Origin of the sequence: Azospirillum agricola (genome assembly GCF_020005195.1) — a bacterium.
Taxonomy (GTDB): domain Bacteria; phylum Pseudomonadota; class Alphaproteobacteria; order Azospirillales; family Azospirillaceae; genus Azospirillum; species Azospirillum agricola.
Genome location: NZ_JAIFZR010000004.1, coordinates 1,112,501 through 1,226,756, shown reverse-complemented (window position 1 = coordinate 1,226,756; position 114,256 = coordinate 1,112,501). Strand labels below are relative to the sequence as shown.

Genomic DNA, 114,256 nt, shown 5'->3' with positions numbered 1-114,256 from the left:
CGGGTCAGGCCGTTCAGCACGCGGTCGATCGACAGCGCGAAGGTCAGGGCCGGCAGGGTCAGGCCCATGATGCTGACCGGAACGCCGTCGAGATGGAAGTCCTTGGCGATGGGACCGAGCTGCGCGGTCGCCATCAGGCCGCCCGCCGCCACCATGGCGAACATCAGATACATGACCCAGAAGGTCGGGGTCTTCAGCATCTCCTGCGGGGTGTAGTTGCGGCGGGTCTGCACGAGGCCCGACTTGTCGACCTTGGGCAGCTGGTCGGCGCGCGGCTCGGCCAGGAACCAGGCGAGCAGGAAGACGATGCCGCCCTGGCCGAGACCGAAGGTCATGAAGGTGGCTTCATAGCCGGATGAGGCGATCATGTTGGCGATCGGCACGACGGTGAGCGCCGAGCCGGCGCCGAAGCCGGCCGCAGTGATGCCCGCTGCCAAACCGCGACGGTCCGGGAACCACTTCAGCGCGTTGCCGACGCAGGTGCCGTAGACGCCGCCCGCCCCGATGCCGCCGATCGCGGCGCCCAGATAGAGCATCGCCAGCGAATCCGCGACGGAATTGATGGCCCAGGCCAGCGCGCAGAGGGCGCCGCCGACGACCACGACGATGCGCGGCCCGAACTTGTCGACGAACCAGCCCTCGACCGGCACCAGCCAGGTTTCGGTGACGACGAAGATGGTGAAGGCGACCTGAATCGCCGCGCGGCCCCACTGGTGCTTTTCTTCGATCGGGGTGACGAACAGGGTCCAGCCATACTGAAGATTGGCGATCATCGACATGCAGATGACGCCGATGACCAGCTGCATCCAGCGGCCACCGAGAGGCCCGTTCTGGGCCCCGGTTTGGGACTGGCTCATTCTTCTGTTTCTCCTTTGAAGCGTGCTCTCTTCCAGGTCGGGCGTTGTTTTTGTTCGATGTTCCTGCTTTGGCACTTTTGTTCGAAGGCGGAGGAAGCGCGGCGGAATGCGGCGCCGCGGCCTCCACAGCCCCTTCTTGGGGTGTTTTGAAACCCGGCCAGACGTGAATTTCTGAACTTCATATCTGGAATTATCAATATGGTATACCAGATGCCGACCCCTTGTAAACCGATTAGTGGCGTCCCCAACTGTTTTAACCCCCATCAGTCGGAAGCCCCTTTTCCACCTTGATGACTCGGCCGCACTCTGGCATATGGTATGCCAGAGTGCGGCCGAGAGCGGTACCCAGACCCGCGCCACGCTCCGAACCCCTGGCCCCGCGACCACGGCCACCCGTTTCCCCGCTGTGGATCACGGGCCCCCGGGCGGTTCCTTTCCATCCCCACCGACACGCCTCAAAAGAAGGAGACGAGCGCCATGGAGCAGCAAACCGTCGAGATCGTCCTGGCACGGGACGACGCCGACATCGCGGCCAGCTTTCCGGTCATGAAGGAATTGCGGACCCATCTGGCCGACGCCGACGTCTACCGCGCCCAGGTGCGCCGGCAGATGGACGATGGCTACACGCTGGCCCTGGTGCGCATCGACGGCGAGGTCGCCGGCTGCGGCGGCTTCCGCGTTCACGAGACGCTGTCGCGCGGGCGCTACATGTATGTCGAGGATCTGGTGACCGCCTCGCAGAAGCGGTCCTACGGGCTGGGCGACAAGCTGTTCGACTGGTTGGCCGCCGAGGCGCGCGCGCGTGGCTGCGCCCAACTGGAGATCGTCTCGGGCGTCCAGCGCGGCGAGGCGCACCGCTTCTACCACCGCAAGCGGATGACCATCAAAGCCTTCCAGCTCGTGCTGCCGCTGAACTGAGCGGCGCGGCAGGCGAGCCGGCCGAACAGAAAAGGCGGCCCCGCGAGGGGCCGCCTTTTCCTATGGGCAACGGAACCGGATCAGAAGGCGCGGGGGAAGCTGGCCCAGGTCGGGCCGGGGACCTCGTCCTCGCCTTCCGCCGGGTTGGCCCGGCGCAGGCGGCTGGCGGTGAAGTCGCTGGCGGCGGCCTCGGCGGCGCCGACCCGTGCGGCCAGGATGTGGTGGACGGTTCCGGCGAAGACGGACAGGACAAGCGAGAGAGCCAGCATTTCCAACATGTTCGTCGCTCCAGTGCCTCGGTGGTCGGAATGTTTTCTTCTTGTGCCGTCTTCCTTATGACGCACCGCACCATATGGGACAAGGGCTTTGGCATACCAAGCACCAGATGCCCGATATGCAGCTTGCGCATTCCGCAACGCCGTTAGGTATGCACCACAAACATACCGTATCGCGGAATATCTTTAAAATCCCTGTTTGCCCGACGATGCCCGCAACCCGATACGCCGGCTGCAAAATTGTTTGATTGGTACACTGTATTTGGTATACCATTATTCTCGGTCAACGGGTCCTGATGGCGCGGCCACCGCCCGCCCCGCGCGACCGTCCCCGCCATCGGCGCCAAGGCGCGCCGGCATCCAAGGGCCAACCTCCAGGGAGGGCACGCCATGAAGGTCGAACACATCCTGCGCACCAAGGAGTCCCGTGTCGTCGCCGTCCGCACCGGCGCGACCGTCGCCGAAGCGATCGGCCTGATGAAGGCGGAGAACATCAGCGCCCTGGTGGTCAAGGAGGTCTGCCGGACCGAGGGCAACACGCTGGCCGGCGTGCTGTCCGAACGCGACATCGTCCACGCGCTGCTGGAGCGCGGGTCGGGCCTGCTCACCATGCCGGTCTCCCATCTGATGACCCGGACGCCGGTCACCTGCGCGCCGCAGGACAGCCTGCACCACGCGCTGCACCTGATGGACCGTCACCACATCCGCCACCTGCCGGTGCTCGACGACGGCCATCTGGTCGGCGTCGTCAGCGCCCGCGACTTCACCCGCCTCCAACTGGAGGAACTGAGCGCCGTCGCGGATCCACGGCCGGCCAACGCCCCCGCCACGGCGCATCCGATCCACTGATTGGGTCCGCCGGCTGTTTCGTTCCGCCGACCGATCCCGCGCCGCCGCCATGCCCGACCGCAGGCGGCGGCGCGTTCCCATGGGAGATTGCGCTCCGTGACGACCCTGATCTTCACCCACCCCGACTGCCTCGCCCACGACACCGGCCCCGGCCATCCCGAGGGGCCGCACCGGCTGGCCGTGGTCTGGGAGGTTCTCGGCCGCGACGAGTTCAAGGGGCTGGAGCGCCGCCCGGCCCCCGAGGCCGAGGTCGGCCAACTCGCCCGCGTGCACGACCGCGCCTATGTCGACGCGGTGCTCGCCGCCATGCCCGTCCAGGGCTACCACCGGCTGGACGGCGACACGCTGCTGTCGCCGGGATCGCGCGGAGCCATCCTGCGCGCCGCCGGGTCGGTCTGCGCGGCGGTCGACGCGGTGATGGCCGGCGAGGCCACCAACGCCTTCTGCGCCGTCCGCCCCTGCGGCCACCACGCTGAGCCGGCCCGCGCCATGGGATTCTGCGTCTTCAACAACGTCGCCGTCGGCGCGCTGCACGCCCGCGAGCGCCACGGGCTGTCGCGCGTCGCCGTGGTCGACTTCGACGTGCATCACGGCAACGGCACCCAGGCGATGTTCGCCCAGGACGCCGGCCTGTTCTTCGCCTCGACCCACCAGTCGCCGCTCTACCCCGGCACCGGGGCGTCGTGGGAGCGCGGGGTCGCCGACAACATCCTCAACCTGCCGCTGGAGCCCTACAGCGGTTCGGCCGAGTTCCGCCAGGCGTTCGAGCGCGTCATCCTGCCGGCGCTGGAGGCCTTCGCGCCGGAACTTCTGCTGATCTCCGCCGGCTTCGACGCCCACGCCCGCGACCCGCTGGCCCAGCTCGGCCTGACCGGCGCCGATTTCGAATGGGTGACGCGCAAGCTGGTCGAGGTCGCCGAGCGCCAATGCGGCAACCGCGTTGTCTCCGTCCTCGAGGGCGGTTACGACGAGGCCGGTCTGGCGGAGGGCTGCGCCGCCCATCTCCGGGCATTGACGCGCGCCTGATTCCGTTCCCCCTCCTTTTCCGTCATGGCCGGGCTTGTCCCGGCCTTCCACGGGCCATCCACGGGCGCGCTTCAAGGCCGCGTGCGGATGCCCGGCACAAGGCCGGGCATGACGATGTTTGGAGAAGATCAGGGAATAGCCGGCAAACGGGCTGTCAGGCGGCTGTCCACTCCAGCAGGCGGGCGACCGCGCCGTCCGGCGCGGTCCGCACCAGCGGAGCGGCGCCGAGCAGCACGATCCCGCTCGACCCGTCGATGGTGAGCAGGTCGCCGGCGCGCACCGTCACGCCGCCAACGGTCATGACGCCTTGCTCCGGGTCGATGCGCAAGGCACGGGCGCCGGCGACGCAGGGCCGCCCCATGCCGCGCGCCACGGTGGCCGCGTGGCTGGTGAAGCCGCCGCGCGCGGTGAGGATGCCCACGGCCGCCTGCATGCCGCGGATGTCGTCCGGCGCGGTTTCCGGCCGGCACAGCAGCACCGGCACGCCGGTGCCCGCCAAACGCTCCGCGTCCTCGCTGGTGAAGGCGGCATGGCCGGTCACCGCCCCCGGCGAGGCCGCCAGCCCGACCGCCAGCGCGTCCGCCGCCGCGTCTTCCGCCACCGCCGGGCGCAGCAGCTCGTCGAGCGCGCGGGGATCGACCCGCCGCACCGCCTCGGCGCGGGTGATGATCCCGGCCTCGGCCAGATCGACGGCGATGCGCACCGAGGCGGCCGAGGACCGCTTGCCCGACCGGGTCTGAAGAATGAACAGCCGGCCGGATTCGACCGTGAACTCGATGTCCTGCATGTCGCCGAAGGCGCGCTCCAGACGGTCGGCGACGGCGCGCAGCTCGGCGAAGACGGCGGGCATGCGGCGCTCCATCGAGCGGTCGGCCGCCGCCGCCGCGCGCGCCGTCTCCTGACCGGCCGCCAGCGGGTCGGGGTTGCGGCCCCCCGCCACCACGTCCTCGCCCTGCGCGTTGGCGAGGAACTCGCCGCACAGGCCCGGCTCGCCGGTCGAGGGGTCGCGGGTGAACAGCACGCCGGAGCCCGAGCGGTCGTCGCGGTTGCCGAACACCATCGCCTGCACCGTCACCGCCGTGCCGCCCTCGTCGGACAGCCCGTGCAGCGCGCGGAAGGCGACGGCGCGCGGGTTCATCCAGGAGCGGAACACGGCGCCGATGGCGGCGCGCAGCTGCTCGGCCGGATCCTGGGGGAAGGGCGTGCCGCAGGACTCCTCGACCGCCTGCCGGTAGAGCGGCAGCAGGGTGCGCCAGTCCTCCGCCGTCAAGTCGGCGTCACGGGTCAGGCCGCACGCCGCCTTGTGGGCGTCGAGCAGCTCGTCGAAGCGGTGGGCCGGCACGCCCAGCACCACCGGCGCGTAGGTCTGGATCAGCCGGCGGTAGCAGTCGTAGGCGAAGCGCGCGTCGCCGTGGCGGTCCGCCAGCCCCTCCACCGTCGCGTCGTTCAGGCCGATGTTGAGCACGGTGTCCATCATGCCGGGCATCGACGCCCTGGCGCCCGAGCGCACGGCCAGCAGCAGCGGCGTCTCGCGCCCGCCGAACCGCGCCCCGGCCCGCGACTCCAGCGCGGCCAGCGCCGCGTCGATGCGCCGCTCCAGCGCCGCCGGCGGGCGGTCGCCGGCGGCGCGCACGCGCTGCCCGGCGTCGGTGGTGATGGTGAAGCCCGGCGGCACCGGAATCCCCAGCCGCGCCATGGCCATCAGCCCGGCGCCCTTGCCGCCCAGCCGCTCGGGATCGGCGGGCCCGCCCGCGGCCCCCGCGCCGAACTCGGCGATCCAGGTGGCGGCATCCGGAGCGTCCGGTTTGAGGAGCGTGGACCCGAACGCAACGACGGAGGCCGCGACGGAGCAAGCCGAAGCGCTGATGACCCTCACATCCAAGCCCGTGTCCATGATCGCATCCCTCTCACTGCCACCCGGATCGTCCGGATTGCCACACCGAAGCCTGTCGGCAACGGCCGCACTGCACAACAGCACTTTCTGGCAATTTTCACAATGCGGAAAGTGTGTCAAACTTTCGCATTCTTACCCAAGTGTGACCTTTTCAACCGGGGTGTCGACCGGATCGAACCCGCATCCAACCGGAATGCGGAACACCGCTCCGGCCGGCGTCTCCACCAGCCGGGGCTCGATCGGGCGCAAGTCGGCGCGCTCCGCCTCGCCGAGGGCCGCCGCCACGCCGGGGCAGTCCGCCAGCCGCGTCAGGATCATGCGGGTGACGAAGACCAGACGGCGGCATCCGGCCGCGGCCTCGTCCAGCGCGCGGCGCGGCGTGGTCCACAGGCCGGCGACCGCCTCGCCGCCGTCCACCACCGGCTCCTGCCCTGGCGGGGCGGGGGCGAGAAGGAACAGCGTGTCGTAGCGCCGAGCCTGGGTGTCGGGCGTCACCCAGCGGGTGAAGGGCACCGCAAGATGCGGCGCCGGGAGCAGCCCGGACCCGGCCAGCGCCCCGGAAAAGGGTGTTCCCGCCGCCAGGGCGGCGCGCAGGGCCGCCAGCCGGCCGGGATCGGGCGGAGCCTCGGCCAGCAGCATCCCGCACTCCTCGAACGCCTCGCGGAGCGCGGCGACACGCCACGGCAGGTCGTCGGGAGCGGCTCCCGGCCACAGGGCGCGCCAGGACGGCGCGTGGTCCCCCGGCTCCAGCCCGCCACCGGGAAAGACGGTGGCGCCGGGGGCGAAACGCAGCGCGCCGTGCCGCTCGATCATGAAGCATTCCAGCCCGTCGGCGCCGTCGCGCAGCGGGATCAGGGCCGCGGCCGGGCGGGGCGTGGCGGGTTCGGCGGGAGGAACGGTCATGCCTGGCAGTGTGGACCGTGGGGAACGGCCCTGTCCATACGGTAACGTCCGGATGCCCGCCGTCCTGCCACCATGCGGAAAAGCCCCGCGCTGCGATTGACCCGCCCGGCCCGGCGAACCCAGCATCCCGCCGACACCGCATTCGTCGCCCCCGCCCGCTCCAGCGACACGAGAGCCGGAGGCCGGGGTGGCCAAGGAAGGCTCAACCGCCATGCCGTTCCACCGCAGCACCAAGATCGTCGCCACCCTCGGCCCGGCCAGCTCGACCGAGGCGCAGATCGTCGCCCTCGCCGAGGCGGGGGTGAACGTGTTCCGCCTCAACGCCAGCCACGGCACCCAGCCCGAGCATGCCGAGCGCTACGCCCGCATCCGCGCCGCTGAGGAGCGGCTGGGCCGCCCGATCGGCGTGCTGCTCGACCTCCAGGGGCCGAAGCTGCGGGTCGGGACCTTCGGCTACGGGCCGGTCGATCTCGTCATCGGCGACCGCTTCCGCCTCGACCTCGACCGCCGGCCGGGCGACCGGAGCCGCGTCGCCCTGCCCCACCCGGAGGTCTTCGCCAGCCTGGAGCCCGGCCACGACCTGCTGCTGAACGACGGGCGCATCCGCCTGCGCGTGCTGGCCTGCGGCGCCGACTTCGCCGAGACCGAGGTGCTGGCCGGCGGCGCCCTGTCCGACCGCAAGGGCGTCAACGTCCCCGGCACGGCGCTGGCCCTGACCGCCCTGTCGGAGAAGGACCGCAGCGACCTCGCCTTCGGGCTGGAATTGGGGGTGGACTGGATCGGGCTGAGCTTCGTCCAGCGTCCGGAGGACATCGAGGAGGCGCGCGCGCTGATCGGCGACCGCGCCCAGGTGATGACCAAGATCGAGAAGCCGGCGGCATTGCCGACGCTCGACCGCATCATCGAACTGTCCGACGCGGTGATGGTGGCGCGCGGCGACCTCGGCGTCGAGCTGCCGCCGGAGGACGTGCCCGGCCTTCAGAAGAAGATGATCCGGATGAGCCGCGCCATGGGCAAGCCGGTGATCGTCGCCACCCAGATGCTGGAATCGATGATCGGCGAGCCGACCCCGACCCGCGCCGAGGCGTCGGACGTCGCCAACGCCGTCTATGACGGGGCCGACGCGGTGATGCTGTCGGCCGAGTCGGCGTCGGGCCGCTACCCGGTGGAGGCGGTGGCGATGATGAACCGCATCATCCGCCGGGTGGAGAAGGATCCGCTCTACCGCCGCATCATGGACGCCGACCACCCCAAGCCGGAGGCGACGGCGCCCGACGCGCTGACCGCCGCCGCCCGCCAGATCGCCGAGACGATCTCCGCCGCCGGAATCGTGACCTTCACCACCACCGGCTCCACCACGCTGCGCGCCTCGCGCGAGCGGCCGACCGTGCCGATCCTCGGCCTCAGCGCCCGGCGCGAGACGGCGCGGCGGCTGTCGCTGGCCTGGGGCGTCCACGCGGTGTGGACCGACGACGTGCAGAATTTCTCGGAGATGGTCGGCCGCGCCGCCAACGCCGCGACCGCCGCCGGGATCGGCGAGACCGGCCAGCCGCTGGTCGTCACCGCCGGCGTCCCCTTCGGCACGCCGGGCATGACCAACAGCCTGCGCGTCGTCACCATCGACGCGAAGGACGATGCGCCGGCCGCGGCCGGGGCGGCGGCGAAGCAGGTGGAGACGGTGTGAGGGGCTGCCAGGAGGCTGCCAAGAGCTTGGCAGTTTCCTCTTCGTCATGGCCGGACTTGTCCCATAGGCGCTGACTTAAAGCCCCTCTCCCTGAGGGAGAGGGGTTGGGGTGAGGGGGGAAAGCGACCTTCCCGGCCTTCGGCCGGGCCGCACCCCTCATCCCAACCCTTCTCCCGCAAGGGGAGAAGGGCTTAAGGTAGCGCCTATGGGACCAAGTCCGGGCATGACGATCCTTGGAAAGCTCAGTTCAGGAAGTCGCAGTGCTTCTCGACATGGGCGGCCAGCCCGATGGTGTGCTCGCGGACCAGGCGCTCGGCGAGGTCGGCGTTGCGCTCCTCCAGGGCGGTGATGATCGCCTTGTGGTCGTGGATCGAGCGCTCGGCCCGGTTCTCCTGGCCGATGGTCAGCTTGCGGATCGCCCGCATGTGGATGAACAGGTTGTCGGTGACGTCCTGGATCAGCTTCGAGCCGCTGAGCTGGATGATGCTCTTGTGGAAGGCGATGTTGGCGTCGGAATACTCGCTGACATGGTCCTTCGGGCTGCGCTTCTCGAAATTGCCGAACAGATCCCACAGCTTGTGGATCTCGGCGGCCGGGGCGTGCTCCGCCGCCATGCGGGCCGCCATGCTCTCCAGCGCCGCCCAGACCTGGATCATCTCGATGATCTCGGTCTTGGTCTTGCGGATGACGAAGATGCCGCGGCGCGGCTGTAGGCGGATGAAGCCCTCCTGCTCCAGCAGGGTCAGCGCCTCGCGGATCGGCGTCCGGCTGACGCCGAGCTTGTCGCTGAGCTGCCGCTCGTCGAGGCGGATCTCCTCGTTGTGGTCGTAGATGTCCATCTCCGTGATCGCCTGCTTCAGCGCGTGATAGACCTGACTGCGGAAGGTCGTTCCGGTGTCGAGCGGCTGCACGTTGAGCGATGGAACGGTCATGGTCCTCGGTGTCCTTCAGGTCCCGCCGCGACCGGTCGCGTCGCGGCACGCCGATCTGGGGTGCGTCGGCTTCTCGTATCTCACATACCAGATGCATCCAATGCCCTGAAAAGTCCAGGACTATCCGGCGGATTCAGCCCTCCGGGGAGGCTGCGGACAGGGCCGCCAGCAGACCAGCCACCGCCGGCGGAGCGCGCATCGCCAGCCCCATCGCGGCGACGCCGGCAGCCCCCGCCCGCCGGCAGGCCCTGGCGGCATCGGGGCTTTCGACCCCGCCCAGCGCGATGACCGGAAGCCCCGCCCCGGCGGCCATCCGCCGCAGCCCGTCCGCCTCCAGCCAGGGGCCGTAGCCCGGCTTGCTGGCCGAGGGGAAGATCGGCGACAGGGTGGCATAATCGGCCCCGCCGGCCGCCGCGCGGGCCAGTCCGGCGGCGTCATGGGCCGAGACGCCGACCAGCGCCCCCGGCCCCAGCAGCGCCCGCGCCGCCGCGAGCGCGTCCGGAGTGTCGCCACCATCCGGCAGATGCACCCCCGCCGCCCCGGCAGCCAGCGCCAGCGCCGGGTCGCCGTGCAGCGTGACCAGCGCCGACCAGCGTCGCGCCCGACCGACCAGCGCACGGGCGAGGTCCAGGCGGACGGAGTCGGGCAGATCCTTGTCGCGCAACGACAGCCAGCGCACCCCGAGCTCGAAGAGGTCGCCGGCCAGTTCCGGCAGGGGGCGGATGGCCTGCTTGCGGTCGGTAATGACGAGGAGCGGGGGGAAGGGCGGCATGCCTCATCATGCCCCGCCCCCGCGTGCACCGCCGCAATTTTCCGGAATGTGAAAAGGCTTTTTGGACAATTTGCACCGCGAACAATTCCGGCCAACCCTGTCGAACGGCAGACAGCCACCGCCACCGCATCTCCTCTTCGCACAGGACTCATCGCTTGCTGTTGACACAATCCGTAATACGGATGATCGTGAGGGCGGGCATGGGGCATCTGGCATGCCAGTCGCGTCGGCCAGCCTGTGATGGCGGGCATCCTGGCACCGGCGCGCCTGACGATTGGCAAGCGAAACCGCCGCTCCATCCCGTTTTACCCAGACCGACACAAAAGCCGAGGCAACAGCCGTCAAGGCAGCGGTCCGGGCGTCCGAACAGACAAGAACATTCGGGTGCATACGGGAGGAGACAGAATGCTGCTGGGAGGAGCGCGCACCGCCGGACCAATCGGCGGGCGGTGGATGCAATTGCTGATCGGCGTCGTCTGCATGTCGATGATCGCCAATCTCCAATATGGCTGGACCCTGTTCGTCGAGCCGATCGACGCCAAGACCGGCTGGGGCCGCACGGCGATCCAGGTCGCCTTCACCATCTTCGTCGTCACCGAGACCTGGCTGGTGCCGGTCGAGGGCTGGTTCGTCGACAAATTCGGGCCGCGCATCGTGGTGCTGCTGGGGGCGGTGCTCTGCGCGCTGTCCTGGATGCTGAACGCGATGGCCGATTCGCTGGTCCTGCTCTACATCGCCGCCGCGATCGGCGGCATCGGGGCGGGCGGCGTCTACGGCACCTGCGTCGGCAACGCGCTGAAATGGTTTCCCGACCGCCGCGGTCTGGCGGCCGGCATCACCGCGGCCGGCTTCGGCGCCGGCTCGGCCCTGACCGTGGTGCCGATCGCCACCATGATCGCCTCCTCGGGCTACGAGGCGACCTTCATGGCCTTCGGCGTCGGCCAGGGGCTGGTGGTCTTCGTGCTGGCCTGGTTCATGGTCGCCCCGCCGAAGGAGGGCGCCACCGCCGCCACGGCGGCGGCCCCGGTCCGGCGCCACTACGCCCCGCAGGAGATGCTGAGGACCCCGGTCTTCTGGGTCATGTACCTGATGTTCACCATGGTGGCGGCGGGCGGATTGCTGGTGACGGCGCAGCTCGGCCCCATCGCGGCGGACTACAATCTGGAGAAGACTCCGGTCAGCCTGCTCGGGCTGACCCTGCCGGCGCTGACCTTCGCGCTGTCGATCGACCGCGTGCTGAACGGCCTGACCCGGCCCTTCTTCGGCTGGGTGTCCGACCACATCGGCCGCGAGAACACCATGTTCATCGCCTTTTCCATCGAGGCGGTGGGGGTCATGGCGCTGTCGGCCTACGGCAGCGACCCGGTGGCCTTCGTGCTGCTGACCGGGCTGGTGTTCTTCGCCTGGGGCGAGATCTACAGCCTGTTCCCGGCCTGCTGCGGCGACACCTTCGGTTCGAGGTTTGCCGCGACCAACGCCGGGCTGCTCTACACCGCCAAGGGCACGGCGGCGCTGCTGGTGCCGCTCGGCAACGTCATGGTGGCGGCGACGGGAAGCTGGCAGACGGTGTTCCACACGGTCGCCATCGTCAACGCGCTGGCCGCCTTCCTCGCCCTGTTCGTCCTGAAACCGATGCGGACCCGCACAGTCGCCGCGGCGACGCACAGCGCCCCGCGCCTGACGACACGCCTCGCCGACTGAAGAGCCGACCGAGGCGCGTGACGGGCGCCGGGGGCATCGCAACCCCCGGAGGCCCGTCATGAATCGCCTCTTCCAGCGCCTGCGGATCGGCGCCAAGATCCACGTCCTGGTCGGGCTGATGACCGTCGTCGCGGCGCTGGTCGGCATCGTCGGCATCGACACGCTGCTGGCCCACGACGCGCTGGTCGCCGACATGCGGCTGGCCTCGTCGCGCGCGGTGATGGGGGAGCGGGTCAACGGGCTGATGCTGTCGTTGGTGATGGATTCGCGGGGCATCTACATGGCCCGCGACCGCGCCGAGGCGGAGAAGTTCGCCCGGCCGCTGCTCGATGGCCTGGGCGCGCTCGACGCGGCGATGGCGCGGTGGCGCGGCTTCCTGCCGCCCGGCCGCCACGGCGAGCTGGACGCCGCCGACGCCCGCGCCCGCGAGTTCATCCGCTTCCGCTCCGAACTCGTCCGGCTGGCCCGCGAGGACACGCTGGCGGCGGCGCGTGCCTACGGCGACAACGACGCCAACCGGACCAACCGCAAGGCGCTCAACGACCTCGTCCAGGATCTGGCCGCCCGCAACGCGGCGGAGGTCGGGGAGCTCAACGCCGCCATGGACGCCCACACCCGCCAGCGCCTGGGCGTCATGCTGGCGATCCTGGCCGGCGGCACGCTGGGCGGCACGGCGCTGGCCTCGGCGGTCGGCCGCCTTACCATCGCCCGGCCATTGCGGCGGATGACCGGCGCCATGACGGCGCTCGCCGCCGGTGACACCGCCAGCGCCTGCCCGACGCACGACAGCCGCGACGAGATCGGCGACATGGGCCGCGCGCTCCAGGTCTTCCGCCGCAACGCCCTGGACCGCGAGCGTCTGGCCGCCGAGCACGCCGCCGCCGAGGCCGCCCGCGACCGCCGCGCCCTGGCGGTGGAGGCGCTGACCGGGGCCTTCGCCGGAACCGCCACCCGCGTCTTCGGCACGGTGGTCGACTCGGCGACGGCGCTCGACGGCACCGCGCGCAGCCTGACCCAGCTGGCCGACCGGACCAACCGGCAGGCCGCGACCTGCGCCGCGACCGCGCAGCAGACCTCCGCCAACGTCGCGAGCATGGCGGCGGCCACCGACCAGATGGCGGCGACGGTGCGCGCGATCACCGATCAGGTCGTGCAGTCCACCGCCATCGCCGGCGAGGGCAAGCGGCAGGCGGAGAGCACCGGCCTGACAGTGCGGGCGCTGGCCGAGGCCGCCGAGCGCATCGGCGAGGTGGTGACGCTGATCCACGACATCGCCAGCCAGACCAACCTGCTGGCCCTGAACGCCACCATCGAGGCGGCCCGCGCCGGCGAGGCCGGCAAGGGCTTCGCGGTGGTCGCCGGCGAGGTGAAGGCGTTGGCCAGCCAGACCGCGCGGGCGACCGACGAGATCGCCGCCCAGATCGCCGCCATGCGCGACGCCACCGGCGGGGCGGTGCAGGCCATCGCCGCCATCGGAGCGACCATCGAGGCGATGCACGCGGTGGCCGGCTCAATCGCCGCGGCGGTCGACCAGCAGACCGCCGCCGCCAGCGAGGTTTCCCGCAACGTGCGGCAGGCGGCGACCGGCACGCGGCACGTCTCGGCCAGCCTCGCCGAGGTTACCCGCGCCTCGCACGACACCGGGGCCGCCGCCGCCCAGGTGCTGGGCGCCGGAGAGACGCTGTCGCGCCACGCCCGCGAGTTCCAGGCGGAGATGGACCGTTTCCTCGCCGGCATCCGCGCCGCGTGATCCCTCGGGGAGCGTTTCCAGAACCCCGCGCCCGACGACGCGCCCGACGACGCGCGCTCACCCGGATTCCGCCCGGGCCGGGGCCGGAGCCGGCTACCCGAGCAGGCGGCGGGCCATGGCGTTGATCGTGAGATCGATCATGGCGCCCTGGTCGTCGCCGTCGCCGATGAACCAGGCCGCCGACAAGCCCGTCCACGCGACGATCCAGCGGAGGAGCCGCCCGGGCTCGATCCCCGTCGCCCTGGTCACGACATCCAACCGGGCCTCCAGCCGGCCGGGCGTGGTGGCGAGCGGCCGGCTTGGGTCGCCGAGATCGGGATTCGTAAAGATGTTGGCGTAATCGAAGGTCCGTTCGCCAAGCAGCCCATGCGGGTCGATCGCCAGCCACCCCCGCTCACCGAAATCGAGCACGTTCCCGTGATGCAGATCGCCATGGAGCGGGCAGACGGCATGGGGAGCGGCCAGGAGCTGGCGAGCGGTGTCCGCGGCGGGCGCCAGCGCCGCCTGTTCCGTGGCGAGCTGGAAGAGCGGCTGGAACCAGACGTCCAACGGGTGCAGCTCCGGAAGCGGACCACGGCGCGGCGCGTGCAGCCGGGCCACGGTGCCGCACAGGATGCGGCAGGCTTCGTCATCCCGGCCCGACCATGCCATCCGGGCGAGATCGTCGGCGCCGCCCGCCGCCCGCTCCATGAGCAGGGCGTCCGGGGACGAGGCGAAGACCTTGGCGGCACCCTGGCCACCCCACCATGTCATGAGGCGGTAGCCCGCCCGTTCGTCGGGGATCCGGGCGACCTTCAGCATCGCGGGCGCCCCCTCGCGCCGGACCGGAAGCACCCAACTGGACCGCGTGCTCAGCAGGGGGGCGTCGGGAACCAGACGCCATGCCTCCAGGAATTGCCCCACTTCCGGGGGGACGACGGCACGCGCGCCCATTGGACTCCTCCTTACTTGGTCCGCCCGCCACAGTGCAGCACCGCCAGCGCCGACAGCCCCTCCACCGCGTGGTCGAGGAAGGCGCGCACCCGCCCCGGCATGAAGCGCGCCGTCGGCACCACCACCTGCACCGGCAGCGGCGGTGGCTCGCTCTCCGGCATCAGCCGCACCAGCGTTCCGGCCGCCAGATCCTCCGCCACCTGGTAGGACAGCGGGCGGGCGATCCCCTGCCCCTCGCGCGCCGCCAGCAGCGCCGGCTCGATGTGGCTGACCGCCAGGCGCGGGGACAGCCGCACCACCCGCTCGCGCCCGTCCAGCGTGAAGCGCCATTCCGCCGGAACCGGGCGCGGCACGCTGACGATGACGTCGTGCCCGGCCAGATCCTCCAGGGTTTCGGGGACGCCGCGTTCGGCGAGGTAGGCCGGGCTGGCGACCAGATAGCGGCCGACCTGCCCGACGCGGCGCGCGACCATCCCGGAATCCGGCAGGTTTCCGATGCGGATGGCGACGTCCAGCTCCTGCTCGATCAGGTCGAGGTTGCCGTCGGACAGCACCAGCTCCACCCGGACGTCGCGGTAGAGGCGCATGAAGCCGATGACCAGCGGCGTCACATGCTTGCGCCCGAACATCACCGGCGCCGTCACCCGCAGCCGGCCGTGCAGCGGGCGCTCGGTTCCGGCAGCGAGCAACGCCTCGTCGTAATCGGCGAGCAGCCGGCGCGCCTGCTCGGCCAGCCGCCGTCCGGCCTCGGTGGGGGCGAGGCTGCGCGTCGTCCGCTCGATCAGGCGGACGCCGAGCCGCTCCTCCAGCGCGGTCAGGCCGCGCGTCACCGCCGCCGCCGAGCGGCCCAGCCGCTTCGCCGCTCCGGCGAGGCTGCCGGCGTCGAGGATGGCGACGAACAGCGCAAGCTCGTCCAGGCGGTCCATGATCCTCCCGGCGATCCTTCCGGTTTCCGCAAGAGTTCCTTGCAATGAGAGCGCATTCCCCATGGGCGACGCAAGTGGTTCCCTGCAATCGCCAACCGGCACCCAAGCCCTCAACGGGAGACTCCGATGACCGAATCCGGGATCACGCTCTACGGCATGTCGCTGTCCGGCCACGCGCACCGCGCGGAAGCCTTTCTGAACATCCTCGGCCTGCCGCACCGCTACGTGGAGTGCTACGACCAGCTCCGCAGCGACTCCTTCCTCGCGCTGAACCCGCTGGGGCAATTGCCGGTCCTGGTCGACGGCGACGTCGTGGTGCCGGATTCCAACGCCATCCTGGTCTATCTCGCCGCCCGCTACGACGAGACCGGGCAGTGGAACCCGGGCGATCCGCCGACCGCCGCGCGCGTCCAGCGCTGGCTGTCGGTCGCCGCCGGCGACATCCGCTTCGGGCCGGCGCGGGCGCGCATCCTCACCCTGTGGGGCGGGCCGGAATCGATGGCCGACGCCCAGGCCGCCGCGACCCGGATCCTGCGCTTCATGGAGCAGCATCTGGAAACGCAGGACTGGCTGGCCGCCGACCGGGCGACCATCGCCGACATCGCCTGCTACGCCTATGTGGCGCGGGCGCCGGAAGGGCATGTGGCGCTCGATCCCTACCCGGCGGTGCGCCGCTGGCTGGAGCGGGTGGAGGCGCTGCCGCGCTTCACCGCCATGCCGCGCACCCCCATTCCCCAACCCGCCTGACCGGCGGCAAACCACGAGGAGGACGGCCATGCACCCGGATCCGCTCGACGATCCCTTCCATCCCGGCGAACGGGAGGCCCAGGCGCGGGCCGGCTTCCGCGTGCCGTCCGCCCCGATCCGCGACGTGCTGATCCCGCAGCACCGCGACTTCTACCCGCTGCTGCCCTTTCTGCTGGTCGCCGCGGCCGACGCGCAGGGCGCGCCCTCGGCCGGGATCCTGACCGGCCCGCCGGGGTTCGTTACCTCCCCCGATCCGCGCATCCTCCGGATCCGGCCGGAGCACGGGGCGTGGGACGGCTGGCCGGGCGGCCCCGCCCCCGGCGCGGCGGTCGGCGCGCTGGGCATCGATCTGGCAACCCGGCGCCGCAACCGGCTCAACGGCACGGTGATCGCGGCGGACGGAGGCGGCTTCGACCTGATGGTCGAGCAGAGCTTCGGCAACTGCCCGCAATACATCCAGGGGCGGCTGGTGGAGACGGCGGCCCCGGTCGCAGCCCCGCGCGAGCCGCTGGGCGGCCTGGACGCCGACGCCCGCCGCGCCATCGCCGAGGCCGACACGGTCTTCGTCGCCTCCTCGTCCACACCAGGGGCGGAGGGCGGTTTCGACGTGTCGCACCGGGGCGGGCCGGCGGGCTTCATCCGCATCGACGGCGACCGGCTGACCGTTCCCGACTATTCCGGCAACCGCTATTTCAACACGCTGGGGAATTTCCTGGTGAATCCGCGGGCCGGCCTGCTGGTCGTCGATTTCGCCACCGGCGACGCGCTGCACCTGAGCGGCCGGGTGACCATCGACTGGGAGCCGTCCGGCGATCTGCCGGGCGCCCAGCGCTCCTGGAGCCTGACGGTGGAGCGCGGGTGGCGGCAGCGCGCCGCCATCCCGCTGCGCTGGAGCTTCCGCGACCAGTCCCCGGCCACGCTGCGCATCATCGCCGGGGCGGCATGAGCCTACCGGCATGACTGCGGGGACGCATCGCCAAGCGGCGGAAAATATGCTTCGATGACACTTTCGTTACATCCATCGAAGAGGTTCCGCCGATGATCCGATCCGCTGGTGCCGGGCGTTTGCCGATGCGCCTGTCCGGTGCGCTTGCCCTGTCCCTCCTGACCGCCTCCGCCCTGTCTCCCGCTCTCGCCGCCGACCCGGTGCCACAGAACGACCTGCTGAACGCCGAGCTGTGGATGCAGCGCTCGGTCGAGTACAAGGCGAACGCGCTGGCGGTCTACGCGCTGGGCCGGATCCAGCTCGACAAGGCGCTGGCCGACAGGAACTGGACGGCAGCGACCGAGCAGACCGGCGCCTACCAGGATCTGCCGCCGGCCGTCGTGCTCGATCTGGACGAGACGGCGATGGACAACTCGGCCTATCAGGCCGGGCTGGTCACCACCAACGGCGAGTTCTCGCCGAAGAGCTGGGACGCCTGGGTCAAGGCCGAGAAGGCGACCGCCGTTCCCGGCGCCGTCGAGTTCACCCAATACGCCGAGTCGAAGGGCGTGAAGGTCTTCTACGTCACCAACCGCAACGCCGACCAGGAGGAGCCGACCCGCCGCAACGCGCAGGCGCTGGGCTTCCCGATGGGGGGCAACGTCGACACCTTCCTGATGTCGAAGGAGAAGCCCGACTGGGGCTCGGCCAAGAGCACGCGCCGGGCCTTCATCGCCAAGGACTACCGCATCGTCCTGCTGTTCGGCGACAATTACGGCGACTTCTCCGACGCCTACAACGGCGGCGAGGCCGACCGGCTGAAGGCGTTCGAGGCGGACAAGGAGCGTTTCGGCCGCGACTGGCTGATGCTGGCCAACCCCGGCTACGGCTCTTTCGAGAGCGCGCCCTACCAGCACAATTTCAAGCTGTCGGCCGACGAGAAGCGCGCCAGGAAGATCGGCGCGCTGGAGCCTTGGGTGGCCCCCACCCAGTAACGCCCTCCACCGGAGAGCCAGGGAATCCGGCCGGCCGCCGCACCGTCTTTCCCGGTGTGGCGGTCGGGAGGAGTCGCATCGCCGCGCGCGTGGCGGCGCGCCAACAGCCTGTCCGGCCCGTGTTCCGGCGGCTAGCGGCCAGACGGGGCGCTCAGAAGATCAGGCGGACCGCCTGGACGATGGCGACCCACGGGGCGCCGATCGCCACCACCCACACCGCGGCGCGGGCCAGACCATGCATCTTGCGGACCTGCGGCTCGGCGGAAACGGCGGCGTCGAAGGAGGTGGCGTTGAAGGACGACATGGCGGCTGGCTCCGGGTTCGGGGTGATGATCGTGTTGAGGCGATCATGCGGCCCGGATCGTTAACGCCTCTTAAAGATTGGCCCCCGCACCACCGGCGATTGAGTCGTACCCCGGTCGGCGCGGGGGCGGCGCCCCTCCCCCCCTTCGGGCTCACACCGTCAGGTAACGGCGGACATCCTCGTCGTTCAGCGAGGCGCGGGCGCCCGACAGCATGACCTCGCCGCGCTCCAGCACCACCCAGTCGTCGGCCAGATCGCGGGCGAAGTCGAAATACTGCTCGACCAGCACGATCGCCATCGTCCCCTTGTCGCGCAGGTAGGAGATCGCCCGACCGATGTCCTTGATGATCGAGGGCTGGATGCCCTCGGTCGGCTCGTCCAGCACCAGCAGGCGCGGGCGCGTCACCAGGGCGCGGCCGATGGCGAGCTGCTGCTGCTGCCCGCCCGACAGGTCGCCGCCCCGGCGGTCCAGCATGGATTTCAGCACCGGGAACAGCTCGAACACCTCGTCGGGGATCGAGCGCTGGGCGCGCGGCAGCGGCGCGTAGCCGGTCAGCAGATTCTCCCGCACCGTCAGCAGCGGGAAGATCTCGCGCCCCTGCGGCACGTAGGCGATGCCGCGCCGCGCCCGGTCGGCGGGGGCGAGCTTGGTGATGTCCGCCCCGTCCCAGCCGATGGCGCCGCCGCTGACCGGCTTCAGCCCGACGATGGCGCGCAGCAGGCTGGATTTGCCGACGCCGTTGCGACCGACCAGACAGGTGACCTTGCCGATCTCGGCCTTCATGGAAACACCGCGCAGGGCCTGGGCGGCGCCGTAATGCAGATCGAGGGAGCGAACGTCCAGCATGATGTGCGTTTCCTTTTCCTCAGCGGCCCAGATAGGTGTCGATGACTTGGCTGTTGGCGCTGACCGCGTCCAGCGAGCCCTCCGCCAGCACCGAGCCCTCGGCCAGCACCGTCACCTTGACCCCCAGCGCGCGGACGAAGCTCATGTCGTGCTCGACCACGATCACCGAATGCTTGCCGGCGATGCCGCACAGCAGCTCGGCGGTCTGTTCGGTCTCGGCGTCGGTCATGCCGGCGACCGGCTCGTCGACCAGCAGCAGCTTGGGATCCTGGGCCAGCAGCATGCCGATCTCCAGCCACTGCTTCTCGCCGTGCGACAGGCTGCCGGCCAGGCGGTCGCGCTTGGGCGACAGGCGGGTGATGTCGAGGATCTCCTCGATGCGCGCCTTGTCGTCGCGGCCGATGGCGTAGGTCAGCGTCCTCAGCGGCCGGCGCGGCGCCTTCAGCGCCAGTTCCAGATTGTCCCACACCGTGTGCGGCTCGAAGACGGTCGGGCGCTGGAACTTGCGGCCGATGCCGAGGTTGGCGATCGACGCCTCGCGCAACCGGGTCAGGTCGGTGGCGCCCTCGAACAGGATGGTGCCGTGATCGGGGCGGGTCTTGCCGGTGATGACGTCCATCATCGTCGTCTTGCCGGCGCCGTTCGGGCCGATGATGGCGCGCATCTCGCCCGGCATCATCACCAGCGACAGGTTGTTCAGCGCCCGGAAGCCGTCGAAGCTGACCGACACGCCGTCGAGGTAGAGAAGAGTGTCCTCGGCGCTCATCGCTCACATCCCCTTCTGGTCGGCGGTCTTGCCGCTGGGCGCGGACTTGCTGCCCGCCTTGTTGCTCGGCAGCTTGGCGGCGAGCTGCGCGCCCAAGCCCAGGATGCCCTTGGGCAGGAACAGCGTGACAGCGACGAACAGGCCGCCCAGCGCGAACAGCCACAGCTCGGGCAGGGCGCCGGTGAAGTAGCTCTTGCCGAAATTCACCAGCACCGCGCCGAGGATGGCGCCGGCCAGCGTGCCGCGCCCGCCGACGGCGACCCAGATCACCGCCTCGATCGAGCTGGCCGGGGCGAACTCCGACGGGTTGATGATGCCGACCTGCGGGACGTAGAGGGCGCCCGCCACGCCGGCCATGCAGGCCGACAGAGTCCAGGCGAACAGCTTGTAGGATTCGGTGTCGTAGCCAAGGAAGCGAACCCGGCTTTCGGTATCACGAACGGCCACCAGCACCTTGCCGAGCTTCGAGGCGATGATGCCCGAGGCGATCATGTAGGACAAGGCGAGCGCCACCACGGTGGCCACGAACAGCCCGACGCGGGTTCCCGGAGCCTGGATGTCGGCGCCGAGGATTTCCTTGAAGTCGGTCAGCCCGTTGTTGCCGCCGAAGCCCATGTCGTTGCGGAAGAAGGCGAGCAGCAGGGCGAAGGTCAGCGCCTGGGTGATGATCGACAGATAGACGCCGGTGACGCGGCTGCGGAATGCGAACCAGCCGAAGGCGAAGGCCAAGGCACCCGGCACCGCCAGCACCATCAGCGCCGCGAACCAGAAGTGATCAAAGCCCAGCCAGTACCAGGGCAGCTCGGTCCAGTTCAGGAAGACCATGAAGTCGGGCAGCACCGGATTGCCGTAGACGCCGCGCGGGCCGATCTGCCGCATCAGGTACATGCCCATGGCGTAGCCGCCGAGCGCGAAGAAGGCGGCGTGGCCGAGCGACAGGATGCCGACATAGCCCCAGACCAGATCGAGCGCCAGCGCCAGCAGCGCGAAGCACAGATACTTGCCGAGCAGCGAGACGGTGAAGATCGACATGTGGAAGGGCGAATCCGCCGGCACCAGCAGCGTCATTACCGGGACCAGCACCGCCAGCAGAGCCAGGATGGTCAGCACCACCCCGGCCTTGCGGTCCAGCCCCATCAGGAAAAAGCGCGTCAGCATCGATCAGGCCTCCACCGCCCGGCCCTTCAGCGCGAAGAGACCGCGCGGACGCCGCTGGATGAACAGGATGATGAAAATCAGGACCAGGATCTTGCCGAGCACGGCGCCGGCGTAGGGCTCCAGGAACTTGTTGAGCGTGCCCAGCGTCAAAGCACCCACCAGCGTGCCCCACAGGTTGCCAACCCCGCCGAACACCACGACCATGAAGCTGTCAATGATGTAGCCTTGACCGAGGTTGGGGCTGACGTTGTCGATCTGGCTCAGCGCCACCCCGGCCAGCCCGGCGATGCCGGAACCGAGCCCGAAGGTCAGCGCGTCGACCCTGGCGGTGCGGATGCCCATGGCGTTGGCCATCGGGCGGTTCTGGGTGACGGCGCGGATCGACAGGCCGAACCACGTCCGCTTCAGCGCGACCAGCAGGGCGGCGAACACCGCGAAGGCGAAGATGACGATCCACAGCCGGCCGTAGGTGATGGTCAGGCCGCCCAGCTCGAAGGCGCCGGACATCCAGCTCGGGGCGCCGACCTCGCGGTTGCTCGGCCCGAAGATCGAGCGCACCGCCTGCTGGAGCGCCAGCGACAGGCCCCAGGTGGCGAGCAGCGTCTCCAGCGGACGGCCGTAGAGCCAGCGGATGACGCTGCGCTCGATGGCGATGCCGACGCCGCCGGCCACCAGGAAGGCGGCGGGCAGCGCCACCAGGATCGACAGGTCGAACAGGCCGGGCGCATGGGCACGGAACAGCTCCTGCACCAGGAAGGTGGTGTAGGCGCCGATCATCACCATCTCGCCATGAGCCATGTTGATGACGCCCATCACGCCGAAGGTCACCGCCAGCCCGATGGCGGCCAGCAGCAGCACCGAGCCGAGCGACAGCCCGTACCAGAGATTCTGCAACGCCGCCCAGAAGGCCAGATTCCGCTCGACGGAGGCGACGGCCGCGGCGGCGGCGGCCCTGGCGGCGTCCGAGGCGCCGGAGGCGGCGACCATGGTCAGCAGCGCCAGCGCGTCGCGGTCGCCGCGCCCGGCCAGCGTGGCAACGGCCGCCTGGGTGTCGGGGTCCGACGCGCCGGCGGTGAGGATGACGGCGGCGCGCGCCTGCTCCATGGCGCGGCGGACGCCGGCTTCGGTTTCCTTGGCCAGCGCGGCGTTGAGCGTGTCGAGCGCCGAGGCGTCGCGGCTCTTGAACACCGCGTCGGCGGCGGAGCGGCGGACGGCGGCGTCGGGGCTCATCAGGGTCAGCGCGCCCAACGAGGCGCTGATGGCGCGGCGCAGCGCGTTGTTGACCTTCACCTTGTCGATGGCGCCGGAGGCGGCCGGACCGAGGTCGGCGCCGCTCAGCGGATCGGTCAGGGCGAAGTCGGCCCCGGCCTTGCGCGCGACGACGACGGCGCCGTCGGCCTTGCGGACATAGAGGTCGCCGGCCTGGAGGGCCTCGATCACCGGAACGGCGGCCGGGTCGCCGGCCTCGGAAAGCTGCGCCAGCGCCTTTTCGGTTCCGGCGTAGCCGCCGGTGCCGAGCGCCTGGACCAGCGGTCGAAGATCGGCGGCCAGCGCGGCGGTCGACGTGGCGGCCACCACGCACACGGCCATCAGCCAGCGGAGAGCGCGTCGCATCGCGGGATCCTTCGTCGGGCTCGTGGGAGAGATTTCTTGGGGGTTCTTCAAACGGAAAAACGCTTGCCTCTTCCCCGATCCATCCCCGCTGCCCTGGCCCTCTCCCGTCCCGGGAGAGGGAGGGGACCCATGCGAAGCATGGGGAGGGTGAGGGGCTATCGGGCGTGGTGCTTAATCCATGCACCGATAGCCCCTCACCCTTCCCACCGCTTCGCGGCGGGCCCCTTCCCTCTCCCGGGTCGGGAGAGGGCTTAAAGCAGCGGGGATGGAAACAGTCAGGAAGAAGGCAAGCGTCGCAACACTCAGACGGTCAGACGGTCAGGAACGCGACCCTCACGAGCCCTTGCCGCCGCACTTGCCGGTCTTCACGTTGAAGTTGCCGCAGGACATCGGCTTGCGCCAATCGGCGATCAGGTCCTTGCTGTCCGGCAGGAAGTCCGACCACTCGTCGCCGGGGACCAGGCCCGGAGTCTTGGAGACGGTCTCGAACTGGCCGTTCTCCTGCACCTCGCCGATCAGCACCGGCTTGGTGATGTGGTGGTTCGGCAGCATCGCCGAATAGCCGCCCGACAGGTTGGGCACCGAGACGCCGACCATGCTGTCGATCACCGCGTCCGAATTGGTCGTGCCGGCCGCCTCGACCGCCTTCACCCACATGTTGAAGCCGATGTAGTGGGCCTCCATCGGGTCGTTGGTCACGCGCTTGTCGTTCTTGGTGAAGGCCTTCCACGCCTTGATGAACTCGGCGTTGGCGGGGGTCTCCACCGACTGGAAGTAGTTCCAGGCGGCCAGATGCCCGAGCAGCGGCTTGGTGTCGATGCCGGCCAGCTCCTCCTCGCCGACCGAGAAGGCGACGACCGGGATGTCCTGCGCCTTGACGCCCTGGTTGCCGAGCTCCTTGTAGAAGGGAACGTTGGCGTCGCCGTTGATGGTCGAGACGACGGCGGTCTTCTTGCCGGCCGAGCCGAACTTCTTGATGTCGGCGACGATCGACTGCCAGTCGGAATGCCCGAACGGCGTGTAGTTGATCTTGATGTCCTCGTCCTTGACGCCCTTGCCCTTCAGGTAGGCTTCCAGGATCTTGTTGGTCGTGCGCGGGTAGACATAGTCGGTGCCGGCCAGCACCCAGCGCTGGACCTTCTCCTTCTGCATCAGGTAGTCGACCGCCGGGATCGCCTGCTGGTTCGGGGCGGCGCCGGTGTAGAAGACGTTGCGCGAGGATTCCTCGCCCTCATACTGCACCGGGTAGAACAGCAGGCCGTTCAGCTCCTCGAAGACCGGCAGCACCGACTTGCGGCTGACCGAGGTCCAGCAGCCGAACACGGCGGCGACCTTGTCCTTGGTCAGCAGCTCGCGCGCCTTCTCGGCGAACAGCGGCCAGTTGGAGGCCGGATCGACCACCACCGGCTCCAGCTTCTTGCCGAGAACGCCGCCCTTCTTGTTCTGCTCCTCGATCAGCATCAGCATGACGTCCTTCAGGGTCGTCTCGCTGATCGCCATCGTGCCGGACAGGGAGTGCAGGATGCCGACCTTGATCGTGTCCTGCGCCATCGCCGGCGCCGCCATCCCGGCCATGGCGCCCATCGCCAGACCGGCCAGCGCGCCGACGCCGAACACCGAAGTCACCTGTTTCGTCCGCATGAAGTAGCCCCCTATCAGTGCGCCCCGGTTGCTCCGGGGCTTGCCCACATCGTCGGGAGAAAAGCTACCGCGGCTGCGAACGGCCGTATCTACGTCAAATGCCCCATGCGCCCGGCGCAGCGCCATCATGCGCAATCGCGCAAAAGATTTTTCCTGGAAATGGAATAATGCCGGACACGGAGCGTCGTATCCGCGAAATCCCGCGCCGTCGGGGGCCGTTTCGTTGCGATGCAGTCCCGCAACAGCGCGAGAAACAGTGCAGGCGACACCAAATGTCGCTTGCGCCGGCCACGCTCGTGGTCAAAGGATACGCCGGTTGTCTTGTCTCGTTCACGATACGGTCCACGCATCATGCTTTCAGCCAGCCGCCAGACCATCGCCCGTTGCACCGCGCTCGGAATCGCCGGCTTCCTGCTCGGCGTGCTGACGGGCGGGCCGGCGTCGGCCGGAAGCTCCGCAACCACCCCGTCCGCCGCCCCGGCACGCGGCGCGGCTCAGGCCCCGGCCGCGCCGCCGCTGGTCGCCGCATGGGCCGCCCGCATCGAGCAGCGCGCGACCGAGATCCAGAACGCCCCCAAGGTCACCGCCACCCGCATCGGCTACGGCGCCGTGGTGAAGAAGGGCGACGGCGGCGTGATCGAGGCGGTGCTGCCGGCGCTGGAGCTTCCCGACGCCACCGGAGCCGAAACCCTGCCCGGCCTGCCGCCGGTCGAGGCGGCGCCGCCGGTGGTGATCCGCGTGCGCTCGCCGTTGGCCGACCGCGTCGGCAAGGTGGCGCGCCGCCTGATCGAGCTCGGGCATCTGCCCGCCGACCAATGGACCGACAGCTTCGAGGAGCCGCTGGAGACCGCCGTGCGCGCCTTCCAGATCGTCGAGGGGCTGCAACCCGACGGCAAGGTCGGCGAGGTGACGCGCCAGGCGCTCGACCGCACCCCGGCCCAGACGGTGGCGATGCTGCGCCGCGCCGTGGCGACGATGCGGGCGCAGGCCGCCTCCATCCCCGAAACCGCGGTGCTGGTCAACCTGCCGGCCCAGACCGTGACCTACATCGAGCGCGGCCGCCCCGCCTTCACCATGCGGGCGGTGGTCGGCCGGCCGTCGCGCAAGACGCCGCTGCTCCAGGACAAGATCACCAGCGTCACCATCAACCCGACCTGGACCGTGCCGCCGACCGTGCTGACCGAGGACAAGCTGCCGGTGCTGCGCAAGAAGGGCAACACCGGCATCAAGAACGCCGTCGTCTATCTCGACGGCGTCGAGGTGGTGACGCAGAACGTCAACTGGTGGTCGGTCGATCCCGGCCGCATTCGCATCGTTCAGAAGCCGGGCGACGACAACGCGCTCGGCCGCTTCCGCTTCAACCTGACCAACGGCGACGGCATCTTCCTGCACGGCACCAACGATCCCCGGCTGTTCAGCCGCGACCTGCGGGCCGCCAGTTCCGGCTGCGTCCGGCTGGAGGACGCGCGGCTGATGGCCGACACCCTGCTGACCGCCGCCAAGATGTCGGATGCCGCCGTCACCAAGCAGCTCGACACCGGCGACACCAAGACCGTCCGCCTGCCGAACGCCATCCCGGTGCGCTTCGTCTATTGGAACGCCTCGGTCGACGGCGCCGGCACCGTGCGCGTCCATCCCGACATCTACGAGGATCCGCCCGCCGTGCCCAGCGCGACCCCGGCCCCCAGCCAGTCGGCGCCGCAGACGCAGCCGGCCGCCAGCCCGCGCCCGGTGAGCAAGCCGGCGCCGCTGCCGATCCCCGCCCAATCTCCGCCGGCCCAGTCGATGCCGGGCCACACCAGCGCCCTGTCGCCGGCCTCGGTCCGCAGCCTGCCGGTTCCGCCGCCCACCCCGACGCGGATGTGAGCAAGGGGCGCCGCACGATGATGATTTCCCACATCGACCACATCGTGCTGACCGTCGCCTCGATCGAGGCGACCTGCGCCTTCTACAGCCGTGCGCTGGGGATGGAGGTCGTCACCTTCGCCGGCGGCCGCAAGGCGCTCGCCTTCGGGCGGCAGAAGATCAATCTGCACGAGGCCGGGCGCGAGTTCGAACCGAAGGCCCGCCGCCCGACCGCCGGATCGGGCGATCTCTGCCTGATCACCGACACCCCGCTCGATGCGGTGATCGCGCATCTCGCCGGGCAAGGCGTCGCCATCAAGGAAGGCCCGGTCGACCGCACCGGCGCCACCGGACCGATCCGCTCGGTCTATGTCCGCGATCCCGACGGCAATCTGGTCAAGGTCTCCAATTGCGTTACGCCGGCCTGACGCCTTTCACACCGCCGGATCGACCAGCGGTTCCGGCAGGCCGGGCACATCGACCGCCAGGGCGAAGATCCCGCCCGACCGCGGAAAACGCTCCAGCTCCTCGGCCGGGCGGCCGGCGCTGGCGGTGGTCAGGTAGAGCGTGCGCAAATCCGGGCCACCGAACGCCACCATGGTCGGGCAGCGGGCCGGCACCGGATGCTCCGACAGCAACGCGCCGGTCGGGGCGTAGCGCCGCACCCGCCCGCCCTCGTAGAGCGCCGTCCAGTAGCACCCCTCGGAATCCACCGCGGCGCCGTCGGGGCGCCCCCGGTCGTCCCCCGTCGGCTCCAGCCGGACGAAGACCTCTCGGTCGGACACCTCCCCGGTCACCGGGTCGTAGCGGTAGCGGTAGACCGTGAAGGTCGGGGTGTCGGAGTGGTAGAGCGTCCGCCCGTCCGGGCTGAAGGCCAACCCGTTCGAGGTCAGGATGCCGCCGGCCAGCGCCGCCAGCCCGCGCCGGTCGAGGCGGTAGAGATGCGCCTTGCCGCCGGCCTTCGGCTCGTCCAGCGTGCCGGCAAGGAAGCGCCCGGCCGGGTCGGCGCGCCCGTCGTTGAAGCGGCTGACCGCGTGATCCTCCGGGTTGGCGGCGAGCAGCGCCAGCGGCCTGCCCTCGCCGTCCAGTTCCCACAGGCCGGAGCGCATCCCGGCGACGAAGCCGCCGCCCTTGCGCAACCCCACGCAGCCGATGTCCTCCGGCACCGCCCAGGCCCGGCTGGTCCCGGCCGCCGGGTCGAAGCGGTTCAGCGACCGCCCCTTGATGTCCACCCAATAGAGCGCCTGCTCCGCCACCGACCACACCGGGCTCTCGCCCAGCTTGGCGCGCGCGTCGAGAACACAGGAGAAGGGCTGGTCGTTGGTCATGCCGTTGGTCATGGGACGAACGCCTCGCAGTCGGTCGGGGGGACAGCTTCGCGGGGATGCGGCCGACAATCAACCGCTCGATGACGCGGTCCTCACACCCAGGTCCGCAGAACCTCCAGATCCGCCCCCAGCAGCACCAGCGCCGCCCGGTGCCTCGGCGCCAGCCGGCCGTAGCGATCCTCCAGCCCCAGGAAGGCGGCCGGGTAGAGCGAGGCCATCCGCAACGCCTCCTCCAGCTCCACGCCCAGCAGGGCCACCGCGTTGCGCACCGCGCCGATCATGTCGATGTCGGCGCCGGCCAGCGTGCCGTCCCCGGTCTCCAGCCGGCCGCCCCGGCGGTGGATGGTCTGGCCATACAGCGTGAAGCCGGTCGCGTCGGTGCCGACCGGCGGCATGGCGTCGGTCACCAGGAAGACCCGCCCGGCTGGCTTGGCGGCCAGCGTCGCCCGCAGCAGCGCCGGATGCACATGCACGCCGTCGGCGATGATCCCGCACCACAGGCGCGGGTCGCTCATCCCGGCCAACGCCAGCCCCGGCGCCCGGTTGACGATCGGCGGCATGGCGTTGAACAGGTGCGTCACCCCGCGCAGCCCCCGTTCGGCCGCCTCCGCCACCCGCTCGACACTGGCGGCGGAATGGCCGGCCGACAGGAGCACGCCGCCGGCCGAGAGCCGCGCCAACGCGTCGTCCTCCACCCGCTCGGGCGCCAGCGTCACCAGCACCCGCGCGCCGGGCGCCCCCGCCGCCAGACCGGTCAGGAAGGCGATGTCGGCCGCGTCGGGCGCGCGGATGAAGCGCGGCTCATGCACTCCCGGCCGCTCCGGGCTGAGGAAGGGGCCCTCCAGATGGACGCCCAGCACGCCGCTTCCCGGAATCGCCGCGGCGGCCAGCGCGGCGCGGGCCGCCTGCTCGGTCCGCGCGCGGTCGTCGGTGATGAAGGTCGGCAGCAGCCCGACCGTGCCCGAGCGCCGCAGCGCCGCCGCGATGGCGAGCGCCGCCTCGACCGTCGGCCGGTCGTTGAACAGCACCCCGCCCGCCCCGTTCACCTGCGCGTCGATGAAGCCCGGCGCGAGCAGCGCCTCGTCCGGCAGCCGCAGGATCTCCGCATCGGGCTCCCGCCCGGAGGGCAGCAGGTCGAGGATCCGCCCCTCCCCGATCAGCAGCCCATGCCCGTCGAGGATCGCGTCGCCGGTGAACAGCCGGCTCCCCACCAGAAACCGCCGCGTCATACCATCGGCCTCCCCTTGCCAGCCAGTCCGGCCCCCATCCCCGCCGTCGTCGCCGGCCGGTCGGGAGCGGGCACGGCGCAGCGGGCGATCTCCGCGACCAGCAGCCTGCGGTCGATGGGTTTCGGCACATAGCCGCTCATCCCGGCCGCGCGGCAGCGGGCGACGTCCTCGGGGAAGGTGTTGGCGGTCATCGCCACGATGGGGATGCGGTTGGCCGGCGGCGCCATGTCGCGGATGGTCCGCGTCGCAACCAGCCCGTCCATCACCGGCATGTTGACGTCCATCAGGATCAGGTCGAAGGGATGGCGGCGCACCGCCGCGACCGCCGCGGCGCCGTCCTCCACCGCGACCACCCGGTGGCCGAGCTGCTTCAGGATGGTGACGATCAGCAGGCGGTTCATCTCGACGTCCTCGGCGACGAGGACGCGCAACGCCTCCACCGGAGCCTCAGCGGCGGACGGCGGTTCGGACAGCGGTGCGGACGGCGGCGGTCCAGCCGGGAATGGTCCGGGCGGCGGCGGCGCGGCGACCGTGCGGTCGGGAACGGGCATCGCCGCCGCTTCGCCCAGCGGGCGCAGCCCGTCGAGCCGCTGCTGCAACTCCGCCGGGTCATAGGGCTTGGCGATCTGGTCGTAGCCGGCCTGGGCCACGTCGTCGGCGACCACCGCGTGCGCGGCGAAGCCGGAGGCGAGCAGCACCGGCAGGCCGGGCCGCAGCCGCCGCGCCTCGCGCGCCAGCTCCGCCCCGTTCATGCCCGGCGGCATCACGATGTCGGTGAACAGCAGGTCGAGCGGCTCGGGGCTGCGCAGCACCACCAGCGCCTCGTTGGCGTTGACGGCGCCGACCGCCCGATGGCCCCAGCCGCGCAGCAGCGCCAGCCCGCTCTCGCGGATGGTCTGGTCGTCCTCGACCATCAGGATCGACAGCGGAGCCTGCGCCCGCTCCGCCGGAGCGCCGGAGGTGCGGCCCCGCTCGTCGGCGACCCGGCCGGGGGGGAACCGGACGGCGGCGGTGGTGCCCTGCCCGACCGTGCTGGACAGCGCCAGCGTGCCGCCATGCAGCTCGACCAGCCGGCGGGTCAGCGGCAGCCCCAGCCCGGTGCCCTCGATCGGCCGGGTCGCGTCGTTCTCCACCCGCCCGAAGGCCTGGAGCACGCGGCCCAGATCCTGCTCCGCGATGCCCATGCCGTTGTCGCGCACCTCCAGCCGCAGGCCGCCGCCCGGCTCCAGCGCCGTCTCCACCGACACCCGGCCGCCGGCCGGCGTGTATTTCACGGCGTTGGTCAGCAGGTTCAGCAGGATCTGGCGGATGCGCTTGTCGTCGCCGCGCAGGTAGCGGGCCTTGGGATCGACCGACGCCGACAGCGCGATGCCGGCCCGCCCGGCGCGCGGCGTCAGCAGCCGGACGGCAAAGGTCGCCGCGTGCTCCAGGTCGACGGTCTCCTCCTCCAGCACGAGCTGCCCGGCCTCGGCGCGGACGTTGTCGAGGATCTCGTTGATCAGCTCCAGCAGATGCTGGCCGCTGTCGCGGATGTTCGCCGCGAAATCCTTGTAGAAGGGGTTGGCGATCGGCCCCTCCGATTCCCGCGCGATCAGGTCGGCGAAGCCGATCACCGCGTTCATCGGCGTGCGCAGCTCGTGGCTGAGGCTGGCCAGGAACTCGCCCTTCGAGCGGTTCGCCGCCTCGGCCGCCTGCCGGGCGTCGTGCAGTTCGGCCTCCATCGCCTTGCGGGCGGTGACGTCGCGCTCGACGCTGACGAACTCCAGCGGCGCGCCCCAATCGTCGGCGACCAGCCGCACCGCGCTCTCGATCCACACCCAGTGGCCGTCGGCGTGGCGCATGCGGTAGGTGGACTTCATCGTCGGGCTGGTGGGCGTCATCCGGCCCAGCCCGTCCGCCACCGCCGCGCGGTCGTCGGGATGGATGCGCTCGACCAGCGGGCGGCCGACCATCTCCCCCGGCTCGCAGCCCAGGCTGTCGCGCACCGCCTCCGAACAGAAGCGGCGAACGCCGTCGATCCCGATGCGGCTGATGACGTCGGAGACGCTGCGCGCCAACAGGCGGTAGCGCGCCTCGCTCTCGCGGATCGTCCGCTCGGCCTCGTGGCGGCGGGTGATGTCGCGCGCCCCGACCGACACCATGGCGATGGCGCCCGCGGAGTCGCGGATCGGCACCTGCGACACCTCCCAGAAACGGGTGACGCCGTTGCGGGTCTCCTTGTCCTCGAAACGGATCGGTCCGCCGGAATCGAGGCAGGCCTGAAGATCGGCCGTCAGCTTGGCCGCCGCCTCGGGCGGCAACACGGCGTCGAGCGGCTTGCCCTGCGCGCCCTCGGCCTCGATGCCGAAGGCCACGAAGGCCGCCGCGTTGCCGCGTTGCAAAAGGAACGAGCCGTCGGGGGCAACGCGGGCGATGAACAGACTGTCGGCGGAATGGTCGAAGACGGCACGGAACATCGCCTCGCTCTCCGCCAGCGCGCGCTCGTCGGCGACGCGGCGGTGCTCGCGCGACAGCATGGTGCCCAGAAGCGCGATGCCCAGCACCGTGAATCCGGTCAGCGGCAGGGCGATGACCCCCAGCGTCGCCCGCACCAGCTCCTGGGACGGCAGCAGCAGGAAGCCCGCCAGCGTCAGCGGGCTGACCAGCAGGCCGAAGAGCGCCAGCCGCCACAGGCCGGGCTCCGCCCCCTTCCGCCGCAGGACCGGCGCGGCCAGGGAGGCCACGACGGCGGTCAGCCCCAGCCCGAGCAGACCGGTCGGCATGCCGGTGCCGCCCAGCCACAGCCGGTAGGCTCCCCCCAGGGCGGCCGAGACCGCCGCCGCCGGCCAGCCGCCGAACAGCCCGGCAAGCGCCACCATGACGTTGCGCAGATCGACGATCACGCCGTCGGCCACGGTGGCGGCGTCCATCATCGACAGCACCGTCGCGGCACCGAACAGCAGCCCCGACAGCAGGCGGAACGGCCGGCGTCCGCCGAACCGGCGCAGCAGCAGCCGGTAGGCCAGCAGAACGAGCGCCAGCAGCCCGACACCGTGCGCGAGGGCGACGATCATTCCCATTCCCATGCCCCCCTGCCCGATCGGCCACCCGGTGAAGGACGCCATTGTCCACTGATCCGCAACCCACATCTACCCAGACAATCGCCCAAGAAAAAGAATCAATTATCCGTATTCTCCGTCGGGACGTGACGGTCGCCGGCTCAGTAAACGGCCGGCGGCCGCATGATCGGCGATGCTCGCGCGGAAACACGCCGAAACGCTTGCGGCGGCGCGATGCTTAGGCATGATGAAGGCGCCGTGCCGGTGAAAGCCATACGGTGATATGTTTTTGGTTGGAATCGTCCCCCGTCCCTTTTTCGAAGGCTTCGGAATGTTGCTGGAGGTCCTGTCTCGAAGCCTTGTCGCACGGACGACGACGGCGGCGGTGCTGCTGGTGTCGGTGCTGATCGCGGTGCCGATGGCGGTGCTGATCCAGGCCGACGTGCGGGCGACGCAGGCCGAGCTGGTGATCCGCGCCGAGCTGGCGACCAAGATCGTGCTGGACGACGCGGCGAACGCGCTGTGGGACCTCGACCCGGAGGAGGCGGTGACGGCGCTCGCCCCGCTGCGCTCGATCGACGCCTTCGCCGAGGCGGAAATCCTGGGAACCCGCGGCGAGCGCTTCGCATTCTACCGCAAGCCCGACGCCCGGCCGGTGACCGAGGACTCCTCGACCACCGCCACCGTACCGCTGGAGCACGCCGACCGCAGCGGCACCCGGCGCGCCATCGGGACCCTGCTGGTGCGGCTGGACGCCACCCAGACCAACACGGCGATCCGCGAGGATGTCCTGCTGCTGACCGCGGTCGGCGCCGGCATCCTGCTGCTGGTCATCATCGGCGTGGTTTGGGCGACGCGCGGCGTCACCGTGCCCATCGCCGGCATGACCCGCGCCATGTCGGATCTGGCGGCCGGCGACGTGTCGGTCGAGGTTCCGGGACGGCACCGCGACGACGAGATCGGCCGCATGGCGGCCGCGCTGCGCACCTTCCGCCAGAACGCCATCGATCTGCGCGCCGCCAAGGAGCGCGCCGAGCAGGCGGTCGCCTCCAAGGCCAAGTTCATGGCCGCCGCCAGCCACGACCTGCGCCAGCCCGCCCAGTCGCTGCTGATGCTGAGCGCCATCCTGCGCCGCAACGCGACGAGCCCGGAAACCGCCGATTCCGCGCGCAAGATCGAGCAAGTGGTGATGACGCTGAAGCAGCTTCTCGACGACCTGCTGGAGGTGTCGCGGCTCGACGCCGGGGGCGTGACGGCGACGATGGGCGTCCACGACATCGGCGACCTGTTCCTGGCGCTCGACGCCCAGTTCGGCCCGGTCGCCCGCAACAAGGGGCTGGCCCTGGCCGTGTCGCCGCTGCACGGCGGCGTCGTCACCGACCGGGTGCTGTTCCTGCGGCTGCTCGGCAACCTGATCGACAACGCCATCCGCTACACGGCGGCCGGCTCGGTCCAGCTCGTCGGGCTGGAGGCCGGCAGCCAGATCGTCGTCGAGGTGCGGGACAGCGGCATCGGCATCCCCGAGGACCGGCTGGAGGCCATCTTCGAGGAGTTCCACCAGATCGGCAACCCGGAGCGCAACCGCGACAACGGCATCGGGCTCGGCCTGTCGATCGTCAAGCGGCTCTCCACCGTGCTGAACCATCCGGTGAAGGTGCGTTCGGTGCTCGGAAAGGGATCGGTCTTCTCGGTCGCCATCCCGCTGGCCGCCGAACCCGCCAAGCCGCCGGAGCTGGAGAGCGTCCGCATCGACGGCGCCGCGTCCGAGACGGCGCCGCCCGCCGACGTCGCCGTGCTGGTGATCGACGACGACAGCTTCGTCCTGAACGGGCTGACCCAGTTCCTCACCGACGCCGGACGCCGGGTGCATGGTGTCTCCACCGTCGCCCGCGCGCTGGATGACCTGCGCGACGGGGTGATCCGCCCGGACATACTGGTCGCCGACTATCACCTGTCGGCGACGGAGAACGGAATCGACTTCATCACCCAGGTGTGGTCCCTGCTGGAAGCCCGCGTCCCCGCCATCCTGATTTCCGGCAGGCTCGACGGGGAGGTGATGCGGCGGGCCGGCGACCTCGGCATCGCCGTGGTCGCCAAGCCGATCCTCCCCGACCGCCTCTCCACACTCATTGGTCAGATGGCCAAGCGGGAAAGACCTCTGTCGGTGGCCCAACCTTCGAAGTAGCCCTCCTGATAAGGGTAAACCACTAAGATTGGATACCTTGTTGATGTCCTAAAAATAGCGCAGGCTCCGCATGCGCCATTGCTCCAGCATCTGGAGCGGCATCCGGATGCCAAGGCCGGATGCCGGCAGGAACAACCACGGAGGACACGTGATGCCCATCCAGGCCAAGACTGACGCGCAGCGGGTTCGCGATATCATCGCAGGGTTCGACTTCGGTTACGTCGTGACCCGCGCCGTCGCGGCCGGCATGAGCGACCGGACGGCCGCCATCGCGCTGGACCAGCTCAAGGATTTCCTGCTGGCCTGCGCCGAGCATCCGGAGATGGACATCGTTCCGCCGTCGGCGGCCTGCGACGACCTCTGGCACGAATTCATCGTCGCCGACACCCGCGCCTATGTCCGCTTCTGCGACGCGGCCTATGGCGAGTATCTGCATCACAACGGCGTCACCGTGGCGGCCGACCGCATGGCCGCCGCCCGCCGCGACAGCGCCCGCCTGTTCGAGGCCCCGGCCAACGCCGACTGCCTGCGGGAGGCCAAGGGCGCCGACTGTCTGCGCGAGGCCAAGCCGGCGGATTGTCTCCGTGAGGCCAAGACCGTGGATTGTCTGCGCGAGGCCAAGAGCGCCGACTGCCTGCGGGAAGCCAAGCCGGCGGACTGCCTGCGCGAGGCCAGGAGTGCCGACTGCCTGCGGGAAGCCAAGCCCGCGGATTGCCTGCGCCAAGCCGAAGGCCCCAGCCACGCCGCCTGACGCCCCACGCCTCCCAGGGGAGGCGGCAAGGGGCCAAACGCAGCACACCCCTGCCCGCTCGCGCGGCGCAGGGGTTTTTTGTTTTTCCGCCCCCTGCCCCGCGTCCACCCGTTCCCCCGATCCGGGCGCCGTTGCTCAGGCGAAGTTCATGCCGCCGAACGGGGTGATGAAATTGTCGCTCAGGGCGTTGCTGCGCAACGCCACGTAATCCGGAACCACAAGCGGAATCAGCGGCAGATCGTCCATGACGATGCGTTCGGCCACCTTGTAGGCCGCCGCGCGCTGCTCCGAATCCGCCAGGGCCATGGCCTTCTCGACGAGCCCGTCGAACTCGGGACTGGACCAGCCGACCGGGTTGAAGCGGCTGCGGCTGGAGAACAGCTCGTCCAGGAAATTCATCGGATCGGGGTAGGTCGCGGTCCAGCCGAACAGGAAGGCGTCGTAGTCGCGCCGCCGCGAGCGCGCGATGAACTCCTGCCGGGGCGCCATCACCAGCTTGGCCGGGATGCCATGGTTGTTCCACTGCGACACGTAATAGACGAACTCCCGCCGGTATTCCGGCAGGACGTTGACGGTGAAGGGCTCGATGCCGCGCCCGTCGGGATGGCCGGCTTCGGCGAGCAGCGCCTTGGCGGCGTCCGGGTCGTAGGCCAGGGGCTCCAGCCGCTCGTTGGCGAGCAGGGCCGGCGGCACGACGCCGTTGTGAACCCGCGCCACCCCGCGGAAGAAGCGCTCGGCCATCGCCTCGCGGTCGATCAGCAGCGACATCGCCCGGCGGACGCGGGCGTCGCCGAACGCCTTCACGCGGCGCGGGTCGAGCGCCACCGCCCGCATCTGCATGCGCGGGCAGGAGATCAGCGCCCGCTTGAAACCCGGATCGTCGATAACCGCGCGCAGCGCGTCGGTGTCGACGAAGGAGAAATCGATCTGGCTGTCGTTGAACAGCGTGATGCCGTCGTTGCCGATGCCGGTCGCCAGGAAGGACACGCGCTCGAAGGGCAGGGCGCCGCCGCGCCAGTGCGGGCTGGCCTCGACATCGACCCGGATCCCTTCCGTGCTGCCGGTCAGCCGGTAGGGGCCGGTTCCCGCCGACATCGTCCGGTACCAGGCCGGGCCCGCCTCGGCGATCGCTTGGGTGTCGAGGATGTTGAAACGGGCGAAGGGGAAGGTGGCGCAGGGCTCGTCGCAGACCACCTCCAGAGTGAGATCGTCGACCACGGTGACACCGCGCAGGTCGGTGGCGGTCCGTTCGCGCAGCTCGCGAAAGCCCTGGACCTTCGACAGCGCGAGCACGGCGAAGTTCGCTCCCTCGGTCGCCAGAGCCGCTTCGAAGGTGCGCTTGACGTCGCGCGCGGTGAAGGGACGCCCGGTGTGGAAGCGGACGCCGTCGCGCAGGCGCAGCCGCCAGCGGGTCGCCTGGGCCTCGGCGTCCCAGGATAGCGCCAGACCGGGCAGGACCCGGCCGTTCGGGTCGATGCTGGTCAGGCTTTCATACATGGAGCCGAGGATCTGGCGCGCCACCAGATCGTTGACGGTCAGCGGGTTGAGTGAGGCGGGCAGGGACTTGATGCCGATCCGCAGGGCGCCGGCCACGGCGGCGTTCGCCACCGCCGACGGTCCGGCCCACAGCGCGGCGGCCGTTCCCAGCAGACCGAAGAAGTGGCGTCGATGGACAGCCGGCATGTCAGGAGACCATGACCCGTGGACGGAACCATCCTGATGTAGCACGAACGGCCGGCGCGGTCACCTCACCCGCCCACCCGAAACCGGCTTTCGAAATCGAAACACAACTTTCTGTTTGAAAAAACCATCAAAACAACCCTTGCGCGCTTTCGACCTCGAAAGCGGCGGTCACCCTTCCAGAAGGCCGTCGATCCGGTCCCGCAGGGCCCGCAGCCGGTCGCGATGCTCCTTCTGGAGCGCGTCGCCGACGCTGCCGATGGCCGCCAGATCCTTGTCGATGCGATTGATCGCCTTGCCCAGCAATTGCAGCGGCTCCGCCGCCGCGCGGCTCGCCGAGGGGCGCGCGGCGCGCACGGCGCTGACCGTCAACCCGCCGGTGCGGGCCGATTGCCAGAGCGCCCGGATCCGCGCGGGATCCTCGACGAAGGCCAGCTCGACCAGGGCGGAGCGCGACACCGCGTCCGGGTTCGTCCGGTAATCGGCCAGAATGTCCTCGGGCAGGGTGAGCACCTTCAGGCGCTTCGACACCTCGGCTTCCGAACAGCCGACGGCACCGGCAACCTCGGCCTGCGTGTAGCCGTGGGCCTCGATCAGCTGGGTCAGGCCGCGCGCCAGATCGATGGCGTCGAGATCGACACGCTGGACATTCTCGATCAGCGCGATCTCCTCGGGTCGGCCCTTGGTGATGATCGCCGCAATGGTCGGGCGGCCGAGCAGACGGTGCGCCCGCAACCGGCGCTCGCCGGCAATCAGCCGGTAGCGCCCCTTCTCCGCGCCCTCCTGGACCAGCACCGGCTGTTGCAAACCGTGCCGCGCGATGGAATCGGCGAGCGAGCGCAGGGACTCGTCGTCGAACACCGTGCGCGGCTGATCCGGATTGTCGTCGATGGCCGACAGGTCGGCCTCGACCAGCCGGGGCAGCACGCCGCTCAACCCGAACAGGCGGTCGGTTTCGGGGGCGGAGCCGGTATCCTTGGCCTGGAGCACCGTCGCGACGGTCTGGCGGGTCAGCTTCTTAGGCGGCATCGACGGTCTCCCGCAGGCGTCCGGTGGCGGTCAGCAGGGCGGTGGCGATGGCGGCGTAGCTCTCCACGCCGGGGGCGCCGATGTCGGCGTCGAGCGTGATGACGTTGGCCCCCGCCGCCTGGGCGTAGATGGTGGCGCGCGGCACCGGCGGGAACACCCGCCGCTCGGCCCCCCACAGCCGGTTGATGTCCTCCAGCGAGGATTTGTCCTGGGTCTGGCGCGGGTTGACCATGGTCGGCAGGATGCCGAGGATTTCCAGGCGCGGGTTCAGGCGCCGCTGGATCTTGGCCACCGTGTCGAGGAAGGCGCTGACGCCGAGGATGGCGTGCGGCTCGGCCTGGCAGGGCACCAGCACGTAATCGGCGGCGGTCAGCGCGTTGATGGTGACGGCGCCGAGGTTGGGGGCGCAGTCGATGACGATCACGTCGTAGTCGGCGCGCACCCCGTCCAGCAGCTCGGCCAGCGCGGTCTGAGCGTTGGTCAGGTTGCCGGGAAGCTCGGTGTCGGCGCTGGCCAGGGCGATGCTCGACGGCACCACGTCCAGCCCGGCGACGCCGGTCGGGCGGATGACCGCGGAGAGCGGCGCCTTGCCCATCAGCGCGTGGTACAGCACCCGCCCGGCCTCGGTCAGCGCCACCACGTCGGCCTGCGGCACGCCGACATGGACGGTGGCGTTGCCCTGCGGGTCGGCGTCGACCAGCAGCACGCGGTTGCCGGCCCGCGCCAGCAGGAAGGCGAGGTTGATCGAGGTCGCGGTCTTCGCCGTGCCGCCCTTCTGCAAACCGATGGCGATGATCGTGCCGGCGCGCGGCGCCTCGGTCGCCGGACGCTCCAGCGCCAGCAGCAGCAGGCGGCCGAGCACGTCGCGGGGCATGGCCTCCTTGCCGGTTTCCCACTTGCTCAGGCGCTGCTTGTCGTATTTGCGGCCGGTCAGCTCATTGACGAACGCCGCCATCTGCGTCTGGGTCAGGCCGCGCCGTTCCCTCAACGCCTTCAATTCCTCGCCCGTCACCAAAGCCTCCGCCGCACCGCTCAAGTCGGTCGGACACTAGCAAGTCGTCGCCACTGCGGCAACGGGTGTCTACCGGCGTTTCCGTTCGTCACACGGTCTCGTCATACTCGACCTTCGGCGCGTCGATCCAGGAGGGCGCCGGGCCATGGTCCTTGCGCCAGAACAGCACCGGCAGATCGGCGTTCAGCACGCGGCCGAGCACGGCCCCCTGCGCCTTCATCACCTCCTTGTACTCGGCCGCCTCAACGATGCGGACGCCGTAGCCGGGGATGCGGCCGGCCTCCAGAACCGGATTCAGCGCGTTCTTGAACTTGCGCAGGTCGTTGTCCGAGCCGACCCGCTTGCGCAGCGGCTCCAGCGCCATCCAGAAGGCGTTGCCGCGCGCCAGATGCGCCCGCGCGATCTCGTAGAGGCGCTTCTCCACCGGCTTCAGGCCGAAATACTCGTCGTCGTAGCTCAGCAGATTGTGGCCCAGCGCCGCCCGCGCCACCCAGCCGGACAGCGTCAGCTTCAGGCCGCGCACCGCGCGCTCGCCGTCCTTCTTGCGCTGGTACAGCAGCTTGTAGTCGGAAATCCACGAGAAGGCGCCCGTCTCGCCCTCGCCGCCGGTTTCCAGGTTGGTCTTGATCTGGGTGCCCTGAAGCCGTTCCAGCGCACCCTCGATCTTGTCGTAGGCGCTGCCGCCGGCGGTCTTGCCGACGATGCGCTGGAGGTCGCTGGTGGTGAAGTGCAGTTCGCCCGCCTTGGCCGCCGCCTTGCCCTGCTCCATCTTCTCGCGCAGCAGCGAGATGGCGTAGAGCAGCACCGCCTTGTCCCAGATCGTCGCGACGCCGACGTTCTTCGGCGCCCGCACCTCGATGCGCACCTTGCCGTCGTCGTAGGTCGGCAGCGCCTCCACCTTGTCCTTGGACAGGCCGAACAGGCTGTAGACCATCATGTGGCGGTCGTTCTGCACGTCGCCGGTCAAGGGCGAGTCCAACCGCAACGCCAATTGCAGCGGCCGGTCGAGAAGTTCCGCGTGGGTGGCCGCGTGGTTGGTGGTCTGGGTCATGCCGTCTCTCCGCTCGGCCACGGGCGCGGCGACGGGTGCCCGCCTGTGCCCATGGTTCAGATCATAATCGGACAGCCTGCCGCCCTGTTCCACTGCCGAAGCCCAAACGTCGCCGTTCTGCCGAAAGATTCCCGGGGACGGGCCGGCTCCCCATTCCGATCCCCCGCAAGCAACGTCGCCGTTCTGCCAGTTTTTGGACGCCCGCGTCCGCGACGGCCGGGCAGCGGCCGGCCGGCATGCTCGTTCGGGCCGCACCGGAAGCGTCTCCGTTCTGCCGTCCAACGATCCGCCCAATCCCGGCACTCATGGGTAAGTCACTGATAATCATGTGTTTTTGTTACGGAAACATCTCTGGAGACCAGCAAAGCCGACGCAAAACCCTTCGGCACTGGCAGAACGGCGACGTTCCCCGCGCGGCCGGCCGCCCCGATTCTCGGGCGATTCCGGCAGCCCGACTCACCCGCCGCCCGGATTCGGCCGCCATCATTCGGCAGAACGGCGACGTTCGCCTCCCCCGAACGGCGAAAGCCGGCTCCGTCGCTCAAAGAATCTTTCGGCGGAACGGCGACACCAGCGGCCGGATCTTTCGGCGGAACGGCGACATTCGCGATCCGGCCTTGTCGATGAATCCCGATCAAAGCGTTGATTCCCCTGGACTCGCCGACGCCGGACGCCGGCGGATCCGGGACAGGACGCTTTTCGTTAAGACCGTGGACAGGATCGCAACGCCACGTACACATTTCCCACAAGGGGCGGACAACGCCCTTTTTCGGGATTTTTCGCGCCCCGGCCCAGGCCCGCGGCGCCGCAACGGAGACGACGATGAGCTAGTGGAGCAACGCACGCTCCGAAAACACAAAAGGCCCGGATTGCTCCGGGCCCTTCGTGTCGGACGGAGGAGACCGAGGGACACCCGACCACCCCACATCTGGCTGTTTGGCGACTCCATGATGTCAGGGCAGGTGCGGAAAGCCAAGCGGATTCGCGAGAGTCCGCCGACGCCACCCCTTTGTCTCCGTCTCTTCGGATTGGAACGACAAAGGGCTTGTCATGAAGCCGTACATCGAGATGTACCGGCGCTGGACGACCGTGCCCGGTGTCCAGGCCGCCGATATCGCTGTCCTGTCGGCGCTGTACGCGCACGCCGGCGGGGATGGAATCTGCACGGCCACCCAGGGCGAACTCGCCGAGGAGCTGCGGCAGAGCCGTGCCTGGATCAACGCGATCCTGAAGACGCTCCAGGAGCCGCCGGTGGCCCTGGTCGCGGCGCGCAGCCGCCGTGGCTACCGGGGATTCCTCTACGAGCTGACCGGCGCCGCCGACGGAATCTCCGGCACGTCCTGTCAGCCGGCTGACAGCGTCGGCCTTCCCGCTGACTCCCCTAAAGGAACTGGGAATCCTGAATCCTCCTCCTTCCACGGGAGGGGAGCGGGAATGTCGGACGAAGCCTTGCCAACCGATTGGGCTCCGACCGCCGAGGACATCGCCTGGGCCGGAGTCGAACGTCCGGACGTCGACCCCGCCGGCGTGACCGCCAAGTTCGTGGCGTGGTGCCGCAAGGCCCATGGCCGCAACGGCTACCTCCCGGCCGACCCCAGCGCCGCGTGGCGCCGCTGGATCGCCCGCGAACTGGTCGCCCCCGCCGCACCGCCCTCCTCGCCCCGCCGGGATGCCCGTCATGAACGCCGTTTCCACCGCCCCGCCGATGCCTCCGCTGCCCTGCCCCCCGTCACCGGCCCCGCCCATCTCCATCGGGGAGCCGAGCGGAATGGAACCGGGCTGGCTGCCCGCAATCGCGACACCCTCGCTGCCCTCCGCGCTCGTCTCGCTGGCCCGGCTTGAGGTCGCCGATCTGCGGTTCGAACTCCAGGATCGCGCGGTGGCGGAGATCGCCGCCCTGGCCGACCGGGTGGACGCCGCCATCGACGGGCTGGCGCCTTGCATCGGGCTGGACAATGTGCTGACCGGGCTGGAGAAGCTGGCCGAACGCTTCGCCCTGGAACTGCCGGACGCCGACCTTCTGGAGGCCGACGTGGTGGCGATGGCGGAATGGCCGGCGGAGCGCTGGGTGGCGGCCTTCCGCGCCGTCTGGGCCGGATTCCGCAGCGGTTGGAGCCGCTTTCCGACGCTGGGCGATTTCCGCGCGGCGCTCGACGCGGCGCCGATGCCGGCCGTGTCCCGCCGGGTCGGGGATCTGCGCCGCCTGTCCGCGCGCCTGCGGCAGGAGCAGGCTCTACGGCTGCGCACCGAGGAGCAGCGCCGCCGCTCGCGGGAGCGGGAGGAGGAGCGCGCCCGCCGGCAGACCGCCTTGGCGCTGCCCGCGCCGGACAGAAATAGGGCGGATCCGGTCGCCCGAATCCGCCCAAGTCAGGAGAGCTGCAACCGGAGCCCGGACGTGCCGGAAGGGCACCGGTGCTTCAAACCGTCCCCCGGGACGAGCCGGGGAACGGTCCGAACCGTGAAAGCCGGCGATGCGCGGTCAGCCGGCGATGAGGCCGCGCAATTGCCGGTTGGCGACCGCCAGCATGGCCAGATCGATGGCGGGCTGGGCGCGCAGCTCGGCCAGGAGCTGCTCGACCCGCTCGACCACCGGGCGGCGGCGGGCGATCCAGGATTCGACGGCGGCCTCCTCGCCGGCCTCGCTTTCCAGAACGCGGACGGTCAGCGCGCTCTGGTGGGCGAAGAGGTCGTCGACGATGGCGGCGATCGCCTGACGCTGCCAATGGTTGTCGAACTTGGAGCCGCTGGCGCGGTCGCGCAGCCATTCCAGTCCGAAACGCCGGCCCAGCCCGAAATAGACCGAGGCGACGGCGCTGACGTCGCGCCCGGCCCGTTCGGCGATGCGGACCAGATCCGGGGCGGCGGCCAGCACCGGCAGGGCGGCGATCCGGCGGGCCAGATCCTCCGGCACGCCCTGGCCGGTGGCCTCGGTCACGCGGGCGGCGAGCCGGCCGGCCTCCTCGGCGTCGAGCACGCGGTCGAGGCTGGCGGTCAGCGCCTCCACCCCCGGACGGAAGGCGGCGGTCTCGGCCGCCATGTCGAGCGGATGGGCGGCGTGGGCGAGGAACCAGGCGACCGTGCGCTCCATCAGCCGCACCGTGTCGAGCACCAGCGCCGTCTGGAGGGCGGCGGGAACCCGGTTGTCGAGCGCGTCGATGGCGTCCCACAGCGGGCGCAGGGCGAAGACGTCGCGGACGATGGCGTAGGCGCGGGCGACGTCGGCGGGGCCGAGGCCGGTCTTCTCCATCGTCTCCTTGACGAAGGTCGGGCCGACCCGGTTGACCAGGCTGTTGGTCACCTGCGTCGCCACGATCTCGCGCCGCAGGCGGTGCCGGGCGATCGCCTCGCCCTGGCCGTCGCGCAGGGGCTTGGGGAAGTAGCGCAGCAGATCTTCGGCCATCGCCGGGTCGTCCGGCAGATCCGAGGCCAGCAGGTCGTCGTAGAGCGTGATCTTGGCGTAGGCCAGCAGAACCGCCAGCTCCGGCCGAGTCAGGCCGCGACGCTCCGCCATCCGTTCCGAAAGCTCCTCCTCGCTCGGCAGATACTCGATGGCGCGGTTCAGCCGGCCGGCCTTCTCCAGCGACCGGATGAAGCGCGCCTGCGCCTCCAGCGCGGCCGCCCCCTGCGACTGGGCGACGGTCAGCGCGCTGGTCTGCCGGTAATTGTCGGCCAGCACCAGCGCCGCCACCTCGTCGGTCATCGCCGCCATCAGATGGTCGCGCTGTTTGGTGGTCAGATCGCCGCGCCCGACCACGTCGCCGAGCAGAACCTTGATGTTCACCTCATGGTCGGAGGTGTCGACGCCGGCCGAGTTGTCGATGGCGTCGGTGTTCAGCCGGACGCCCTTCTGGGCCGCCTCGATGCGGCCGCGCTGGGTGACGCCGAGGTTGGCGCCCTCGCCGACGACCAGCGCCCGCAGGTCGCGGCCGTCGACGCGCAGCGCGTCGTTGGCCTTGTCGCCGGCCTCGGCGTGGCTCTCGTCGGACGATTTGATGTAGGTGCCGATGCCGCCGAACCACAGCAGGTCGACCGGGGCCGTCAGCAGCCGGCGCATCAGCTCGACCGGGGCGATGTGGCTCTGCTCGATGGCGAAGCGGGCGCGCACCTCGGGCGTCAGCTCCACGGTCTTCACCGAACGCTCGACGATCATCGCGCCCTTGGACAGCTTGGAGCGGTCGTAGTCGGCCCAGGACGAGCGGGGCAGGGCGAACAGCCGGTTGCGCTCCTCCCAGCTCGCCGCCGCGTCGGGATCGGGGTCGAGGATGATGTGGCGGTGGTCGAAGGCGGCGAGCAGGCGGATGTGTTTCGACAGCAGCATGCCGTTGCCGAAGACGTCGCCCGACATATCGCCGACGCCGACGACGGTGAAGTCGGTGGTCTGGATGTCGGTGCCCATCTCGCGGAAATGCCGCTTGACCGACTCCCAGGCGCCACGCGCTGTGATGCCCATCGCCTTGTGGTCGTAGCCGGCCGAGCCGCCCGACGCGAACGCGTCGCCGAGCCAGAAGCCGTGATCGACCGACACCCCGTTGGCGATGTCGGAGAAGGTCGCGGTGCCCTTGTCGGCGGCGACCACCAGATAGGGATCGTCGGCGTCGTGGCGCACCACGTCCTTGGGCGGGACCACCGACCCGTCGGCGGCCAGGTTGTCGGTGACATCGAGCAGGCCGCGCATCAGCAGCTTGTAGCATTCGATGCCCTCGGCCTGGACCGCCTCGCGCGGGGAGCCCGGAGGCGGCGGACGCTTGACGACGAAACCGCCCTTGGATCCCACGGGCACGATGACCGAATTCTTGACCATCTGAGCCTTCATCAGGCCGAGGATCTCGGTGCGGAAATCCTCGCGCCGGTCGGACCAGCGGATGCCGCCGCGGGCGACCTTGCCGCCGCGCAGATGGACGCCTTCCATGCGCGGGGAATAGACGAAGATCTCGACCCAGGGGCGGGGCAGGGGCAGCTCGTCGATGGCGCCGCTGTCGAGCTTGAGGGACAGGTAGGGCTTGGGCTCGCCGTCGGCCGTGCTCTGATAGGCGTTGGTGCGCAGGGTGGCGCGGACCAGCGTGACGAAGCGGCGCAGGATGCGGTCGTCGTCGAGGTTGGTCACTGCGTCGAGCGCCTGGTCGATGGCCTGGAGGATCGGCGCTTCGTCGGAGCGGTCCTTCGGATCGAAGCGGGCCTTGAACAGCCGGGCGATCAGCCGGGCGGTCTGCGGATGGGCGGCGAGCGTCGCCTCCACCGTGTCCTGGGCGTAGGCGAAGCGGGCCTGCTTGAGGAACTTGGCGTAGGCGCGCAGCACCACCACCTCGCGTCCGGTCAGCCCGGCGCGCAGGATCAGCCGGTTGAGCCCGTCATCCTCCATCCGCCCGTCCCACACCGCGGCGAAGGCCTGCTGGAAGATCTCCTTCACCTGGACGCAGTCGACCGGGGTGCCGGTCTGGCTGCGCGCCGAGAAGTCGTGGATCCACACCGGCGGCTCGCCGCCGGCGGCGGTGACGTCGTAGGGCTGCTCGGTGATGACCTTCAGGTCCATGTGCTCCAGCATCGGCAGCACGTCGGACAGCGGCACCGGGCTGCCCTGGTGGTAGATCTTGACGTGAAGCTCGTGCTCCTCCGCCTCCAGCGGGCGGAACAGGGTGATGCCCAGGCGCTTCTGCGCCACCGCCTGCTCGATGCGGCCGATGTCGTGGACGGCGACCTCGGCGGTGAAATCCTCGCGGTAGCCGGCCGGGAAGGCGTCGGCGTAGCGCCGCAGCAGGGCGTTGCCGGCCTCCTCGCCATGGGCATCGACCAGCGCGTCGCGCAGCAGGTCGCCCCAGCTCCGCGCGGCCTGGACCAGCCGCATCTCCAGCTCCTGCACGTCCACAACCGGGATGGCGCCCGGCTCGGTGCGGATGATCAGGTGCAGGCGCGCCAGCGTGCTGTCGGAGAGCTGGGTGTGGGTGGCGGCGCAGGTCCCCTTGTAGGCCGTCTCCAGGAGACCCTGGATCTTGCGGCGCAGGCCGGTGTCATAGCGGTCGCGCGGCACGAAGACCAGGCAGGAGACGAAGCGCTCGAACGGATCCCGGCGGACGAACAGGGCCAGCCGCTGCCGCTCCTGGAGATGCAGGATGCCGAGCGCGGTTTCGAACAGCTCCGGCACCGGGGTCTGGAACAGCTCGTCGCGCGGGTGGGTCTCCAGGATGTTGAGCAGCGCCTTGCCGTCATGCCCCTGCGGGTCGAAGCCGGCCCTCGCCATCACGTCGGCGACCTTGCGGCGCAGGAAGGGGATCTCGCGCGGGCTGCGGTTGTAGGCGACGGAGGTGAACAGCCCGACCGTCAGCAGGGCGCCGACCACCTTGCCGTCGGCGTCGAAGCGCTTGACCAGGATGGCGTCGAGCGGCACGGCGCGGTGGACCGTGGCCAGCCGGGTGCCCTTGGTCACCAGCAGCGGGCGCGGCTGGTGCAGGAAGGCGCGGATCTCCGCCGGCAACACGGCGGCGTGGCCGTGCTCGTCGAACACCGTCACCTCCGGGTCGCGCAGCACGCCGATGCCGCTGCCCTCGACCAGCTCCAGCCAGGGTTCGTCCGGGTTGCGGCCGGGCGCCACGTCGTAGTGGCGGCTGCCCAGCAGCGTGACGTTGCCGGCGTCGACCCAGGTCAGGAAATCGGCGGTCTCCGCCGCGTCGGCCGGGTCGGGCGCACGGGCGCTGTCGTCGCGGGCGGCGCGGACGCGCTCGCGCATCGGCTCCCAATCCTCCACCGCGGCGCGCACGTCGGCCAGCACGCGTTCCAGCCCGTCGCGCAGGCGGGCCAGCGCCGCCGGGTCGGACTGCGGGTCGATCGAGCAGTGCATGAAGGATTCGTCGCGCGCCCACCCCTCCTCGGAGGTCCGCTCGTCGCCCGGCTCCAGCAGCTCCTCCAGCCGGCCGGCCGCGTCGCGGACGACGCGCACCACCGGGTGGATCACCAGATGCACGGTGACGCCCTGGCGGTTCAGCTCCGCCGTCACCGAATCGACGAGGAAGGGCATGTCGTCGTTGACGATCTCCACCACCGAGCGGTCGGACTGCCAGCCATGCTCGTCGAGGCGCGGCGAGTAGACGCGCACGCGGGCGGCGCCGGGCTGCCGCTGCTGCCCCCACTGCCACATCGACAGCGCCGCCCCGTAGAGCTGCTCCGGAGTCGAGCGCAGGAAATCGTCCGGCGGCACGTTGCCGTAGAAGCGCTGCACGAAGCGTTCCGCCCGTGCGTTCGGTACCCGGCTGCGCACAAGCTCGGCCAGCTGCTTGCGCATGTCGCCCGCCAGATCCTTCGTCGCCGTACGCATGATGGTGCTTTTCTCCCAGACAATGTTTTGTCTGGTAGTACCACCGTAACACTGACAATTCGACGACAAATTAACGGCAGTATATCTGACTAATCCGGATTATATAGTGGGAAAAGGCGCTTCCGCCGTAAGATCTTCGACCAATCGCCGGGCATGCGCCGACAACCCGTCGAAGCGGCGCGCGCACAGCAGCAGAACGCGCGGCGCCCACGGGTCGGACAGGGGAACCACCTGGAGCGCCGAGGACTCGCGCGCCCGCAGGGCGGCCATCTCGGGCACGATGCCGATGCCGACGCCGCGCTCGACCAGCCGGCACAGCGCCACCGGCCCGCGCACGCGCACCCGGAAGGACAGGCTGCGGCCGACCCGCGCGGCGAGGCTGTTGAGATACTCCTGCAAGGCGCTGCCGGAGCTGAGCCCGACGAAGGGCTCGTCGAGCACCTCGGCGAAGGCGACCTCCGCCCGTCCGGCCAGCCGGTGGCCGTGCGGCATCACCAGCACCAGCCGGTCGCTGCGGAAGGGCCGGCTCTCCAGCCCGGCGAGATCGGCCATGTCGGCGACGACGCCGAGGTCGGCCAGCCCGGCGGCCACCGCCTCGACGATGGCGTGGCTCGGGCGTTCCTCCAGGTCGATGTCGATGTTGGGGTTGGCGGCGAGGAAGCCGGCCAGCGCGTCGGGCAGGAACTCGTTGATCGCCGCCGTGTTGGACAGCAGCCGGACATGGCCCTTCAGGCCCTTGGCGTACTCGTTCAGCTCGCCGCGCATGCGCTCCAGCTGGTGCAGCACCAGCCGGGCGTGGTGGACGACGGCGCGCCCGGCCGGGGTCGGGCGGGCGCCGCGCCGCCCGCGCTCCAGCAGGGGGATGCCCAGCGCCTCCTCCATCCCGCGGATGCGCGCGCTGGCCGAGGCGAGCGCCATGGCGCTGCGCTCGGCCCCGGCGGTGATGCTGCCGGTTTCGGCGACGTGCAGGAACAGCCGCAGGTCGGTCAGGTCGAAGCGCAAGGCGGGGCATCCGGACGGCGGTGTCTGGCGGGACGTCAGCCTTCGGTATGGCCGAAGGCTGACTGCGCGAAAGCCAGATTGTGGCCTTTCGCCGCATCGATCAAGTTTGAAAGCGGCATCTCACCCAGCCGGGCGACGGATCGGCCAGGGAAGCGAAGGAGGACGTGACATGGCGTTGCTGGACCGGGACGGGCGGGAGGAGCGGGGCGGAACCGGAGAGGTCGACCGCCGCCTGCTGGTGGTCGCGCTGGCGCTCGCCCTGCTGACGCTGCTGGCCGTGCTGGACCTGCACCGCCCGGTGCCGGGCTCGGAACCGCCGGTCGAGGTGCGCATCCCGCCGATGGAGGCGCTGCCGCTCCCTGCGCCGGGCAAGCCCGTCGTTGCATCGAAGCGGATCGATCCGGACGAGCTGCTGGCCTACGATTGAGGGAATGAGTTCGGCCTCGCTTGCCCCCACCCCATCCCTCTCCCGCCCAGCGAGGAAGGGATGGGGAGCTTGCCTGGCCGAACTCTCAACCCCGAACCTCCTCCGGCGGGGTCTCGCTCCCGGCACCCAGCGGCCGTTCCATCAGGACGCTGTCGATCCAGCGTCCGAACTTGTAGCCGGCCCCCGGCAGAAGTCCGGCGGGACGGAAGCCGCAGGCCGTGTGCAGCCCGATGGAGCCGTGGTTGTCGCTGCCGCCGATCACAGCGATCATCCGCCGGTAGCCGGCCGCCTCGCAGATCCCGATCAGCGGCATGAGCAGCGCCCGGCCGACGCCGCGCCGCACCATCCCGGAATCGACATAGACCGAGTTTTCCAGGGTGAAGCGGTAGGCGCTGCGCGTCCGGTACAGCCCGGCGTAGGCGTAGCCGGCGAGCGCGCCCTCGCACTCCGCCACCAGATAGGGCAGGCCGCGCGCCAGGATGTCGGCCCGCCGGCGCGCCATCTCGGCGGCGTCGGGCGGAACCTCCTCGAAGGAGGCGGTGCCGGTCCGCACATGGTGCGCGTAGAGCGCGGCGATGGCCGGCACATCCTCGTCGCGCGACGGGCGGATGATCAGGGACGAAAGGGAAGGGGCGCGGGTCACGGCGGTCAACTCCGAAGGCTCGGTGCGGGACGGTCGGCGGGAAGCAGGGCGGCGCAGGCGGCCGCCAACCCGCCGCCGACGCCGAGAAGGGCGAAGCCCCAGCCCCAGGCGGAGCCCGAACCGGCACCGGCGCCGTCGAGCACCAGCCCGACCGCCAGCGGCGCCACGCCGCCGGCGCCGAAGCCGAGGATGGAGCGCACCGCCAGCGCCGCCCCCAGGCTGCCCGGCTCGACCGATTCGGTCATCGCGGTGGACAGCACGGGCGAATCGCCGAGCGCGGAAAAGCCGTAGAGGGCGGCGACCGGCAGGATCAGCCAGACCGGCAACGCCGCCATCCAGCCGATGGCGAGCGAGCAGGCGGCGCCCAGCAGCCCCATCGCCAGCAGGACGGCGCGCCGGCCCAGCCGGTCGGACGCCCGTCCCATGGTCAGCGACGACAGGAAGCCCGACAGATGGATGGCCCCGGCGATCCACAGCCCCTGGATCGCGGCCCCTCCCGCGGTGCCTCCCGGCCCGGACAGCGTGGCGGTGAGGAAGGCCGGCAGCCACGCCCACATGCCCAGCAGTTCCCAGCAATGGGTCGTATAGCCGGCGGTCAGCAGGAAGGAGCGGCGGTCGGACAGGAAGCGGAAGGCGCCGCGCAGGCTGCCCGCCCGTTTCCCGGCGACGAGGTTGGGGCGTCCGCGCAGGCCGGGCAGGGCGGTCAGCAGGGCCAGCAGCGGCCCCAGCCCGCAGGCGATGAAGGCGGCCTCGTAGCCGAAGCGGTCGCTCAGCCCCGCCGCCAGAGCGATGGAGGCGAAGTAGCCGAGCGACCCGGCGCCGAGCAGCCAGCCGACCGCCGCCCCGCGCCGCTCCGCCGGCACCCCCTGGGCCACCAGCATGATGGAGGGGGCGTAGGTGCCGCCCTGCGTCGCGCCCAGCAGGGCGAACAGGACCAGCCCGCTGGTGGCGTCGCGCGCCAGGAAGGCGAAGGCCAGCCCGGTCAGCGCGGTGGCCCAGCTCGACCACAGGAAGACGCGCTTGGCGCCCAGGCTGTCGGCGAACCAGGAGGAGAGCACCAGCGACAGGGCGTAGCCGATGTTGAAGGCGGCCTGGATGCCGCCGGCCTCGCCGCCGGACATGCCCCAGGCGTTCATCGTTGGGATCAGCGCCCCGGCATAGACCATGAAGGCCAGCGAGGATCCGAAGCGGCTGGCGCAGAGCAGGATCAGCCAGAGAGGTGTGGGGGGGTGGGGGGGCGCGGGCGTCTTGGTCATGCCCCAGCTTCGTCGGGGGAGAGTTGAAAGGCAAATTTATTGATCTGATGAAGATCATAAGGAAAACTGTGGGTATGCGCGGCCTGAACCTCGACCAGCTCCTGACCTTCGCGACCGTGGTGGAGCATGCCGGCTTCACCGAGGCCGCCGTCCGGCTCGGCCTGACCCAGCCGGCGGTCAGCATGCAGATCCGCAACCTGGAGGAGCGCTTCGGCGTCCGCCTGATCGAGCGGGTCGGCAAGCGGGCGCTGCCGACCGCCGCCGGCCGAGACCTGCTGCCCTTCGTCCGCCGCCTGCGCGACGAGGCCGACGCGGCGGTCGCCCGCATGATGAGCCACCGGGCCGGCGCGGTCGGCCGCGTGCGCATCGGCACCGGGGCGACCGCCTGCATCTACCGGCTGCCGCCGCTGCTGGCGGCTCTGCGCGCCGACCATCCCGGTCTGGAGATCATCGTCGTGACCGGCAACACGCCCGAGATCCTGGATTCGGTGGAGGCCGGAACGCTCGACCTCGCTCTGGTGACTCTGCCCGCCGTGCGTCCCGGCCTGTCGATCGAGCCGGTCCGCGTCGAGGAGATGGTCGCCGTGGACGCGCGCGCCGGCGGTTCGGACGGCGTCGCCATATCCCCGGCGGAGGTCGCCGCCGGCCCGCTGATCCTCTACGAGCGCGGCGGCACCATGCGGGCGGTGATCGACGCCTGGTTCGTCGCCGGCGGGGCGCGGCCGCGCCCGGCGATGGAACTCGGCAACGTCGAGGCGACCAAGCATCTGGTCGCCGCCGGGCTCGGCCGCTCGATCCTGCCGGCGGTCACCGTGGCGGGGGAGGGCGACCGCGAGCGCTTCGCCGTCCGTCCGCTGTCGCCGCCGCTGACCCGGACGCTGGGGCTGGCGCTGCGCCGCGACAAGGTGCCCGATCCCGGTGTCCGCGCCCTGGTGAAGGCGATCGCGTCCATGGCGTGAAGGGGGCGCGGCGCCCTTGCCCACGGCGCCCCGAGATGATCCGACGAGATATCGCCTTTGGGCGAGTTTACAGATCCTTCCGAGCTTGCGCACTCTGCACGCTTGGAAATGTCCCGCCCGCTTCGAGTGCCGATGACCGAACCGCCTGTTACGCCCACCCGACAGCCCGATACCGGCGGGGATGGCGTGGATGCGCTGCGTGCCCGTCTTGCCGTTCTGGAGGCGGAGAACGCTGCCTTGCGGAGGGTCGTCGAGTCCTCCGGCGCCAAGGCCGACGATCTGCGGACCATCGCCGGCCTGAACGACGACCTGCGCGCCGCCCTCGACGATCTGGAGCGCAGCCGTTCCGCCCACGCCGAGAGCGAGGGGCGGCTGCGGGCCATCCTCGACAGCGCCACCGAGCACGCCATCGTGACGCTGGACGTCAATGGGCGGGTGACGAGCTGGAATCCCGGCGCCACCCGCATCCTGGGTTGGAGCGAGGCCGAGATCCTGGGGCAGGACAGCGTCGTCTTCCACACGCCCGAGGACGCCGAGGCCGGGATCCCCGCCGCGCTGCGCGCCGCCGCGCGGGCCGAGGGGCAGTGCCGCGACGAGCGCTGGTTCCACCGCAAGGACGGGGCCGCCTTCTGGGGGGCCGCCACCATCCTGCCGCTGCTGGACGGCAAGGGGGGCGGCTTCCTGAGCATCCTCTACGACCGCACGCGCGAGCGGTCGGTGGAGAACGCCATCCAGGAGGTCCAGCAGCGGGCGACCGACGTGCTCGACAGCATCGACGAGGCGTTCCTGTCCATCGACCGCGAGTACCGCGTCACCTATCAGAACCGCCGGGCCGAGGAACTCGACCATCTGCCGCTCTCGGCCGTGCTCGGCCGCCGCCTGTGGGAGATCTGGCCCGAGATGGTCGGCTCCGAGGTCGAGGCGATCTGCCGCCGTGCGATGGAGGAGCGCGTCTCGACCGCGCTGGAGAAGCGGTTCGAGGGGAACGGGCGGGAACTGTGGGTGGAGATCCGCTACCACCCCACCCCCGAAGGCATCGGCTGCTTCTTCCGCAACATCACCGCCCGCAAGCGGGCGGAGGAGGCGGCCGCGGCCCAGCACGCCCGCACGGTCGAGATCCTGGAGAGCATCAGCGACGCCTTCTACACGCTCGACCATGACTGGCGCTTCACCTACATCAACAGCAAGGCCGAGCAGATCTGGGGCCGCAAGCGCGAGACCCTGCTGGGCCGCGTCCTATGGGACGCCTTCCCCCAGGTGCTGGGCAGCGAACCCTTCGAGGCGCATCGGCAGGCGGTGCGCGAGAACCACATGGTGACGGTGGAGGCGCTGTCCCCGGTCGTCCATCAGTGGATCGAGACCAGCATCTACCCCAGCGCCGCCGGCCTGTCGGTCTATTTCCGCGACATCACCGGCCGCCGCGCCGCCCAGGACGCCCTGCTGCGCGCCAAGGAGGCGGCGGAGCAGGCCAGCATCGCCAAGGGCAAGTTCCTCGCCGCCGCCAGCCACGACCTGCGCCAGCCCCTCCAGGCCCTGCTGCTGTTCGTCGACGTGCTGAAGCCGCACGTCCAGGGCAGCCGGGGCGAAAGCGCCCTGATGCATCTGGCGCGCGGGCTCGACGCGCTGAAGGATCTGCTGGACAGCCTGCTCGACATGTCGCGGCTCGACGCCGGCATCGTCGAACCGTCGATCGAGGACGTGCCGCTGCAACCGCTGTTCGAGCACATCGCCGCCTCCTACCGGCCGGTGGCGGCGGCGCGCGGGCTGGATCTGCGGGTCGAGGCCTGCCGGGGCACCGCGCGCAGCGATCGCACGCTGCTGGTCCGCATGGTGCGCAATCTGGTGGAGAACGCGTTGCGCTACACCGAGACCGGGCGGATCGACATCGAATGCCGCCGCGCCGGCGACCGGCTGCTGATCGAGGTGCGCGACACCGGCATCGGCATCCCGCCCGAACATCTGGAGCGCATCTGGGAGGAGTTCCATCAGGTCGGCAACCCGGAGCGCGACCGCAACCGCGGCCTCGGGCTTGGGCTGGCCATCGTGCGCCGGCTGTCGCAGCTTCTCGACCATCCGGTCGGCGTCCGGTCGGTGCCGGGAAAGGGCACCGCCTTCACCCTGGCGGTGCCGGCCGGACGGACGGAATCGGCTTCGGGCGGCGCGGCGGACGACGCGGTGGCCGGGCGGGGACGCTTCGCCGTGCTGGTCGACGACGACGCCATCGTCCTGCTCGGGCTGGAGACGATCTTCCGCGAATGGGGCTACGAGGTGCTGGTCGCCGGCTCCGCCGACAGCGCGGTCGAGGCGCTGACCCGCAAACCCCGGCGGCCCGACATCGTCGTCGCCGACTACCGTCTGCGCGAGGGGCGCACCGGGACAGAGGCGGTGGCGCGCATCCGGGCGCTGTTCGAGGATTCCGGCCGGGAGCCGGTGCCCGGCGTGATCCTGACCGGGGAGACCGGCCCCGACTGCGAGCGCGATGCCGCCGCGCACGGACTCGGCGTCATCCACAAGCCGGTGACCCCCCGGCAATTGAGCCACGCGCTGGGGCGGCTGTTCAGCACGGAGTGAAAAGGGCTCCGGACCTTCAGCTTCCGATTGCGGGTTTTGGCGGAAAACACCCTTGTCGAGGGTGTCGCGTGCGCTTGTCCAAGGTCCTCCCATCACCTTTTGAAAAGAAGAAGCTCAACGAAAGTACTATGAGCCCGTCTTTTCGACTGTGCAATGCACAATCATGGAATTTCTTGATTCTTTTGATCGACTCGACCGCATTGTTCCAATGGATGATATTGGACGACTTGTTTTATATTAATTTTACGGAGCGGCATGAAAACAAAAGAACAGTGTGTCGTTCTTTTGTATGACGCCGCGATGTCGGATCCTTATCCGATCTCTTGACCGATCGACATGACGACGATGGCGGTGTCGTGGAAGTCTCGCGCATGCAGCAAGAACAGAGAGGTTGTGGGTCGGGTTTTATTGTCGAAAGTCCCATTGTTCGCGCACCCCTTTTTGCCCCGTATGCGTCTCCAGGCGCTTCCGGGCGCCGAACCGGCCGCCGCTTGTGAGCCTTCCCGAACGCGGGGGTTTCGAAGGCGAGGCGAAGGCCGGGATCCGGGGGACAAGCTCTGCCAAGAGAAAGGGCGCGAAACGATGCTGAATGGCATTTGCACGAGAATGCGGACTGTGGTGCGGACCGGCGTGGCGGCCGGCCTGGGATTGTTGGGGTTGTCGGCCCTGGGAGGGTTCGGCGCGCCGGCGCTGGCCGGGTCGGTGACGCAGCCCGGTGAGACCATCGGTCTGGCCACCGGCGCGCCGCTGCCGGAGGGCGTCTATTTCGTCGACACCTTCGACTGGGGCGTTCGCAAGGGCGAGAACGGCAACCCCGACGTGACGCTGGGGGTCAACATCCCGGTGCTGGCCTGGTCGACCCCGGCCAAGCTGCTCGGCGCCCGCGTCCAACTGCTGGCCGCCCTGCCGGCGCTGGAGGTCGGCGTCCAGGGCAGCGACCACACCAGCGGCCTGTACAACCCGTTCCTCGCCGGCCAGCTCGCCTGGGATCTGGGGAACGGCTTCGGCGCCAGCTACCTGCTGGGCGTCTATCTGCCGGTCGGCAACAAGCTGGGCTTCGACACCACCTCGATCAACCAGCGCGTCGCCGTCAGCTACACCGGCGACGACTGGAACCTGACCGCCAACGCCATCTACGGCATCGCCACCCGGAAATCGTCGCGGACCGTCAACCCCGACTTCCTCAACATCGACCTGACGGCCGCCAAGAGCGTCGGCAAATGGTCGGTCGGGCCGGTGGGTTTCGCTTCCTTCGACCTCAACCGGCCGGTTGCCGGCTACCGCAAGCAGGAGCAGGTCGCGCTCGGCGGTCTGGTCGGCTACAACTTCGATCAGTTGATTCTCCAGGCCTATCTGACCAGCACGGTCCATCAGGAGAATTACGGCGGCAACGACACCCGCGCCTGGGGGCGCCTGATCCTGCCCTTCTGAGGCCCCGGCCAGCACCGGCCGTCTGAAAGGATGGGGAAAGCAAGGGCGGAGGGGGCGGACGCCCTCTCCGTCTCAAGCGTCGCTTCAGGGGGTGGCGGTCCCGGAAGCGCGGAAAGCGGTGCCGGTGTCATCGCTGGCGAACGGAATCCCGCCCCTTTCTCCGGCCGGAGGCGGACAGCCGCTCGAGCGCCGGCGGGATTGCGCGGTGAAAGCACGCCTGTCTCACGACCCGCGCTCGCCGAGGAAGGCCGTCAGCAGCTTCTCCGCCGCCAGGATGTGGTTGACCACCGCGGCGCAGGCGGCGTCGGCGTTCCCGGCGCGGCAGGCGGCCAGCAGGGCGCGGTGCTCGTCCTGGGAGCGCGGGTGGTAGCCGAGGGCGGCGAACTGGAAGCGCAGATAGCGGTCGGCCGCCGCCAGATGCTGCTCGGCCAGCGCCAGCAGGCGCGGACGCCCGGCCCGCGCGTAGAGCGTCATGTGGAAGCGGCGGTTGAGTTCGCCCATCCGGCCGGGGTCGGTCTCGGCGTCCATCTCGCCGATCAGTTCCTCCGCCAAGGTGAAATCGCCGGCGGTCAGGCGGGGCAGCGACAGCCGCAGCGCCGCCGGTTCCAGCGCCGCGCGGATGGCGCTGATGTCGGCGGAATCCGCCGCCGAGATCTCCGCCACCACGGCGCCCCGGTGGGGATGGAACTCGACCAGCGCGCGGGCCTCCAACTGGCGCAGGGCCTCGCGCACCGGCATGCGGCTGACGCCGAAGGCCGCCGCCAGTTCCTCCTGGCGCAGCGGCGCGCCGGCCGGCAGGGCGCCGGTCAGGATCCCCTCGCGCATCGCCGCCTCGACGAATTCGGTCGCCGTGCGGAAATGCCGGCGGTTGCGCTCGATCACGGCGCTCAGGGCCACGGCGGTCAGGGCGGACGGCCGCGCGTCGGAAGCTGGAGGCATGGAGGTCCGTTCAAAAAAGCCGCTTGCCTGGATATTGGATCCAATTTATCGATGGTCCACCTCCCTGTCCAGAACACCGCGCGCAGAGGCCCGACCATGCCATCCTCCACCCCCCTCGACGATCGAGACGACCTCGCCGCGACCTCCGGCCGTGGCGGCGGGCTGTCGCCGTCGGCGGTCGGCACCGGGCTGCTGGTGGCGCTGGTCGGCTACGCCAGCTCGGTCGCCGTGGTGATCCAGGGGCTGTCGGCGGTCGGCGCCGACACCGGCCAGATCACCTCGGCGCTGGTGGCGGTCGGCTTTTCCATGGGGCTGGCGGCGATCCTGCTGGCGACGCGCCAGCGCAAGCCGATCAGCGTCGCCTGGACGACGCCGGGCATGGCGCTGCTGGCGGCGACCGGGCCGGTGGCCGGCGGCTTTCCGGCGGCGGTCGGGGCCTTCCTGACGGTGGCGGGGCTCGTCATGCTGACCGGGCTGTGGACCTCGCTCGGCCGCTGGATCGCGGCGATCCCCAAGCCGCTGGCCAACGCCATGCTGGCCGGCATCCTGCTGAAGCTGTGCCTGGCGCCCTTCGCGGCGATCCAGCAGGCGCCGGGGCTGGGGCTGCTGGTCCTGGCGGTGTGGGCGGTGGTCGGGCGCGTCAACCGGCTCTACGCCGTGCCGGCCGCCGTGGCGGTGGCGCTGGGGGCGATGGCGCTGAACCCGCCGGTTGCCGGTGGTTTGCCGGCCGATCTGTGGCCGGGCCTGACGTTGGTCACACCGGTCTTCACCTGGGAGGCGCTGGTCGGCATCGCCCTGCCTCTGTTCGTCGTCACCATGGCGTCGCAGAACATCCCCGGCCTCGCCGTGCTGGCGACCTTCGGCTACACGCCGCGGGTGCCGCCGCTGTTCCTGGCGACGGGGGCGTTCTCGGCGCTGAGCGCCCCCTTCGGGGCGCCGACGGTCAATCTGGCGGCGATCACCGCGGCGATGTGCGCCGGCCCCGACGCCGACCCGCGCCCGGAGCGGCGCTGGCAGGCCGCGGTGGTCGGCGGGCTCGGCTACATCGCGCTGGCGGCGCTGGCGGCGGTGACCGCCACGCTGGTGATGCGCTCGCCGCCCATCCTGATCGAGGCGGTGGCCGGGCTGGCCCTGCTCGGCGCCTTCGGCGGCGCGCTGCTGGGCGCGGTGCAGACCGAGGAGGAGCGCGTCCCGGCGCTGGTCACGCTGCTGGTGACCGCGTCGGGCCTGTCCTTCTTCGGCGTCGGCTCGGCCTTCTGGGGGCTGCTGTTCGGCGGGGCGATGCACGCCCTGAACCGTTGGAACCCCCGCAAGGCGGCACGCTGAAAGCCGGTCAGGCGCTGGCCAGCAGGTCGGCGACCGCCTCGACCGCGGCGGCGGCGTAGGGTCGGATGCGCGGCGGGATCTGCGACGGGTTGATCCCCGGTCCGAGGATGCCGACGCCGACCGGCTTCAGGAATTCGAGTTGCAGGTCGATCAGGCTCTTGATGACGGCGTGGCCCATGACGTTGCCGTGCTCGGTCTCGCCGCGCTCGATGATGCCGAGCGCCACGGCGCCGGCCACGTCGTCCCGGCGCAGCAGGCGTTTGATCGCCAGCGGCTTTTCCATGGAGCCGGGGACCCAGACCTCGGCGACGATGCCGAGCTGGCGGCGGGCGGCGACGGCGCGCGCCTCGTCCAGCATTTCCTCGACCTCACGGCGGTGGAACCGTCCGAGCACGATGCCGATGTTGTTCACCCTCTGCCACTCCCGTTTCACTGCGACCCTGCGTCGAGGCGCCCAAAGTGTCGCCGCGCCGCGCAAAGTGCAAGATTCATCACCGCCGGCCGTGGCGGTGTTGAATCAAGCCGCGCCGGGCTGTCTGATCTCGATGCATTTCAGAACAATTTCAGACCGGCAATTTCCATAAAAATTGAAGAAAATACGACGTTTGGCGAGGCCTGGCATCGAGGGGCCGCGCGTGGCTGTGGGGCGCCGGGCATGAAGGGTGCGATCGAATACGCGCCGTCGACCTTCGAGGAGCGGGGGGCCGCCGTGGCCTTCACGACACCGCTTCTGTCGCAGACGCGGGTGCGCCGGGGCGAGCGGTCCAAGCTGGAGGTGCTGATCCCCGCCCTGTCGCAGGGCTCCGGCATCTACGTCGTCGCCTGGAAGTCGGTGCCGGAGATGGTCGCGATGACCATGCACGACCGCTATCTGCACGAGCTGATCGTCGGCGAGGAATCCTGCTCCCCGCACGAGATCCGGCGGGCGACGCTGCGGGCGGCGCGCAAGGGACTGGCCGGGCCGCAGGCGGCGCAGGCCGCCCGCCGCGCGCTCGACGAGGACGAGGAGCAGGGCACGCTCACCCACTACCTGCTGATCCTGGCGATCCTCAAGGCGGTCGGGCTGGAATCGCCGGAAATGCTGAAGGCCGGCATCGGCACCGAGGAGGGGCAGCGGCTGACCCGCCAGCTGATGACGCGGGCGGCCGGCAGCCTGACGCTCGACGCGACGGTGCTGTACACCCGTCTGGCGGAGATCGCGGCCGTGGTGTCGCCGGTCGGGCTGGCGCAGTCGCCGAAGCCGGGGCGCCTGCTGCGCTGCCTGAACGACCTGAAGAGCTTCCGGCAGGCCATGCAGGACTGGGCGCGCGAGGTGCCGAGCGACACCTCCCCGGTCGCCGTCTTCTGTGCCGAGGTCGCCCAGCACACCATCGGCATCGGCGACGCGGTGCTGGCCGACTTCCACCGGCGCATCGAGGCCATCGGCCCGCTGATGCGCGGTTGGGACATGGAGATCGTTCGCATCCGCGACCACGCCACCCGCATGGCCTGGCTGCTCGACGGCTGGTCGCACATCACCGGGGCCTGGGAGCTGGCGCAGGGCGAGGACCGTCACCATCAGGCGGTCGCGATCAACGAGCTGTTCCGCATCCTGCCGCTGCTGCCCCGCGCGGAGAGCGGCCGCGACCTGATGGCGGATTCGCGGCGCGTCCAGTCGGTCCAGCGCCGCTCGGTCCGCATGCTGGAGGATTGGCGGACCGGCGTCATGGACGTCGAGGCGATCCGCCGCATCGAGACGCTGAAGGCGCGGGCGCCATGACCATGCCCGGCCGGAACCCCGATCCGCGGGTTGGCGCGGTGCCCGGTGCCTCGGCGGACCGGCTGCCGACCCTGGAGCACAAGCTGCTCGACATTCCCGCCCACAAGTTCGTCGAGGTGGTCGGTCTGCTGGAACGGGTGCGCGACCATCCCGACGTGCGGCAGACCTTCAACATCATCCGGCCGCGCCTCGCCCAGATCCGGCCGGGCCGCCGGCCGACGCTGAAGCGCGTGCTGTGCATGCCGTTCGAGGATGTGCTGGAAAGCCGCCACGGTGGCGACGCGCCGCTCGGCCGCATCGGGCGGCGGGTGATCGAGCCGATCTGGGGCCTGATCGCGGAGGTCGCCGACCGCCACCAGATCGCCCAGCTCGACCGTCAGGTGCAGGAGGCGTCGCCGGGCAGCCGCAACGCCCTGTTGAACGTCGGGCGGGTGCTGTGGCCGCTGGCCGCCCGCATCCTGCGCGACGCGCTGGACGGCGCGGCGTCCCGGCCGGCGCTGGCCCGGCGGCTGGACGGCGACGGGAAGCTGCTGGAGCAGGTGGCCGACATCGCCGCCTTTCTCGACATCGGGCCCGCCGTCGAGGCGCTGAAGGACGAGCTGTCCCCCAAGCCGTTGCCCGCGCTGGAGGAGCGGCATCTGGCCGCCATCGGGCGGGCCGCCCAGACGGTGGCGCCCGACGCCGTCCGTCACCTGCTGCTGATCGCCGCCGCGCGGCTCGCCACGCCGGCCGACCTGCTGGCGGCGCTGCCCGATCTGGATCTCGGCCGGGCGGGACGGGACCGGCCGGGGCTTTTCGCCCAGCTCGGCGCCCTGGTGGTCGGCGACCTGGAGGAGCGCAGCGCGCGGCTGGACGGCGCGGGCGGAGTCGCGCCGGAGGCCGCTGTTATCGTTGCCGAGCGGCTGGTCGCCAGCGTCACCACGGCGGCTGCGGCGATGAGCCGGCTGAGGGACCCGCGGCATCGCGAACGGCTGGAGGCGGTGACCACGGCGGTGGCCGCGATGGTGCGGGGCAGCGTCCTGCAAACGGCGCCCGAGGGCATCCTCGCCGCCGTTCCCGTCGCCGACCGCCGGCAGGCGCCGGTGGTGGACGAGGCGGCCCAGGCCACCGCCGAGGAGCACGCCCGCGCGCTGCGCCGCTGCGCCGGGCTGGCCGGGGCGCTCGGCCTGCAAAAGCCGGTCGACGACACTCTGGCGGCGATGGGGGCCGGCTTGCAGCAGCGGGCTCAGGCACTGCTCGACGGCCACCGTTGGACGGCGGGCCGCCCCGACGAGGCCGAGGCGTCGGAGTTGAACCTGTTCTACGCGCTGCGCCTGCTGGAGCTGGTCGGCGGCCCCGCCAGGGCGGAGCCTCTGCGCCTCGCCATCATGGACGCCATCGGCGGTTTCACCGGCGACTGAGCGGCCGGTTTCAGCCTGCGACCAGATCGTCCAGCCGGAAGCCGGCGATCTTGTAAATCTCCTCCAGCGCGCGGGCGAATTCGGCGTCCGGAGCGTTGGCGACCCGCTCGCGCATCGCCTGGAGGATCTGCGGCCGGGTGCTGAAGCGCACCGCCATGATGAAGGGGAAGCCGAAGCGCGCGCGGTAGGCGCGGTTGAGGGCGCGCTGTTCCTCCGCCTCCGCCTCGGTCAGCTCGTCCAGCCCGGCGCGGGCCTGCTCGGTCTGCGAGAAGGCGGTCAGGTTGGCCGGGCGCGTCGCCCGATCAGCCAGATCCGGGTGCGACAGGATCAGGGCGCGCTGGCGCTCCGCCCCGGCCTCGCGGACGATGGCGGCCATCGCGGCGTGGAGCGCCGCCTTGTCGGCGAAGGGGCGGCGGCCCCAGGCGGCCTCGGCGACCCAGGGGCTGTCCTCGAACACGGTGCCGAGAGCCGCGACGAAGGCGGCGCGCTCCATGCGGTTGAGATCGTCCAGGCTGTGCGGCATGTCGGTCGGCTTCCGGTCGGAAAGAGTGGCGGTCAGGGCGTGTAGGGGTGCTCGGCGATCCAGTGGCGGGCGATGTCGAGCCGTGTCGCGACCCACACCTGCTCGTGCCCGTTCACATAGTCGAGGAAGCGCGCCAGCGCCGCCGCCCGGCCGGGGCGGCCGACCAGACGGCAATGCAGGCCGATGGACATCATCTTCGGGCTGTTGACGCCCTCGGCGTAGAGCACGTCGAAGCTGTCCTTCAGGTAGGCGAAGAACTGGTCGCCGGAGTTGAAACCCTGGCTGGTCGCGAAGCGCATGTCGTTGGCGTCGAGCGTGTAGGGCACGATCAACTGCGGGCGGCCGTGGCTGGCGTCCCAGTAGGGCAGGTCGTCGGCGTAGGAATCGGCGTTGTAGAGGAAGCCGCCCTCCTCGGCGACCAGCGCCCAGGTGTTCGGGCTGCAACGGCCGAGATACCAGCCGAGCGGGCGGGAGCCGGTGACGCGGGTGTGGACCTCGATGGCGCGCAGCAGATGCTCGCGCTCCAGCTCCCTGGGCAGATGCTGGTAGTCGATCCAGCGCCAGCCGTGGGTGGCGATCTCCCAGCCGGCGTCCTTCATGGCGGCGACGATCTGCGGGTTGCGCTCCAGCGCCATGGCGACGCCGTAGACCGTCACCGGCATCTCCCGCTCGGTGAACATCCGGTGCAGCCGCCAGAAGCCGGCGCGCGCGCCGTATTCGTAGATCGATTCCATGTTCATGTGGCGGGCGCCGGGGATCGGCTGGGCGCCGACGATCTCCGACAGGAAGGCTTCCGAGGCCGCGTCGCCGTGCAGGACGCAGTTCTCGCCGCCCTCCTCGTAGTTGATGACGAACTGCACCGCGATCCGCGCGCCGCCCGGCCAGTTGGCCTGCGGCGGCATGGCGCCGTAGCCGATCATGTCGCGGGGGTAGGTCTCGGTCGTCATGGCGCGTCTCCGGCGGGCAGGGACGGGTGAAGGGGCGGCTTCACGCTAAGGCAAGCGGCGGCCCCGGTTCAACCCATCCCGTCCTCTCCGGCCGCCGGACACAGTTTCCGATTTTCCGGGGGTCGCCAAGCGCCGGCCGGCCGCTTAGTCTGCCGTCCCGAGTGCCTGATTCCACGGGATTCCACCCAGAAGGGACGACGCCATGGGCCGCCTGACGACGCACGTTCTCGACATCGCCGCCGGACGCCCGGCGCCCGGCCTGCGCATCCGCCTGACCGACCTCGGCAGCGGCGCCGTGCTCGGCGAGTTCACAACCAACGCCGACGGGAGGCTCGACGCCCCGGCGCTGGCCGGCGACGCCTTCAAGCCCGGCCGCTACGAGCTGCTGTTCCTGGTCGGCGAGTATTTCCGCGCCGCCGGCACCGTCGCCGGCGACGGCGAACCCTTCCTCGACGAGGTGCCGCTGCGCTTCGGCGTCGCCGACGCCGCGCAGCACTACCATGTGCCGCTGCTGGTCTCGCCCTGGGCCTATTCCACCTACCGTGGCAGCTGAGGCCGCTACCCCTTCCGCGCGGGCCGGGGCCGGCCCGCTTTCCAGCCTGTGAAAAAGCCCGCTCCTTGGTTTGCCGCCGGGGCCGTCCGCCGCTTAGCTGTCCTCACGAACAATTCGCGTATCAGTGAGGAGCCGAGCGATGGCGAGAATGACGGCGGCGGAAGCGGCGGTGCGGGTGCTGGAGCGGGAAGGCGTCGACGTCTGCTTCGGCGTTCCCGGTGCCGCGATCAACCCCTTCTACGCCGCGATGCAGCGGCGCGGCACCCTGCGCCACGTGCTGGCGCGCCACGTCGAGGGCGCCTCCCACATGGCGGAGGGCTACACCCGCGCCAAGGCCGGCAACATCGGCGTGTGCGTCGGCACCTCCGGCCCGGCCGGCACCGACATGATCACCGGCCTCTATTCGGCGATCGCCGATTCCATCCCGATCCTCTGCATCACCGGGCAGGCGCCGCGCGCCCGCCTGCACAAGGAGGATTTCCAGGCGATCAACGTGCCGGACATCGCCAGGCCCGTCACCAAATGGGCGCTGACGGTGCTGGAGCCGGCGCAGGTCCCCTACGTCTTCCAGCAGGCCTTCCACCTGATGCGCTCGGGCCGCCCCGGCCCGGTGCTGATCGACCTGCCGATCGACGTCCAGATGACCGAGATCGAGTTCGACGAGGAGGCCTACCAGCCGCTCCCCGTCTACAAGCCGGCCGCCACCCGCACCCAGGTCGAGAAGGCGCTGGCCATGCTCGCGGCGGCCGAGCGTCCGCTGGTCGTCGCCGGCGGCGGCATCATCAACGCCGACGCGTCCGACAAGCTGGTCGAGTTCGCCGAACTGCTGGGCATTCCGGTCATCCCGACCCTGATGGGCTGGGGCGCCATCCCCGACGACCATCCGCTGATGGCCGGCATGGTCGGCTTGCAGACCGCCCACCGCTACGGCAACGCGACGATGCTGAAGTCCGACTTCGTGCTCGGCATCGGCAACCGCTGGGCCAACCGCCACACCGGCTCGGTCGAGGTCTACACGCGCGGCCGCAAGTTCGTGCATGTCGACATCGAGCCGACCCAGATCGGCCGCGTCTTCATGCCCGACCTCGGCATCGTGTCGGACGCCGGGGCCGCGCTCGACCTGTTCATCGAGGTGGCGCGGGAGTGGAAGGCGGCGGGCAAGCTGAAGGATCTGTCCGGCTGGGCCGCCGACTGCCAGGGCCGCAAGCGCTCGCTGCACCGCCGCAGCGACTTCGACCAGGTGCCGATCAAGCCGCAGCGCGTCTACCAGGAGATGAACAGCGCCTTCGGCGAGGACGTCACCTACGTCACCACCATCGGCCTGTCGCAGATCGCCGGCGCCCAGTTCCTGCACGTCTACAAGCCGCGCCACTGGATCAACTGCGGACAGGCCGGGCCGCTCGGCTGGACGCTGCCGGCCGCGCTCGGCGTGCGGGTCGCCGATTCCAGGCGCAAGATCGTCGCGCTGTCCGGCGACTACGACTTCCAGTTCATGATCGAGGAACTGGCGGTCGGCGCCCAGCACAAGCTGCCCTACATCCATGTGCTGGTGAACAACGCCTATCTCGGGCTGATCCGGCAGGCGCAGCGCGCCTTCCAGATGGATTTCCAGGTCCAGCTCTCCTTCGAGAACATCAACGCTCCGGAGATCGGCGTCTACGGCGTCGATCACGTCGCGGTGGCCGAGGGGCTGGGCTGCAAGGCGATCCGCGTCACCGAGCCCGACCGCATCCAGGACGCCTTCGCCCAGGCCGACCGCTGGATGGCGGAATATCAGGTGCCGGTCGTCGTCGAGGTGGTGCTGGAGCGCGTCACCAACATCGCCATGGGCACCGACATCGACAACGTCACCGAGTTCGAGGAAACCCTCGATCTGCCGGTGGACGAGCCGGAAACCGTCCTGGTTTAGGCAAAGGGCGCAAGCAAAGCGTTCCCGCGCTGCGGTGCGGAAATTCCCAGCGGCGGCTTCGCCGTGCTAGCGTCGGATCCGGCACAGCCGACCAACCCGGCGACCGATCCGGCAGGGAGTTTCCGCACCGATGGCGTTGCTTGAGAACATGCGCATCTTCGTCCGCGTCGTCGAACTGGGCAGCCTGTCGGCGGCCGGACGCAATCTGCGCATGTCGCCCGCGATGGTCAGCCACCGCATCCAGCAGCTTGAAACCCATCTCGGCGTCCGCCTGCTGAACCGCACGACCCGGCAGTTGCAGACGACCGAGACCGGGGTCGATTTCTACCAGAGCTGCCTGGAGGTGCTGGAGGCGGTCGAGCGCGCCCACAGCAGCATCGCCGCCGGCTCCGGCGTGCCGTCGGGCAGCGTGCGGGTCACGGCGCCGCTGGGCTTCGGCCGCCGCATCCTGGGACCGCTGGTTCCCGACTTCTGCGCCGCCCACCCGCTGGTCGAGGTTCGGCTGCGGCTGTCCGACCATCTGCTCGACCTGCTGCGCGAGGCGGTGGATGTTGCCGTCCGCATGGCGGAGCTGAAGGATTCCAGCTTCGTCGTCCGCAAGATCGCCGACGTGCGCCGCGTGCTGGTCGCCGCCCCGTCCTATCTGGAGGCGCGCGGCGCGCCGAAGGCGCCGGCTGACCTGTCCGACCACAATTGTCTGCTGCTGCGTTTCCCCGGCACCCGCCAGTTCCAGTGGACGCTGCTCGACAAGGGGGAGCCGGTGAAGCTGCCGGTGGCCGGCCGCTTCGACGCCGACGACGGCGACGTGCTGACCGGCTGGGCGCTCGACGGCCGCGGCATCGTGCTGAAGCCGCTGTGGGAGGTCGCCGAGCATGTGGCGAGCGGCGCCCTGGTGCCGGTGCTGCCCGACCACCCGCCCGAGCCGGTGACGCTGGCGGTGCTCTACCCGCACCGCGCCCTGGTGCCGGCCAAGGTGCGCGCCTTCGCCGACCACATGGTGCCGAGGATCCGCTCGGCGCTGACCGCCGTCTCGCCGGACACGATCCTCTGAAGGCGGCTTCCATGATGGGCGCGGCCGAGGTCGAGCGGCGCATGCCGGTCTGGCTGGCGCTGGCGGAGCTGTTCCTCGACACCGAACTGGATGCCGCCGATCATGATCGTATCCGCGCGGTGCTGGCCGCGTCGGGTTACGCCGAAGCCGTGCTCCACGACATTCTGCGGCGGGAGGTGGCGCCGGCCTTCGGCCCCAACCTGTTCGCCGTCGCCGGGATCTGGGACGGCTGGGACGAGGCGGACGCGCGCCGGCTGCTGCACCCGGTGATCGCCGGGGGCGGTTTCGGCTGGACGGGGTGGCTGACGTGGCGCCTGCTGCGCCGCGACCTCGAAGCGGACTGGGCGCGGGTCAACCCGTTCGCCGGGCCGCCGGCAGGGCGATGAAAGCGCCTACGCCCCGCGCGAGCGCACCAGCAGGATGCGCGCCTCGTCGGCCGCGCGCAGCAGGCGGGGCAGGAACTGCACCTCCATCTCCGGGCAGGTGACGCGGGCGGCCTGGGTGCTGACGTTCACCGACGCCACCACCCCGCCCGCCGCCGTGCGGATCGGCACCGCGATGGAGCGCAGGCCCAGTTCCAGCTCCTGGTCGACGAGGGCGAAGCCGCGCTCGCGCACCCGCTCCAGCTCGCGTTTCAGGGTGTCGGGCACGGTGATGGTGCGTTCGGTGAAGGGCTTCAGCGGCACGCGGGCGAGATAGGCGTCCAGCTCCGCCTCCGGCATCGCCGCCAGAAGGATCCGGCCCATCGAGGTGCAGTAGGCCGGCAGGCGGCTGCCGACGTTGAGGCCGACCGACATGATCCGCTTGGTCGCGGCGCGGGCGATGTAGACGACGTCGTCCTCGTCGAGCACGCCGGCCGAGCAGGATTCCTGCACGGCGGCGCTGACCTGCTCGATCAGCGGGTCGAGGATCGTCGCCAGCGGCGCCGACGACAGGAAGGAATAGCCGAGCGCCAGGATCTTCGGCTTCAGGAAGAAGGTCCGCCCGTCCGACCCGGCGTAGCCGAGCTGCATCAGCGTCAGCAGGCAGCGCCGCGCAGCCGCGCGCGGCAGGCCGGTGATCTTGGCGATGTCGGCGATGGTCAGGTTCGGCTCGCGCTCCGTGAAGGCGCGAATCACCGACAGCCCGCGCGCCAGCGAGGTCATGAAGTTCGGGTCGGCGCTCTCGTCCGGCACAGGCTGGCTCTTGCCCAACTCACCCTTGATGGTGCCGGCCGGAGGCAGCGTGTCGGCCATGCCGTTGATGTCCTTGTTCCAGGCGACGCGGTGAGGGCCATAATGGTGCGATTATCGCGCGATGGCGAGGAAAATCGCACCACGCACCCCTTTGCCCCGCCTCGTCCTCCGACGGGACGGCGGGTCAGTGGTTGCGCGGTCCGCCATCCTCCGGCGTCTCGTCGGGGATGAAGGACAGGGCGGTGCGCAGGATGGCCTGGATGTCCGGGCTGTCGGCGTTGGGCAGGGCGCCGCCGACGTTGCCGACGATGGTCCGCACGGTGTCCGACGGTACCCCGGCCGCCATCGCCAGCGCGGCCAGCGCCGCCGATACGGCGGTCAGGGCGACGATCTGGCCCTGAAGGGATTCCCGCGTTTCCTCCAGCGCGTCGCTCAGCGATTCATGGCTGCGGCGGCCGGTGTTGGCGATGTCCTTGACGGCGTTCGACACCGTCATGACGGCTTCGCGCAGGGCGTCGAAATCGGCGCGGGTGATGCTGTCGGTCACGATCGGAACCTCGGTGGGGTGCAGGATTGCCGGTCCGCCGACCCTAGCATGGCGCGCGGGCGGAAGCGGAAGGCTTGTCCCGCCGCCCCGCGGAAAATCCCACGAAGGTAGCGGTTCATTAACATTTCGAATGCGAACGTTCATTGCACGAACGGTCGCGCGCCGCGTAACCTTCGTTCGACCCGGCCAGCCACCGATTCGCGTCGAGGCTTCATGACCACGGACGTCGCCCGCTTTCTTGGGTTTGCCTTCGCGAACGCCGACGTGCTGGTGGAGGTCGACGCGCGCGGCGTCATCGGTTTCGCGGCCGGCGCCTTGCAGCATGTGCTGGGCGCCTCCGACATGGAGATCATCGGCCAGCCGATCGACCGCATCATCGCCCCCGGCGACCGCGGGCTGGTCCGCCGCCTGCTGCGCACCGTCGGCGCCAACGCGCGGCTGGAATCGCGCGCCGTGTCCCTGGTCGGCGGCGCGCCGGTCACGCTGTCGGGCTACCGGCTCGGCCGCTCGCCCAACGTGCAGCTCACCCTGACCCGCACCGAGACCGCCGCCAAGGGCGCGCCGCTGCCGGCGCGCGACGCCGAGACCGGGCTGCTCGACGCCGACGCCTTCCAGGCGCAGCTCGGCGAACGCTTCGGGCTGGACGTGGGGGAGGGGCCGCCCAAGCTGACGCTGATCAAGATCGCCCAGTTCGGCGAGGTGAAGTCGCGGCTCGGTCCCGACCTGACGCTGCGGCTGCTCGGCGAGGTCGGCGCGCTGCTGCGCGTCCACGCCAGCGCCGACGTGCTGGCGACCCGGCTGGGCGAGGACCGGTTCGGGCTGGTCCATGCCGGCGACGTCGACGGTCCGGCGCTGGCCGCCGAGATCGCCGAATCCGGCGCGCAGCTCGCCCCCGGCGCGCCGGCGCTGCGGGCCGACAATCTGACGCTCGACATGGCGGCGCCGGGGCTGAGCCGCGAGGACGCCGGCCGGGTGCTGATGTTCACCGTCCGCAGCTTCGCCGAGGACAGCGTCGGTTTCGAGATCGCCGACATGCACGACGCGGTCAGGCAACTGGTGGACCGTACGGTGACGCGGGTGACGACCCTGCGCTCCACCCTGACCGACGACCGGCTGAAGCTTCAGTTCCAGCCCATAGTCGCGCTGTCGACCAAGGGGTTGCACCATTACGAGGCGCTGGCCCGCTTTCCCAACGGTGCCCCCGGCCCGACCATCGCCTTCGCCGAGCAGGTCGGCATGGTCCACGACGTCGACCTGCTGGTCTGCGAGAAGGCGCTGGAGGTGCTGGCGACCGACAAGGCGTTGCAGATCGCCGTCAACATGTCGGCGGCGTCGCTGGGCAGCGACCTGTTCGTCGTCGCCTTCCAGCGGCTGGTCGGGCGCAACCCGTCCCTGCGCTCGCGCCTGCTGGTGGAGGTGACGGAATCGACCGGCCTGACCGACCTGCCCCGCGCCGCCCGCGTGCTGGAGGATTTCCGCCGCGCCGGCCACCGCATCTGCCTGGACGATTTCGGCGCCGGGGCGGCCTCCTTCCCCTACATCCAGGCGCTGCCGGTCGATTTCGTGAAGATCGACGGCAGCTATGTCCGGCGGCTGGGCGGCAGCCCGCGCGACGACGCCATCCTGCGCGCCATGGTCGGCCTGTGCCGGGAAATCCGCGTGCAGGTGATCGCCGAGATGGTCGAGACCGCCGACCAGGCGGCGCAGCTCACCGCCTGGGGGTTCGAGCTGGCGCAGGGCTATCATTTCGGCCGTCCCGCCGACCGGCCGGACTATCGCGCGCCCGACCTGTTCACGCCGGCCGCCCGGCGCCAGGGCGTGAAGGAGAGCTGGTCCTGACGCTCCGGCCGGTGGCGCCGGGGTCGTAGGACGAAAGCGGGATAAGATTTCCTGGAATGAAAGCCGGCGGTGCGACGTTCATCGATGCAGTGGGGAAGGAGCGATCCCCGTTTGCAGGAGGACGCCGGAATGTCTGGCCGCTTTGGAAACGCTTTGAAGGCCATCGCGCTGGGCGCGCTGCTCGCCGTCCCGATGATGGGCGCGACCGCCGGCTCCGCCGCCGCCCACGACGATTGGCGCGGCGGTCCCGGCCGCGGCTGGGACGGTCCGCGGCACGACCGTGACTGGCGCGATGACCGGCGCTGGCACCGCGAGCACCGCCGGCACTGGCGCGAGCCGCGCGTGATCTACGCCCCGCCGCCGGTCGTCTACGCGCCGCCCCCGCGGGTGATCTACGCGCCGCCGCCCCCGCCGGTGGTCTACGCCCCGAGCCCCGGCTTCGGCTTCAGTGTGAACATCCGCTGATCCACCTTCTGCCCAATGGAGGCTTCCGGCCCGCGCCCCGCCGCATTAAGGTGCCCTCCGGTCGAAACCGCCCCCCGGAGGGGCGCCGGCGAGGGAGAGGGATGGTGGTGCGGAATGTGTGGGTGGCCGTGGCCGCGCTGGCGGGCGGTCTTCTCTGTGGGATGCCGGCCCGGGCGGCGGAGCCGCGTCTGACGGCGGCGCTGGGCGAGACGGTGGTCAAGCTGATCGATGTCGGGCCGAAGGTGACGCGGGTGGTCGTCGACGAGACCACCGTCTTCGAGGACCGCGAGAGCACGCTGGTCAGTTTCGTCAACGCCTACACGGTGCAGGGCCGCTGGATGGCGCTGTTGCAGACCGACACCGGCGCCAAGGAGTGCCCGACCCGATTCCGCGTCCTCGATCTGGGCGCGCCCAAGCCGTCGCTGTCGTTGCCCTTCGGGTCGTGCAGCGACGCGGCCCAGGTGTCGACCGCCGACAACGCGCTGACCGTGTCGATGCCGGTTCCCAAGGACGGCGGAACCGCCGCCTGGACCTACCGCGACGGCCGCGTCGCGCGCACCCGCTGACGCTGTTCCGCCCGCGCCTCCGCCTTGCGTTCCCGGCCGATTGACGGGCGCGCGCGCGGCTTCTAAGGTCCGGACCTCCGCGCAACACCGCAGTCCGGGCCCGTGGTCCGGGTAGGAAGTCCGCCATGAAGCCCAGCCGCCGCCCGTCGACCCCGCTGTTCTCGTCCGGCCCCTGCGCCAAGCGTCCGGGTTGGACGCTCGATGCGCTCGACGGCGCGCTGCTCGGCCGCTCGCATCGTTCCAAGCCCGGCAAGGCCAAGCTGAAGGAGGTCATCGACCTCACCCGCGCGGTGCTGGCGATTCCCGGCGACTACCGCATCGGCATCGTGCCGGCCTCCGACACCGGGGCGGTGGAGATGGCGCTGTGGTCGATGCTCGGCGCCCGCGGCGTCGACATGCTGGCCTGGGAAAGCTTCGGCAAGGAGTGGGTGACGGACGTGGTCAAGCAGCTCAAGCTGCCCGACGTCCGCACGATGATCGCCGATTACGGCCGGCTGCCCGACCTGTCGGCGGTCGATTTCTCGCGCGACGTCGTCTTCCCGTGGAACGGCACCACCGCCGGCGTGCGGGTGCCGGACGGCGACTGGATCCCGGCCGACCGGACCGGCCTGTCGATCTGCGACGCGACCTCGGCCGCCTTCGCCATGGACCTGCCCTGGAGCAAGATCGACGTCGCCACCTGGTCCTGGCAGAAGGTGCTGGGCGGCGAGGCGGCGCACGGCATGCTGGTGCTGAGCCCGCGCGCGGTGGAACGGCTGGAGAGCTTCCAGCCCGACCGGCCGCTGCCGAAGATTTTCCGCATGACCAAGAACGGGAAACTCATCGAGGGCATCTTCGAGGGCGACACCATCAACACGCCGTCGATGCTGTGCGTCGAGGACGCCATCGACGGGCTGCGCTGGGCGCTGTCGGTCGGCGGTCTGCCGAAGTTGATCCGGCGGTCGGAGCAGAACCTGCGTCTGGTCGCGGAGTGGGTGGAGGGCAGTTCCTGGGCAGGCTTCCTGGCGGACGAGCCGGAGACCCGCTCCTGCACCTCGATCTGCCTGCGCTTCACCGATCCCGACGTGACCGCCCTTTCGGAGGAGGCGCAGGCCGCCTTCGCCAAAAAGCTTTCCGCCCTGCTGGAGAAGGAGGAGGCCGCCTTCGACGCCGGCTCCTACCGCGACGCCCCGCCGGGCCTGCGCCTGTGGGGCGGCGCCACGGTGGAGAACGACGACATGGAGGCGGTGCTGCCCTGGCTCGACTGGGCCTTCGCCACCGTCAAGGCCGAGGTGCTCGGGGCGAAGTGATCGGGCCGAGATGAGCCGCCGCGACGCGGCCGGACCTACAGCCAATAGCGCGGGTAGGCCCGGTCGCTGCGCAGATTGTTGACCAGCAGCCCGATGCCGACCAGCACCGCCGCCCCGGCCAGCGCGCTGGGCAGCAGCATCGCCGTGTCGGCGCCCGGCGTGAGGGCGAGCAGCGGCATGGCGCCGGCCGGCGCGTGCAGGGTGCGCGTCACCTGCATCATGGCGATGGCGGTGCCGACCGACAGCGCCACCACCCAGGGCGCGCTGCCCAGCAGCGCCAGCGCCAGCACCCCGACCAGCGCCGACACCAGATAGCCGCCCATCACGCTGCGCGGCTGCGCCAGATGGCTGTCGGTCGCCGCGAAGATCAGCACGCAGGTGGCTCCGAAGGGCGCGATCAGCAGCGGCAGCTTCGCCATCAGCGACAGCACGCTGATGGCGCCGATGCCGGCGCTGCCGCCTGCCCAGGACCACAGGACCTCCCGGTAATGCGGGCGGGCCGGCGCCTTTTCCGAGCCCTTCATCTTCCCGAGGAATATGCCAACGCGCTTCATCGTCGTCCTCCGCAGCGGCGTCCGAGGATGGTATGGAGTGCGCAAAAAAGCGTCAAGCCGCCAAAAAATACGGCATACAGATTTTTGTATTCCGTGCACCGAATCCCACCAACGCCCCAACCGGGACCGGCAACGCCGACGCAGGGGAGATGCCGACGTCTTGCGGGGCTTTTCCGTTTGCATGACGGGCGGGGGTCGGGTATTAGCCCGCCCCGTATGTCCGGCATCCGTGCCCGGCAACTGCCTTTCCCTGACGAGACGACGCTGGTCATGCCCGCCGACGCCCTGAGCACCGCCCTGCTGCCCGCCGGATTGCACGATGTGCTGCCGTCCGAAGCGGCGCATGAGGCCGCCGCCGTCGAACGCCTGCTGGCGGAGTTCGCCGCGCACGGCTACCGCCGCGTCGATCCGCCGCTGGTGGAGTTCGAGGAGAATCTGCTGTCGGGCGCCGGCGCGGCGATGGCCAAGCAGACCTTCCGCCTGATGGATCCGCATTCGCAGCGCATGATGGCGGTGCGCGCCGACATCACGCCGCAGATCGCCCGCATCGCCACCACCCGGCTGAGGAACGAGGCGCGCCCGGTGCGCCTGTGCTACGCCGGCCCGGTGCTGCGGGTGAAGGGCTCGCAGCTCCGCCCCGAGCGCCAGTTCACCCAGGTCGGCGTCGAGCTGATCGGGCCGCTGGAGGCCGAGGCCGACGCCGAGGTCGTGCTGCTGGCCGTTCAGGCGCTGGGGGCGTTGCGGGTGCCGCACCTGTCGGTCGATCTCTGCGTGCCGACCATGGTGTCGCGCATCTGCCAGGGCCTCGGCCAGTCCGAGGAGGACACCCGCCGTCTGCGCGCCGCGCTCGACCGCAAGGACGCCGCCGGGGTCGCCGAGGTCGGCGGTCCGGCCGCGGCGCTGCTCGGCACGCTGATGGCCGCCTCCGGCCCGGCCGACCGCGCCATGGCGGCGCTGTCGTCGCTGGCGCTGCCCGAAGGGGCCGAGAAGGACCGCCGCCGGCTGACCGACACGCTGGTCCTGCTGCGCGCGGCGATGCCGGCCCTGACCGTCACCATCGATCTGGTCGAGCATCGCGGCTTCGAGTACCAGACCGGCCTCAGCTTCACGCTGTTCTCGCGCGAGGCGGGCGAACTGGGGCAGGGCGGCCGCTACCGCGCCGGCGCGCAAGGTGAGGATCGCGGGGAGCCGGCGACCGGCTTCACGCTCTATATGGACCATGTGCTGACGGCGGTTCCGGCCGCCGCGGCGCCGGGGCGCGTTTATGTGCCGCATGGCACGGGTTGGGCGGCGGCGGGCAAGCTGCGCGCCGAGGGATGGGTGACGGTGGCCGGGCTCGCCCCGGTGGCCGACCCGGTCGCGGAGGCGAAAAGGCTCCACTGCGGCCACCGGTTGACGGACGGCGTCGTCCGGCCGGTCGAGTAGGCTTTTCGTGCCCTCATCCCCTCCGGGGCGAGGGGCTATGCGGATCATTTTGTTTTTGCGGAGACGTAGAGATGGCCAACGTTGCGGTGGTCGGCGCCCAGTGGGGTGACGAGGGCAAGGGCAAGATCGTCGACTGGCTCTCGAGCCGGGCCGACGTCGTGGTGCGCTTCCAGGGCGGTCACAACGCCGGCCATACGCTGGTGATCGACGGCGTCGAGTACAAGCTGAGCCTGCTGCCCTCGGGCGTGGTGCGCCAGGACAAGCTGTCGGTCATCGGCAACGGCGTCGTCTTCGACCCCTGGGCCTTCATCCGCGAGGTCAACGCGATCAAGGAGAAGGGCGTCACCGTCACGCCCGAGAACCTGATCGTCGCCGAGAACGTGCCCCTGATCCTGCCGGTCCACAGCGCGCTGGACAAGGCGCGCGAGGAGGCCAAGGGCGCCGGCAAGATCGGCACCACCGGCCGCGGCATCGGCCCGGCCTATGAGGACAAGGTCGCCCGCCGCGCCATCCGCCTGTGCGACCTCAGCGACGAGGCGGTGCTGGTCGAGAAGGTCGACGCCCTGCTGGCCCACCACAACGCGCTGTTCCGCGCGCTGGGCGCGCCGGAGATGACCCCGGCCGACCTGCTGGAGCCGCTGCGCGAGATCGCCCCGCAGGTTCTGCCCTACGCCGCCGTCGTCTGGAAGCAGCTCGACGAGCTGCGCCGCGCCGGCAAGCGCATCCTGTTCGAGGGCGCCCAGGGCTCGATGCTCGACATCGACCACGGCACCTACCCCTACGTCACCTCGTCGAACACGGTGGCCGGCAACGCCGCCGCCGGCAGCGGCATGGGCCCGCGCGCCGTCGGCTATGTGCTGGGCATCAGCAAGGCCTACACCACCCGCGTCGGCTCCGGCCCCTTCCCGACCGAGCTGAAGGACGAGATCGGCGAGCTGATCGGCCAGAAGGGCAAGGAGTTCGGCGTCGTCACCGGGCGCAAGCGCCGCTGCGGCTGGTTCGACGCCGTCATGGTGCGCCAGGCGATCAAGACCGGCGGCATCGACGGGATCGCGCTGACCAAGCTGGACGTGCTCGACGGCTTCGACGAGATCAAGGTCTGCGTCGGCTACCGTCTGGACGGCCAGGAGCTGGATTATTTCCCGGCCAACGCCGGCGCCCAGGCCCGCGTCGAGCCGATCTACGAGACCTTCGAGGGCTGGAAGGACACCACCCGCGGCGCCCGCACGTGGAACGAGCTGCCGGCCCAGGCGGTCAAGTATGTGCGCCACATCGAGGAGCTGATCCAGGCCCCGGTCGCCCTGCTGTCGACCAGCCCGGAGCGTGACGACACCATCCTGATGACGGATCCGTTCTCCGACTGATCCGCCTCCGGTCCTGTTACTCGGAACCGCCCGATCCCGCCGTGCAAGGCGAGGTCGGGCGGTTCGCGTTTGGGGAACGGGAAGTCCTCTCCCGGAACGCCAAGGCTTTAACCAGCTCTTCATGGCGTGTTAAGAGTTTGTTTGCCGTTTTCCCGCCACCTAGAGCGGGCGACACCGCGCACGCCCTGGGGATACGCCGCTCATGCCGTCCGACGCTCAGACCGCCGCCACGGGGGCGATGGCCGACACCGTCAAGCTGGCGGAACGCTACGAGATCCAGCCGGGCGCGCCGATCCCCGCGCTGAACGCCGTCGGCGGCAACGCCTTCACCGCCAAGTCGTTGCGCGAGAAGCGGCTGGAGCCCTTCGCGGTCATCTGCCACGCCTCGACCCTGCCGCGCACCGACGTCTGCTCGACCGTCGCCGGTTTCGACAACGGCACCCACATGCGGCTGCTCGACTGGGGGCTGGTCGACTGGCCGCAGGATCGCGGCCGCCGCTATTGCCTGGTGTTCGAGAAGCCGGGCGGGCGCCGTCTGATGGGCTCGATCAACGACACGCTGGACCCGATGCCGGAGGACCAGCTCACCCGGCAGATCATCCAGCCGCTGATCTCGGCCCTGAAGGAGATGTCGAGCCGCGGCGTCGTCCACGGCGCCATCCGCCCGACCAACCTCTACTACCGCGACCTCGCCTCGGGCGGGCTGATGCTGGGGGAATGCGTCACGGCGCAGCCCGGCTACGGCCAGCCGGTGCTGCTGGAGACCATCGAGCGCGGCATGGCGATGCCGGCCGGGCGCGGCACCGGCACGGCGGCCGACGACATGTATTCGCTGGGCGTCACCCTGCTGATCCTGGCGCTTGGCCGCAACCCGGTGGCGGGGCTCGACGACGAGGCGGTCATCCAGGCGAAGATCGAGCGCGGTTCCTACCCGGCGCTGGTCAACCAGCACCGGCTGCCGCTGGCGGTCAACGAGCTGGTGCGCGGCCTGCTGGTCGACGACCCCAAGCAGCGCTGGACGCTGAACGACCTCGACCTGTGGGCGGCGGGCCGGCGGCTCAGCCCGAAGCAGCCGCAGATCTCCCGGCGCGCCGCCCGGCCGATCGAGTTCCAGGGGCAGGAATACTGGCATTGCCGCACGCTGGCCCGCGCCTTCGCCCGCCACGCCCCGGCGGCGGCGATGGTGATCGAGAGCGGCGAACTGGACAAGTGGCTGCGCCGCTCGATGGCCGACGAGGTGCGGGCGGAGGCGGTCGGCAACGCCATCCAGACCGCGTCGGGCGGCAAGGGCGGCAGCCAGGGCGACCGGCTGGTGGCGCGCGTCTGCATGGCGCTCGACCCGTCGGCCCCCATCCGCTACCGTGGCCGGTCGATGATGCCGGACGGGGTCGCCACCATGCTGGCCGACGCCTTCATGCGCGGCGAGTCGCCCCAGCCGGTGGCCGAGGTCATCGCCAACCAGCTCCCGATGTTCTGGGCCAACGTCCAGAGCGAGTTCAAGCCGGAGTTCGTGCCGCTGGTGCAGACCTACGACCAGTTGCGCGGTTTCCTGGAGCGTGCCGCCTACGGGCTGGGGGTGGAGCGGGTGCTGTACGAGATGAATCCGACCATGCCCTGCATGAGTCCCCTGGTGGCCAAGCAGCTTCCGACCAACCCGGCCGAGCTGCTGCGCGCGCTCGACTGGCTGGGGGCTGGCGGCGAGCGGCACAAGGATCCCGTCGACCGCCACATCGCCGCCTTCCTGGGCGCGCGGCACAAGCGGGGCGACGATCTGCTGTTCACCCAACTCGGCAGCGGCATCGAGCCGATGCGGCGGGTCATCGCCATGCTGACCATCCTGTCGGATGTCCAGGCCCGCACCGGCGTCGATGGGCTGACCCATCTGGCGAGCTGGGTGGTGGCGCTGCTCGACCCGGTGTTCCGCCGCTTCCACAACCGCCAGACCCAGGAGCTGGTGCGCAAGCAGGCCGACGGCGCCGCCCACAACGGCCGGCTGACCGAGCTTTTGAAGGTGGTGGACGATCCGGAATCGTTGCGCCGCGACCGGCTGGAGTTCGAGGCGGCGCAGATCGCCTACCGCGAGGCGGACGCCGAGATGGAGAAGATCCGCCACACCATCGCCGACCGCAACGCCATCGTGGAGTCGTCGGGGCGGCAGGTCGCCGCCATCACGTCCAGCCTGCTGTCGACCGTGCTGGTCGCCGGCATCATCCTGTTTTTCGCCTTCTGACGGGCCGGGGAGCATCGCATGGCGCGGAAGCGGAAGAAGAAGAAGGGCGGGATGCTGACGCTGATCCTGCTGATCATTCCGGCAGGGTTGATCGTTTTGCCGACCTCCATCCTTTTCGGCATCGGAATGATTCCCACCATCGTCGCCTATGTGGTGGACCGCGATCCCGACAAGTCGGCGCCGATCACGGTCGGCGGCTTGAACTTCTGCGGCTGCATGCCCTTCGCCATCGAGCTGTGGAAGCACCAGCACACCATCGGCGCCGCCGCCAAGATCTTCGCCGATCCGCTGGCCTGGCTGGTGATGTACGGGGCGGCGGCGGTCGGCTGGGGGCTCTATTACGGCATCCCGCCGCTGGTCGCCGGGCTGGAGATCACCCGCGCCGAGAAGCGGGTGGAGGTGCTGAAGGGCAAGAAGGTGGCGCTGGTCCAGGAATGGGGACCGGACGTGGCGGGCGATTACTTCGACGAATCCGGCGGTCTTTCGCCGGGCGAGGAGGCCGAAGGGGCGTAGGCGCTGTTTTTCCTGGGACGCTGAGAGGCCCTTCCTTCCTTATGGGGCAAGGCTGTTCCGGTTTCGGAACGTTCCTACTCCAAAACATTCCTATCTCGAAACGGCCCTTACTTCGCCGCCACCAGTTCGCGCGGGTTGCGGTCGGCGCCGCTGGCCAGCGGGTTCTTCGGGTGCTCGATCCAGGCGGCGATGTCGTTGACGACGATGCCGCCCTTCAGGTCGCGCAGCAGCATGTGGTAACCGTCCGGATAGACCGCGACGACATGCCGGCCGCCGGCCTCGAAATCCTTCAGGGCGCGTTCCACCGGCTTGGGCGGCAGCACCTGCTCGTGGGCGCCGTAGAGCACCAGCGACGGCACCTCCAGGCGGGGGCAGGCGGCCAGAGCCTCGCCCATCAGGTCGGTCAGCCCCTCCAGCGCGTCGACCCGCGAGCCCTTGATGACCAGCGGGTCGCGGCCCAGCGCCCGCAGCATCTCGATGTTGTCGGAGGGCTGGATGTTCATTTCCCTGGGCGGATGGACGACCATGCCGGGGACGAGGTTGTAGGTGACCCACAGGGCGGCGCGCGGGAAGAAGCCCATCGTCTCGCGGCCCCAGACGGCGGGCGCCACCAGGATGGTGCCGTCGACGCGCGGCGGGTGCTTGTCGGCCATGGCGGTCAGCACGACGGCGCCGCCCATGCTCTCGCCCATCAGGAAGACCGGGATTCCGGGGTGACGGTGGCGGACCTGCTCGACCGCCGTCTTGACGTCGGAGATCAAGGTCGGGGTGCCGGGCCAGATGCCGCGCTCCTTGCTGGCGCCGAAGCCGCGCTGGTCGTAGGCGTAGGTGGCGATGCCCTGCGCCGCGAAGCTCCGGCCCGCCCCGTCGAAGGCGTTGGAGTAGTCGTTGAAGCCGTGCAGCGCCACCACCGCCGCCCTGGGCTTGCCGTCGGCCGGCAGCCAGGAGCGCAACGGCAGCTCGAACCCGTCGGCGGCGACCAGAGCCTTGTCCGTCAGCGCGGGCTGGACGACGGCCGTCCCCATCGGTTGGAAATTGGCGGCGCAGCCGCCCAGCAACAGACCCAACCCGAGAACCGCCGCCAGCCCGCTACGCCGCATGGATTACCCCTGTCTGACCGTGTGCATTGCCCGTAAGTTGGAGGAATATATCCTCCAAATCCGATTCCTCGGTCGTGACATCGATGATCCCGATGCCGGCGCCTGCAAGCGCGGCGAGAATCGCGCCGGCCTTCTGCCGGCTGGGCTGGTAGCGCACGACCATCCGGCGCGGTTCCGGCAGCTCGACGCTGAAGCCTTCCAGCGCGGGCGGCGGCGCGGTCAGGTCGCGGTCGATGGTGAGGCACAGCGCCTTGTTGTCGACCCGGCGCAGCAGCGTCGTGGTCGGCTCGCAGGCCACCACCTGCCCGTGGTTGATGATGGCGATGGTGTCGCACAGCTCCTCCGCCTCCTGGAGGTAGTGGGTGGTCAGCAGCACGGTGGTGCCGGCCCGGTTCAATTCGCGGACATACTCCCAGAGCTGGCGGCGCAGCTCGACGTCCACGCCGGCGGTCGGCTCGTCGAGGATCAGCACCGGCGGGGTGTGGACCATCGCCTTGGCCACCATCAGCCGGCGCTTCATGCCGCCCGACAGCGAGCGGGCGTGGGCGTCGGCCTTGTCGGCCAGCCCGACGGCGGCCAGCAGCTCGTCGGTCCGCCGGTCGCGGGCCGGCACGCCGTAGAGGCCGGCCTGGAGCTCCAGCATCTCGCGCGGGGTGAAGAAGGGGTCCATGTTGAGTTCCTGCGGCACCACGCCGATCGAGGCGCGGGCGCGGCGCGGGTGGTCGGCCACCTCGTGGCCCCAGATCGTCGCCGTGCCGCCGGTCTTGTTCACCAGCCCGGCCAGGATGTTGATCATGGTCGATTTCCCGGCTCCGTTCGGCCCGAGCAGCCCGAACAGCGAGCCGCGCGGGATGGCGAGGTCGATGCCCTTCAGCGCGTGCTTCGGCCCGGCCTTGCCGGTCGGCTGGTAGATCTTGGTCAGGCCGCGGAGCTCCACCGCGTTGGCGGGAAGATCGACGGGGGTGGGGGTGCCGGCGTGCGCGACCATGATCTGTTCTGGACCCATAGCGGTGGAGTTGCGGAAAAGCCTGTCAATCCCGTTGATCCGCGCCGCGCGATCGGTATCATCCCGCCCGCGCGCGCCGAAGTCCGGGAAACCTGTCCCACGATGGCGCACGGGCGCGCGCCTGTCAAAAGAGAGGATGACTGCCATGCAGCCGACCGAGACGATTACCGTGGAAACCTCGACCGTCGGGTGCGACGGCGGCGGCGGCGCGCTGGGCCATCCGCTGGTCTACCTGACGCTCGATCACGACCGCCGGGTCGAATGCCCCTACTGCTCGCGCGAGTATGTGCTGAAGGAAGGCGTCAAGCTCGGGCACGGTCACTGAGTCTCTGCGACTCGGCCGAAAGAGCCGGTTCCAAGGTTCCAAGACCAAAGGATCCGTTTGCTCCGATCTCAAGACGAGGGGATGGAAGACGGGCCGTGACCGGCCGGCTTCCGTCCCCTTTTCTTTTGTGGGTATCGGCCTGAGTTCTTGGGCGATGCCTCAGGGGAAACCCGGATTCCCAATGGGATAGGGTCCTTCCGGATTGGTCGCGTTTCATTCCTGTTATATTTTTGCTTCAGGTTGTGTCAGTATTTGACAGTTCCGTCTTGACGGGATCCCGTGAGCTGTCATCTACTTTGTTGCATTGCGATACAGGCCAGTCCGTCCACAATTGTCCGTTCGAGTATCGAAATGCTGTTTCCAGGCGGTTCAGGCTTGGCGTCGGAAGAGGCGCGCACCATGAGTCAAGAGACGGAAGAGCAGTATCGCAGCATTTTCGAAAATGCCGTCGAAGGCATTTACCAGACGACCATCGACGGCCGTTACCTGCGCGTCAACCCGGCGCTGGCGGAGATTTACGGTTACGCGTCTCCCGACGACCTGATCGCCAACCTGACCGACATCGCCGGCCAGCTCTATGTCGATCCTGGAAAACGCGAGGCCTTCGCCGACCTGATGGCCCGCAGGGACACGGTCCACAGCTTCGAGGCGCGGGTCTTCCGCCGCGACGGCACGATCATCTGGATCTCGGAGAGCGCGCGCTGCGTGCGCGACGCCGCCGGCCGCATCCGCTATTACGAAGGGACCGTCCAGGACATCACCGAGCGCAAGCAGCACGAGGAGAAGATCCGGCTGCTCGCCACCGTGTTCGACAGCGTCGCCGACGGCATCCTGATCGTCGATCCGGAGCTGATGGTCCAGGCCATCAACCCGGCCTACGAGATCATGACCGGTTTCCAGCGCGAGGAGTTGCTGCGCCATCCGCTGGTGCTGTTCGCCCCCGGTTCGCACGAGCGCAGCTTCATCGACTCCATCTGGACCACGGCGCGCCAGTCCGGCCGTTGGCAGGGCGAGGTCACCAGCTTCCGCCATTCCGGCGACGCCTTCGCCGCCGCCCTGTCGGTGACCTCGGTCCGCGCGCCCAACGGCGTGCTGGAGCATTACGTCCTCACCATCGCCGACATCAGCCAGCGCAAGTCGCAGGAGCACCAGATCCGCTACCAGGCGAGCTTCGACCGGCTGACCGACCTGCCCAACCGCTGGCTGGTCTGCGAGCGGCTGGAGGAGGCCATCGTCCGCGCCCAGCGCGGCCACAGCAAGGTGGCGGTCGCCTTCCTCGACCTCAACCGCTTCAAGCAGGTCAACGACACGCTGGGCCACCACGCCGGCGACGAACTGCTGAAGCTGGTGGCGCGGCGCCTGCGCAACTGCACGCGGATGACCGACACGGTGGGCCGGCTGGGCGGCGACGAGTTCCTGATCGTCGCCCCCGACGCCGCCGACCGCTCGGCCGGCGCCCGGCTGGTCGAGAAGATCCTCTATTCGATGGACGAGCCCTTCGGCGTCCACAACCAGGAGCTCTTCTGCGGCGCCTCGATCGGGCTGGCCTTCTACCCCGACGACGGCGACACGGCCGACCAGTTGCTGCGCAACGCCGACCTCGCCATGTATCACGCCAAGCGCAACCCGGAGCACCGGTACGTCTTCTACGACGGCGGCATGCGCGAGCGCTCGGGCTTCACGCTGGGGCTGGAGAGCGATTTGCGCCGGGCCGGCGGCGGCGACGAGTTCGAGCTGCATTTCCAGCCCAAGATGGACATGGCGGCCGACCGGGTGATCGGGGCCGAGGCGCTGATCCGCTGGCGCCACCCGGTGCGCGGCATGGTCAGCCCGGCGGAGTTCATCCCGCTGGCGGAGGAGACCGGGCTGATCTGGGAGATCGGTGCCTGGACCTTCATGGAGGCCTGCCGCAAGCTGGCCGGCTGGATCGAGCAGGACCTGCCGATCCCGGTGGTGTCGGTCAACCTGTCGCCGCGCCAGTTCCAGGACGCCCGGCTGGTCGGCTTCGTCCGCAGCGTCGTCGAGGCGTCGGGCATCCCGCCCGACCGGCTGGAGCTGGAGCTGACCGAGGGCGCCATGATCGGCGACATCGAGAAGGCGGTGACGATCCTCAACGGGCTGAAGGACGTCGGCGTCCGGCTGTCGATCGACGATTTCGGCACCGGCTATTCCTCGCTGGCCTATCTGAAGCGCTTCCCCATCGACACGCTGAAGATCGACCGCAGCTTCGTGCGCGACATCGTGAAGTCCTCGACCGATCCGGCGATCGTCGGCACCATCGTCAACCTCGCCGGCAGCCTGGGCTTCGACACCATCGCCGAAGGGGTCGAGACGCAGGAGCAGGTCGAGATGCTGCGCCAGCAGGGCTGCACCCGCATCCAGGGTTTCCTGATCAGCCGCCCGCTGCCGGCCGAGGCGTTCGAGGCTTTCATGCGCGCGCGGGTGGTGCCGGCCTGATTTCTACAGGGCGCCCTTGCGCCGGCCGGCTCCGGCCTCCGCCTCCAGCGCCTCCTCGCCCAGCGTGTGCAGGACGGCGCCGGCGGCCAGATTGCGCGCCTCCTCGCCGATCGGCTCTCCCATGGGGCCGGTCGCCGTCGCCTCGCCGGCGAAGCGGACCGTCACCTCGCGGTGGGCGAAGCGGATGCCCTCGCGGCGGAACAGGGCGTGGAGTTCCTGGAACACCCGCTTGCGGATCTCCCACTGGTCGCCGGGCCGCGTCATGAACTTGACGCGCAGGATCATCGCCGAATCCTCCATCTGGATGACGCCCTGCGACTTCAGCGGCTGGAGGAACTTCGGCCCCAACTCCGGGTCGTCGAGCAGCGCCTGTCCCAGCTGCTTGATGTGCTTGCGCACCTTCTCGACGTCGGTGTCGTAGGTGATGCGCAGCGGCAGCTTCATGATCACCCAGTCGCGCGAATAGTTGGTCAACTGGTGGATCTCGCCGAAGGGGACCGTGTGCAGCGGGCCGCGATGGTGGCGGAGCTGCATCGAGCGCACCGAGATCTTCTCCACCGTGCCGCGGATCGACCCGATCTCGATGTACTCGCCCTTGCGGAAGGCGTCGTCGATCAGGAAGAAGGCGCCCGAGAAGATGTCGCGGATCAGCGTCTGCGCCCCGAAGCCGATGGCGATGCCGGCGACGCCCGCCCCGGCGAACAGCGGCGCGATGTTGACGCCGAGATCCATCAGCACGCTGAGCAGCACAGCCCCGACGATCGACAGCAGGATGAAGTTGCGCACCAGCGGCAGCAGCGTCGCCAGCCGGCTGGCCGAGCCGTGGCCGCCGCCTTCGTCTCCGGGAATCGTGCTGGGCGCCGGCCCCTCCTCGGCGATCTTGCGGTCGATCCAGATGCGCACGCCCTGATAGGCGACGTAGCCGATCAGGCAGACCGCCATGATGCCGATGAGGCGGTCGGCCGCGTCGCCGTGCATGCGCGGGATGTTCCACACCGACAGCGTCACCGCGACGCCGGCGGCGGCGGCGAGAATGCCGGCCACCCGCCGGGCCAGCGCCTCGTAGCTGTCGAGGGTGGCGGTGCGCGGGGCGGCTGCGGCCCGCTCCTCCCCGTCCGGCGTTCCGTCCTGGCCGTCGTCCGGGCCGTCTTCCAGCGGTTGCCACAGGATCCGCCGCTGGTGGAACAGCCATTCCGTGGCGTAGGTGACGGCGGCGTAGACCGCGAGAATCGCCCCGGCCACGGCGTAGGCGCCGAGCAGCAGCGGCAGCTCCGTCGGCCAGCCGAGGATGAGGCGGTTGACCAGCGTTCCCCAGGCGTAGGCGAAATAGGCCGCCACCGCCGGAAACCACAGGCGCAGGGTCAGCCGTTCGAGCGGGGCGACCGTCTCGGCCGCACGTCCGGCGAGGAAGGCCCGGTCGACCGTCCGCCGGTTGGCGCGCAGCGCGCCGAGCGTCGCCAGCACGGTCAGCAGGCCGAACAACGCGACCAGCACGGCGTGCGGGTCGTAGGGCATGCCCAGCGCCTCCAGCCAGACGGTGCTGCTCATCAGGGCGACGCCGAAGGCGCCGCTGACGGTCAGGTCGCGCCGCAGCCGGCGGGCGGCGGGCTCCATTCCGCTCCCCTTCGCGGCACCGGGCGGCAGCACCAGCCGCCAGAACAGGGCGATGGCCCAGACCAGCAGATAGCCGACCCCGGCGAGGATGACGGTCTTCTCGGTCATCGGGGTCGGTTCCGGGAGCAGCGCGGTGGCGAGCCCGAATCCGACCAGGGCGGCCAGGATCATGCCCCCCAGCGTCAGCAGCGCGCGCGCCACCAGACGCGGAAAGCGGGCGGCCAGCGCCGAGCCGCCCGGCCTCGGTTCGGCGGGGCGCGGCAGCAGGCGCCGCGCCACCGGCCGCTCATAGAGAAGATGTTGCGCCCCATGGCCGGCCGCCATCAGGGCGATGGATAGGGCGATGGTCAGTAGGAAATGGCGGGGCTCGCCAGTCGGGCTCTGGGCCGTCAGGGTCGCCGCGATGGCCGACGGAATCTCGGGGGTGGCGCGCAGCCGCGTGGCGAGCTTGCCGCGGAAGCCCGCCATCCGGTCGCGGCCCTCGCTGAGCATCATCATCATCATGCCGTTGGCCGTGCCTGGGCCGGCCGTGCTCGGAGCGGGCGTGGCCGGTGCGGGAGCGGGCGCCGTCGGAGCGGCGGGCGGCGTCTGGGCCGGCGCCGCGACCGCCGACAGGAGCGCCAGAAGCAGGGCCAGCGGAGCGGCCCAGCGCCCGATCGGCCACCGGAGACGCAGGGGAAAGGCGCGCGTGGAAGGCGGGGTGATCGGCATGGCGTGGCCTTGCGGGGCGGGCGTTCGACGCCCTCAGAGTAGCGCAGATCGCCGCTCGGGGAACCCGCTCACGGGAATGTGACCGCCAGCGCATCCGGCCCGATTTCCGTCGGTTTGCAAAATAGTTCGAGGTTCCCGCAATTGCCCTTGCGCGGCGTCTGGCATCTGGTATACCGTATCGATAATTCAAAAAGACACAGCAACACGCTGGAACGACAACAAGCGGCGCCGCGGGCGTCGGCGCGCAAAGGGTCGGAAACGCGATGAACCGTGAACGTTTCGCCGTCGAACCGCTGGACCAGGGCATGAGTTTCAAGGCGAAGGCCTACCAGTCCCTGCGCCACGCCATCACCCAGATGAACATCTACGGACAGGCCAACGAGATCCGCCTGGACGAGCGCCGCCTCTGCGAAGCCCTGGGCGTCAGCCGGACGCCGGTGCGCGAAGCCATGGCGCTGCTCGAGCAGGAGGGTTTCATCCGGTCGCAACCGCGCCGGGGCATCTTCGTGGTCCGCAAGAGCAAGGCCGAGCTGGTGGAGATGATCACGGTGTGCGCCGCCCTGGAGGGGATGGCCGCCCGCCTGTTCGTCGAGAACGCCACCGTCGAGAAGCTGGAGGGCGTCCACCACGCCTTCGACAAATACACCAAGGCCGAACTGGCGCAGCACGTCGCCGAATATTCGGACGCCAACATCGTCTTTCACCAGAGCATCGTTCAGGCTTCGGGCTCCACGCTGATCGCGGACCTGACCGACCGCTTCTTCATCCACATGCGGGCGATCCGCCGCGTCACGATGGGCATCGGCGACCGTGCCGACCAGTCCATCCACGAACATCGGGAGATCATCGACGCCCTGGCCAGCCGGGACGCCGACCTCGCCGAACGACGCGTGCGGGAGCACACGCTTGGTCTCGCGCAGTACGTGGAAAAGCACTGCGATTTCCTCGACTGACCGATTTGAACCTTTCAGGAGCTCGGGGAGGAGTTACCCTTATGTCAACTGCGGCTGCAACAATCGTCAAGAATCAAGCCACGGACGCATCCGAAACCGATGCAGCGCAGGCGCTGACGGATGGCTTTCAACTCGTCATCGACGCGCTCAAGCTGAACGGCATCAAGAACCTGTACTCGGTGCCCGGCATCCCCATCTCGGATCTGCTCCGCATGGCCCAGGCCGAGGGGTTGCGCGTCATCTCCTTCCGGCACGAGCAGAACGCCGGCAACGCCGCGGCGATCGCCGGCTTCCTGACCAAGGCGCCGGGCGTCTGCCTGACCGTCTCGGCTCCGGGCTTCCTCAACGGCCTGACCGCGCTGGCCAACGCCACCACCAACTGCTTCCCGATGATCCTCATCAGCGGCTCGTCGGAGCGCGAGATCGTCGATCTCCAGCAGGGCGACTATGAGGAGATGGACCAGCTCGCCATCGCCAAGCCGCTGTGCAAGGCCGCCTTCCGCATCCTGCACGCCCAGGACATCGGCATCGGCGTGGCGCGCGCCATCCGCGCCGCCGTCTCGGGCCGTCCGGGCGGCGTCTATCTCGACCTGCCGGCCAAGCTGTTCGCCCAGGTGATCGACGCCGCCGAGGGCGCCCGCTCGCTGGTCAAGGTCATCGACCCGGCCCCGGCCCAGATCCCGGCGCCCGACGCGGTGACCCGCGCCCTCGATTTGCTGAAGGGCGCCAAGCGTCCGCTGGTCATCTTCGGCAAGGGCGCCGCCTACGCCCAGGCCGACGAGACGGTCCGCGCCTTCGTCGAGACCAGCGGCATCCCGTTCCTGCAAATGAGCATGGCCAAGGGCCTGCTGCCCGACACCCATCCGCAATCGGCCGGCGCCGCCCGCTCGATGGTGCTGAAGGACGCCGACGTCGTCCTGCTGGTCGGCGCCCGCCTGAACTGGCTGCTGTCGCACGGCAAGGGCAAGACCTGGGGCAAGCCCGGCTCGCAGAAGTTCATCCAGATCGACATCGAACCGCGCGAGATGGACAGCAACATCGAGATCGCCGCCCCGCTGGTCGGCGACATCGGCTCCTGCCTCTCGGCCCTGCTCGACGGCATGAAGGGCGGCTGGACCGTCCCGCCGTCCGAATGGACCGACGCGGTGAACGGGCGCAAGGAGGCGAACATCGCCAAGATGGCGCCCAAGCTGATGAAGAACTCCTCGCCGATGGACTTCCACGGCGCGCTGGGTGCCTTGCGCCGCATCGTCAAGGAGCGGCCGGATGCCCTGCTGGTGAACGAGGGCGCCAACACGCTCGACCTCGCCCGCGGCGTCATCGACATGTACCAGCCGCGCAAGCGCCTGGACGTCGGCACCTGGGGCGTGATGGGCATCGGCATGGGCTACGCCGTCGCCGCCGCCGTGGAGAGCGGTAAGCCGGTGCTGGCGATCGAGGGCGACAGCGCCTTCGGCTTCTCCGGCATGGAGGTGGAGACGATCTGCCGCTACAACCTGCCGGTCTGCATCGTCATCTTCAACAACAACGGCATCTACCGCGGCACCGACGTCAACCCGACCGGCGGCGAGGACCCGTCGCCGATGGTGTTCGTCCCCGGCTCCCGCTACGACAAGATGATGGAAGCCTTCGGCGGCGTCGGCGCCCATGTGACCACGCCGGACGAGCTGTACAACGCGGTCAGCGAGGCCATGAACTCCGGCCGGCCGACCCTGGTCAACGCGGTGATCGACCCGGCGGCCGGCACCGAGAGCGGCAACATCGGCAGCCTCAACCCGCAAAGCGCGGTCCGCAAGGGACCGGCTCAATAAGGCAGGGCGGCGAAAAGCCGCCGGACCATCGACCATCACGGGACATTGGGCAGAGGGGGAGAAATACATGGGCAAGGCACTTGAGGGAGTGCGGATTCTCGACTTCACGCATGTGCAGTCGGGGCCGACCTGCACGCAGCTCCTCGCCTGGTTCGGCGCGGACGTCATCAAGGTCGAGCGGCCGGGCGAGGGCGACATCACCCGCAGCCAGCTGCGCGACCTGCCGGACGCCGACAGCCTGTATTTCACCATGCTGAACCACAACAAGCGGTCCATCACCCTCGACACCAAGACGCCCAAGGGCAAGGAGGTGCTGGAGGCGCTGATCCGGACCTGCGACGTGATGGTCGAAAACTTCGCCCCCGGCGTGCTGGAGCGCATGGGCTTCTCCTGGGAACGCATCCAGGAGCTGAACCCGGCGATGATCGTGGCCTCGGTCAAGGGCTTCGGCCCCGGTCCCTACCAGGACTGCAAGGTCTACGAGAACGTCGCCCAGTGCGCCGGCGGGGCGGCCTCCACCACCGGCTTCGACGACGGCCCGCCGATGGTGACGGGCGCCCAGATCGGCGACAGCGGCACCGGCCTGCATCTGGCGCTCGGCATTGTCACGGCGCTCTACCAGCGCAAGACGACCGGCCGGGGCCAGAAGGTGCTGGCGGCCATGCAGGACAGCGTGCTGAACCTCTGCCGGGTCAAGCTGCGCGACCAGCAGCGTCTGGCCCACGGGCCGATGAAGGAGTACCCGCAATACCCGAACGGCGAGTTCGGCGACACGGTGCCGCGCGCCGGCAACGCGTCTGGCGGCGGCCAGCCGGGCTGGATCCTGAAGTGCAAGGGCTGGGAGACCGACCCCAACGCCTACATCTACTTCATCGCCCAGGCCCCGGTGTGGAAGTCGATCTGCACGGTGATCGGCCGCGAGGAGTGGATCACCGATCCCGACTACGCCACCCCGGCCGCCCGCCTGCCGCGCCTGAAGGACATCTTCGCGACGGTCGAGGAGTGGACCGGGACCCTGACCAAGTTCGAGGTCATGGACATCCTGAACAAATACGACATCCCCTGCGGCCCGATCCTGTCGATGAAGGAGATCGCCGAGGACCGCTCGCTCTACGAGACCGGGACGCTGGTCGAGGTCCCGCACCCGACGCGCGGCAGCTACCTGACCGTCGGCAACCCGATCAAGCTCTCCGACAGCCCGACCGAGGTGACGCGCTCCCCGCTGCTGGGCGAGCACACCGACGAGATCCTGCGCGAGGTGCTGGGTTTCGACGACCGCGACATCCTGGACATCCGCGACAGTGGCGCGCTCGGCCTCGTGGAGCGCATGGCGGCGGAGTGACAGCTAAGCATTGCTTGAGCCCTTCTCCCCTTGCGGGGCAGTGCCGGAGGGCGCCAAAGGCGACCGCAAGCACTGCGGGTTGGGATGAGGGGTGTTCCGCCGAAGGCGGAAAAAGAGATGGGGCGTTTCCGGCCGGCTGAAGCCGGCGCCCCCCCACCCCAACCCCTCTCCCACAAGGGGAGAGGGGCTTCCGGCGCCCCTCGCCGTCAAGGGATGGGGCAGCCAATGAGAAGCGCAACCGGCACACCACGGCACTCTGCGGTTTTCAAAGAACATCCCCGACAGGGAAACCAGAGACACCATGAACATCCATGAGTATCAGGCCAAGGAGCTGCTGAAGTCGTACGGCGTCGCCGTGCCGCGCGGCGGTGTGGCCTACACGGCGGAAGAGGCCGAGGCGGTCGCCCGCGAGCTGGGCGGTCCGGTCTGGGTCGTGAAGTCCCAGATCCACGCCGGCGGCCGCGGCGCCGGGCGCTTCCAGGACAACCCCGAGGGCAAGGGCGGCGTCCGCGTCGTCAAGTCCGTCGAGGATGTGGGCAAGAACGCCGGCGAGATGCTGAACCACGTCCTGGTCACCAAGCAGACCGGCCCGGCGGGCAAGGAGGTCAAGCGCCTCTACGTCGAGGAAGGCGCCGACATCAGGCGCGAGCTGTATCTGGGATTGCTGACCGACCGCGCGTCGGGCCGCGTCACCATCATCGCCTCGACCGAAGGCGGCATGGAGATCGAGGAGGTCGCCCACACCACGCCCGAGAAGATCGTCAAGGTCGCCATCGACCCGGCGACCGGCATCCAGGGCTACCACACCCGCAAGATCGCCTTCGCCCTCGGGCTGGAAGGCAAGCAGGTGGGATCCGCCGCCAAGTTCATCGCCGCCGCCTACAAGGCGTTCGTCGATCTGGATTGCGCGATCGTCGAGATCAACCCGCTGATCGTCACCGGAAGCGGCGACATCCTGGCGCTCGACGCCAAGATGAGCTTCGACGACAACGCCTTGTTCCGCCACAAGGACGTGGCCGCCCTGCGCGACGAGGCCGAAGAGGATCCGGCGGAGATCGAGGCGGCCAAGCACGACCTCAACTACGTCAAGCTCGACGGCAACATCGGCTGCATGGTGAACGGCGCCGGCCTGGCGATGGCCACCATGGACATCATCAAGCTGTACGGCGGCGAGCCGGCCAATTTCCTCGACGTCGGCGGCGGCGCCACCAAGGAGCGGGTGACGGCGGCCTTCAAGCTGATCCTGTCCGATCCGAACGTCGAGGGCATCCTGGTGAACATCTTCGGCGGCATCATGCGCTGCGACGTGATCGCCGAGGGCGTCGTCGCCGCCGCCCGCGAGGTGCACCTGCACGTGCCGCTGGTCGTCCGCCTGGAGGGCACCAACGTCACGCTCGGCAAGGAGATCCTCGCCGAGTCCGGCCTGCCCATCGTTTCCGCCGACAATCTGGCCGACGCCGCCGAGAAGATCGTCGCCGCCGTGGTGAAGGAAGCCGCCTGATGGCCGTTCTCGTCAATGCCGACACCAAGGTGATCTGCCAGGGTTTCACCGGAGCCCAGGGCACCTTCCATTCCGAACAGGCCATCGCCTACGGCACCCGCCTCGTCGGCGGCGTCACGCCGGGCAAGGGCGGCTCCACCCATCTCGACCGCCCGATCTTCGACACGGTGGCCGACGCGGTTGAGAGGACCGGCGCCAACGCCTCCGTGATCTACGTGCCGCCGCCCTTCGCGGCCGACGCGATCCTGGAAGCCATCGACGCCGAAATCCCGCTGGTCGTCTGCATCACCGAGGGCATCCCGGTGCTCGACATGGTGCGGGTCAAGCGCGCCCTGAACGGCTCGGCCACCCGCCTGATCGGCCCGAACTGCCCCGGCATCATCACGCCGGACGAGTGCAAGATCGGCATCATGCCCGGCCACATCCACAAGCGCGGCAAGATCGGCATCGTCTCGCGCTCGGGCACGCTGACCTACGAGGCCGTCGCGCAGACCACGGCGGCCGGCCTGGGCCAGACCACCTGCATCGGCATCGGCGGCGACCCGGTCAACGGCACCAACTTCGTCGACAGCCTGGAGCTGTTCGTGAAGGACCCGGAGACCGAGGGCATCATCATGATCGGCGAGATCGGCGGCGACGCCGAGGTCAAGGGCGCCGAGTTCCTCAAGGCGTCGGGCACGAAGAAGCCGGTCGTCGGCTTCATCGCCGGCCGCACCGCCCCTCCGGGCCGCCGCATGGGCCACGCCGGCGCGGTGATCTCCGGCGGCAACGACACCGCCGACTTCAAGATCGACGTCATGAAGTCGGTCGGCATCGCCGTCGCCGACAGCCCCGCTTCGCTTGGCTCGACCATGCTGAAGGCCATGCACGGCTGACCATCGCTTGAGCGACCGGGCGCCGCGAACGGATGCGGCGCCCGCCCCGAAACCAACCAGCCAAACCAACCACAGGCGTGGACCACGCGCCGGATCACCGAGGGAGACGGATATGAAAGCGCAAGCCCAGACGCGGACCGCCCGCCGGATCACCCACGACAATCCGCAGGACGGCGCCGCCGCCATCATCAAGACCGCCGTCGTGAAGAGCGACGATGCCAAGGCCGAACGCGGGCAGGTGGTCCAATCGCTCTGCCGCGCCCTGAACATCCTGACGATCCTGGGCGAGGCCGACAGCCCGCTCAGCCTGACCGAGATCGCCGACGCCGCCGACCTGTCGCCGTCCACGACGCACCGGCTGCTGACGACCCTGCAATACGAGCGCTACGTCCGTTTCGACCAGAGCGCGCGCGGCTGGGTGGTCGGCGTCCAGGCCTACATGACCGGCACCAATTTCCTGAAGACCCGCAACCTCGTCGACGTCGCCCGGCCACGCATGCGCCGCCTGATGGAGGAGAGCAGCGAGGTGGTGAACCTCGCCGTCGAGGAAAACGGGGAAGCCATCTACCTCGCCCGCGTCGGCGGGCCGCGCGTGGCGCAGGCCGCCGTCCCGCAGGCCGACCGCACGCTGCTGCATTGCTCGGCGGTCGGCAAGGCGCTGCTCGCCGGCATGCCGGAGACCAAGGTGCAGGCCATCGTCACCCAGCGTGGCATGCACCAGTTCACCCGCACGACCCTGTCGTCGCTGCCCGCCCTGCACCGTGACCTGTCGCTGATCCGCAACCGTGGCTACGCGCTCGACCAGGAGGAGCGGGTGTCCGGCCTGCGCTGCATCGCCGCCCCGATCTTCGACGAGAACGCCCGCGTGATGGGCGCGCTTTCCGTCTCCGGCTCCAGCCGGCGCATGGAGGAGGCGCGGGTCATCGCGCTCGGCGAGATGGTCAAGCGCGCCGCCGCCGCCGTCACCCTGGAGATCGGCGGGCGTCCGCCGGGCTGATCCCGCCGCCGCGCACGAGTCACATGAATCACACGGACGCCAAGAGCCGGAGGGTCTGAACGGTTCCCATCCGGTGTTTTCCTCCCTGGCGCACTCGGGCCGCGTTCCGCAAGGAATGCGGCCTTTTTTCCGTGTTCCCATTATCATTTTCCAAGTTTCCGTGGGATGGAAAAACATCGCTTTTCCGGTTCATCACCCAGAAAATCGTGAGAATGTGACTTCGGGGAAGGGATTTCCTTTCTCATCGGGCGGATGTGTTGTTTTGCATGTTCGCGCTTCTCTCGGATACTGGCCGCGCCCCTCACCGGGCGCGGTTTTTTTGTCCGCTCGTTTCCGCATGGTAAAATCCCCCTGCTCCCGGCGTGGACGTCGCCGCGCGCCCTCCGCACAGTGTCCGCCGGTTGTTTCGCGGCAAGAGGGACGCATGAGCGACAGCAGAAGCATGATGGCGGTGGAGATCGCCCAGCCCGGCGTGCCGGAGGTGCTGACCCCGGTCCGCCGTCCGATCCCGGTTCCGGCGGCGGGCGAGCTGCGCATCGCCGTCGCGGCGGCCGGCGTCAACCGGCCGGACGTGCTTCAGCGGCTCGGCAAGTACAACCCGCCGCCGGGTGTCAGCGACATCCCCGGCCTGGAGGTCGCCGGCACCGTCGATGCGGTGGGCGAGGGGGTGACGGGCTGGGTGGCCGGCGATCCGGTCTGCGCGCTGCTGGCCGGCGGCGGCTATGCCGAACATTGCACGGCGCCCGCCGCGCAATGCCTGCCGGTGCCGCACGGCCTGTCGATGGCCGAGGCCGCCGCCCTGCCGGAGACGTTCTTCACCGTCTGGTCGAACGTCTTCGAGCGCGGGGGGCTCCAGCCCGGCGAGGCGCTGCTGGTGCATGGCGGCACGTCGGGCATCGGCACCACGGCGATCCAGCTCGGTGCCGCCTTCGGCGCCCGCGTCTTCGCCACCGCGCGCGGGCCCGACAAGGTGCGGGCCTGCCTCGACCTCGGCGCCGAGCGCGCCATCGACTACGGAACGGAGGATTTCGTCGCCGTGGTCAGGGAGGCCACCGGCGGCGCCGGGGTGAACGTTGTGCTGGACATCGTCGGCGGCGACTACGTCGCCCGCAGCATCGACGCGCTGGCGGTCGAGGGACGCTACGTCTGCATCGGCTTCGTGCGCGGAGCCACGGCGACGGTGAACTTCTTCCCCGTCATGACCAAGCGGCTGACCCTGACCGGCTCCACCCTGCGCGCCCGGCCGGTCGCCTACAAGCAAGCGCTGGCCGACCAGCTCCGCGCCAGGGTGTGGCCGCTGCTGGAGGCCGGTCGGGTCAAGCCGGTCGTCCACGAGGTCTTCCCGCTGATCCACGCCGCCGAGGCGCACCGGCTGATGGAAAGCAACCGCCATGTCGGCAAGATCGTGCTGGCGGTCGGCTGGGCGGGGGAGTGAACCCGCCCCGGTCGTTTCGGGGGCCTCGTTTCGGGGTCCTCGTTTCCGGGGCCTCATCTCGTGCCGTTCACCGCGTGATAGCTGCGGATGACCTGGCTGTCGTCCATGCCCCCCTCGCCGCGTCCGGAGGTGGCGAGGAACATCTGGTGGGCGACCGCCGCCAGCGGCAGGGCGGCCTTGGCGTCGCGCCCGGCCTCCAACACGATTCCGAGATCCTTGACGAAGATGTCGACGGCGCTGGTGATCTCGGGATCGGTCTGGAGCATGCGGGGGCCACGGTCCTTCAGCATCCAGCTAGACGCCGCCGAGCCGCCCATGATCTCCAGCAGGATGTCGAGGCGGACGCCGACCTTGGCGGCGAGCGCGAAGGCTTCGGCGACGACGGCGATGTGGACGCCGCAGAGAAGCTGGTTGACGGTCTTCACCGTGGCGCCCTGGCCCGGCCGCTCGCCGACATGGAAGACCTTGTCGCCCATCGCCGCCAGCACCGGGCGCACCCGCTCCACCAGCGCTGCCGGGGCCGCCGCCATGATCGACAGGGATCCGGCGACCGCGCCCACCACGCCGCCGGACACCGGGGCGTCGACGAAGCGGCGGCCCGACGCCTCGACCCGCGCCGCCAGGGACTCCACCGCGCCCGGCGGGCAGGTCGCCATCAGGATCACCGCCGCGCCTTCCGGCAGGGCCGCCAGGGCGCCGTCGGCGAACAGGGCCTGCTCGGCCTGGGCGGCGTTCACCACCATCAGCACCAGCGCGTCGGCACCGGCCGCCGCCGCCGCCGCCGTGGCGGCCGGCCGGGCGCCTTCCGCCGCCAGGGCGGCGACGCTCGCGGCCCGCACGTCGAAGCCCTGCACGTCGAAGCCCTTGGCCAGCAGGTTGCGCGCCATGGGCATCCCCATGGAACCGAGTCCGATGAATCCGACAATCGTCATTGTCCGGGTGTCCTTGGAATGGGAAGGGGGCTTGGGACGGGAGCTTGGGACGGGAGCGGGGAGCGCCGTTCCCGTCCGGGCCGGTCAGCCGAGGAAGCCGATCGACACCCAGGGGAAGGCCGCGACGACGATCAGGCCGACGGTCAGCGCGATCAGGTAGCCGACGATCGGCTTCATGCCTTCGTCCGGGCTGATGCGGCTGATGGCGCAGGCGGCGTAGTAGCCGACGCCGAAGGGCGGCGCGAACAGGCCGATGCCCATCGCCAGGATGACGATCATCGCGTAATGCACCTCGTGCACGCCGATCTCGCGGGCGATGGGGAACAGCAGCGGGCCGAACAGCACGATGGCGGGGATGCCCTCCAGCACGCTGCCGAGCACGATGAAGGCGACGATCGACACCGCGATGAAGACCGGCACGCCGCCCGGCAGCTCGCGCATCGCCGCCGCCAGGGTGCTGGAGAAGCCGGACTGGGTGAGCGCCCAGGCCATGCCGGTGGCGGCGCCGATGATCAGCAGGATGGCGCCGGACAGCGCCGCCGTGTCGACCAGCATCGGGTAGACGCGGCGCCAGTCGAACCGGCGGTAGATCAGCAACCCGGCGGCCACGGCGTAGACGATGCCGATGGTCGACACCTCGGTCGCCGTCGCGACACCCTCGATCACCGCGGCGCGGATGATGAAGGGCAGGGCGATGGCGGGCAGCGCGATCAGGGCGGCCTTGGCGATCTCGCCGCCATTGGCGCGGCGGACATGCGACAGATCCTCGTGGCGGTAGCGCCACCACACCAGCGCCGCCAGCGCCACGCCCAGCACGATGCCCGGCAGCAGGCCGCCGGTGAACAGCGCCGCGATCGACACGCCGGTGACCGAGCCGATGGTGATCAGCACCAGCGAGGGCGGGATCGTCTCGGTCTGCGCGCCGGTGGCCGACAGCAGGGCCACGAGGTCGCCCGGCTTGGCGCCGCGCGCCTTCATCTCGGGAAACAGCACCGGGGCGACCGCCGCCATGTCCGCCGCCTTCGAGCCGGAGATGCCGGAGACCAGATACATCGCGCCGATCAGCACGTAGGACAGGCCACCGCGCACATGGCCGAGCAGGCTTGCGAGGAATCCCACCATGGCGCGCGCCATGCCGGTCATCTCGATGAGCTGGCCGAGGAAGACGAACAGGGGCACCGACAGCAGGATCAGATGACTCATCCCCTCGTCCATCCGGCCGACCATGACGATCGCCGGGGTCGAGGTGGCGAGCGACAGGTAGCCGAAGGTGGCGAGGCCGAAGGCGAAGGCGATCGGCAGGCCGAGGAACACCATCGCGCCGACGCCGACGACGAAGAACAGCAGCAGGTTGAGGTTGCCGAGCCCGGCGAAGACCGGACCGGCCAGCACGGCCGCGCCGATCGTCCCGGCCACCGCCAGCGCCGCCCAGGCCACGTCCGCGGCACGGCCGACGCGGGCCAGCCGCAGCAGCGCCACCGCGATCATCAGGACGATGCCGACCGGCAGGGCGGCGGCGCGCCAGGAATTGGGAATGTCGAGCGCCGGCGTGGTCACCCACACCTCCTCCGCCGCGAACTCGTAGGCGGGTTCCGCCATCAGCAGCAGGAAGGCCAGCGCGGCGGCCACCGCCAGGACGTCGAGGAAGGCCTGCGCGCGCGGGCGCAGCATGCCGACCAGCGCCGTCATCCGCATGTGCTCGCCCCGGCGCAGCGCCACGACCGCGCCGAACATGGCGAGCCACAGGAAGAGGATGGAGGCCAGCTCGTCCGACCAGATGATCGGGCTGTGCAGGAGGTAGCGCCAGACGACGCCGAGCAGCAGCACGCCGACCTCGGCGAGCACCAGCAGCGCCGCCGGCCCCTCGACGAGCAGCCCGACGCCGCGGTCGAGGCGGTCGAGCCAGCGGGCGCGGGCGGTGGATGGCTCGGTGGACGGCTGCCCGGTGCCGGGAACGGACGTGGTCGCCGCAGGAACGGGAGTGTGCATGGAGGCCAGCCCTTCGGGTGTGAGGATCCGTTCGGACCGTCGGTCGGACGATCCGTCGGGTTCGTCGGTCGATGGAGGGGACGGACGGCCTCAGCCCAGCGTGCCGGACGTCCTTTCGAGCAGCTCCCAGGCGACGGGACCGTATTTCGCCTTCCAGTCGGCGTAGAAGCTGGTGGCGGACAGCGCCTTGCGGAACGGCTCGCGGTCGACGTTGTGGAAGGCGAGGCCCTTGCCGGCCAGATCGGTCTTCAGCGATTCGGTCAGAGCCGCGATGTCGGCGCGCTGGTCGTCGGCCGAGCGGTCCAGCTCGCGGGCGACGATGGCCTGGATATCGGCCGGCAGCTTGGCGAAGGCGCGCTTGTTGCCGAGCACCCAGTAGCCGTCCCAGACATGGCCGGTCAGGCTGCACGACTTCTGCACCTCGTAAAGGCGGGTGGTGGCGATGATCGCCAGCGGATTCTCCTGCCCCTCGACGACGGTGGTCTGGAGCGACGAATAGAGCTCGTTGAAGTTGATCGGGGCCGGGGCGGCGCCGATCGCCTTGAACAGCGAGGTCAGCGCCGGGGCCGGCGGCACCCGCATCTTGAAGCCCTTGATGTCGTCCGGCGTCTGGATCACCCGCGTCGAAGAGGTGATGTGGCGGAAGCCGTTGTCCCAGATCTTGCTCAGCGTGAAGATCGGCGTCTTGGCGATCTCGTCGCGGACATGCTTGCCGAGGTCGCCGTCCATCGCCTGCCAGACGGCGTCGTAGTCCTTGAAGGCGAAGCCCATGCTGGTGATGCCGGACAGCGGCACGAAGGTGGCGAGGATCAGCGAGGAGAGGTTGAAGATCTCGACGCCGCCGTTGCGGACCTGCCCCAGCAGGTCGGTGTCGCTGCCGAGTTGGTTGGCCGGGAACAGCTTGATGTCCAGCCGGCCGGAGGTCGCCTCGCGGATGCGGTCGATGGCCTGCTGGGCGCGGGTGTTGACCGGGTGGGTCGGATCCTGGCCGGTCGCGTACTTGAACTGGAACTCGGCGGCGTTCGCCGGGCGTTTCAGGATGGTCACCAGCGGCAGGGCGGCGGCGCCGGCCAGGACGGCGCGGCGGCTCGGGCGGAAGGAGCCGGCGGTGAGGGACGGCGTCTTGAGCATGGTTTCCTCTCCGGATGTTTTGTGGTTGGGCGTCGGTGGTCGGGAGCGGGGCGCCGGGAGCGAAGGCCGTTTTGCCGGCCCTTTGGAAAGCGTGCTGAAACAGCCGCTCCGCTCTCCTTTCCGTCATGCCCGGCCTTGAGCCGGGCATCCACGAGCGGGGGAACTGGCGCAACCATCCCCGCCCGTCTTGCTACAGCCAGCCCCTGATGCTGGCGGCCATGGCGTCGGTGGAGATGCCGTAGCGGTCGTGCAGGGTGGGCAGGGCGCCGGCCTTCAGGAACTCGTCGGGCAGGCCGATCTGGCGGAAGGCCGGGGCGACCCCGGCGCGCAGCAGCGTGCCGGCCACCGCCTCGCCCAGCCCGCCGATGACGGTGTGGTTCTCGGCGACCACCACCATGCGGCCGGTCCTTGCGGCCTCGCGCAGGATGGCCTCGGTGTCGAGCGGCTTGATGGTCGGGACGTGCAGGACGGCGACGTCGATGCGGTCGGCCTCCAGAACCTTCGCCACCTCCAGCGCGCGCATCGTCATGATGCCGGACGCGATCACCAGCACGTCGGCGCCGCCGCGCAGCAGCTTGGCCTTGCCGAGTTCGAACCTGTAGTCGTACTCGTCGAGCACCAGCGGCACGTTGCCGCGCAGCAGGCGCATGTAGACCGGCCCCTGGTGGGCGGCCATGGCGGGAACGGCCTGTTCGATCTCGTGCGCGTCGCAGGGGTCGATGACGACCATGTTCGGCATGGCCCGCATCAGCGCCACATCCTCGGCCGCCTGGTGGCTGGGGCCGTAGCCGGAGGTCAGGCCGGGCAGGGCGCAGGCGATCTTGACGTTGCGGTTCTCCTCCGCGATCGTCTGGTGGACGAAGTCGTAGGCGCGGCGCGAGGCGAAGACCGCGTAGGTGGTGACGAAGGGCATGAAGCCCTCGTGCGCCAGCCCCGACGCCGCCCCCATCAGCAACTGCTCGGCCATGCCCATCTGATAGAAGCGGTCGGGATGGGCCTGGGCGAAGATGTGCAGGTCGGTGTATTTGGCGAGGTCGGCGGTCAGGCCGACGATCTCCGGCCGGTCCTTCGCCAGGGCGGCCAGCGTGTGGCCGAAGGGGGCGGGTTTGGTGCGCTGCCCCTCCGCCGCGATCGAGGCGATCATGGCGGAGGTCTTCAGGCGCGGCTTGGCGGATGCGGGGGCGGCTTGGGGGGCGGCGGTGCTCATGCGGTCCTCCCGGCGTCGAGCGCGTCGAGGGCGATCTGCCATTCGTGCGCGTCCACGCGGATGAAGTGGTTCTTTTCGCGGGCTTCGAGGAAGGGCACGCCCTTGCCCATCTTCGTATCGCAGACGATCATCCGCGGCTTGGGCTCCGGGTGCGCCTTGGCGGCGTCGAAGGCGGCGACGACGGCGTCGAGGTCGTTGCCGTCGATCCGCTGCACGAACCAGCCGAAGGCCTCCAGCTTGTCGGCCAGCGGCTCGAAGGCCATCACTTGGGCGGAGGGGCCGTCGGCCTGCTGGTTGTTGACGTCGACGATGGCGATCAGGTTGTCGAGCTTGTGGTGGGCGGCCGACAGGATGGCCTCCCACACCGACCCCTCGTCGAGCTCGCCGTCGGAGAACAGCGTGTAGACGCGGTTGTCGGAGTTCTTGCGCTTCAGACCCAGCCCGATGCCGACGGCGATGCTCAGGCCGAGGCCGAGCGAGCCGCCCGACATCTCCATGCCCGGCGTGTAGGCGGCCATGCCGGACATCGGCAGGCGGCTGTCGTCGCTGCCGTAGGTCTCCAGCTCGTCGGCCGGGACGATGCCGGCCTCGATCAGCGCGGCGTAGAGCGCGATGGCGTAATGGCCGTTCGACAGCAGGAAGCGGTCGCGCCCCTCCCAGCGCGGGTCCTCGGGCCGGTAGCGCAGGGCGTGGAAGTAGGACACGGCCAGCACGTCGGCGATGTCGAGCGCCTGTCCGATGTAGCCCTGGCCCTGCACCTCGCCCATCAGCAGGGCGTTGCGGCGGATGCGGTAGGCGCGCTCGGCCAGCGGCACGTTGTGGCCGAGCGGTGTGGTGTCGATCGCGGTGTCCACGGGGGGCTCCGTCCGTTCGGGATCAGGAAACAATTCGGTGGATCGGTCAGTGGATCAGCATGCCGCCGTTGACGTCGAGCGTGGCCCCGGTGACGTAGGAGGACAGCTCGGACGCCAGGAACAGGCAGCAGCGGGCGACATCCTCGGCGTCGCCCAGGCGGTTCAGCGGGATGCCCTTGAGGATCTCGGTCCGCAGCTCGGGCGTCAGCTTGTCGCCGGTGATGTCGGTCTGGATCAGGCCGGGGGTGACCGAGTTGACGCGCACGTTGTCCGGCCCCAGCTCGCGCGCCATCGCCTTGGCCAGCCCCAGCACGCCGGCCTTGGCGGCGCTGTAGTGCGGGCCGCCGAAGATGCCGCCGCCGCGCTGCGCCGACACCGACGAGAGGCAGACGATGGAGCCCGACTTGCCGGCGCGCATGTGGGGGACGACGGCCTGGCTCATGTAGAGCGTGCCGCGCAGGCTGACGTCGGTCACCGCCTCGTAGTTCTCCGGCCCGATGTCCATGAGCTTCAGCGGTTGGGTGATGCCGGCGTTGTTGACCAGAACGTCGATGCGGCCGAACTCCTCGACGATGCGCCCGGCGGCGGCGAGGCAGGCGTCGCGGTCGGTGACGTCGCAGGCCAGCCCGCGGTGGGCCTCGCCCAGTTCGGCGGCGGCGCCGGCGGCCTGGGCGCCGTCGAGGTCGAGGATGATCGCCCGCGCGCCGTGCAGCGCGAAGAGCCTCGCGGTCGCCCGGCCGATGCCGCGGCGCGACGCGGCGCCGGTGATCACGCAGACCTTGTTGGACAGCAGCATGGTCGCTCCCTCGTGTCGAAGCTTGTGTCGAAGCAGGCTCCGCCGTGGCGGTCCCGCGGGGGCCGCGACGGAGCGCCGGTTTCGCTCGGTTGTGGGGGGTGTCGGTGGGGTCGGCCGATGGTTCGCGGGGCCGATCGTTGGGGTGATGCTATGGTCTTGAGGTGAATTTGACAAACGAATAAGATCGTCGATACATGAGCTGAATTCACTGATTTGCTGCGATGCGGAAACGGGTGTCGATCAAGGCGCTGCAAGCGTTCGAGGCGGCGGCGAGGCTGGGATCCTTCGCGGGCGCGGCGCAGGATCTCGGCCTGACGCCGTCGGCGATCAGCCATCAGGTGAGGATTCTGGAGGAGCAGCTCGGCCTTCCGCTGTTCCAGCGGGTGCATCGGTCGGTCGCCTTGACCGACGCCGGCCGGGCCTACGCCGCCGAGATCATCGCCGCCTTCGCCCGGATCGACACCGCCACCCGCAACGCCACCACCGCCGGGGCGGGCACGACGATTCTGACCGTGCGCTCGATGCCGAGCTTCGCCACCCAGTGGCTGATGCCGCGGCTGGGCCGCGTGAAGGAGCTGCATCCGGCGATCGACATCCGGTTGCAGGCCTCGGTCTCACCCATCGACCTGACGACGGGGGCGGTGGACGTCGACATCCGCTACAAGCCCGGCCCGCCGCCGGCCGGCTGCGTGATGGCGCAGTTCCCGGACGACATCATCGTGCCGATGTGCGCGCCGGGGCTGGCCGGCGGCCTCAACCCGATCCGCCGGCCGCAGGATCTGAGCCGCCACATCCTGATCCATTCGGAGATCAACATCGTCGGCTGGCGCGACTGGGCCCGCCGACACCGCGGCGTCCAACTGGACATGGAGCGCGGCCTGCGCTTCGACCGCTCCTTCATGGCGATCAACGCCGCGGTGAACGGGATGGGCGTGTGCCTGGACAGCCTGCTGCTCGCCCGTCAGGAGCTGGAGTCCGGCAAGCTGGTGATCCCCTTCCCCACCCAGGGCCTGAGGGCGCAGGGGCATGGTTTCGTCACCCTGAAATCCGCCTTCGACCTGCCGAAGGTCCGGCTTTTCCGCGACTGGCTGTTCGGCGAGCTGGAGACCTGCCGGCACTGGGAGGAGCGCCACCTCGCCTCGCTGTGAGACGGCCGAGGCGAGGGGCGTGTGGCCTTCAGTCGAGGGGACGGGTGCGCGGTCCGGTGGCGCTCTTCAGGTCCTTCCGAGCGGTTGGCGAAGGAAGACCGGCTTGCCCGTCCCCGTCCCCCCCTGGGCGCCCTCATCGCGTTCCCCATGCCCGTCTGGACGCAGCCGGACAGGAGGAAGGAGGAAACGCACACGGCGCCGCGACGCGCGGTGAAGCGGGAGTTTCGTATTTCCCGATCATGTTTGGCCTTGCCCACACGGAAAAAGGCAAATTATGATAATTGATCAACTTTTCTATTTCAAATCATTGCGCGGGATTCCCATAATGACGACTTGCATTCGCCATGGACGGTCGCGTAGCGGGATGGCGAAGCCCGCAGGCTGGACGTTCCGCATTGCCGCCGGTCTCCTCGCCGTCAGCCTTGGCGCCTGCGCCTCCGAAACGGTGATCGGCGTCCGCGACAGCCAGCTCGCCCAGCGGATCGACCGCCTCAACGCCACGCAGGGGGCCTACGAGCGGCAGGAGCATTCCGAGGCGGAACGCCTGATGCTCGCCGAACTGAAGGCCGCGGCATCGGCGTCGGAGAAGCAGCATCTGCTGAACGAGCTGGCCGACCTCTACAGCTACCATCTGCTGGACATCGAGCGGGCGATCGAGGCCGACGGCCAGATCCAGGCCATCGGGGTCCTGGCCGCCGAAAGCGGCTTCAAGTCGAACTCGGCGAACAACCGCATCCTGAAGGACACGGCGTACCGCGACCGCTACGTCAATGTGTCCTCCGGTCAGATCGTCGCCGGTTCCCGCGAGCGCATGGCGCGGAACCGCAGCCTGCTGTCGGGATCCTCTCCGACGGCGGGCCGGATCCGGTCGCGGAGCGAGATGGAGGACTTCCTGGCCGCCGTGAACGCCGACCTTCTCCAGACCTACCCCGGCACGGCCGACCGCAGGCAGGTGATCAGCCGGCTGATCCGGGCCGAATGGGAGCTTATCAATCTCGGCGCTCCGCCGCGCGCGCTGGCCGGTGCCGATCTCGCCCGGAAGGAGGGGATGAAGCCGACGGACTTCTTCTTCCAGGAAATCGACTTCCTCTCCCTGTCGCGCTACTACGAGGCCGTGTTCGACCGCACCGGCGATCTGGAAGCCGAGGAGATGGCGCTCGCCGTCGTCTACATCCCCTACAGCAACATCACCGATTACGCGTCCCGCTGGTCGTACAACCGGCTGGTCAACCGGCACATCGATAAACTGATCGAGACCTGTCACAAGGCCCAGCGCCTTCACGACATGCTCTATTACATCTCCCTGAACAAATCCCGGATGATCCTGGAGGAGCGCGCCCGCTACAGCGCGCAAAGCCCACGCCTGGCGGGCGGAAGCCAGGTCGTCGCGATCGATCCGGTCACCCATCTGCCGGACAAGCAGGCGTTCCTGTCCCGCGCGCGGTCCGCTCCGGCCTTCCTGGACTATTACATCGCCGGCGACTATCAGCCGGCGCCCGCCCGCTCGCCGCTCGCCCTGGCGTCGCGCCGCGATTCCGCTGGGTCCCTGATGGAGCTGCGGGCGGTCGCCGTGGCGGCGAAGCCGACGGCCTCCGCCGTTCCGCAGCCGGCCCGTCCCGCCGCCGACGGCGACGTCTTCGTCGAGGGCGCCCTCTACATCACCTATCTGGAGCGCGGGGCGATCCAGGCGCGCCGCCTGTCGGGCTCCCAGATCGGCGCCCTGCGCGCCAGCATCGACGAGGAGATCGCCGGCCTGGAGGCCGAGTATCTGTCGCTCGATCCGAGCCGCGCGGTCGCGGTCGCCGCCGGACCTGCCCCGGCCAGCCCGGCTGCCGCTCCCCTCGCGTCCGCGTCTCCGTCCGCGGGCCGCCGGCGCCCGGCGGCGGGGGCGGCGGCGAAACTGCTCCTGCCCTTTCCGGTGGCGGCGGGCACGGTGGTGTCCCCCGACAAATGGCTGTCGAAATACCCCTTCGCCCTCGCCATGGGGACCGATGCGCCGAGGGCGCTCAACCTCATGGGCTTCGCGCCGCAGTCGCGGCTGTCCACCGCCAGCGTTCTGGGCCTGTTCAACCCGACCGGCGACCTGCTGGATTCGGAGTTGGAGATCCCCCACATCTCCCGGAATTTTCCGGACTCGCAGCTGCTGGCGCGCGCGGCCGCGTCGAAGGGCGCGTTCGGCGCGGCCGGCGGCCGCTCCATCCTGCACCTGTCGATGCACGGACTCTACAACCCGGACGATCCGTCGGCGTCCAAGCTTCTGTTCGCGGGCAGCCGGATCGACGATTCGTCCAACGACGCCGCCGCCCTCTACGCCCGCGACATGCTGAGCTTCCCGGCGGCCCAGGGCAACGAGCTCGTGTTCCTCGCCGCCTGCGAGACCGGCCTCACCGCCAACGACAACCGGAACAGCGCGGAGCTGCTCGGGATTCTGCGTCCCCTGCTGATCGGCAACAACAAGAACATCGTGCTGACGCTGTGGAAGGTGAACTCCATGACCGCCGGCAAGTTCGTCGAGTATTTCTACGACGCCCTCGGCAAGAGCAGGGATGTCCGGCAGGCGTTCGCGTCCAGCCAGGAGCGGCTGCGGGCCGAATATCCGGACTCGCCCTACATCTGGGCTCCCTACTACCTGATCCAGTAGGGGCGGGGAGGCGCTGGCGCTTGGTTGATGAGGCGCTAGCGCTCGGTGGTTTCGATGAAGAGCGCCGTCTCGGCGTAGCGGCCGGGGTTGGCGTCCATCCACGCGGCGATGCGGTCGAGCAGGCGCTTCATCTCTTTCGGCCGCAGGCTGGAATAGGCGGTGTTCTTCGGGATCAGCTCGTTCAGGAAGGGCGGCTTGTCGAGGAAGGCGATCGACTTGATGAGGTCGGTGCCGAACGGCGCGGTGACGAAGAAATACTCGCCGCCGCTCGGCAGGGTGACGGGCTGTCCCGCGGCGGCGCGCGCGACGGGGGTGAGCTGGTTGGGCAGCAGGATGTTGACGCTGCCGTCGGAGGACGCGGCGATCAGCAGGAGATGGGCGTCCTTTTCCGATCTGAGGGTGTAGGACAGACGTTCGTCGTTCACGAAGCGGTCCTGGCCGTTGCCGGTGGACAGGCTGAGCCGGAAGCCGGCCGAACCGCGTCCCAGCAGCAGCAGGTCGCTGTTCTCGGCGATGACCTTGAGGGATTTGACGAGATCGACGATCGGCGACGACCGGTCCCAGTTGGGCCGGGCCGAGGTGGAAACCCCGACCGCGACGGCGCGGCGCGCGAAGCTGCGCTGGCCCGCCGCCGAATTCAGCGCGGGGTTTTGCAGCCTCAGTTGCAGGCCGTCGCCGACGCCGACGAACACCGCGTCCGCGAGGTCGGGTTCCGCGGTCAGCCGCAAGAGCGAGGGGGGGATCTGCTTTTCGATGAGCTGGCGGATCGCCGCGCTGTCGTCGACGTTGCGGAAACCGACGGTCAGGGCACGGCGGGAGACCGGCGGGTCGCGGGGAGGCTCCTTGACCGCCGGCGGGCTGCCCGCCGCCTGGGTGATCGCCGCCGGGCGCTCCGCCAGCCAATATTGGGCGCTGCCGAGGGAGGCGGAGACGAAGGGGCGCTGGCGGTTCTGGGTGGCCGTCTGGACACCGTCGCGCACCCGCTCGAACAGCGTGCGGAGCTCCAGGCCGGGGGTCGCGATGTGCTTGAGCAGTTCGGCGGTGTAGGGGCTGTGGAGCCCGGCGCCATCCTCGGCGACCGTGTTCGCCTCGCTTGCGAAGGCGACAAGGACGTCGCTTCCGCGGTTGTCGGGGGGCGCGATCCGCGCCAGCCCGCGGGTGGCCACGCTGCCGACGCTGCGCAGGTCCAGAAGCCGGGCGAGCTCGGCGGCGAAGGGATTGTCCCGGCAGGCGTCGAAAATGGCGACGCGCAGCTTGCGCGCTCCGCGCATCCGGTCGAGGATCTGGTTCAGGTACATCGACGACCGGTCGACCTCGCCGAGGCGGGTCAGCCGGAAATCGACCGGCAGCAGATAGTTCCGGTCCGCGAGCTGTATGCCGTGGCCGGCGAAATACGCCAGCACGACGTCGGGTGCCGCCTGTCGGGCGGTGTCCTCGAGGCGGCGGACAAGCGCCTGCATGCCGTCGAGGTCGAGGTCGTACCCGTCGACCACCGTGTAGCCGAGACGCCGCAGGGTGTCGGCCATCGCCTCCGCGTCCCGCCGGGCGTTGGGCAGCCTGTCGGCGTTGCGGTATCCGCTGTTGCCGATCACCAGCGCCAAGCGCTCGGCGGACACCGGCTGGCAGCTCATCCAGGCGGCGAACAGCGTAAGAGCGAAAACCAGGAAGCGGACCGGATTCTTCATCGCTTCACTCTTATCCTGATGGAGCCCGGCCCGGTTGCGGCCGCCGGTGGAAAATGGCCGTTGGGTTTCCCATTTTCACCTTATCGGGATGACGCCGAAACCGTCAAGCTGGCGGCCGGCGATGCGGCGTGCGTGCCGGCCGGACGCCCCGCCCCTTCGCAAGGCGCTTGTCCGTGGACGTGTCCGCCGTTACAAATCCATCCGTATGGATTTGAATGAGATCCGGGAGGTTTCATGGGACGCCCGCCGACGATCGACCGGGACAGGGTTCTCGACATCGCCGAAGGAATCGTGCTGAAGGCGGGGACCAGCGGCCTGACGATGGACGCCGTCGCCAAGGCCGCCGGCGTTTCCAAGGGCGGCGTCCAGTCGCGGTTCGGGACCAAGGACGACCTGATCGCCGCCATGATCGAACGCTGGGGACGCGAGTACGACGCCCAGATCACCGCCCTCGCCGGGCCGTCGCCGTCGCCGGTGGAAGCGGTGCGCGGCCACGTCGAAGCCACCATGGCCATGGACGCCGAGAGCCACGCCCGGGCGGCCGGCATGATGGCGGCGCTGATCGAGGCCAAACAGCACATCGACAACACCAGGGCCTGGTACGGGGAGCGGTTTGGCGGCCTCGATCCCCGTTCCGAGGAAGGGCGCCGGGCCAGGCTCGCCTTCCTCGCCGCCGAGGGCGCGTTCCTTCTGCGCGCCTTCGGCTTCATGGACTTTCCCGACGAGGAATGGGGCAGCCTCCGGCACGACCTGCGCGCGCTCCTCGACGGCGGCAGCTGAGCGGAGGCCGGCCTTCCGCCGGCGCCCCGCCTCCGTCACCACCAAGGATCCCCCGACTCATGGCTCCCGGCACCCGATGGCTGATTCTGGCCACCGTTTCCAGCGCCCTGTTCCTGATCGTCGTCGACATGACGGTGCTCTACACCGCCTTGCCGACGCTCACCCGCGACCTGGGGGCCACCGCCTCGCAGAAGCTCTGGATCGTCAACGCCTACCCCCTGGTGATGGCGGGGCTGCTGCCGGCCTCGGGCTCGCTGGGCGACCGGCTGGGCCACAAGCTGATGTTCATGGCCGGCCTGCTCGTGTTCGGCCTGGCGTCGCTCGGCGCGGCCTTCGCGCCTTCGGCGGCGGCGCTGGTCGCGGCGCGGGCGGTGCTGGCGGTCGGAGCGGCGATGATGATGCCGGCGACGCTGTCCTTGATCCGCCTCACCTTCACGGACGCGGAGGAGCGGTCGCTCGCCATCGGCATCTGGGCCGCCATCGCCTCCGGCGGCGCCGCGGCCGGTCCGGTGATGGGTGGGGTGCTGCTGGAGCATTTCCGCTGGGGGGCGGTCTTCCTGATCAACGTGCCGGTGGTCGCGGCGGCCCTGGCCGGGAGCGCCCTTCTGCTGACCAACCGTCCCGGCGACGCCGGCCATCCCTGGGATCTGGCCGGTTCGCTCCAGGCCATGATCGGGCTCGGCGGCCTGGTCTACGCGCTGAAGGAGGCCGCCAAGCGTGATTCCTCCTGGGAAGCGGCCGGTCTGGCGCTGGCCGTCGGCCTGATCGCCACGCTGCTGTTCGTGCGCCGGCAGCGCCGCGCCCGCTTTCCGCTGATCGATTTCTCGCTCTTCGCGGATCCGCGCTTTTCGGCGGGCGTGGCGACCGCCCTGACGGCGTCGGCGGCGCTGATCGGGATGGAGCTGGTGTTCAGCCAGCGCCTCCAACTTGTGCTGGGGCTGTCGCCGCTCGACGCCGGCCTGCTGATCCTGCCGATCCCGCTCGCCTCCCTGGTCGCGGCGCCGCTGACCGGGCTGGCGCTGCCGCGGCTCGGCTCCGCGCGGGTGCTCTGGGGGGCGCTGATGACGACCGGGCTGTCCCTGTTCGCCTTCCTCGCCAGCCACGACGGTCCCGCCGCCCTGTGGATCACCGCCCTCACGGCGATGGGGTTCGGGAGCGGCGCCGCGGTGACGGCCGCGTCCTCGGTCATCATGCTCTCCGCTCCCGAGGAGCGGGCCGGAATGGCCGCCTCGATCGAGGAGGTTTCCTACGAACTGGGCGGAACGCTCGGCATCGCGCTGCTCGGCAGCCTGATGTCGGTGCTCTACACGCGGGCCATGCTCGTCCCGCAGGGGATTGCGATCGCCTCCGAAGCGCGCGACAGCCTCGACGAGGCTCTTGTCCTGGCCGAAGGGCTGGCGCCGCTCCAGGCGGAGCAGGTCGTCGGCGTGGCGCGGGCGGCCTTCGACCAAGCCTTCACCGGTGTCGTCGGCGTGGCCGCCCTGATGCTGGTCGCCGTCGCGCTTGTCGTTCGCCACCGGCTCGCCGGCCGGAAGGAGGCCGAAGGCAGCGGCTTGCCGGAACGGCGCGCCGATGGCTGCTGAACGTGGATCGACGGCCGCCGGTCAGGTGAAGACCATGCCGCCGTCGACCATCAGCGACTGGCCGGTCATGAAGTCGGAATCGGGTGAGGCGAGGAAGCGCGCCACCCCGACCAGATCCTCTGCCGTCGACGGCCGGCCGAGCACCGCGCCGGCGGCGAACATGTCGAAGGCCTCGTTCTCGGTCCGGGTCAGGCCGGTGTCGCGGAAGCCCTTGTCGATGATCTTCCACATCTCGGTCGCCACCACGCCGGGGCAGATGGCGTTGGCGGTGATCCCCTCCTTGCCGAAGGCGCGCGCCGCCGCCTGGGTCAGGGCGACCACGGCGAACTTGCTCGCCGAGTAATGGGCGAGCGGCTCGTAGCCCTGCTTGCCGGCGATGGAGGCGGTGTTGACGATCTTGCCGCCGCCGCCCTGGGCCCGGAAGGTCTTGATCGCCTCCTGCATGCCGATCAGCACGCCCAGCGCGTTGACGTCGGTGACGAAGCGCCAGTCCTCCTCGGTGATGTCGAGGAAGGGCTTGGTCTGCGCCACCCCGGCGTTGTTGAAGAGAACGTCGAGCCGGCCGTGCGCGCGGACCGTCTCGTCGATCATGCGGCGCACGGCGTCGCGGTCGCGCACGTCGACCGTGACGGCGATGGCGGCGCCGCCGGCCGCGCGGATGGTTTCGGCGACCCGCTCGGCCTCGTCGGCGGTGCGGTCGGCGATGGTCAGCCGGGCGCCGTCGGCGGCGAGCGCGCGGGCGATGGCGGCGCCGATGCCGCGGCCGGCGCCGGTGACGATGATGCTCTTGTTCCTCAGATCGGGCATGATGGGTCTCCTTGGACCGGCGCGCGTCCCGTGGCGCGCCGGTCCGCAAGGGGTCAGGTGGTCGTGCGGGTGGCGGGGGTGCCGATGTGCTCCTTGAGCAGGGCGTTGACCTTGCCCGCCGCTTCCATCTGCACCATGTGGCCGGCGTTGGGGATCACCACGCTCCGCGCCCCGCCGCCCAGCGCCGTGGCGTGGGCGGCGGGGATGACGCGGTCCTGCTCGCCCCACACCACCAGGGTCGGCAGTCCGGTCGCGGCGACCGCGTCGGCGAGGATCTCGGCCTGCGCGCCGTCGGCGAACAGCGCGGCGGACAGCGCCCGCAGCGCCGCGTCGACGCCGTCGAGCCGCTTGTATTTCAGCAGGTCGTCGACCAGCTTGCGGCCGACCAGGCTCTGGTCGGCGAACAGCGTCTCCAGCACCGGCTTCAGGTCGCGGCGGGAGTTGGCCGCGGTGAAGCCCTGGATGTAGCCGTGGTCGATGGCGCTCCCCAGTCCGGCCGACGCGATCAGCGACAGCGACGCCACCCGCTCCGGCGCGTCGAGCGCCGTCCGCATCGACACCGCCCCGCCCATCGAATGGCCGACGAGATGGGCACGGTCGATGCCGGCCGCGTCCATGAAGCCGAGCACCGCCTTCGACAGGCCCGCCAGGGTCGGATCGGCCAGGGTCTTGGCCGATTGCCCATGCCCCGGCAGGTCGAGCGCGTAGACGGTGGCGCTCTCCGCCAGCGCGTCGATGGTGAACAGCCAGTTGTCGAGGTCGCCGCCGAAGCCGTGCAGCAGCAGGACGGCCGGCCCCTCTTCGCCGCGCGCCCCGTCACGCTTGGCGTAGCGCAGGGTTCCGGCCGGGGTTTCGGCGAAGAGATACCGTGGAGCGGCCTCGGCCTCTTCTTCCGCCCCGCCGGCCGCCGGCGCGGCGTAGGCGTCGATGAAGGCGTCGATCTCGCTGTCCGGCACGTCGGGTTCGGCCAGCACGGCGATCAGCGCCTTCACCGGATAGACGGTGCCGGGCTCGCCCAGCACCCGGCGGAGGATTCCGCTGTCCCCCGCCTCGACGACGTTGGTGATCTTGTCGGTCTCGACCTCCAGCAGCTCGTCGCCGAGGGCCACGCTGGCCCCCGGCCGCTTCAGCCAGCCGGTGAGCTTGCCCTCCGACATGGAGAGCCCCCATTTCGGCATGACGATGGGCTTGATGCGCTCGTTCAACATGAATTCAGGCTCCGGCGGAAATAAGGCGGCCCCGTCAGGCGGCCCCGTCAGGCGGCCCCGTCAGGCGGCGATGCTGCGCGGCGTGGTGCCGGTCGGCGCCAGCGTGCGGAGTGCGGCGGCGGCGATGGCCTCGGCGCTGGGGACGTAGAGATCCTCCAGCGACGGGGCGAAGGGCACCGGCGTGTGCGGCGCCGTCACCATCTGCACCCCGGCCTTCAGCGCGCCGAAGGCGTTCTGCCCGATGTAAGCCGCGATGTCGGTGGCGAGGTTGCAGCGCGGGTGCGCCTCGTCCACCACCACCAGCCGGCCGGTGCGCTCGACGCTCTCGACGATGCTGTCCCAATCGATCGGCGACAGGGTGCGCAGGTCGATCACCTCGGCCTCCACCCGCTCCCTGGCCAGCGCGTCCGCCGCCGCCATGGCGCGGTGGACGGTCAGGCCGTAGCTGACGATGGTCACGTCGTCGCCGTCGCGGAGCACGTTCGCCTCGCCGAAGGGGATGGCGTAGGATTCGGCCGGAACCTCGCATTCCATTCCGTAGAGGTTCTTGTGCTCGCAGAAGATGACCGGGTCGTTGTCGCGGATCGCCTGGATCAGCAGCCCCTTGGCGTCGTAGGCGTTGCTGGGGCAGACCACCTTCAGGCCGGGGATGTGGGTGAACAGCGGGGTCAGCATCTGCGAATGCTGGGCCGCCGCGCGGAAGCCGGCGCCGACCATGCCGCGGATGACCACAGGGGTTTCCGCCTTGCCGCCGAACATGTAGCGGAACTTGGCCGCCTGGTTGAAGATCTGGTCGAAGCAGACCCCCATGAAGTCCATGAACATCAGTTCCGCCACCGGCCGCAGCCCGCAGGCGGCGGCGCCGATCGCCGCCCCGATGTAGGCCGATTCCGACAGCGGCGTGTCCATCAGCCGGTCGCCGTGCTTGGCGTGCAGCCCTTTGGTGACGCCGAGCACGCCGCCCCAGGCGTCGGCCTCGCCATGGGCGCCGGTGCCGCCGACGATGTCCTCGCCCATGACGATGACGGTGGGGTCGCGGCGCATTTCGAGGTCGAGCGCCTCGTTGATCGCCTGTTTCATGCTGATCTTGCGGGACATGCTGTTTCCTCCGCGTGGCTTGTTCGTTGACGCTTGGTCGGGGGGCTCAGTAGGCGACGTAAACGTCGGTCAGCAGATCGCCGGCCGCCGGCAGCGGGGCGGCCTTGGCGGCGCGCACGGCGTCCTCGATCAGGTCGGCGACCGCGCGGTCGATGGCCTGCAACTCGGCGCGCGCGATGACGCCGGCCTCGATCACCCGCTCGCCCAGCATGACCAGGCAGTCGCGCGACGCGCGCAGCGCCTCGACCTCGCCCTTGGCGCGGTAGGTCTGGGCGTCGCCCTCGAAATGGCCGTAGAAGCGGACCATGTTGCATTCCAGCAGCGCCGGCCCGCCGCCCTCGCGGGCGCGGCGGATGATCTCGCCGGCCGCCTCGTGGACCGCGAAGAAGTCGGTGCCGTCCACCGTGACGCCCGGCATGCCGAAGCCGGTGGCGCGGTCGACGTAGCTGTCGCAGGACACCGCCCATTCCATCGCCGTGGATTCGGCGTAGCCGTTGTTCTCGACCACGAAGACCACCGGCAGGTTCCACACGGCGGCGAGGTTCAGGCTCTCCAGGAAGGTCCCCTGGTTCGAGGCGCCGTCGCCGACGAAGGTGATGCCGACCCCGCGGTCGCCGCGCACCTTGGCGGCGAGCGCCGCGCCGCAGATCAGCGGGGCACCGGCCCCCAGGATGCCGTTGGCGCCCATCATGCCCTTGGACAGGTCGGCGATGTGCATGGAGCCGCCCTTGCCCCGGCAGGCGCCGGTGCTGCGCCCGTAGATCTCGGCCATCATCGCGTGGACGTCGACGCCCTTGGCGATGCAGTGGCCGTGCCCGCGGTGGGTCGAGGCGATGCGGTCATTGTCGTTCAGATGCATCATGATGCCGGTGGCGCAGGCCTCCTCCCCGGCGTAGAGGTGGACGAAGCCGGGAATGTCGCCCTTGGCGAAATCGACGTGCAGCCGCTCCTCGAACTCGCGGATCGTCCGCATGGTGCGGTAGGCGCGCAGCAGGTCGTCCTTGCTCAGCGGAAAGGGATTCTCGGTCACGGTGGCTCTCCCCGGTGCGGTTGGTGATTGTTGAAAGGCGGTGCTCACAGATCGGCCGAAACCGGCACGGGGGTGCCGGTCAGCAGCCGGTTCTCGGCGGCGTGCCGCATGCAGCCGCTCACGTTCACGGTGCGGAAGGCGTCGTCGCGCAGGGTCAGCGACAGCCGGTCCCGTGCCGTGAAGGACAGCTCGCGCTCGCCGTCGAGCGCGATGGTGCCGGCCTCGACCTCCGGGACGAAGGGCACGCCGGCCGGCATGCGGCGCCAGTCGGTGACGCCGACGGCCGCCATCATCCCCGGCGCGATGGGCGCCCGCAGGATGGTCCCGCCGGGACGCGGCCCGGACAGTGGAGACGGCTGGCCGGCGGGGGACAGCCGCACCATCAGCCCGCCGCTCTCGCCGCGCGCGACGGGTTCGAGCAGCCCGGCGATGGCCGACATGCCGATCACCTCCGGGTCGGCGAAGGTGACGTAGAGTTCGCGGAAATTCTCGGTGCGCCACAGGGCGCGGGCGCCGATGTAGCGCTCGGCCACCAGCGCCACGTCGACCAGGGCGATCTCCGACGGGGTTTCGCCGTTGATCGCCACGTCGATGCGCTTGTTGCCGGCGAAGGCGATGTGCGGCGGCACCCGGCCGGTCACCGCCAGCCCGGTCGCCAGCCCGGTGATGGTCGGTTCGCGGTGATCGGGAAAGGCGTTGTTGGTGCCGGTCGAAATGCCGGCGATCGGCACCGCGCCGCACTGGGCGGCCACCGCCCGGTGGGTGCCGTCGCCGCCCAGCACGACGATGGCGGCCACCCCGGCCTGCCGCATCGCGCGGGTGGCGCGGTGGGTGTCCTCGACGGTGCCGGTGACCGGCATCGCCACCGGGTGGATGGCGGGGTAGGGATCCTCGCCATGGGCCCGCGCCCGCGCCACCCCGCGTTCGACATGGCCGCGGATGCCGCCCTTCTCCGGCATCATCAGCACCTCGGCGACGCCGCAGGCGCGCAGCGCCGCCAGCACGCGCAGCAGAATGTTCGCCCGGTCGGTGACCTGGAGGTTCGCTGCGTTGGCGACGACCCGCCGGATGTCGCGGGCGGAAACGGGGTTGGCGACGATGCCGACGACCGGAGTCACGATGCGTCCCCTTCATGCGTGGATGCCGAAGGGAAGAGAGCAACCGGCGTGCCAAGCCGTCAGTGTGGCCGATCATCATGTTTTTCAACGATCGGCGCGCGATCCGGCGGCGCGTGCCGCATCACCTGTTGCGCGACCTGTTGCATCGGCCTGCAACAGGTGTGGCGTTCAGTCGAGCCGGTGCGGCGCGACGATGCCGAAGCGATGCATCTGGCGGTGGACGGTCGAGCGGTCCACCCCCAGCGCCCGCGCCGCCGCCGACACGTTCCAGTGATGGCGGCGCAGGGTCTCGCGGAGCCGGGTGGCGGAATCCTGGCCGTCCTCCTCCGGCCGAACCGGAGCGGGCGTTGTCATGGTGGACGCCGCGCCGGGGGCTGGCCACGCCCTGAACAGCCCGCTGTGCTGCACCGGCTCGGGAATGTCGGCCAACTCGATCACCCCGGCGGTGCAGACGGCGCAGGCGTAGTCCAGCGCGTTCACCAGCTCGCGCACGTTGCCCGGCCAGGGATGGGCGCGCAGGGCCGCCAGGGCCGTCGGGGTCAGCCGGTAGGCGCTGGAGTCGCGCGCCGCCCGTTCGGCCAGCAGCCG

Annotated in this window: 94 protein-coding genes (2 of these 94 cut by a window edge); 46 read left to right on the top strand and 48 right to left on the bottom strand. The window is 70.2% G+C overall.

The window, feature by feature from the left end; all coding sequences use genetic code 11:
- A protein-coding gene (gene oxlT / locus JN22_RS14040; RefSeq protein WP_085554485.1) for an oxalate/formate MFS antiporter crosses the window boundary here: on the bottom strand, positions 1–857 show its 5' portion. 448 nt of this gene lie to the left of the window's left edge; only the first 857 of its 1,305 coding nucleotides appear in the window; it begins with the start codon at positions 855–857; the stop codon falls past the left edge of the window.
- Positions 858–1,334: 477 nt separating this feature from the next.
- Between oxlT (JN22_RS14040) and JN22_RS14035 the strand changes: the two genes are divergently transcribed.
- A complete protein-coding gene (locus tag JN22_RS14035; RefSeq protein ID WP_085554484.1) occupies positions 1,335–1,775 on the top strand; it encodes a GNAT family N-acetyltransferase in 441 nt (146 codons plus the stop codon).
- A gap of 80 nt (positions 1,776–1,855) precedes the next feature.
- Here the strand turns inward: JN22_RS14035 and JN22_RS14030 are convergent, their stop codons facing one another.
- On the bottom strand, positions 1,856–2,053 hold the full coding sequence (locus JN22_RS14030; RefSeq protein WP_085554483.1) for a hypothetical protein: 198 nt from the start codon (positions 2,051–2,053) through the stop codon (positions 1,856–1,858).
- A gap of 387 nt (positions 2,054–2,440) precedes the next feature.
- Here JN22_RS14030 and JN22_RS14025 point away from each other — a divergent pair, with 387 nt between their 5' ends.
- Both JN22_RS14025 and JN22_RS14020 read left to right on the top strand, forming a co-directional pair.
- Positions 2,441–2,899, top strand: coding sequence for a CBS domain-containing protein (locus JN22_RS14025; RefSeq protein ID WP_085554482.1), 459 nt, complete (start codon positions 2,441–2,443; stop codon positions 2,897–2,899).
- Positions 2,900–2,995: 96 nt separating this feature from the next.
- The gene (locus JN22_RS14020) at positions 2,996–3,925 is read left to right on the top strand and encodes a histone deacetylase family protein (RefSeq protein WP_085554481.1); all 930 of its coding nucleotides are present in this window, start codon (positions 2,996–2,998) and stop codon (positions 3,923–3,925) included.
- 154 nt (positions 3,926–4,079) lie between these two features.
- Here the strand turns inward: JN22_RS14020 and JN22_RS14015 are convergent, their stop codons facing one another.
- Positions 4,080–5,819, bottom strand: a complete 1,740-nt coding sequence (locus tag JN22_RS14015) for a pyruvate, phosphate dikinase (RefSeq protein ID WP_085554480.1) — start codon at positions 5,817–5,819, stop codon at positions 4,080–4,082.
- Positions 5,820–5,951: 132 nt separating this feature from the next.
- Positions 5,952–6,722, bottom strand: coding sequence for an NUDIX hydrolase (locus JN22_RS14010; protein ID WP_085554479.1), 771 nt, complete (start codon positions 6,720–6,722; stop codon positions 5,952–5,954).
- Positions 6,723–6,933: 211 nt separating this feature from the next.
- Between JN22_RS14010 and pyk the strand changes: the two genes are divergently transcribed.
- A complete protein-coding gene (pyk, locus tag JN22_RS14005) occupies positions 6,934–8,406 on the top strand; it encodes a pyruvate kinase (protein ID WP_085554478.1) in 1,473 nt (490 codons plus the stop codon).
- A gap of 242 nt (positions 8,407–8,648) precedes the next feature.
- Here the strand turns inward: pyk and JN22_RS14000 are convergent, their stop codons facing one another.
- Positions 8,649–9,338, bottom strand: a complete 690-nt coding sequence (locus tag JN22_RS14000) for a GntR family transcriptional regulator (RefSeq protein ID WP_085554477.1) — start codon at positions 9,336–9,338, stop codon at positions 8,649–8,651.
- Between the two features lie 133 nt (positions 9,339–9,471).
- Positions 9,472–10,110: a thiamine phosphate synthase gene (locus JN22_RS13995; protein WP_085554476.1), complete on the bottom strand. Its 639-nt coding sequence runs from the start codon at positions 10,108–10,110 to the stop codon at positions 9,472–9,474.
- Positions 10,111–10,515: 405 nt separating this feature from the next.
- Here JN22_RS13995 and oxlT (JN22_RS13990) point away from each other — a divergent pair, with 405 nt between their 5' ends.
- Both oxlT (JN22_RS13990) and JN22_RS13985 read left to right on the top strand, forming a co-directional pair.
- Positions 10,516–11,811: an oxalate/formate MFS antiporter gene (oxlT, locus tag JN22_RS13990; protein WP_085554475.1), complete on the top strand. Its 1,296-nt coding sequence runs from the start codon at positions 10,516–10,518 to the stop codon at positions 11,809–11,811.
- Between the two features lie 58 nt (positions 11,812–11,869).
- Positions 11,870–13,561, top strand: coding sequence for a methyl-accepting chemotaxis protein (locus JN22_RS13985; protein ID WP_085554474.1), 1,692 nt, complete (start codon positions 11,870–11,872; stop codon positions 13,559–13,561).
- Between the two features lie 93 nt (positions 13,562–13,654).
- Here the strand turns inward: JN22_RS13985 and JN22_RS13980 are convergent, their stop codons facing one another.
- Together JN22_RS13980 and JN22_RS13975 are read right to left on the bottom strand one after the other, a co-directional pair.
- Entirely contained in the window at positions 13,655–14,494 is an 840-nt protein-coding gene (locus tag JN22_RS13980; protein WP_143268297.1) for an APH(6)-I family aminoglycoside O-phosphotransferase, read from the bottom strand.
- A gap of 11 nt (positions 14,495–14,505) precedes the next feature.
- Positions 14,506–15,420, bottom strand: a complete 915-nt coding sequence (locus JN22_RS13975) for a LysR family transcriptional regulator (protein ID WP_085554473.1) — start codon at positions 15,418–15,420, stop codon at positions 14,506–14,508.
- Between the two features lie 126 nt (positions 15,421–15,546).
- Between JN22_RS13975 and JN22_RS13970 the strand changes: the two genes are divergently transcribed.
- From JN22_RS13970 to JN22_RS13960, 3 genes are all read left to right on the top strand, one after another.
- The gene (locus JN22_RS13970) at positions 15,547–16,167 is read left to right on the top strand and encodes a glutathione S-transferase family protein (RefSeq protein ID WP_085554472.1); all 621 of its coding nucleotides are present in this window, start codon (positions 15,547–15,549) and stop codon (positions 16,165–16,167) included.
- A 28-nt stretch (positions 16,168–16,195) separates the two neighbouring features.
- Positions 16,196–17,113 carry a pyridoxamine 5'-phosphate oxidase family protein gene (locus JN22_RS13965; protein WP_085554471.1) on the top strand — a complete coding sequence of 306 codons (918 nt, stop codon included), beginning with the start codon at positions 16,196–16,198 and terminating at the stop codon, positions 17,111–17,113.
- A gap of 92 nt (positions 17,114–17,205) precedes the next feature.
- Positions 17,206–18,087 (top strand): 5'-nucleotidase, lipoprotein e(P4) family, encoded by an 882-nt coding sequence (locus JN22_RS13960; protein ID WP_143268296.1) that lies wholly within the window; start codon positions 17,206–17,208, stop codon positions 18,085–18,087.
- Positions 18,088–18,238: 151 nt separating this feature from the next.
- On the opposite strand, the gene JN22_RS13955 is transcribed toward JN22_RS13960, so the two are convergent.
- The 6 genes from JN22_RS13955 to urtA form a co-directional block, all read right to left on the bottom strand.
- Positions 18,239–18,391: a hypothetical protein gene (locus tag JN22_RS13955; RefSeq protein ID WP_179166154.1), complete on the bottom strand. Its 153-nt coding sequence runs from the start codon at positions 18,389–18,391 to the stop codon at positions 18,239–18,241.
- Between the two features lie 151 nt (positions 18,392–18,542).
- Positions 18,543–19,238, bottom strand: coding sequence for an urea ABC transporter ATP-binding subunit UrtE (gene urtE, locus JN22_RS13950; protein ID WP_085554469.1), 696 nt, complete (start codon positions 19,236–19,238; stop codon positions 18,543–18,545).
- A gap of 19 nt (positions 19,239–19,257) precedes the next feature.
- A complete protein-coding gene (gene urtD, locus JN22_RS13945) occupies positions 19,258–20,004 on the bottom strand; it encodes an urea ABC transporter ATP-binding protein UrtD (RefSeq protein ID WP_085554468.1) in 747 nt (248 codons plus the stop codon).
- A 3-nt stretch (positions 20,005–20,007) separates the two neighbouring features.
- The gene (gene urtC, locus JN22_RS13940) at positions 20,008–21,162 is read right to left on the bottom strand and encodes an urea ABC transporter permease subunit UrtC (protein ID WP_085554467.1); all 1,155 of its coding nucleotides are present in this window, start codon (positions 21,160–21,162) and stop codon (positions 20,008–20,010) included.
- A gap of 3 nt (positions 21,163–21,165) precedes the next feature.
- Positions 21,166–22,776, bottom strand: coding sequence for an urea ABC transporter permease subunit UrtB (gene urtB, locus JN22_RS13935; protein ID WP_085554466.1), 1,611 nt, complete (start codon positions 22,774–22,776; stop codon positions 21,166–21,168).
- A 333-nt stretch (positions 22,777–23,109) separates the two neighbouring features.
- The gene (gene urtA, locus JN22_RS13930; RefSeq protein WP_085554465.1) at positions 23,110–24,417 is read right to left on the bottom strand and encodes an urea ABC transporter substrate-binding protein; all 1,308 of its coding nucleotides are present in this window, start codon (positions 24,415–24,417) and stop codon (positions 23,110–23,112) included.
- Positions 24,418–24,768: 351 nt separating this feature from the next.
- Here urtA and JN22_RS13925 point away from each other — a divergent pair, with 351 nt between their 5' ends.
- Together JN22_RS13925 and JN22_RS13920 are read left to right on the top strand one after the other, a co-directional pair.
- Positions 24,769–26,283 carry a L,D-transpeptidase family protein gene (locus JN22_RS13925; protein ID WP_143268295.1) on the top strand — a complete coding sequence of 505 codons (1,515 nt, stop codon included), beginning with the start codon at positions 24,769–24,771 and terminating at the stop codon, positions 26,281–26,283.
- Between the two features lie 17 nt (positions 26,284–26,300).
- Positions 26,301–26,690, top strand: coding sequence for a VOC family protein (locus JN22_RS13920; protein WP_085554693.1), 390 nt, complete (start codon positions 26,301–26,303; stop codon positions 26,688–26,690).
- A gap of 6 nt (positions 26,691–26,696) precedes the next feature.
- On the opposite strand, the gene JN22_RS13915 is transcribed toward JN22_RS13920, so the two are convergent.
- From JN22_RS13915 to JN22_RS13905, 3 genes are all read right to left on the bottom strand, one after another.
- A complete protein-coding gene (locus tag JN22_RS13915; protein ID WP_085554463.1) occupies positions 26,697–27,602 on the bottom strand; it encodes an SMP-30/gluconolactonase/LRE family protein in 906 nt (301 codons plus the stop codon).
- Between the two features lie 80 nt (positions 27,603–27,682).
- Positions 27,683–28,819: an N-acetylglucosamine-6-phosphate deacetylase gene (gene nagA / locus JN22_RS13910; RefSeq protein WP_085554462.1), complete on the bottom strand. Its 1,137-nt coding sequence runs from the start codon at positions 28,817–28,819 to the stop codon at positions 27,683–27,685.
- Positions 28,816–31,872 (bottom strand): response regulator, encoded by a 3,057-nt coding sequence (locus tag JN22_RS13905; RefSeq protein WP_223677709.1) that lies wholly within the window; start codon positions 31,870–31,872, stop codon positions 28,816–28,818. Before JN22_RS13905 ends, nagA begins: the two co-directional genes overlap by 4 nt.
- 316 nt (positions 31,873–32,188) lie before the next feature.
- On the opposite strand from JN22_RS13905, the gene JN22_RS13900 reads away from it, so the two are divergent.
- A complete protein-coding gene (locus JN22_RS13900; RefSeq protein WP_085554461.1) occupies positions 32,189–34,042 on the top strand; it encodes a hybrid sensor histidine kinase/response regulator in 1,854 nt (617 codons plus the stop codon).
- Positions 34,043–34,193: 151 nt separating this feature from the next.
- Positions 34,194–34,793, top strand: coding sequence for a glycine-rich domain-containing protein (locus JN22_RS13895; protein WP_085554460.1), 600 nt, complete (start codon positions 34,194–34,196; stop codon positions 34,791–34,793).
- A gap of 135 nt (positions 34,794–34,928) precedes the next feature.
- Here JN22_RS13895 and JN22_RS13890 read toward each other — a convergent pair whose 3' ends face one another.
- From JN22_RS13890 to JN22_RS13875, 4 genes are all read right to left on the bottom strand, one after another.
- Positions 34,929–36,476, bottom strand: a complete 1,548-nt coding sequence (locus JN22_RS13890; protein ID WP_085554459.1) for an ABC transporter substrate-binding protein — start codon at positions 36,474–36,476, stop codon at positions 34,929–34,931.
- 168 nt (positions 36,477–36,644) lie between these two features.
- Complete coding sequence (locus JN22_RS13885) at positions 36,645–37,502, bottom strand: ParB/RepB/Spo0J family partition protein (RefSeq protein ID WP_085554458.1); 858 nt, start codon at positions 37,500–37,502, stop codon at positions 36,645–36,647.
- The gene (locus JN22_RS13880) at positions 37,492–38,514 is read right to left on the bottom strand and encodes an AAA family ATPase (RefSeq protein ID WP_085554691.1); all 1,023 of its coding nucleotides are present in this window, start codon (positions 38,512–38,514) and stop codon (positions 37,492–37,494) included. The genes JN22_RS13885 and JN22_RS13880 overlap by 11 nt, the downstream gene beginning before the upstream one ends.
- Positions 38,515–38,602: 88 nt before the next feature.
- The gene (locus JN22_RS13875; protein ID WP_085554457.1) at positions 38,603–39,565 is read right to left on the bottom strand and encodes a replication initiator protein A; all 963 of its coding nucleotides are present in this window, start codon (positions 39,563–39,565) and stop codon (positions 38,603–38,605) included.
- Between the two features lie 1,050 nt (positions 39,566–40,615).
- Between JN22_RS13875 and JN22_RS13870 the strand changes: the two genes are divergently transcribed.
- Positions 40,616–41,407, top strand: a complete 792-nt coding sequence (locus tag JN22_RS13870; RefSeq protein ID WP_085554456.1) for a MarR family transcriptional regulator — start codon at positions 40,616–40,618, stop codon at positions 41,405–41,407.
- Positions 41,408–42,044: 637 nt separating this feature from the next.
- Here the strand turns inward: JN22_RS13870 and JN22_RS13865 are convergent.
- Positions 42,045–46,871, bottom strand: a complete 4,827-nt coding sequence (locus tag JN22_RS13865) for an NAD-glutamate dehydrogenase (RefSeq protein ID WP_085554455.1) — start codon at positions 46,869–46,871, stop codon at positions 42,045–42,047.
- A 99-nt stretch (positions 46,872–46,970) separates the two neighbouring features.
- The gene (locus tag JN22_RS13860; protein WP_085554454.1) at positions 46,971–47,873 is read right to left on the bottom strand and encodes a LysR family transcriptional regulator; all 903 of its coding nucleotides are present in this window, start codon (positions 47,871–47,873) and stop codon (positions 46,971–46,973) included.
- A gap of 169 nt (positions 47,874–48,042) precedes the next feature.
- Here JN22_RS13860 and JN22_RS13855 point away from each other — a divergent pair, with 169 nt between their 5' ends.
- Positions 48,043–48,300 carry a hypothetical protein gene (locus JN22_RS13855; RefSeq protein WP_085554453.1) on the top strand — a complete coding sequence of 86 codons (258 nt, stop codon included), beginning with the start codon at positions 48,043–48,045 and terminating at the stop codon, positions 48,298–48,300.
- An 85-nt stretch (positions 48,301–48,385) separates the two neighbouring features.
- On the opposite strand, the gene JN22_RS13850 is transcribed toward JN22_RS13855, so the two are convergent.
- Complete coding sequence (locus tag JN22_RS13850) at positions 48,386–48,943, bottom strand: GNAT family N-acetyltransferase (RefSeq protein WP_143268325.1); 558 nt, start codon at positions 48,941–48,943, stop codon at positions 48,386–48,388.
- Between the two features lie 5 nt (positions 48,944–48,948).
- Entirely contained in the window at positions 48,949–50,199 is a 1,251-nt protein-coding gene (locus JN22_RS13845; protein ID WP_085554452.1) for an MFS transporter, read from the bottom strand.
- A 74-nt stretch (positions 50,200–50,273) separates the two neighbouring features.
- On the opposite strand from JN22_RS13845, the gene JN22_RS13840 reads away from it, so the two are divergent.
- From JN22_RS13840 to JN22_RS13830, 3 genes are all read left to right on the top strand, one after another.
- Complete coding sequence (locus JN22_RS13840) at positions 50,274–51,158, top strand: LysR family transcriptional regulator (protein ID WP_085554451.1); 885 nt, start codon at positions 50,274–50,276, stop codon at positions 51,156–51,158.
- A 186-nt stretch (positions 51,159–51,344) separates the two neighbouring features.
- The gene (locus JN22_RS13835; protein ID WP_223677708.1) at positions 51,345–53,729 is read left to right on the top strand and encodes a PAS domain-containing hybrid sensor histidine kinase/response regulator; all 2,385 of its coding nucleotides are present in this window, start codon (positions 51,345–51,347) and stop codon (positions 53,727–53,729) included.
- Positions 53,730–54,344: 615 nt separating this feature from the next.
- On the top strand, positions 54,345–55,160 hold the full coding sequence (locus JN22_RS13830; RefSeq protein ID WP_449658098.1) for a transporter: 816 nt from the start codon (positions 54,345–54,347) through the stop codon (positions 55,158–55,160).
- A gap of 222 nt (positions 55,161–55,382) precedes the next feature.
- Here JN22_RS13830 and JN22_RS13825 read toward each other — a convergent pair whose 3' ends face one another.
- Complete coding sequence (locus JN22_RS13825) at positions 55,383–56,099, bottom strand: GntR family transcriptional regulator (protein ID WP_085554448.1); 717 nt, start codon at positions 56,097–56,099, stop codon at positions 55,383–55,385.
- Between the two features lie 96 nt (positions 56,100–56,195).
- Between JN22_RS13825 and JN22_RS13820 the strand changes: the two genes are divergently transcribed.
- The gene (locus JN22_RS13820; RefSeq protein ID WP_085554689.1) at positions 56,196–57,425 is read left to right on the top strand and encodes a benzoate/H(+) symporter BenE family transporter; all 1,230 of its coding nucleotides are present in this window, start codon (positions 56,196–56,198) and stop codon (positions 57,423–57,425) included.
- A 7-nt stretch (positions 57,426–57,432) separates the two neighbouring features.
- On the opposite strand, the gene JN22_RS13815 is transcribed toward JN22_RS13820, so the two are convergent.
- The gene (locus tag JN22_RS13815; RefSeq protein WP_085554447.1) at positions 57,433–57,837 is read right to left on the bottom strand and encodes a 6,7-dimethyl-8-ribityllumazine synthase; all 405 of its coding nucleotides are present in this window, start codon (positions 57,835–57,837) and stop codon (positions 57,433–57,435) included.
- Between the two features lie 243 nt (positions 57,838–58,080).
- Between JN22_RS13815 and JN22_RS13810 the strand changes: the two genes are divergently transcribed.
- Together JN22_RS13810 and JN22_RS13805 are read left to right on the top strand one after the other, a co-directional pair.
- Positions 58,081–59,184 carry a hypothetical protein gene (locus tag JN22_RS13810; protein WP_085554446.1) on the top strand — a complete coding sequence of 368 codons (1,104 nt, stop codon included), beginning with the start codon at positions 58,081–58,083 and terminating at the stop codon, positions 59,182–59,184.
- Entirely contained in the window at positions 59,181–60,584 is a 1,404-nt protein-coding gene (locus JN22_RS13805) for a hypothetical protein (protein WP_223677707.1), read from the top strand. The genes JN22_RS13810 and JN22_RS13805 overlap by 4 nt, the downstream gene beginning before the upstream one ends.
- 10 nt (positions 60,585–60,594) lie before the next feature.
- Here JN22_RS13805 and uraD read toward each other — a convergent pair whose 3' ends face one another.
- Positions 60,595–61,107 carry a 2-oxo-4-hydroxy-4-carboxy-5-ureidoimidazoline decarboxylase gene (gene uraD, locus JN22_RS13800; RefSeq protein WP_085554445.1) on the bottom strand — a complete coding sequence of 171 codons (513 nt, stop codon included), beginning with the start codon at positions 61,105–61,107 and terminating at the stop codon, positions 60,595–60,597.
- 32 nt (positions 61,108–61,139) lie between these two features.
- A complete protein-coding gene (puuE, locus tag JN22_RS13795; RefSeq protein ID WP_085554444.1) occupies positions 61,140–62,054 on the bottom strand; it encodes an allantoinase PuuE in 915 nt (304 codons plus the stop codon).
- 202 nt (positions 62,055–62,256) lie between these two features.
- Between puuE and uraH the strand changes: the two genes are divergently transcribed.
- The 4 genes from uraH (at position 62,257) to JN22_RS13775 (ending at position 65,953) form a co-directional block, all read left to right on the top strand.
- Positions 62,257–62,607, top strand: coding sequence for a hydroxyisourate hydrolase (gene uraH / locus JN22_RS13790; protein WP_085554443.1), 351 nt, complete (start codon positions 62,257–62,259; stop codon positions 62,605–62,607).
- Between the two features lie 139 nt (positions 62,608–62,746).
- Positions 62,747–64,516, top strand: coding sequence for a glyoxylate carboligase (gene gcl, locus JN22_RS13785; protein ID WP_085554442.1), 1,770 nt, complete (start codon positions 62,747–62,749; stop codon positions 64,514–64,516).
- A 130-nt stretch (positions 64,517–64,646) separates the two neighbouring features.
- Positions 64,647–65,567, top strand: a complete 921-nt coding sequence (locus JN22_RS13780; RefSeq protein ID WP_085554441.1) for a LysR family transcriptional regulator — start codon at positions 64,647–64,649, stop codon at positions 65,565–65,567.
- 11 nt (positions 65,568–65,578) lie between these two features.
- Positions 65,579–65,953 (top strand): DUF7079 family protein, encoded by a 375-nt coding sequence (locus tag JN22_RS13775; RefSeq protein ID WP_085554440.1) that lies wholly within the window; start codon positions 65,579–65,581, stop codon positions 65,951–65,953.
- Positions 65,954–65,959: 6 nt separating this feature from the next.
- On the opposite strand, the gene JN22_RS13770 is transcribed toward JN22_RS13775, so the two are convergent.
- Both JN22_RS13770 and JN22_RS13765 read right to left on the bottom strand, forming a co-directional pair.
- A complete protein-coding gene (locus tag JN22_RS13770; RefSeq protein WP_085554439.1) occupies positions 65,960–66,802 on the bottom strand; it encodes an IclR family transcriptional regulator in 843 nt (280 codons plus the stop codon).
- 124 nt (positions 66,803–66,926) lie between these two features.
- Positions 66,927–67,289 (bottom strand): hypothetical protein, encoded by a 363-nt coding sequence (locus JN22_RS13765; protein ID WP_085554438.1) that lies wholly within the window; start codon positions 67,287–67,289, stop codon positions 66,927–66,929.
- A 213-nt stretch (positions 67,290–67,502) separates the two neighbouring features.
- On the opposite strand from JN22_RS13765, the gene JN22_RS13760 reads away from it, so the two are divergent.
- The 4 genes from JN22_RS13760 (at position 67,503) to JN22_RS13745 (ending at position 71,448) form a co-directional block, all read left to right on the top strand.
- Positions 67,503–69,128 carry an EAL domain-containing protein gene (locus tag JN22_RS13760; protein WP_085554437.1) on the top strand — a complete coding sequence of 542 codons (1,626 nt, stop codon included), beginning with the start codon at positions 67,503–67,505 and terminating at the stop codon, positions 69,126–69,128.
- Between the two features lie 129 nt (positions 69,129–69,257).
- On the top strand, positions 69,258–69,593 hold the full coding sequence (locus JN22_RS13755) for a hypothetical protein (protein WP_223677706.1): 336 nt from the start codon (positions 69,258–69,260) through the stop codon (positions 69,591–69,593).
- Between the two features lie 101 nt (positions 69,594–69,694).
- Positions 69,695–70,159 carry a hypothetical protein gene (locus tag JN22_RS13750; protein ID WP_085554436.1) on the top strand — a complete coding sequence of 155 codons (465 nt, stop codon included), beginning with the start codon at positions 69,695–69,697 and terminating at the stop codon, positions 70,157–70,159.
- A 125-nt stretch (positions 70,160–70,284) separates the two neighbouring features.
- Positions 70,285–71,448, top strand: coding sequence for a phosphoserine transaminase (locus tag JN22_RS13745; protein ID WP_085554435.1), 1,164 nt, complete (start codon positions 70,285–70,287; stop codon positions 71,446–71,448).
- Between the two features lie 35 nt (positions 71,449–71,483).
- Here the strand turns inward: JN22_RS13745 and JN22_RS13740 are convergent, their stop codons facing one another.
- Complete coding sequence (locus JN22_RS13740) at positions 71,484–72,002, bottom strand: HPP family protein (protein ID WP_179166153.1); 519 nt, start codon at positions 72,000–72,002, stop codon at positions 71,484–71,486.
- A gap of 270 nt (positions 72,003–72,272) precedes the next feature.
- Between JN22_RS13740 and JN22_RS13735 the strand changes: the two genes are divergently transcribed.
- From JN22_RS13735 to JN22_RS13720, 4 genes are all read left to right on the top strand, one after another.
- Positions 72,273–73,427: an ATP phosphoribosyltransferase regulatory subunit gene (locus tag JN22_RS13735; RefSeq protein ID WP_085554685.1), complete on the top strand. Its 1,155-nt coding sequence runs from the start codon at positions 72,273–72,275 to the stop codon at positions 73,425–73,427.
- 71 nt (positions 73,428–73,498) lie between these two features.
- Entirely contained in the window at positions 73,499–74,791 is a 1,293-nt protein-coding gene (locus tag JN22_RS13730) for an adenylosuccinate synthase (RefSeq protein WP_085554434.1), read from the top strand.
- A 202-nt stretch (positions 74,792–74,993) separates the two neighbouring features.
- Positions 74,994–77,021 (top strand): protein kinase family protein, encoded by a 2,028-nt coding sequence (locus tag JN22_RS13725; RefSeq protein WP_085554433.1) that lies wholly within the window; start codon positions 74,994–74,996, stop codon positions 77,019–77,021.
- Between the two features lie 18 nt (positions 77,022–77,039).
- Positions 77,040–77,534, top strand: coding sequence for a hypothetical protein (locus JN22_RS13720; protein ID WP_085554432.1), 495 nt, complete (start codon positions 77,040–77,042; stop codon positions 77,532–77,534).
- A 107-nt stretch (positions 77,535–77,641) separates the two neighbouring features.
- Here the strand turns inward: JN22_RS13720 and JN22_RS13715 are convergent, their stop codons facing one another.
- Both JN22_RS13715 and JN22_RS13710 read right to left on the bottom strand, forming a co-directional pair.
- Positions 77,642–78,634 (bottom strand): alpha/beta hydrolase, encoded by a 993-nt coding sequence (locus tag JN22_RS13715; RefSeq protein ID WP_085554431.1) that lies wholly within the window; start codon positions 78,632–78,634, stop codon positions 77,642–77,644.
- On the bottom strand, positions 78,624–79,622 hold the full coding sequence (locus JN22_RS13710) for an ABC transporter ATP-binding protein (RefSeq protein ID WP_085554430.1): 999 nt from the start codon (positions 79,620–79,622) through the stop codon (positions 78,624–78,626). Before JN22_RS13710 ends, JN22_RS13715 begins: the two co-directional genes overlap by 11 nt.
- Positions 79,623–79,776: 154 nt before the next feature.
- Between JN22_RS13710 and JN22_RS13705 the strand changes: the two genes are divergently transcribed.
- Both JN22_RS13705 and JN22_RS13700 read left to right on the top strand, forming a co-directional pair.
- Positions 79,777–79,965 carry a zinc-finger domain-containing protein gene (locus JN22_RS13705; RefSeq protein ID WP_085554429.1) on the top strand — a complete coding sequence of 63 codons (189 nt, stop codon included), beginning with the start codon at positions 79,777–79,779 and terminating at the stop codon, positions 79,963–79,965.
- 399 nt (positions 79,966–80,364) lie between these two features.
- Positions 80,365–82,422 carry a sensor domain-containing protein gene (locus JN22_RS13700; protein ID WP_085554428.1) on the top strand — a complete coding sequence of 686 codons (2,058 nt, stop codon included), beginning with the start codon at positions 80,365–80,367 and terminating at the stop codon, positions 82,420–82,422.
- A 3-nt stretch (positions 82,423–82,425) separates the two neighbouring features.
- On the opposite strand, the gene JN22_RS13695 is transcribed toward JN22_RS13700, so the two are convergent.
- On the bottom strand, positions 82,426–84,747 hold the full coding sequence (locus tag JN22_RS13695) for a mechanosensitive ion channel family protein (protein WP_085554427.1): 2,322 nt from the start codon (positions 84,745–84,747) through the stop codon (positions 82,426–82,428).
- Between the two features lie 263 nt (positions 84,748–85,010).
- Here JN22_RS13695 and JN22_RS13690 point away from each other — a divergent pair, with 263 nt between their 5' ends.
- The 7 genes from JN22_RS13690 to JN22_RS13660 all read left to right on the top strand — a co-directional run bounded on the left by JN22_RS13690 (position 85,011) and on the right by JN22_RS13660 (position 93,661).
- A complete protein-coding gene (locus tag JN22_RS13690; RefSeq protein ID WP_085554426.1) occupies positions 85,011–85,700 on the top strand; it encodes a GntR family transcriptional regulator in 690 nt (229 codons plus the stop codon).
- A gap of 41 nt (positions 85,701–85,741) precedes the next feature.
- Positions 85,742–87,511 (top strand): oxalyl-CoA decarboxylase, encoded by a 1,770-nt coding sequence (oxc, locus tag JN22_RS13685; RefSeq protein ID WP_085554425.1) that lies wholly within the window; start codon positions 85,742–85,744, stop codon positions 87,509–87,511.
- A 67-nt stretch (positions 87,512–87,578) separates the two neighbouring features.
- Positions 87,579–88,853 carry a formyl-CoA transferase gene (gene frc, locus JN22_RS13680; protein ID WP_085554424.1) on the top strand — a complete coding sequence of 425 codons (1,275 nt, stop codon included), beginning with the start codon at positions 87,579–87,581 and terminating at the stop codon, positions 88,851–88,853.
- A gap of 301 nt (positions 88,854–89,154) precedes the next feature.
- Positions 89,155–90,354 carry an ADP-forming succinate--CoA ligase subunit beta gene (sucC, locus tag JN22_RS13675; protein WP_085554423.1) on the top strand — a complete coding sequence of 400 codons (1,200 nt, stop codon included), beginning with the start codon at positions 89,155–89,157 and terminating at the stop codon, positions 90,352–90,354.
- Complete coding sequence (gene sucD / locus JN22_RS13670; RefSeq protein ID WP_085554422.1) at positions 90,354–91,229, top strand: succinate--CoA ligase subunit alpha; 876 nt, start codon at positions 90,354–90,356, stop codon at positions 91,227–91,229. Before sucC ends, sucD begins: the two co-directional genes overlap by 1 nt.
- A 112-nt stretch (positions 91,230–91,341) precedes the next feature.
- Positions 91,342–92,226 (top strand): IclR family transcriptional regulator, encoded by an 885-nt coding sequence (locus JN22_RS13665; RefSeq protein ID WP_085554421.1) that lies wholly within the window; start codon positions 91,342–91,344, stop codon positions 92,224–92,226.
- Positions 92,227–92,650: 424 nt separating this feature from the next.
- Positions 92,651–93,661 carry an NAD(P)H-quinone oxidoreductase gene (locus JN22_RS13660; RefSeq protein ID WP_085554420.1) on the top strand — a complete coding sequence of 337 codons (1,011 nt, stop codon included), beginning with the start codon at positions 92,651–92,653 and terminating at the stop codon, positions 93,659–93,661.
- 53 nt (positions 93,662–93,714) lie between these two features.
- Here the strand turns inward: JN22_RS13660 and JN22_RS13655 are convergent, their stop codons facing one another.
- From JN22_RS13655 to JN22_RS13630, 6 genes are all read right to left on the bottom strand, one after another.
- Positions 93,715–94,593, bottom strand: a complete 879-nt coding sequence (locus JN22_RS13655) for an NAD(P)-dependent oxidoreductase (protein WP_085554419.1) — start codon at positions 94,591–94,593, stop codon at positions 93,715–93,717.
- Between the two features lie 84 nt (positions 94,594–94,677).
- Positions 94,678–96,582 carry a TRAP transporter large permease gene (locus JN22_RS13650; protein WP_085554418.1) on the bottom strand — a complete coding sequence of 635 codons (1,905 nt, stop codon included), beginning with the start codon at positions 96,580–96,582 and terminating at the stop codon, positions 94,678–94,680.
- Between the two features lie 90 nt (positions 96,583–96,672).
- Positions 96,673–97,713: a TRAP transporter substrate-binding protein gene (locus JN22_RS13645; protein WP_085554417.1), complete on the bottom strand. Its 1,041-nt coding sequence runs from the start codon at positions 97,711–97,713 to the stop codon at positions 96,673–96,675.
- Between the two features lie 190 nt (positions 97,714–97,903).
- On the bottom strand, positions 97,904–98,920 hold the full coding sequence (locus JN22_RS13640; protein ID WP_211099648.1) for a transketolase family protein: 1,017 nt from the start codon (positions 98,918–98,920) through the stop codon (positions 97,904–97,906).
- Positions 98,917–99,774 carry a transketolase gene (locus tag JN22_RS13635; RefSeq protein ID WP_143268293.1) on the bottom strand — a complete coding sequence of 286 codons (858 nt, stop codon included), beginning with the start codon at positions 99,772–99,774 and terminating at the stop codon, positions 98,917–98,919. The genes JN22_RS13640 and JN22_RS13635 overlap by 4 nt, the downstream gene beginning before the upstream one ends.
- 46 nt (positions 99,775–99,820) lie before the next feature.
- Positions 99,821–100,570 (bottom strand): SDR family NAD(P)-dependent oxidoreductase, encoded by a 750-nt coding sequence (locus JN22_RS13630; protein ID WP_085554415.1) that lies wholly within the window; start codon positions 100,568–100,570, stop codon positions 99,821–99,823.
- A 221-nt stretch (positions 100,571–100,791) separates the two neighbouring features.
- Here JN22_RS13630 and JN22_RS13625 point away from each other — a divergent pair, with 221 nt between their 5' ends.
- Positions 100,792–101,718, top strand: coding sequence for a LysR substrate-binding domain-containing protein (locus JN22_RS13625; RefSeq protein WP_085554414.1), 927 nt, complete (start codon positions 100,792–100,794; stop codon positions 101,716–101,718).
- Positions 101,719–102,082: 364 nt separating this feature from the next.
- A complete protein-coding gene (locus JN22_RS13620; protein WP_085554413.1) occupies positions 102,083–104,359 on the top strand; it encodes a CHAT domain-containing protein in 2,277 nt (758 codons plus the stop codon).
- A gap of 35 nt (positions 104,360–104,394) precedes the next feature.
- Here the strand turns inward: JN22_RS13620 and JN22_RS13615 are convergent, their stop codons facing one another.
- Positions 104,395–106,044: a caspase family protein gene (locus tag JN22_RS13615; RefSeq protein ID WP_085554412.1), complete on the bottom strand. Its 1,650-nt coding sequence runs from the start codon at positions 106,042–106,044 to the stop codon at positions 104,395–104,397.
- Between the two features lie 234 nt (positions 106,045–106,278).
- Between JN22_RS13615 and JN22_RS13610 the strand changes: the two genes are divergently transcribed.
- Together JN22_RS13610 and JN22_RS13605 are read left to right on the top strand one after the other, a co-directional pair.
- Positions 106,279–106,824 (top strand): TetR/AcrR family transcriptional regulator, encoded by a 546-nt coding sequence (locus tag JN22_RS13610; protein WP_085554411.1) that lies wholly within the window; start codon positions 106,279–106,281, stop codon positions 106,822–106,824.
- A gap of 59 nt (positions 106,825–106,883) precedes the next feature.
- The gene (locus JN22_RS13605) at positions 106,884–108,407 is read left to right on the top strand and encodes an MFS transporter (RefSeq protein ID WP_085554410.1); all 1,524 of its coding nucleotides are present in this window, start codon (positions 106,884–106,886) and stop codon (positions 108,405–108,407) included.
- Between the two features lie 21 nt (positions 108,408–108,428).
- On the opposite strand, the gene JN22_RS13600 is transcribed toward JN22_RS13605, so the two are convergent.
- The 6 genes from JN22_RS13600 to JN22_RS13575 form a co-directional block, all read right to left on the bottom strand.
- Positions 108,429–109,214, bottom strand: coding sequence for an SDR family NAD(P)-dependent oxidoreductase (locus JN22_RS13600; RefSeq protein WP_085554409.1), 786 nt, complete (start codon positions 109,212–109,214; stop codon positions 108,429–108,431).
- Between the two features lie 53 nt (positions 109,215–109,267).
- Positions 109,268–110,422: an acetoin dehydrogenase dihydrolipoyllysine-residue acetyltransferase subunit gene (locus JN22_RS13595; RefSeq protein WP_179166152.1), complete on the bottom strand. Its 1,155-nt coding sequence runs from the start codon at positions 110,420–110,422 to the stop codon at positions 109,268–109,270.
- A 60-nt stretch (positions 110,423–110,482) separates the two neighbouring features.
- Complete coding sequence (locus tag JN22_RS13590; protein ID WP_085554408.1) at positions 110,483–111,520, bottom strand: alpha-ketoacid dehydrogenase subunit beta; 1,038 nt, start codon at positions 111,518–111,520, stop codon at positions 110,483–110,485.
- A 46-nt stretch (positions 111,521–111,566) separates the two neighbouring features.
- Entirely contained in the window at positions 111,567–112,550 is a 984-nt protein-coding gene (locus JN22_RS13585; protein WP_085554407.1) for a thiamine pyrophosphate-dependent dehydrogenase E1 component subunit alpha, read from the bottom strand.
- A 44-nt stretch (positions 112,551–112,594) separates the two neighbouring features.
- The gene (locus JN22_RS13580) at positions 112,595–113,668 is read right to left on the bottom strand and encodes an ATP-NAD kinase family protein (protein ID WP_085554406.1); all 1,074 of its coding nucleotides are present in this window, start codon (positions 113,666–113,668) and stop codon (positions 112,595–112,597) included.
- Between the two features lie 168 nt (positions 113,669–113,836).
- Positions 113,837–114,256 carry the final stretch of a sigma-54-dependent Fis family transcriptional regulator gene (locus tag JN22_RS13575; RefSeq protein ID WP_085554405.1) on the bottom strand. The gene runs 1,551 nt beyond the window's last position, so only the last 420 of its 1,971 coding nucleotides appear in the window; the start codon falls outside the window, past its right edge; its stop codon occupies positions 113,837–113,839.

Coding starts and splice junctions, on each gene's coding strand:
- JN22_RS14035 (WP_085554484.1), top strand. CDS start 1,335: ATGGAGCAGCAAACCGTCGAGATCGTCCTGGCACGGGACGACGCCGAC.
- JN22_RS14030 (WP_085554483.1), bottom strand. CDS start 2,053: ATGTTGGAAATGCTGGCTCTCTCGCTTGTCCTGTCCGTCTTCGCCGGA.
- JN22_RS14025 (WP_085554482.1), top strand. CDS start 2,441: ATGAAGGTCGAACACATCCTGCGCACCAAGGAGTCCCGTGTCGTCGCC.
- JN22_RS14015 (WP_085554480.1), bottom strand. CDS start 5,819: ATGGACACGGGCTTGGATGTGAGGGTCATCAGCGCTTCGGCTTGCTCC.
- JN22_RS14010 (WP_085554479.1), bottom strand. CDS start 6,722: ATGACCGTTCCTCCCGCCGAACCCGCCACGCCCCGCCCGGCCGCGGCC.
- pyk (WP_085554478.1), top strand. CDS start 6,934: ATGCCGTTCCACCGCAGCACCAAGATCGTCGCCACCCTCGGCCCGGCC.
- JN22_RS14000 (WP_085554477.1), bottom strand. CDS start 9,338: ATGACCGTTCCATCGCTCAACGTGCAGCCGCTCGACACCGGAACGACC.
- JN22_RS13995 (WP_085554476.1), bottom strand. CDS start 10,110: ATGCCGCCCTTCCCCCCGCTCCTCGTCATTACCGACCGCAAGCAGGCC.
- oxlT (WP_085554475.1), top strand. CDS start 10,516: ATGCTGCTGGGAGGAGCGCGCACCGCCGGACCAATCGGCGGGCGGTGG.
- JN22_RS13985 (WP_085554474.1), top strand. CDS start 11,870: ATGAATCGCCTCTTCCAGCGCCTGCGGATCGGCGCCAAGATCCACGTC.
- JN22_RS13980 (WP_143268297.1), bottom strand. CDS start 14,494: ATGGGCGCGCGTGCCGTCGTCCCCCCGGAAGTGGGGCAATTCCTGGAG.
- JN22_RS13975 (WP_085554473.1), bottom strand. CDS start 15,420: ATGGACCGCCTGGACGAGCTTGCGCTGTTCGTCGCCATCCTCGACGCC.
- JN22_RS13970 (WP_085554472.1), top strand. CDS start 15,547: ATGACCGAATCCGGGATCACGCTCTACGGCATGTCGCTGTCCGGCCAC.
- JN22_RS13965 (WP_085554471.1), top strand. CDS start 16,196: ATGCACCCGGATCCGCTCGACGATCCCTTCCATCCCGGCGAACGGGAG.
- JN22_RS13960 (WP_143268296.1), top strand. CDS start 17,206: ATGATCCGATCCGCTGGTGCCGGGCGTTTGCCGATGCGCCTGTCCGGT.
- JN22_RS13955 (WP_179166154.1), bottom strand. CDS start 18,391: ATGTCGTCCTTCAACGCCACCTCCTTCGACGCCGCCGTTTCCGCCGAG.
- urtE (WP_085554469.1), bottom strand. CDS start 19,238: ATGCTGGACGTTCGCTCCCTCGATCTGCATTACGGCGCCGCCCAGGCC.
- urtD (WP_085554468.1), bottom strand. CDS start 20,004: ATGAGCGCCGAGGACACTCTTCTCTACCTCGACGGCGTGTCGGTCAGC.
- urtC (WP_085554467.1), bottom strand. CDS start 21,162: ATGCTGACGCGCTTTTTCCTGATGGGGCTGGACCGCAAGGCCGGGGTG.
- urtB (WP_085554466.1), bottom strand. CDS start 22,776: ATGCGACGCGCTCTCCGCTGGCTGATGGCCGTGTGCGTGGTGGCCGCC.
- urtA (WP_085554465.1), bottom strand. CDS start 24,417: ATGCGGACGAAACAGGTGACTTCGGTGTTCGGCGTCGGCGCGCTGGCC.
- JN22_RS13925 (WP_143268295.1), top strand. CDS start 24,769: ATGCTTTCAGCCAGCCGCCAGACCATCGCCCGTTGCACCGCGCTCGGA.
- JN22_RS13920 (WP_085554693.1), top strand. CDS start 26,301: ATGATGATTTCCCACATCGACCACATCGTGCTGACCGTCGCCTCGATC.
- JN22_RS13915 (WP_085554463.1), bottom strand. CDS start 27,602: ATGACCAACGGCATGACCAACGACCAGCCCTTCTCCTGTGTTCTCGAC.
- nagA (WP_085554462.1), bottom strand. CDS start 28,819: ATGACGCGGCGGTTTCTGGTGGGGAGCCGGCTGTTCACCGGCGACGCG.
- JN22_RS13905 (WP_223677709.1), bottom strand. CDS start 31,872: ATGATCGTCGCCCTCGCGCACGGTGTCGGGCTGCTGGCGCTCGTTCTG.
- JN22_RS13900 (WP_085554461.1), top strand. CDS start 32,189: ATGTTGCTGGAGGTCCTGTCTCGAAGCCTTGTCGCACGGACGACGACG.
- JN22_RS13895 (WP_085554460.1), top strand. CDS start 34,194: ATGCCCATCCAGGCCAAGACTGACGCGCAGCGGGTTCGCGATATCATC.
- JN22_RS13890 (WP_085554459.1), bottom strand. CDS start 36,476: ATGCCGGCTGTCCATCGACGCCACTTCTTCGGTCTGCTGGGAACGGCC.
- JN22_RS13885 (WP_085554458.1), bottom strand. CDS start 37,502: ATGCCGCCTAAGAAGCTGACCCGCCAGACCGTCGCGACGGTGCTCCAG.
- JN22_RS13875 (WP_085554457.1), bottom strand. CDS start 39,565: ATGACCCAGACCACCAACCACGCGGCCACCCACGCGGAACTTCTCGAC.
- JN22_RS13870 (WP_085554456.1), top strand. CDS start 40,616: ATGAAGCCGTACATCGAGATGTACCGGCGCTGGACGACCGTGCCCGGT.
- JN22_RS13865 (WP_085554455.1), bottom strand. CDS start 46,871: ATGCGTACGGCGACGAAGGATCTGGCGGGCGACATGCGCAAGCAGCTG.
- JN22_RS13855 (WP_085554453.1), top strand. CDS start 48,043: ATGGCGTTGCTGGACCGGGACGGGCGGGAGGAGCGGGGCGGAACCGGA.
- JN22_RS13845 (WP_085554452.1), bottom strand. CDS start 50,199: ATGACCAAGACGCCCGCGCCCCCCCACCCCCCCACACCTCTCTGGCTG.
- JN22_RS13840 (WP_085554451.1), top strand. CDS start 50,274: ATGCGCGGCCTGAACCTCGACCAGCTCCTGACCTTCGCGACCGTGGTG.
- JN22_RS13825 (WP_085554448.1), bottom strand. CDS start 56,099: ATGCCTCCAGCTTCCGACGCGCGGCCGTCCGCCCTGACCGCCGTGGCC.
- JN22_RS13820 (WP_085554689.1), top strand. CDS start 56,196: ATGCCATCCTCCACCCCCCTCGACGATCGAGACGACCTCGCCGCGACC.
- JN22_RS13810 (WP_085554446.1), top strand. CDS start 58,081: ATGAAGGGTGCGATCGAATACGCGCCGTCGACCTTCGAGGAGCGGGGG.
- JN22_RS13805 (WP_223677707.1), top strand. CDS start 59,181: ATGACCATGCCCGGCCGGAACCCCGATCCGCGGGTTGGCGCGGTGCCC.
- uraD (WP_085554445.1), bottom strand. CDS start 61,107: ATGCCGCACAGCCTGGACGATCTCAACCGCATGGAGCGCGCCGCCTTC.
- puuE (WP_085554444.1), bottom strand. CDS start 62,054: ATGACGACCGAGACCTACCCCCGCGACATGATCGGCTACGGCGCCATG.
- uraH (WP_085554443.1), top strand. CDS start 62,257: ATGGGCCGCCTGACGACGCACGTTCTCGACATCGCCGCCGGACGCCCG.
- gcl (WP_085554442.1), top strand. CDS start 62,747: ATGGCGAGAATGACGGCGGCGGAAGCGGCGGTGCGGGTGCTGGAGCGG.
- JN22_RS13780 (WP_085554441.1), top strand. CDS start 64,647: ATGGCGTTGCTTGAGAACATGCGCATCTTCGTCCGCGTCGTCGAACTG.
- JN22_RS13775 (WP_085554440.1), top strand. CDS start 65,579: ATGATGGGCGCGGCCGAGGTCGAGCGGCGCATGCCGGTCTGGCTGGCG.
- JN22_RS13770 (WP_085554439.1), bottom strand. CDS start 66,802: ATGGCCGACACGCTGCCTCCGGCCGGCACCATCAAGGGTGAGTTGGGC.
- JN22_RS13760 (WP_085554437.1), top strand. CDS start 67,503: ATGACCACGGACGTCGCCCGCTTTCTTGGGTTTGCCTTCGCGAACGCC.
- JN22_RS13755 (WP_223677706.1), top strand. CDS start 69,258: ATGTCTGGCCGCTTTGGAAACGCTTTGAAGGCCATCGCGCTGGGCGCG.
- JN22_RS13750 (WP_085554436.1), top strand. CDS start 69,695: ATGGTGGTGCGGAATGTGTGGGTGGCCGTGGCCGCGCTGGCGGGCGGT.
- JN22_RS13745 (WP_085554435.1), top strand. CDS start 70,285: ATGAAGCCCAGCCGCCGCCCGTCGACCCCGCTGTTCTCGTCCGGCCCC.
- JN22_RS13740 (WP_179166153.1), bottom strand. CDS start 72,002: ATGAAGCGCGTTGGCATATTCCTCGGGAAGATGAAGGGCTCGGAAAAG.
- JN22_RS13735 (WP_085554685.1), top strand. CDS start 72,273: ATGCCCGCCGACGCCCTGAGCACCGCCCTGCTGCCCGCCGGATTGCAC.
- JN22_RS13730 (WP_085554434.1), top strand. CDS start 73,499: ATGGCCAACGTTGCGGTGGTCGGCGCCCAGTGGGGTGACGAGGGCAAG.
- JN22_RS13725 (WP_085554433.1), top strand. CDS start 74,994: ATGCCGTCCGACGCTCAGACCGCCGCCACGGGGGCGATGGCCGACACC.
- JN22_RS13720 (WP_085554432.1), top strand. CDS start 77,040: ATGGCGCGGAAGCGGAAGAAGAAGAAGGGCGGGATGCTGACGCTGATC.
- JN22_RS13715 (WP_085554431.1), bottom strand. CDS start 78,634: ATGCGGCGTAGCGGGCTGGCGGCGGTTCTCGGGTTGGGTCTGTTGCTG.
- JN22_RS13710 (WP_085554430.1), bottom strand. CDS start 79,622: ATGGTCGCGCACGCCGGCACCCCCACCCCCGTCGATCTTCCCGCCAAC.
- JN22_RS13705 (WP_085554429.1), top strand. CDS start 79,777: ATGACTGCCATGCAGCCGACCGAGACGATTACCGTGGAAACCTCGACC.
- JN22_RS13700 (WP_085554428.1), top strand. CDS start 80,365: ATGAGTCAAGAGACGGAAGAGCAGTATCGCAGCATTTTCGAAAATGCC.
- JN22_RS13695 (WP_085554427.1), bottom strand. CDS start 84,747: ATGCCGATCACCCCGCCTTCCACGCGCGCCTTTCCCCTGCGTCTCCGG.
- JN22_RS13690 (WP_085554426.1), top strand. CDS start 85,011: ATGAACCGTGAACGTTTCGCCGTCGAACCGCTGGACCAGGGCATGAGT.
- oxc (WP_085554425.1), top strand. CDS start 85,742: ATGTCAACTGCGGCTGCAACAATCGTCAAGAATCAAGCCACGGACGCA.
- frc (WP_085554424.1), top strand. CDS start 87,579: ATGGGCAAGGCACTTGAGGGAGTGCGGATTCTCGACTTCACGCATGTG.
- sucC (WP_085554423.1), top strand. CDS start 89,155: ATGAACATCCATGAGTATCAGGCCAAGGAGCTGCTGAAGTCGTACGGC.
- sucD (WP_085554422.1), top strand. CDS start 90,354: ATGGCCGTTCTCGTCAATGCCGACACCAAGGTGATCTGCCAGGGTTTC.
- JN22_RS13665 (WP_085554421.1), top strand. CDS start 91,342: ATGAAAGCGCAAGCCCAGACGCGGACCGCCCGCCGGATCACCCACGAC.
- JN22_RS13660 (WP_085554420.1), top strand. CDS start 92,651: ATGAGCGACAGCAGAAGCATGATGGCGGTGGAGATCGCCCAGCCCGGC.
- JN22_RS13655 (WP_085554419.1), bottom strand. CDS start 94,593: ATGACGATTGTCGGATTCATCGGACTCGGTTCCATGGGGATGCCCATG.
- JN22_RS13650 (WP_085554418.1), bottom strand. CDS start 96,582: ATGCACACTCCCGTTCCTGCGGCGACCACGTCCGTTCCCGGCACCGGG.
- JN22_RS13645 (WP_085554417.1), bottom strand. CDS start 97,713: ATGCTCAAGACGCCGTCCCTCACCGCCGGCTCCTTCCGCCCGAGCCGC.
- JN22_RS13640 (WP_211099648.1), bottom strand. CDS start 98,920: ATGAGCACCGCCGCCCCCCAAGCCGCCCCCGCATCCGCCAAGCCGCGC.
- JN22_RS13630 (WP_085554415.1), bottom strand. CDS start 100,570: ATGCTGCTGTCCAACAAGGTCTGCGTGATCACCGGCGCCGCGTCGCGC.
- JN22_RS13625 (WP_085554414.1), top strand. CDS start 100,792: ATGCGGAAACGGGTGTCGATCAAGGCGCTGCAAGCGTTCGAGGCGGCG.
- JN22_RS13620 (WP_085554413.1), top strand. CDS start 102,083: ATGGCGAAGCCCGCAGGCTGGACGTTCCGCATTGCCGCCGGTCTCCTC.
- JN22_RS13615 (WP_085554412.1), bottom strand. CDS start 106,044: ATGAAGAATCCGGTCCGCTTCCTGGTTTTCGCTCTTACGCTGTTCGCC.
- JN22_RS13610 (WP_085554411.1), top strand. CDS start 106,279: ATGGGACGCCCGCCGACGATCGACCGGGACAGGGTTCTCGACATCGCC.
- JN22_RS13605 (WP_085554410.1), top strand. CDS start 106,884: ATGGCTCCCGGCACCCGATGGCTGATTCTGGCCACCGTTTCCAGCGCC.
- JN22_RS13600 (WP_085554409.1), bottom strand. CDS start 109,214: ATGCCCGATCTGAGGAACAAGAGCATCATCGTCACCGGCGCCGGCCGC.
- JN22_RS13595 (WP_179166152.1), bottom strand. CDS start 110,422: ATGTTGAACGAGCGCATCAAGCCCATCGTCATGCCGAAATGGGGGCTC.
- JN22_RS13590 (WP_085554408.1), bottom strand. CDS start 111,520: ATGTCCCGCAAGATCAGCATGAAACAGGCGATCAACGAGGCGCTCGAC.